This window comes from Pontibacillus salipaludis (assembly GCF_014642405.1).
GTDB lineage: Bacteria > Bacillota > Bacilli > Bacillales > BH030062 > Pontibacillus > Pontibacillus salipaludis.
In genome coordinates, this window is sequence record NZ_BMIN01000012.1 from 1 (window position 1) to 115,343 (window position 115,343).

Sequence of the window (115,343 nt, forward strand, 5' to 3'; positions counted from 1 at the left end):
TCTAGGGCTTCGTAGTTTATCTCATCGATATAAACTTTTACGTCAAACTTAAGGAAACCGCCGAGTACGGACCCGTACGCTCGGTGGTGTGAGAGGACGGAGGTTAGTCACCTCCTCCTACTCGATTATTCCTATCATATAAGCGCCCTTATATGGAAGAGTTGAAGCTGAGACCCTAGAGCTGAAACGGGGTCGTTACGTTTGATGAGTGCTTAGGGGTGTCTGGGGAACGAATCGCTTTCCGCGGGCGAGCTGTCGAGCCTCCTCGTTCGCTAGCGCTCTCTGTGGGGTCTCGTCGACCTCTTTCTCCCGCAGGAGTCTCCTCGTTCCCCAGACACCCCTCCCTATATTCTTGCGAACGTCCCCACTGCTTAAGCGTGGCGGACAATAACGAGGAATCAAAATGTGGTATGTTTTCGTTACTGTTAATACGGTAAAGGTGGTCCGAGAAATTGCGAGACTCCTGCGGCAAGAGGAGCCTAGGGGAGACCCCGGAAGAAGCGTGAGCGACTGAGGAGGCTCTCCAGCTCGCCGCGGAAAGCGAGTGATTTCTCGGACCACCTTTAAGCTCAATTCAAGCAAACGGAAACATTCTCCCGTCTTAGTCTTCCAATTTATCGCTAAGGCATAACATTAAGAATGGGCGCGATTCGTTGGTAATGATACTTTTAGTCGAAGGCTGATATAGGCCAATCCCATAAACAAAACTGCACAACTGATGAGCACGCCTTGGAAAGGGACAATGGCTGCTCCTAAGCTTCCGATGCTGGCGCCTGTTAGTAGTGTGAACGAGTAGATCGACACCGCACTAGCGCGTGCTTGTTTGCTGCATTGTCCAACAAGCAAGATCACCATGGGGATGGTTAGCGAGGTGGATGCAATCATGAAGATGGAAGCGGCTAGGAGTGTCCATGTATTGAGAATCAGTAATGGAAGGGAAAAGCCGATTGTAACAGCTAGAAGACTCATGCCTAAGACGAACGGTGCTCCGAATCGTTGTTGCAACGGGCCGGCGAAGAAGGCAGGGAGAATTCCGATTAGTCCTATTACCCGGAAACCTTGCAGGGAAAAGGGAATATTAATTTCTCCTCTGGCAATTAACCATTCAAAACTCCCGTAAAACAACATGACGGTAAAAAGAAGGAAAAAGGTAATTCCATATAGTTTTTGCAAGGGTCTGAACTGAAAAAATGATAAAATAGGAGATAATGAAAATAACGTTTGAAAGGTTTTAGGTTTTGAGGAAACAAGAAATTGTTTCAATAGCAAAAAGCAGATGCTATAAAGTAAGCAAAAGCCAAAAAAGACCGTACGATACGTTCCGTAACTAGCTAGTTCTACTGCAATCATTTGCCCAAAGATCCCGGCGAATAAGAAGCCCGTATTAATCATCGCGATGACGAAGGGTTGCTCTTTTCCTTTAAAGTGTTCGAAGGAATAGGCAAATGCAGTCGGTGCGAAACTTGCAGCAAGGACCCCTTGAGCAGCGCGTAGTATGATAAAAAGCCAAAAGGTCGGCATAAGTCCAACGAGTAAGGTGACGAGAGTAAGCGCCGCCATACCGCATAGCAGGACCTTTTTGTGTGGTAGTTTATCGGCTAGCATCCCGAAGAAGAACAATCCAACCGCATAAGGGAAAATAAACATTGAACTGGCTAGAGAGACTACGGAGTCGGATACACCGTACAACTGTGCGATTTCAGAATGGAGAGGAAGCATGGTGTAGAGGTTGCTTGCGATGAAGATACCGGTAAAGATCAACGCGCCTGCCATTAGCTTTGATTTTAGCAAGGGATCACTCCTCTATACTATCGTAGTCGTACTGTATGCAAAACACTAAAAAACGTTCATGGAGTGGAGGTAACGAATGAGTATACGATTTTTATTAGGAAGAGCTGGTGCTGGAAAGAGTACTCAGTGTCTTGAAGAAATAAGAGAAAGTTTGAAGGAATCTCCTCAAGGGTCTCCCATTCTCTATATGGTTCCTGATCAGATGACGTTCCAGCAAGAATATGCCCTTTTAAAGCAAGAAGGAATTGAAGGGAGTATTCGCGCTCAAGTATTTAGCTTCTCCCGTCTTGCCTGGCGTGTGCTTCAGGAAACAGGTGGCGGAACGAAGAAGATGATTAGCTCTACGGGCGTCCAGATGATGCTTCGTAAAATCACTGAAGAACGTAAATCAGATTGGAATGTGTTCCAAAAGGCGATCGAAAAGCAAGGGTTTATTGAACAATTAGAAACGATGATTACAGAATTTAAGCGGTATCGGATTACACCTGAGTCGTTAAATGAATACATCGGCTCGATGGGAGATTATAAACACCCATACCCTGGAGAAGAAGCTCTGCAGCATAAACTAGAAGACTTATCGTACATATATGAACAGCTTATGATCGCCCTTCGTGAGCAATATATTGATAGTGAGGATCAATTGCAACTTCTTGCTGAGAAGATTGAGGAAGCTGATTCATTAAATGGGGCTGAAATTTATTTAGATGGCTTCCATAGATTTACGCCTCAAGAACTTGTGGTCTTACAAGCTCTTATGAAGAAAGCGAAACGCGTAACAATTGCTCTTACGCTAGATCAGCCCCGCTACGGAGAGATTGATGAACTTGATCTCTTCCATCAGACCGCTCACACATTCCAAGATTTAGAGCGAACGGCACAGGAAGTAAATGTTCCGGTTGAAGAGGTGAAATATGTATATGGCGGCGAAGGGCGCTTTGAGCGTCGTCCGGCTTTTGAACACCTTGAGCATTACTTTACAACAAGACCGGCCCCAGGATATCAGGAGAAGGCTCCGGTTACAGTAGCCCAAGCGGTTCATCCCCGAGCTGAAGTGGAAGGGGTCGCGCAGGAGATTATAGAACTCGTACGCGATAAAGGGTATCGATATCAAGATATGGCCGTTTTAATACGTGAGCCTGACGTCTATCATGACTTGATTCAAACCGTGTTTGAGGATTACCGAATCCCGGTCTTTATTGATGAGAAGCGGACGATGTTGAATCATCCGCTCGTTGAATTTGTAAGGTCAGCTCTTGATGTTATTGAAGGGAACTGGCGGTATGAGGCTATATTCCGTTTGTTAAAAACAGATTTTTTCCCTTTAGGGGACAGAGAACATCCGCTTACTCAGGATGCGATTGATGAACTTGAAAATTATTGCCTCGAGTATGGTGTCCGGACGAAAAAACGCTGGATTAGTGAAGAGCCATGGAGGTTTCAGCGATTCAGGGGCTTTGACCATTTATCTCAAACCGATGAAGAGAAGAAGAAAGAAGAGCGTATTAATCGCCTTCGCGATCAGGTCGTTAAGATTCTTCTGCCTTTCGATGAGCAAATCCGGGAAGCGTCTACCGTTAAAGAACGCTCACAAGTCCTGTTTCAGTGGCTAGAAGAGCTGCGGGTACCAAGTACGTTAGATCATTGGCGCGATTGGTATGACGAACGTGGTCAAATTGAGAAGTCCCGCGAACAAGAACAAGTATGGGATGCGGTTATTGGACTATTCGATGAGATGGTTGAAATGATTGGGAACGATAAAATCTCATTACAGCTTTACAGAACAACGATGGAAACGGGTCTTGAATCGTTAGACTTCTCTCATGTCCCGCCTAGCATGGATCATGTTATTGTCGGAAGCGTGGATCGCTCGCGTATTACAGGGATTAAAAGTGCGTTTCTCCTTGGGGTGAACGAAGGATTGTGGCCGATGAAGCCGCAAGCAGAAGGGATGATCTCAGAACAAGAACGGGAATTGCTGTCTGAACATGGCGTCCAGCTTGCCGACAGCAGTAAACGTCAACTTCTCGACGACCATTTTTATGTGTATCTTGCCTTTACGGCAGCTTCTGACTACTTATGGGTTAGTTATCCCCTTAGTAACGAAGAGGGAAAAGCGAAGGTTCCGTCTTCCATGGTTAAACGAATGAAGGAATTATTCCCATACTGTGAGGAAAAATCGCTCCTTGAAGAAGGCGACGATCATGAGGAAACAGAGCGATTCATTACAACTCCTCAGAAGACACGCTCTGTTTTAACAGCACAGCTTTCTCGTTACCTGCGAGGGTATCCGATGAAGGATGTTTGGTGGGATGTACTTGATTGGTTTATCGCTCATGACACGAACGCAATCGATACAAAGCGTGTTCTATTGAGCTTATTCTATAAAAATAAACCGTCTAACCTAGGACGTAATACGACCGATCACTTGTATCCAAAACAAGTGAAAGCGAGTGTGTCTCGTTTAGAGACGTACTATCGCTGTTCGTATCAGCATTTTGCGAAATACGGGTTAGGTTTACAAGAACGGTCTGTTTATAAGCTTGATGCACCAGATATTGGACAGTTGTTCCACGAAGCTTTAAAACAAATTACCGAGTGGATTCAGGTTGAGGGACGTGAATGGAATAGCATTACGGAGAATGACACGAACCAGTATGCCAAACGAGCGGTTCATGAACTCTCGCCTATTCTGCAGCACCAGATTCTTTATAGCTCAAACCGTTATCAGTACATTCAGCAAAAGCTTCAAGACGTAGTAGCTCGAGCAGCATACATGCTGAGTGAACAGGCGAAACAAAGTCAGTTTGCCCCAGTAGGACTAGAAGTCGGCTTTGGACCTGATGATAAGATCCCGCCGATGACGTTAGATCTTGCGAATGGATTCGAGTTAATGCTAAGAGGGCGGATTGACCGAGTAGACCGTGCGCAAGGAGACGAAGGGCTTTTACTTCGAATTATTGATTATAAGTCTAGTGCGAAGGGGCTTGATCTTGTTGAAGTATATTACGGCTTGGCTCTGCAGATGCTCGCCTATTTAGACGTGGTGCTTTCTCATTCGGATACGTGGCTTGGTACACAGGCAACTCCGGCTGGGGTGTTGTATTTCCACGTGCACAATCCAATGATTTCAGGATCACAGCTTCTAAAAGACACAGAAATTCAAGACGAGCTCTTTAAGAAGTTTAAAATGCAAGGACTCCTTGTAGAAGATGAGCAAATCGTGAAAATGATGGATACGAATTTAGATACAGGGATGAGTAAAATCGTACCGGCTGGTTTGAAGAAGGCTGGAGGATTCCGGAAGGGCTCGCAGACGGCTGAAGAAGCAGCCTTCAAGCACTTGCAAAGTTATGTAAGGGATATGATGAAATCTGCAGGTGAATCGATTACAAACGGAAAAGTCGATTTAAATCCATTTCAGAAGAATCAGCAGGTCGCTTGTACATTCTGTGACTATCGCTCTGTTTGTCAATTCGACCCGACACTTGAAGAGAACCAGTACCGAACGATAAAACCGATGAAGGATGAAGATATATTGCAACAAATTGTGAAGCAAGAGGGGGATGATGAGTAATGCCATCCTGGACTCCAGAACAAGAACAAGCCATTTACACAAGCGGAAAGGACGTCCTCGTATCAGCGGCTGCCGGATCAGGGAAAACCGCTGTTCTCGTTGAACGTATTATTCAGAAACTCTTGAATCAGGACAATCCAACAGACATTGATACCTTGCTTGTCGTGACATTCACCAATGCCGCTGCACAGGAAATGAGAAACCGTGTTGGAGAAGCCTTAGAGAAAGCATTAGAAGAAAATCCGGGCTCCATGCATTTGAAGAAACAACTTTCACTGTTGCAGCGTGCCTCCATATCGACGCTTCACTCATTTTGTCTTGATGTTGTGCGTCGTTATGCTTACCAGCTTGATTTAGACCCTCAGTTTCGGATTGCTGATGAAGTAGAAGGAGACCTTATTCGTCAGGAAATTTTAGAGGATTTGTTTGAAGAATGGTATGGGAAAGAAGGAGAAGAACGGGATGCTTTCTTTGAAGTGGTCAATCGTTTCTCAGGGGACAGAAGTGACCAGGAAGTTGAATCACTCATGCTTTCCGTTTATAACTTCGCGATGCAAAATCCGTGGCCAGATACGTGGATGGAGAAAGTTTCTGCGATGTATCACGTTTCAGAAGATACACCTGAAGAGGAGATCGAGTGGCTCAATATTTTAAAACGGGAAGTGAAAAGTCAGCTTACAGCCATGTTTGCTGATTCAGAACAAGCCTTGAACCTGACTCGCGAGCCTGATGGTCCTTATCATTATGCTGAAGCTATTGATGACGACCGAGAGAAAATGCAAAATGCTCTAGGGCTTGTGGATATTTCTTGGCACGATCTTCAGCAGTTTATGGAGACTACTGGTGGCTTTAAAGCCCTGTCTCGAAAAAAGGTGGAGTGTTCTGAAGAATTAAAGGATCAGGTGAAGGCTCTTCGGGACCGTTATAAGAAACGCTTTGCTTCCCTTAAAGAGGATTGGTTTGCCCGTTCTCTTTCGGCACACCTAGGCGATATGCAGACACTTGCGCCTGTTGTCGACCAGCTTATGATCCTTGTGAAAGAGTTTCATGTACGTTTCCAAAAGAAGAAGAAAGAGCAAGCGCTTGTTGATTTCGCCGACCTTGAGCACTATTGCTTACAAGTGTTGATGGATGAGGCGTCAACGCCAGGGGATATAAAACCTTCAGAAGTAGCGAAAGGCTATCAGTCTCAGTTTACCGAGCTGTTGGTAGACGAATATCAGGATACAAACCTTGTTCAGGAAACCATTTTACGAATGGTGACAGATGGTGAGCATGCAGGAAATCTCTTCATGGTAGGAGACGTAAAGCAAAGTATTTATCGTTTCCGTCACGCTGAACCGACGCTTTTCTTACAAAAATATAAAGAATTCGCGGGAGAGGATCACCCTTCAGAGCGGATTGACTTAGCGCGTAACTTCCGAAGTCGAAAAGAAGTTCTCCACGGAACGAACTATATCTTCCGCCAGCTTCTTGATGAAGAAGTCGGAGAGATGACGTATGACAAAGATGCCGAGCTGATTTACAGCAATACGATCTACGACGAATTGACCTCAACCGATGCTGATGCAGAATTAATGATTATTGACCGGCAGGCGCCTGAAGATCCATCTGAACTAGAAGCAGGACAAGAAGGCTTTCAGGATCTTGAAAAAGCCCAAATTGAAGCCCGTGCCTATGCCCAAAAGATTAAACAGTGGCTTGGCCACGGCGATGAAGATGCGCTTCAGGTTGTGGATAAAGAAACAGGAATGAAGCGAAGTATCCAGTTCCGCGATATTGTAATCCTTATGCGTTCCATGACGTGGGCGCCGACCATTGTGGAAGAACTAAAGCAACAAGGGATACCGGTTTATGCGGAGCTGTCTTCGGGGTATTTTGAAGCGATTGAAATCAAAATCATGATCAGTCTCTTGAAAGTGATCGATAACCCAAGACAAGATATCCCACTTGCTTCTGTCCTTCGCTCTCCGATTGTTGGCTTGAACGAGGATGAGCTTACAAATGTTCGTTTAGCGAAGCGGAAAGCGTCTTATTATGAAGCTCTAAAAGCTTACAAGCGTGTAGGAGATGACGCTAGCTTAATAGAGAAGGTTGAGCACTTCCTAATGAGACTGGAAATATGGAGGGTACGGGCTAGACAAGGGTCTTTATCAGAGCTGATTTGGCAAGTATATAGGGAAACAGGCTATTATGACTTTGTTGGAGGCATTCCGGGCGGACGTCAACGTCAGGCTAACCTTCGTGCTCTCTATGACCGCTCGCGCAGTTATGAAGCTACATCGTTCAGAGGCTTGTTTCGCTTCCTTCGTTTTATTGAACGAATTGAAGAGCGAGGAGAAGACCTCGGTGCAGCGAAAGCTCTTGGTGAGCAAGAGGACGTGGTTCGTATTATGACCATACACAAGAGTAAAGGTCTTGAGTTCCCAGCCGTTCTGCTTGGAGGTATGGATAAACAGTTCAACCAGCAGGACTTAATGTCGAAGTACTTGTTACATAAGGATCACGGGTTCGGAAGTAAGTTTATAGATCCAGAGAAGCGGATTATGTACCCAACGCTTGCCTACCACGCTTTGAAAAAAGAGAAGCAGCGTGAGCTCCTTGCTGAGGAGATGCGCGTGTTGTATGTAGCGTTAACACGTGCGAAAGAAAAGCTCGTTATGATCGGGAACGTAGCTTCACTTGAGAAGAAGCTTGATAAATGGCGTGAATGGGTCGAACATCCACATTGGGTACTCCCGGCTCATTACAGGTTAGAATCGAAGTCTTATTTAGATTGGGTAGCTCCGGCCCTTATTCGTCACGAGCAAAATGAAGAATTGCGTGGTGCTGGTTCCATCATGCGTGTACCTGAAGCCATTGTGAACGATGAATCCTCGTGGCGCGTTAGTCTTCTTCACAGCAGTGCATATGCGAATCCAAATCGGGTGGAAGAGAAACAAAGTGAAGCCTTAGAAGAAGCGATTCGAGAGTGGAAGCAGGTAGGCGAAACAAAAGGCGAAGAGGAAGAAGTAAACAGGCGTCTGTCCTTTATGTATCCTCACCAAAATGCCATTCACCATCGTGCGAAGCAGTCTGTAACCGAACTGAAGAGGCAGAGAGAAGTACCTGATGAATATAGTGCTGACTCGTTAATTCGAGAATTCAAACGACCAATCGTTCAGCGGCCTCGCTTTATGCAAGAAAACCGCTCCTTAACAGCAGCAGAGGCGGGGAGTGCCATGCACACGGTCATGCAGCATCTACCGTTTACAAAGAAATTAACTGCTGCTGAAATTGAAGAGTATGTGGAGCAGTTCGTAGAGAAAGAACACCTCACAAGAGAGGAAGCGGATGCGATTAACGTGGAGGCCATTGAAGCGTTCTTTGAAAGTGAAATGGGCGAAATGATTATGAATTCTACAGAAGTATATCGCGAAGTTCCGTTCACCCTGACATTGCCAGCTCATGAAGTGTATGCCGACTGGAAAGAAGAAACCGACGAGAAAGTATTTGTCCAAGGTGTCATCGACTGTATCATCCCTGGAGAGAATGGCTGGATTATTCTTGATTATAAAACCGATAAAATTCAAGAAGGGCAAAATGAAGAGTCGTTAAAAGAGCGCTACAGAACCCAGCTCTCTCTTTATGCAGAAGCATTAAGTCGCATTTGGCGCAGGCCCATCACAGCCCAATACCTTTATTTCTTTGATGCATCGTTGTTAACACGAGTAGACGAGAGGTGATGAAATGGCCCAGCAAGAATCGTGTGAGTTATGCGGACGGGGTCCTATTGAAACAACCGAGCACCACTTAGTCCCGAGGCAATACGGAGGCGCAGAAGGTCCAACAGCTGAATTGTGCAAAGCCTGTCACAAGCAAATTCATGCGCTATTCACCAATGCAGAATTAGCCGGGTTTTACAACACAATCGAACGCCTACGTGACCATCCTGATATGGAGAAATATATTAAATGGGTAAAGAAACAAGATCCGCATAAGAAGATTACGATTAAGAAAGCCAACCGCAAAAAGTAACCAGTAAAACGGCCAAGGAGGAATCTCCTTGGCCGTTTTTGAATGACTAATTTGGGAATGCAATGGTCCTTTACTGTAAAAAGTGCTTGGGCAGGCTTGGGGACAACTCGCTTTCCTGCGGGGAGCTGGGAAGCCTCCTCGTTCGCTTTCGCTCTCTGTGGGGTCTCCCCTAGGCTCCTTACCCCGCGGGAGTCTCGCAGTCCCCAAGCCTGCCCTGGCATTAAGAAGTGAACGGACTAAACCTAGATCGTTTTTTATCCTCACTCACGTTATGGCGTGTTTCCAAGCTCTCCTTATTCTGGGTATAAGCTAGCAGAAACAATGGCATGCATGCCCCTGATTCTGTAGATTTCCTTCCATAGTTAAGCTGCGGGGCCGTTCGTAAAAACTCTAGCCAGGGGTGTCTGGGGAACGGGGAGACTCCTGCGGGAGAAAAAGGTCGACGAGACCCCGCAGGGCATGAACTTTGCCCGAGGAGGCTCGACAGCTCGCCCGCGGAAAGCGAGTCGTTCCCCAGACACCCCAAGAACTTATCAAACGTAACGGCCCCAGTCTATCTCCAATGTCTCAGCAGATAGATTATATTTAAAAAATAAAGACGAAATTACATGATGTAATTTCGTCTTTACCCATCTAGGTGGCAACTGTTGGCTGGTCAACGCCATCTGGGTCAAATGGGTTCGTTGAGCTAATGCCGTTGTTTGTATTGATAAAGTCACCCGTGTTGGCGCTTCCTGACCCAGTATTTGATTTAGAGGAGCTTTTTGGAGAAATGTAGAAGGAATCCCCAAAGTTAATAACGCCTCCGCCTACGCTGTTAATTTTAATAGGTCCGACAATGGATGGCATGCTGATCACCTTCCTTATAAGAGGTCTCTTTTCATAGGGTATGCATCCTTAGTCTTATTGTTCGTCATCCTTTTCTTTTAAAATGCGAAAATGTTTAATACGGACTTCGGATTCCAGGTGATTAAGGTTACCAATCTGAAAAACAGATGCAGAGGATACCCCTTCAATATGGACTGAGTCTACGTGGATATAGGGATCACACGGAACTCTTGTTTGATCAATGACGATTTGACGTTCAAAGCGGGGTAATTCGGCTGAATAGATGGGGAAGTCGCTGAATGGAAAGTCTCGATCTGTAAATAATGCGCCTTCCTTTTGAACAGCTAGGGCGCGAGAGCGAGGTGTTGCTTCTTCTGCATCCCCGATTTCAAAGATAGAACTTAGCGTTAGAGAATTGATTTTAACTTGATTGACACAGGAGGTTCTTTTATACATTTTTTCGATCCTTTTGTTCTTTACGTTTTCGTTCCGTCAGGGGTACAAGAGGTCCTACGATGACAGATTCAGGTGGTGTATCAAAGATAGAAGAGAGGGCGATCGTTTCATTGTCCCCAATTAAAAAAACAGAAGATGAGGAAACACCTTGGACTCGGATGTTCCCTACATTTAGTCCGCAGTTATGCACTTCAAACTTCACTAGGTTCATCTCCTTTGTGGCTTTGGTTTTGGATGAAATGATGGAGGGATTCATAGATTTCTTGTTTAACTTGTTGGGATATTGATTGGATCTGTGCATCGTCCATCATTCCGTTTGAGGCGTTTGACTGCTCAAGATAATGGGATACACGATCATCGAGCTGTTTCTGGATATCTTGTAGAATAAATTGCTGATAGGTTGAGTCATAATGGCGTCCGTACTGTCCGGCGATTTGTTGGAGATCACGTGGTCCTTGGTCGGTTAGGTAATTCTGTAAATCAGAAATAATTTTATCTTTCACAGCCTGACCTCCGCTGAGTTTAGGAGGAAAGGGCTTTTCATCTATAGCAAGGTCTTCAATACCAAAGTCTTTCCCGTTCTGGGGGGTTAAGCCAATATTAAGCGTCCCTTCCAGGGTTTCGATCTTTAGTTGGTCAAAGTTGTATTCGATTTTTTCGATGTTGGTTGAGGGGCGTTGGTTCTCTTCGGCCTTTTTCTCAAGCTCACCAACTCGCTTCTCTAATTCTTTCATTTTCTCAGTCTGCGATTCAACGAGCTTATGAAGTTTCTCTAAATACTGGGTCCATGAATCCATATACTGCACTTGATCTCCCCCTTTCTAGGCATTTACCTAGAATACTGTATGCATCATTCTGGGAAAGTGTGAAGGTTAGGAAATCGATAGAGGAACAAGGGGGCCTCCGTTTTCCTCTCCTGTTCCTTCTTCTCCAAGCGCCTCAGCTTCCTCAGCAGGTTCTGTGTAAGCGCCAGTATTGTAAAGGCTAGAACGCGCCTGAATAACGCCTGCACTACCAATTTGGAAAACCGAGGAGTTGGATACAGACCCCACTTTTAAAAAGTGGATATTGATAGACTGATGGATCGTGTAATTCATATGCCGTACCTCCCTATTGTTCAAAATCCTCGATTGTAGATTGATCAACGACATCTTGATCATAAACTGTCGTAGTAGATTGTGATAAATCAATTTGAATGCCGTCACCTGTGTTAAAGGACCCACCCCCAGCAAAGGTTTTCGCGGAACTCTGGGGAGCCATGGCGTAGACATCGCCGATATTAAATATAGCAGAGCCTGAAATGTTCACGACCTTAACGGCTCCCACCTGAGCTGGCATAGGCATACCTCCTTTATGATTAGCTTATGAGAGAGATGAGAGAACGTGTTAATCGTCTAAAAAAATTGCTTCTTCTGGTGAGATTAACGTAAAGTTAAGGTACATAGGTGATTAGGAGGTGAGGATTCGTGAAAAGTAAGCGATTGCCGTGGATTGACGCGGCAAGAGGATTGGCTATTTTTGGAATTTTTATGGTGAACATGCCTTCATTTAACGCGCCATACTTTATGTTTGGTGGGGAAGAGGCTTGGACCGGCGAACTGAACCGAGCTGTTCAGTCTGGTATTGATATGTTCTTTCAGGCAAGCTTTTATACGCTTTTTTCGTTCTTATTTGGATTTGGTTTGTATATGATGAAGGAAAGCTTAGAAGGTAAGGGGCTTCATTATTCAACAGTGCTTACACGTAGGTTGAGTGTCTTAATTGTTTTTGGACTCATCCATGGGATCTTGATCTGGTATGGTGATATTTTATTAACGTACGGTGTGTTGGGATTCTTGCTCCTTCCATTGTTGAAATGGTCTGTAAAAATGATGAGTTGGGTGGCTCTTACCATTTTGGTAGTATTCACGACGTATGTCACATTTGGGTATTACAGCTTCCGCGATCAGCTTGGGCAGGCAAATCAGTTTCTTATTGATAAAGCATTTACTGCTTATCAGTCAGACAGTTTGCTTTCCATATGGTCAGAAAACTGGGAAACGTGGCAACTCGTGTACGCTTCTGTGTACCAATGGGTATTCTTGGCGGCGTCGATATGGCCTGTTATGGTACTTGGTGTTATTGCTGCTAAGAAGCGATGGCTGCACGAGCCCATAACGCATGAAAAAACGATCAAGCAAATAGGAGGAATCAGTTTCGTTCTATTTGTTGTTTTTAAAATAGGACCATATTTGTATGGGAATCCCGAGTGGTTTAGTACTGCGCAGGATAACATCGGCGGAACAGCTTCAGCAATCTTCTACATGACGATGACGACACTACTTTGGAACAAAAAAGGGAAACTCTTACTCCCGTTTCAATATGTTGGGAAACTTTCATTAAGCAATTATATTTTCCAATCTGTTTTATGTTTCCTGCTCTTTTACGGTGTGGGGTTAGGTTTGTATGGAGATGTTTCTCCTGTGTGGAACGTCGTTCTTGTAATCGTCATCTACACACTTCAGGTCTTTGGAAGCTACTTATGGTTGAAAGTCTTTCAGTACGGGGGATTGGAGTGGATCTGGCGAGTATTTACATACAGACAGATCCAACCTCTTAAACGATCTAAAGAAAAGATGAGGTGAGTGAGTGTGAAACGGTCTTGGTTAGAGAAAGAAGGAAAAGCCTGGGTGGAAGAAGGGATTATTTCAAAGGAGCAGTATGACCAACTAGTCGCCAAATATCCAAATCGAAACTCGAAAGGGTTGTTAACGATTTTTGGTGGGTTGTTTATTGGGCTTGGATTCCTGACTTTTGTAGCTTCGAATTGGTCTTTAATGCCGAACATCTTAAAGATGGGGATTTTAATTGTGTCCCTGCTTGGGTTTTACTTCTTCGGGGACCGCGCTTACCAGAAAGGGTCTAGATCGCTAGGTACATCATTTTATGCCATAGGAGTCCTGCTGTTTGGTGCGGCAATGATCTTGACTGGTCAGATGTATCATTACATGGCTTATAGTGCGACAACCTTTTTCTTGTGGGGAGTGGCTGCCAGTTTAGTGTATGGAGTCAGAAGAGAACAACCTCTTCTTTATTTGACCTTAGCCATCTTAACGATGGGGCAACTTTATAGTTGGATGACTTACGGCGAATCCCATTTATGGATCTTCCTTTTATTCGTAATCGGGGGCGGTTTTGAATTGGTTCGGTTACGCCGTGATTTTCTTGCTTTATTATTTGGTTTTGGGTATATACTTCAGTCCCTTGTCTTTGTATTCGCAGGGGGACATGACTATGTTTGGTTGCTTTTCCTATGGTTATTGCTTTATGTTGCGACCACTCTCTCATTCTTCCGTTTCCCTTCATTGCAGATTACGAGTATTGGTGCTGCCTTTTTACTAAAGGCCATCGAGGTCTTCCTGCTTGATTCATGGGTGATGGAAAGATTGAACGTAAATGTAATCTTCCTCATTGCCCATATTATAGTAGCGGGACTACTAGTTTCGTTGGTAAAAGATCGTGCTATAGGTATTCTGAATCTCTTGCTGTTTCTTCCGGTCGTGTATGTAGGAGGGGATGGAGGAGTTATCGCGCTCATCCTATTATACGTAGTATCGATTGGATACCTAGTCATTGGGACGAAGCGGGAAGCTGTTGGTCTAGTCAATTTTGGCACGGGTGCCTTTTTAGTCAGCACGTTGATTGCATATGTTCAGTTAGCTTGGGATTTCCTTAACAAATCAGTCTTTTTCTTCATTGGAGGCGTTCTTTTGTTTGGATTAAGTTATGTGTTAAACCGGGAACGTCGCCGTTTATCTGGGAATGAAAAAGGGGGCGGAGGTAGATGAAGCGTTGGCTGTTTCCATTAATCGTAAGTCTACAAGTCTTGTATCTAGTTGGGATGGCTGGGGCGTACTACGCAATTGATCTTTTTGGAGAAACGATTGATTTAAAAACAGCTCCTGTTGATCCAAGAGACCTCTTTTACGGAGATTACGTAGTGGTGAACTATGAAATCTCTACAATTTCAGATGAAAAATGGGTCGGGAAAGAACCTCAGTACAACGAGAAGGTGTATGTGAAGTTGAAGAAAGACGGAGAGCTCTATGCAGCAGAAGCCGTGTCGCATCAAGCATTACGTACAGAGGGCGATGAAATTTTAATCACGGGCCAATATAAAGGTGGCAATGGAAATGAACTTCGTATTCGCTATGGAATTGAACGCTTTTATGTGGAAGAAAACACTGGCGAAGCATTAGAAGGGAACGAGTCTGAAAGGATTGCCAAAGTAGCTGTTGCTCCCTGGGGGCAGAAGAAAATTGTCAGTTTGAGTCATCCATAAACGCTCCTCTTGGAAAAACGCCCCTCTTTTTCAGTACAATAAAGGTACTAGTATGAAGGAGGGGTTATGGTGGACTTAGGTTTACAAGGGAAGCGGGTTGTTCTATTAGCATCGAGTAAAGGGATTGGAAAAGCGATCGCAACGGAATTTGTACGTGAAGGAGCTACTGTATTGATTTCGAGTCGCAATGCTGAACATCTTCTGCAGGCAGCTGAAGAGATTCACCAGGAAATAGGGGGCTTAGGCGCGGCTCCGCATACTGAAGTCTGTGACATTACAGATCCAGCCAGCTTAGAAGCTTTATTTGAATCGGCGGTTGATAAACTTGGTGGGGTGGATATCCTTGTGAATAATGCAGGGGGGCCTCCGGCAGGGAGTTTTATGGACATGTCTGATGAAGATTGGCAAAAGGCATTTGAGTTGAATTTGCTAAGTTTTATTCGCGCAAGCCGTTTAGCCATTCCTCATATGAAAGACGCGGGGAGAGGGCGCATCTTAAACATTGCTTCTTCCTCCATTAAACAGCCAATCGATGGACTGATTCTATCCAACACGTTCCGAACCGGGATCGTGGGTTTAGCGAAATCAATGGCTACGGAGTTTGCCGGTGAAGACATTCTAGTGAATACGCTTGGACCAGGGCGAATCGAAACGGAGCGCGTTGAGGAATTAGATGAGAAGATGGCAACAAAACAAGGGCTCTCCGTTCAGGAAGTGAAGGCCGAGATGGAAACGATGATTCCCGCAGGGCGATATGGTACGCCTGAAGAATTTGCTCGTACAGCTGTTTTCTTGGCCTCTTTTGCTAATACGTATGTTACAGGACAAGCGCTTGTTGTGGACGGAGGATACGTGAAGGCGTTGTGATATTGTAAAAGGTGAAACATCGTAGTACCCTGATTCGTAGGATAGGTATAGAAGTATACAGGAGGAACGCTTATGAAAAAACTTTATCGTTCCACGCAAGATGAACAAATATCAGGTGTTCTCGGTGGATTAAGTGAACTTTACAATATTGACGTAAGCCTTTTGCGAATCTTAACGGTGGTTTTGTGCTTCTTTACAAGCGGATTTGTGTTGTTGCTTTATATAGTCGCCGCAAGCGTCATGCCAACCGATGATGAGATCAAGAAGCTTTAATAATGGATATAAAAGAGCGCCCGGTGCATTGGACCGAGCGCTCTTTTTCGTTTTAGACTATATGTTTCGGTTCGCAAACGCTCACCGTGTTTCCTTGATCTTGCTGCGGTTCAGTCCAGTCTTTACGTTGCTGAACGGTTGCTTACGCTTTTGATGCTAATACGTCTTTAATCTGCTGGATTGCCCAGTCCAGGTCCTCTTTATCAATGACAAGAGGGGGAGCGAAGCGAATGACGCTCTCGTGGGTTTCTTTACATAGAAGCCCTTTCGCTTTCAATTCCTCGCAATATTTACGAGCAGGTTCTGTCATCTCAACACCAATGAAAAGCCCTTTTCCGCGCACTTCTTTAATCTTAGGATTGTCGATGGAACGAAGCTCGCTCATCATATATTCTCCAAGCTCAAGTGAACGGTTTGCAAGATTTTCTTCTTCTAAAACTTCAAGTGAAGCAACGGAAACAGCACATGCTAGAGGGTTTCCGCCAAAGGTTGAACCGTGTGAACCAGGGTTAAATACACCTAGTACTTCTTTATTCGCAACGATACAAGAGATCGGGAATACTCCTCCACCAAGAGCTTTACCTAGAATGAGCATATCAGGAGATACGTTTTCCCAATCACAAGCAAACATCTTCCCAGTACGTCCAAGGCCAGCTTGGATTTCGTCGGCAATATAAAGCACGTTGTTCTCTTTACAAATATCATAAGCTTCTTTTAAGAACCCTTCTGGAGGGATGACAATACCAGCTTCTCCCTGGATCGGTTCAAATAAGAAAGCGGCTGTATTCTCCGTAATGGCTTCACGCAACGCATCAGCGTCACCGTATGGAATCACTTTAATCCCTGGCAACATAGGCCCAAAACCACGTTTATACTCCGATTCAGAAGACAAGGAAACCGCAGTCATCGTACGACCATGGAAATTGCCTACACATGCAATAATTTCAGCTTGGTCTTCTGCTACACCTTTCACATCATAAGCCCAGCGGCGTGCAGCTTTTATAGCCGTCTCAACAGCTTCTGCTCCTGTATTCATAGGCAGAGCCATCTCTTTATTGGTTAGTTTACAAATCTTCTCATACCAAGGACCGAGCTGATCATTATGAAAAGCACGGGAAGTTAAGGTTACGCGGGATGCCTGTTCCGTTAACGCATCAATGATTTTAGGGTGACGGTGGCCCTGGTTAACCGCTGAATAAGCGCTTAACATATCCATATATCGATTACCCTCAGGATCTTCTACCCATACACCGTCTGCTTTAGCGATGACGATTGGAAGCGGGTGATAGTTCTTTGCCCCATACTCCTGTGTTTGTTCAATAATTTGTTCACTTGTATGTGTCATTGTATCCCTCCATCATTTAAAGAATCTATGAATAGTATAACAGTTTTTCAGAATTTTTTGTTATATAGGTTGGGAAAGAGTAAACATTCGCGAATCAGACGTTTTTTTGGTATGATATCGGTGGTAAGTTCTATGTAAAGGAGGAAAAAAGTATGGATGGACAAACGCACTTACATATTACGTCATGGGTATTAGCGCTAATTCTGCTAGGCCTGACGGTATGGTTTGATCGATTAGGAAAGCCAAAGATCGGTAAAGTCTTTCACATGATTCTACGTTTGGACTACTTATTAATCTTGTACTCTGGTGGTAGCCTTATTGCCGTGTATTTTGCAAACGCAGGAGGCGCAATGCTAGGAGAAGCGATTATTAAGAGCTTAGCTGGCTTATGGGTAATCTTCGCAGTTGAAATGATTGCCGTCCGCGCCAAAAAACGCGTTTCCGCAAAAAGCGCCTGGATCCAATTCTTCATCGCAATCATTATCGCACTAGTACTAGGATTCGGTCGTCTACCAATGGGAATTTTACCATTAAATTAATCATGTAATCTCGTTTTTAAAAGCGTTGAATTGTAAACCAATTCAACGCTTTTTTGTATGGATTGCAGTAAGTTTTGTGGAGAGGCTCAAGTTTGGGAGGTATTGGCTCAAGTTCGGGAAAAGCGGCTCAAGTGGAGAAAGTAAGTCACTAGGAAGAGGCGGTTTTCGTCTGATATTCGGGGAAGCGACTCAAGTCCGGCAAAAGTGGCTCAAGATCGAGTAAAGCGGCTCAAGTTCGAGTAAAGCGACTCAAGTTTCGGAAAAAGTGACTTAAGTGTTCAAAATACCGGCTCGAGTAGGAAGTGAAACGGCTCAAGATTGATGAAAGTAGCTCAAGTCTGGTGGTAGCTGGCTCAAGTTCAGCGGAAAGCGGCTCAAGTGGAGAAAGTAAGTCACTAGGAAGAGGCGGTTTTCGGCTGATATTCGGGGAAGCGACTCAAGTCCGGCAAAAGCGGCTCAAGTTCGAGTAAAGCGACTCAAGTTTCGGAAAAAGTGACTCAAGTGTTCAAAATACCGGCTCGAGTAGGAAGTGAAACAGCTCAAGTCTGGTGGCGGCTGGCTCAAGTCCGGCGAAAGCGGCTCAAGTTCGAGTGAAGCAACTCAGGTTCAGAATCCATACTCAATCCAGGGAGCCCTAGATTCATCCGATAGCGGAGAGGGTTGTTTATGTGCGCTCTCTAAATCACATCTTTTTCATCTGGGCATATGTTAGGGAAGGAAGACAATTGAATCGCAAGCTCTAGCATAGAAAGGATGAGTGTAGATGTGTGGCATTAGTGGATGGGTTGATTATAAAAAGGATCTGACGCAGCACGAACGCACCGTTGAAAAAATGGCGAAAACACTTCACTACCGCGGTCCTGATGAATCCAATGCCTGGATTAAGCCTCACGTTGCATTTGGTCATCAGCGCTTAATCGTAGTGGATCCTGAGGGTGGCAGACAGCCGATGACCTTTCAGAATGGTTCTCATGCGTATACCATTTGTTACAACGGAGAGTTATACAATACAGAAGATATCAGGAAAGAGCTGGCCAGTCTCGGGTGGAGCTTTCAGTCTCATTCTGATACAGAAGTTTTACTTAAGAGCTATATGCAGTGGAAAGAAGCGTGTGTGGATCGGTTAAATGGGATTTTTGCTTTTGGAATCTGGGATGGCGAAAGAGAAGCGCTCTTTATCGCTCGTGACCGTTTAGGAGTGAAGCCGTTCTTCTACACGGAGAACGCAGGGGGACTCGTGTTTGCTTCAGAGCTAAAAGCACTTCTTGCTCATCCGGATATTGCCCCTGTTCTTGATGAGGAAGGGCTGAGTGAAATTTTGGCGCTCGGGCCATCTCGTACTCCGGGGCATGGTGTCTTTAAAGGTGTAAAAGAACTTCGGCCAGGGCATGTAGGGGTCTATAGTCGTAATGGACTCAAGATCACCCGGTATTGGAACGTAGAGAGTCATGAACATACGGATTCAGTAGAGAAAACGGCCGCAACGATTCGTGAATTGTTTGAAGATGCTGTAACCCGTCAGCTCGTGTCTGACGTGCCAGTCGGAACGTTTTTATCAGGCGGAGTGGATTCAAGTGCGATTACAGCCATTGCCGCGAACCATATGAAAGCAGCTGGAAAAGATCCACTTCAAACCTTCTCGATTGATTTTGACGGCAATCAGAAGTATTTCAAAGCAAATACGTTCCAACCCAATAGCGACGGGGATTTTATTCAATTGATGTCAGACACGTTCGGCACGAAGCATTCATCTTCTGTCATGAATAACGATGTGTTGGCGGGGCTTTTAAAAGAAGCCGTCAATATGCGTGATCTACCAGGTATGGCTGACGTGGATTCTTCGTTATTATGGTTTTGCCGTGAGATTAAAAAGGATGTAACCGTGGCGTTATCTGGAGAATGTGCGGATGAAATTTTCGGAGGATATCCGTGGTTTTATCGTCAGGAAGACTTGTCTCGAGAAGGGTTCCCTTGGATTCGCTCTTCTGGTGTCCGAAATGAACTTCTAACTGATGAGTGGAGCCAGAAGCTTGATTTGCATGGGTATATGATGGGGCGTTATCAGGATACGATCGCTGAGACGCCAACGTTTAGCGGTGACTCGAAAGAAGAAGCACAGCGACGCCAACTCTTTTATTTAAATCAGCTCTGGTTTATGACAACGCTATTAGATCGTAAGGATCGCATGAGTATGGGGGCAAGTCTTGAAGTTCGTGTTCCATTTAGTGATCATCGCTTGGTCGAGTACGTGTGGAACGTGCCGTGGGAAATGAAGCGATACGGGGACAGAGAGAAGGGAATCTTGCGGAAGGCCTTAGAAGGCTTATTGCCTAATGACGTCTTGTACCGGAAGAAGAGTCCATATCCGAAGACGCACAATCCTGTTTACACAAAAGCTGTAGTAAGCTGGCTCGGAGAAATACTCGATGATCCCAATGCACCGTTGTTTAACCTCTTTAAGAAAGAACGCATCCAACAACTTGTTGACAGTGAAGGGAAGGCAATCGATGCACCATGGTTTGGTCAACTCATGACAGGACCACAGCTCCTCGCTCACCTCGGCCAGATCAACCACTGGCTCAAAGCATACAACGTAAAAATTGAAGTTTAAATGATACTTTAGTGCTGTAAAGAAGGTCAGGGTGCCAGACACCCTTTGGTGCGGTAGAGCGTGAAAGAAGCTACTCCAAATAGTTGGAGTAGCTTTTTTGTATTTCTTATAGGCTTATGCCTGCCGGGCCTAGACGGGGCATTTCCGCTTTTGCTATCATCCAGCTGCAATGCCCCAGGCCCTCGGGACATAAGCGGTTGATCTGCATGAAGGAAGGGCACTTCATTCCGATCCTCCGCTTATGCCTGCCGGGCCTAAGCGGGGCATTTTCGCTTTTGCTATCATCCAGCTGCAATGCCCCAGGCCCTCGGGACATAAGCGGTTGATCTGCATGAAGGAAGGGCACTTCATTCCGATCCTCCGCTTATGCCTGCCGGGCCTATACGGGGCATTTCCGCTTTTGTTATCATCCAGCTGCAATGCCCCAGGCCCTCGGGACATAAGCGGTTGATCTGCATGAAGGAAGGGCACTTCATTCCGATCCCCCGCTTATGCCTGCCGGGCCTAAACGAGGCATTTCCGCTTTTGCTATACAAAAGCTTTTTGTCTCCATTTCTTCTTATACCAACGCCTTGTCATGAGGAGGCCGCGGAGCCATTCGTCGGTTATGAATCCGATCCAAATTCCTGCGAGCCCCATGTTTAAGTACAAGCCGAAGAACCAGCCGAATGTTACGCTAATGCCCCACATGGATAGGATTCCGACGAATACAGGGAATTGTACATCGCCTGCTGCTCGTAGGGAGCTGATAACAGTGAGGTTAATGGCTCGTCCTGGTTCTAATAGAATCGTTAGCAATAATAGAAAGGTTCCTTGTTCAATAATAGAATCATTGGATGTAAAGATTCCAAGGAGGGGGTCACTAAAGAAATAGACAATAACAGACATTCCAACAGAAATACCAATGGCTAGTTTAGCACTGCTGAAGCCTTGCTTATAAGCATCGTCCAACCTTTTGGCTCCGATGTAGTGACCAATTAGAATTTGAGTGCCTTGCCCAATGGCAATGGCAGCGAGAAAAATAAACATCATAATATTCTGAGCATACACTTTCGTTGTAATCGCCGTTGTCCCCATCTGAGCAATAAAGTAGGTAATAGCTATTTGACTGGCATTGTAAGAAAGTTGTTCTCCTGCAGATGGGACACCGATGCGGAGAAGTCCCAGAACATGTTTTTTCTGATATCGGAAAAACGAAGTCATTGGGAGTTCACCGTTGCTTCGTTTAATAAGCAACCCTAATAAAACAAGAAAACCAATAAAGCGGCTAATCGCAGTCGAGTAGGCGACTCCTTCAACACCAAGGACCGGAAATCCAAGCGGACCGAAAATGACAAAATAGTTGCCGATTACGTTAATGATGTTCATTCCAATCGTGACGTACATGGCGTCTTTGGTGAAACCATAGTTTCTAAGCACTGCTCCTGTTGTCATAATAAGCGCCTGTACAAAGATCAGCCCCCCAACAATGTTTAGATAGAGATTAGCTTCATCCATGAGTTCAGGGGGAAGATCCATGAGGTTGAGGATCGGTTCAGAGAACATGTACAAGCTCACACTCAGAATTAAGGAGAACCACAAGTTTAAACTTAAGGAACTGATTGCAATGGAGCCTGCTTCTTCTTCCTTATCGGCTCCTAAGTGCTGGGCAACTAAAATGCCGGCTCCTGTGGCCACAAAACCAAACATCACGACAACAACAGACAGAATCTGATTTGAGACTCCAACTGCAGCAACAGAGTGATCGGAATATTGACTGAGCATAAGCGTATCTGCATTCCCCATTAACATGTGCAACATGATTTCAATGAAGATCGGCCACGTTAAGGAGAAAAGCGTCATTTTAGTTTTAGATTGTGCCTTCATGATAGGTGCTCCTTATAAGCAGAAGCAAAGAGGCACCCTTAGGGATACCTCTTTGTCTAACTTAGTATTGAATGATCTGAAACTGGTAAGGTTCTAGAGTACAAGAAGCAGAAGGGTCTAGTGTTTCTCCGCTCCATAAGTCAGTACCTTTTTGTCCTTGATACGCTTGTGGAAGCGGAATGGACTGAGATGACTCTGTCGGGTTCAAAATAAATAAAAGCGTGGTTGTCGCGTCTGATTTTTTATAAATAAGTGTATTCTCATCCGGGTCTGCATGCAGTACGCGGAACTCTCCATGATTACCAAAAGCCGGAATGTCTTTGCGTAATTGGATCAGCTTTTGAACAAAGGAAAACATCTCGCGGTCCTGGTCTTCTTCATCCCAAATCATACATTTACGACAGCCTGGATCATGCTCACCTGTCATCGCAATTTCATCTCCATAGTAAATACAAGGAGTGCCAATGAAGGAGAGCTGGAAAAGGAAGAGTTGCTTTACTTTTTCCTTATCTTCTTTACTCTCTGTTAAAATCCGCGGTGTGTCATGACTTCCAAGCAAGTTAAACTGAACTTCGTTTACGTTGTCTGGGTACATATGGAGCACTTTCGTTAATTCGTCAGAGAATTCACGTGCGTTCATTTTGCCTCGTGCAAAGTAATTTAAGGATGCTTCTGTGAATGGATAATTCATAACAGCATCAAATTGATCTCCTAGCAGCCAGGGCATGGAATCGTGCCAGATTTCGCCTAAAATGTACGTATCTTCTTTAGCTGCTTTGACGACTGAACGGAATTCACGCCAGAACTGATGATCCACCTCATTGGCAACATCTAAGCGCCATCCATCAATGTTGAATTCTTCTACCCAGTAGCGAGCTACACCGAGAAGGTAATCTTTTACCTCTGGATTCTCCGTATTTAACTTAGGCATAGACTTCTCGAATGCAAACGTATCATAATTCGGATAAGGCTTTTCTTGAAGAGGGAACTCACGCGTATGAAACCAGTCTTGATAGATTGAGTTTTCACCATTCTCTAAGACATCTTGAAAAGCAGGGAAGTAGTAGCCACTATGGTTGAAAACGGCATCAAGCATCACTCGAATTCCTTTTTCGTGGCATGTATCTACTAATCTCTTAAACGTATCTTTATCTCCAAACTGAGGGTCGATTTCATAGTAATCAATCGTATCGTATTTATGATTGGAGTAGGCTTTGAAAATGGGCGTCATGTAAATGCCTGTGATTCCTAATTCGACTAAATAATCGAGGTGTTCAATAATCCCTTCGAAATCCCCGCCGAAGAAATTATCAACTTTCGGTTCTTCACTCCGCCATGGAACAGTGCCTTTAGGATTAAGGGATGCATCACCATTCCCGAATCGTTCAGGGAAGATTTGGTACCAGACTGTATCTTTCACCCATTCAGGTGGACTGAAAACATCGATGCCATTTAGGAATGGGAAAGCAAAATAGAAACCCATATCTTCTGAAGTGGGTTCATCACGAAAGCCCTTTTCTCCATAAATAATCGTTTCGTTTCCATCTGTAAGCTCAAATCCATAACGAAGACGACGGAACGGAGGTTTTAAGGATGTAAACCAGTAATCATAAAGCGCATCTGTTCCTGATAAACGCATAGGAGCTTTTTCATATTGCCACCCACTCTTCTTTTCAAAGTGATAAGGATCTCCATGAATCAATTGGACTTCTTTCGCGTCTCCTTTTTTCGTGCGGACGTAAAGATGAAGTTCTTCTTTTGTATAAGCGTATGCGAAGTTGTTTTTTGGACGATGGTAAATTGCTTCCAGCAGCATAAAGCCACCCCTCTCCAGTGATTTGCTCGCTATAAGCAAGCGCTTGCATAAAGCTGTGATACTTAAAGGCTATTTTACTCGGATAAAGTTGTCAATTAGAAAGTAAGGTGGGACCAGAATGTTTTATAAGAGTGTAAATATTGGGAAGGGCTGTAGTTCATAGGTTTGACACAAAAATTATGAAAAAATTAAAAAAATGTTTGTGTCTTTTAAAATTATATGTATAATAAAGGTAAGACAAGTGCAACCGCTTACATAAATAATCAATTAAACTTAGAATCTATATTTTTTTGAAATTAATGCAAACGGTTGCAATTAGATCATAAGGGGAGGTCAATTGTTATGAAAAAGTTTCTGATGCTTTTACTTACTATGATACTAGCCGTTGGAGTTCTTGCTGCATGTAGCGGTGACAACAGTTCTGAAAGCGGGGGTTCAACAGACGAAACAGCTGAGGGAGGATCCGGTGATGGCGAGGAGTCATCTGATGGAGAATCTGGCAAGCCTGACACACTGACGCTTTGGGTTAATGATGATGACAAACAGGTTGAAGCTATTAAGACAATTACAGATAAATACACAGAAGAAACAGGTATTAACATTGAAATGACTCGTATTAATATGACAGACCAAGTAGAGAAGCTGGATTTAGATGGTCCTACTGGTAACGGTCCGGATTTATTCTTCCAACCTCATGACCGCTTAGGGAATCTAGTTGTACGTGGCCTTGCTGAGCCAGTTGATCTTGGCGATGCGAAAGACGGTTACACGGATACTGCAATTAGTGCTATGACATATGATGGCGACATTTGGGGTGCACCGGCCGTAATCGAAACATATGGTCTTTTCTACAATAAATCCCTAGTGGACAAAGCTCCTGAAACAATGGACGAGCTTATGGCTATTGCAAAAGAGCAAACTAGTGGTGGAAGTTATGGTTTCTTAGGTGAGTTAAACAACTTCTACTTTGCGTATCCATTCTTCGCAGGTCCTGGTGGATATGTGTTTGGTAAAGAAGATGGTACGTATGATACAAGTGATCTTGGTTTAGCAAATGAAGGTGCTGTTAAAGGCGCTGAAAACATTCAAACATTCTTCACAGAAGGTTATATTCCTAAAGAAGTTAGCCCTGATATCATGAACGGTTTGTTTAACGACGGGAAAGCAGCTGTTGTTATGACAGGTCCTTGGGCACGTCCTGGTTATGAAGAAGCTCTTGGCGATGACTTAGGCGCAGCTCCACTTCCAAAAGTTGATGGAGAGCACATGCAATCATTCGTAGGAGTTAAAGCGTGGATGCTTTCTTCTTTCTCTGAAAACAAAGAGTGGGCAACAGACCTTATGACATTTATGACAAACGAAGAAAATGCAATGACTTACTATGAAATGGCAGGAGAAATTCCTCCACGTACAGCTTTACTTGAAGATTCTGCAATCGTAGAGGACCCAATCACAGCTGCATTCGCTGAGCAAACAAACTATGGTGAGCCAATGCCATCTGTACCAGCTATGCAACAAGTTTGGGAGCCTGCAGGTAACGCTCTTCAATTCCTAGCACAAGGCGACAATCCTAAAGATGTTATGGAAGAAACAGTACAAATTATTAAAGACCAGATCGCAGCGAGCGGTCAGTAATAGTATGGGTGGATAGGAGGGGGCTCCTATCCACTTATTATTCAAAATTTGAGCAAACGCTTGCACAGCAATAAGCCATTTATCTCCAGTTATAAGGGGACCATGAAGCAATAAAGGGGGAAACGAGTATGCCACAAACATCACCAGCTACTAAAGATGTGAAGCAAAAGTATCACAACGTCAAACTGGCTACAATCCTCTCACTTGTATTTGCGGGTTTAGGGCAAATCTATAATAAGAGACTACTAAAGGGAATCATCTTCCTTATTATTGAATCAGCTTTCCTGATCACAATGTTGAATTTTATTATTCACGGTGTTTGGGGGTTCATCACGCTAGGTGAGGTTAAAGGTGAAGACCACTCTATTATCTTATTAATAGAAGGGCTCGTTAGTTTAATCGTAATTGCATTTGCGGCGACACTTTATGTGTACAACGTCATTGATGCAAAACGCGATGCACGCCTGTTAGCTCAAGGAGAGTCAGTTCCATCTGTTCGTAAACAAGTTAAAGATGCCTATGATGCAGGTTTCCCATACATGATGGTTGGACCTGGTTTGGTTATGCTTGTATTTATTGTTGTTTTACCACTTGCTTTTATGATTTCATTAGCTTTTACCGACTACAATTTATACAATTCACCGCCAAGAAATTTACTTAGTTGGGTAGGATTCCAGAACTTCGTTGATCTCGTAACGCTCTCGATTTGGAAGAAATCCTTCTTAAACGTATTGAGCTGGACACTTGTATGGACAGTCGTTGCGACGACATTACAGATTGCACTTGGGCTATTCTTAGCACTTCTTGTAAACGATGAGCGAGTAAAGTTTAAGAGAACGATTCGTACGGTCCTAATCTTACCTTGGGCAGTACCAGCATTCGTAACAATCTTAATCTTCTCTGCGATGTTTAACGATACGTTCGGTGCAATTAACAAAGACATCCTAAGTCAGTTCGGCATGATGATTCCATGGTTAACAGATCCAACTTGGACGAAAGTTGCTCTTATTATGATTCAAACGTGGCTTGGATTCCCGTTTGTATTCGCCTTATTCACGGGGGTTCTGCAAAGTATTCCAAGAGATATGTACGAAGCGGCTGATGTTGATGGAGGAACGCGCTTACAGAAGTTCCGTTTCATCACATTCCCACACATTATGTTTGCGACCGCACCACTACTTATTATGCAATACGCGCAGAACTTTAATAACTTTAACATTATCTATCTATTTAACGAAGGCGGCCCAGCTGTTCGTGGTCAAAACGCAGGTGGTACCGACATTCTAATTTCATGGGTTTACAAATTAACGTTCGACACGAACAACTACAACATGGCAGCGGCCATTACAATTATTATGGGACTTGTTGTTTCCATCTTTGCATTCTATCAGTTCAGAAAAACAGCAGCCTATAAAGAGGAAGGTGAGATGTAATGAATAAAAAGACAAAATCTCGCATTGAGATGGGATTCATATACGCATTTATTTTGTTCATGTTCATCATAATCGCCTATCCACTATTATGGACAATCGGAATTTCCCTAAATCCAGGTACAAACATGTTCTCATCCTCCATGATTCCTGAGAATATTACATTTGAACATTACAAATGGTTGTTCACCGATCCAAGCAGTGATTACTTGATTTGGTATAAAAATAGTGTGTTTGTAGCCGTAGTAAACTCTGTAGCATCGGTTATTATCACATCTTTTGTAGCGTATGCATTCTCTCGTTACAAGTTCGTTGGACGAAAAAATGGCTTATACGCATTTCTGCTTCTTCAAATGTTCCCAGCATTAATGGGGATGGTTGCCCTTTACATTCTTTTAAACCTAATTGGCTTATTAGATAACCTATGGGGCTTAATCTTGATCTACGTAGGTGGACAAATTCCATTTAACGCATGGCTAGTTAAAGGCTACTTTGACACGATTCCTCGTGAATTAGATGAAGCAGCACGCATGGATGGCGCTGGCCACTTCCAAGTGTTCTTTAAAATCATGCTTCCACTTGCGAAGCCGATTTTAGCAGTGGTTGCCTTGTTTAACTTCATGGCACCATTTACAGACTTCCTCTTACCACGTATCGTTCTTTCAAGTCCTGAGAACTTTACGCTAGCTCTTGGATTATTTAACTTTATCAACAACCAGTTTGCCAATAACTTTACTCGATTTGCGGCTGGTTCAATCTTAATTGCCATCCCAATTGCGCTTGTATTCTTATTCTTACAGCGTTACCTCATCTCCGGATTAACATCTGGAGCAACAAAAGGGTAATGGCAGAAGGCTACTATTTCATGTATTCTAGAGTTTAGGAGAATACGATTATTTAAAGGAGGAGCGGAAAATGAAAAAGCGCGTGTTGACTACGCTCGTCATGATTCCGTTTCTTCTTTTTTACGCCTTCGGAGCCGAAGCTGCGGAAAAAGAAGAAGGAAGCTGGCAAGATGAGTTAATGTATTTTATTATGGTAGACCGATTTAACAATGGGGACGCTTCAAACGATTACAATGTAAATCCAGAAGACCCTAAAGCGTATCACGGTGGTGATCTTGAGGGGATTATTGAAAAGCTTGATTACATTAAAGACATGGGGTTTACCTCAATCTGGATTACACCAATTATGGAGAACGAACCAAAAGGGTACCACGGGTATTGGATTAGTGATTTTAAAGAAGTTGAAGAACACTTCGGAACGATGGAAGATGCAAAGCGACTTGTAGATGAAGCGCACAAACGTGACATGAAAGTCGTCTTTGATTTCGTTGTGAATCATACAGGATACCAACATGAATGGTTAACGGATCCTTCTAAGGAAGATTGGTTCCATGAAGAGTCGCGTATGGTTGGCAATTCAAAGGAACAGCTAGAGAAAGGTTGGCTTGCTGGGCTTCCTGATTTAAACACAGAAAACCCACAAGTAAAAGAATACTTATTTGATGCAGCGGAATATTGGATGACCGAAACCGGTGTAGATGGCTTTCGGCTAGATACAGTCAAGCATGTACCGAAAGAGTTTTGGAGTGAATTTAGCAATCACGTCAAAAGCATTGACCCAGATTTCTTCTTGATGGGGGAAGTGTGGAGCGAAGACCCAAGATACATTGCAGGATATGAAGAAGTAGGTATTGATTCGTTTGTTGATTATCCTTTCTTTGAAACCGCTACTCAAGTCTTTAAACAACCAGGACAATCTGTAGCTGAACTTAGGAAAGTGTGGCAGCGTAATGAAGCCTTCTACGATGATCCTCATTCGCTTGGAACGTTTTTAGATAATCACGATAATAAACGTTTTACAAGGCTTGCGAATGAAGCGAAGCAAAACCCGATTACACGCTGGAAATTAGCTTTAACGTATATGTATACAGCTCCAGGTATGCCTATTGTGTATTATGGATCTGAAGTTCCGCTTGATGGCGGCGAAGATCCCGATAACCGCCGGATTATGAATTTTAAAGCAGGTGACGAAGAGCTTAAGCAACACATTGAGCAACTCGCAGCGATTCGTAAGAAATTCCCTGTGCTTACTCAGGGAAGCTTTGAGCAAGTCATTGATGATGGTCCATTTGGGGTGTTTAAGCGAACCTATAAGGATGAAGTCGCCTATATTGCAATTAACAATAGTAAAGAAACAAAGTCGGCTGTACTAGGTGAAGTAGTTGAAGGAGAGCAGCTTAGAGGGCTCATTCATGATTCAATTGTTCGAGACAATGGAGAGGGCGAATACGAAATTGGACTCGACCGCGAAACAGCTGATGTGTATATCGTTGAAGAAGATACTGGCTTGAACTGGATTTTCTTTGGCGTATTAGCTCTAGTCATGGGAAGCTTCGTTGCTTTCGTTATTCTTGTAAGCCGTAAGAATAAGAAATCTTAAACCAAAGTAATGGTGCAAAGGAGGGAATGGAGTGCTTGAAGATACAAGTTTTGCGATACATCCTGGTCAGAATCAGGCAATGGAGAATGGTTCGTACCGTGATGTCGGAACAGTGAAATCCATTCAGAAAAGGGATGGAGGCCTGACGTTCATTTGCGATGAAGCGGACATTCACCTTCAGTTCTATCGTTCGGATATCGTTCGGGTGGTTATGAACCAGAGGGACATTCCTGATTTAGAATCAACCCCCGCGGTTGTGGCTGCTCTTGAATCAGTGAACGTTGGTATTGAGGAAACGGATAGTAGGGTTCTTTTAACAACCAATCGCCTTGTAGTTTCCGTCTCTAAACAGCCGTTCCGTTTGTCTGTATTAACACCTGATGGGCAAGTTATTGTGTCTGAAGGAGACAGGGGGATCGGGTTTAAGGAAAACGGTGAAGTGATTTGCTACAAGAAAATGGAGCCAGAGGATCGCTTTTATGGGTTTGGTGAGAAATCTGGGTTCTTGGATAAGCGCGGAGAGACTTACACCATGTGGAATACAGATGTGTATGCCCCTCATAATCCAGAAACAGACCCCTTGTATCAGTCCATTCCTTACTTTATGGCATTACGAAACGGGCGCGCTTATGGGATTTATTTTGATAACCCGTCTAAGACAACGTTTGATATGAAAACAGAACAAGAGGTTTACTCCTTTAAAGGGGATAGCGGGAAACTCGATTATTATGTGTTCGCTGGTGAGGGTCCAAAAGACGTGATCGAACAATACACCCATATTACAGGAAGAATGCCTCTGCCTCCGAAGTGGGCGATTGGCTATCATCAATCCCGTTATAGCTATGAGAGTGAAGAAGAGGTGCGAGCATTAGCGAATACGTTTAAGGAAAAAGGGATTCCTCTTGATGTGATCTATCTCGATATTCATTATATGGATGAATACCGAGTTTTCACATTTGATAAAGATCGATTTCCTAATCCGAAGAAATTGGTACAAGACCTAAGAGAAGAGGGGATCCGCGTTGTTCCTATTGTGGATCCGGGCGTTAAGAAAGATCCGGAATATCCGGCTTATCAAGAGGGCGTAAGGAATGATCACTTCTGTAAGTACCTTGAAGGAGACATTTACTTTGGAGATGTTTGGCCAGGGACGAGTGCTTTCCCTGATTTCACAGATGAACGGACACAAGAGTGGTGGGGAAATTGGCATCAGTTCTATACGGAGCTAGGGATAGAAGGCATTTGGAATGATATGAATGAACCGGCTGTATTTAATGAGACAAAAACGATGGATACAAGCGTCATTCACAAAAATGATGGAGATCCTAAAACGCATAGACAGCTTCATAATTTATATGGTCTTCTAATGGGGAAAGCGACCTATGAAGGGATGGAAAGAAACCTAAATGGCAAACGACCATTCCTTTTAACAAGAGCTGGATTTGCAGGCGTGCAGCGGTATGCGTCAGTATGGACGGGTGATAATCGAAGTTTCTGGGAGCATCTGCAGATGTCGCTACCGATGTGTATGAATCTGGGCTTATCGGGAGTTGCTTTTACAGGCCCAGATGTAGGTGGGTTCGCGCATGATACAAATGGTGAATTACTCACTCGCTGGACGCAAGTAGGAGCATTTACCCCTTATTTCCGTAATCACTCTGCGATCGGCACGTTGTATCAGGAGCCTTGGCAATTCGGGGAAGAATATGAAGCGATCATGAAGCGTTATATTGAACTTCGATATGAGTGGCTTCCTCAGCTTTATTCTTTATTCCATGAAGCTCATACGAAAGGTCTCCCCATTATGAGGCCGCTCATGCTAGAATATCCAAGGGATGCGAAAACGTATGCTATACATGATCAATTTATGATTGGAGATAATACGTTAATTGCACCGATTATGCAGCCTGAAGTTACAGACCGTGCTGTTTATTTTCCTGAAGGAGAATGGATTGACTACTTTAGTGGCAAGGTTTATGAAGGTGGCACAACTCATTTAGTTCATGCAGAGCTAGATACATTGCCACTATTTATTAAAAGAGGCACTCTAATTGCTCAGAGTCCAATAAGGACGAAGACAGAGCAAAAAGAATTAGAGCTTCATGTTTATGCTCATACAAAAGGGAGTTATAACACAAGCGTTTACGATGATGATGGAGAGACGACGAATTATTACTCAGGTGAAGCGATGAAGCTTAATCTATCCATACAATGTAAAGATCATCAAATAGCCATATCCTATCGTAATGATAATGAAATGGAGTGGCCTTTACCCTATAAAAAATGCTCCTTTATCCTACATGGTCTAGTAGACGATCAACAAGTGTGGGTGAACGGAGAAAGACAATCAGGAGTTTGGACCGAGCAGGGTTTGAAAGTAGAGGTTACGATCTAATCCTGAATCGATGTTAAGAAGGTGAGAATAATGGGAATTACAATTAAAGATGTAGCAAAAGCAGCAAATGTTGCTCCTTCGACTGTTTCGAGAGTCATAGCCGATCATCCAAGAATAAGCTTGGATACAAAGAAGCGTGTGCGAAGAGCGATGAAAGATTTAGGGTATCATCCAAATGTGAACGCGAGAAGTTTAGCCAATCGCTCAACACAGGCGCTTGGAATTGTAATGAAGTCATCAGCAGATAAAGCGCTTCAAAACCCATTCTTTCCGGAAGTGTTACGAGGGATTAGTGCCGTTGCGCATGAATTAGATTATTCGTTATACATCTCGACTGGCGAAACGGAAGAAGAAGTTTATGAAGGCGTACAACGTATGGTTTATGGCAATCGTGTAGATGGTATTATTCTGCTATATTCTAGAGTCAACGACGATGTGATTAACTTTTTACTAGAGAAGAATTTCCCGTTTGTGCTTGTTGGGAAACCTTGTGAGCATATTGACCGAATCACACATGTGGATAACGATAATGTGAACGCATCCATTGATATTACGAATGAACTTATTAACCAAGGGCATGAACGGATTGCATTTATCGGCGGGGAAACAGATTTAGTTGTAACACAGGATCGGATGCGCGGTTATGAAATGGCCTTAGAGAAGGCAGGTCTTCCGGTTCGTGAAGATTATCAAATTCATAAGGAATTTTTGAAGTCAGGTGGGCGTGAAGCGGTTCATCAATTATTCAAGCTTGATGAACCTCCTACTGGGCTTGTCATTGTCGATGATTTAATGAGTATCGGGGTTGTTACGATGCTAGAAGAAAACGGCATCAGCGTACCTGATGATGTATCGATCGTTAGCTTTAACAATCTGTATATTTCAGAAATCACGCGACCTTCCCTAACTACGGTAGATATACAAATCTATAATCTAGGGAACCAGGCAGCCAAATGTTTAATTGAAAAAGTGAACAATCAAGATGAACCAGCGAAACGGATTATCGTTCCTTACGAGCTAGTTCGTCGTCAATCAAGCCAACATGTAAATCTTAATGGAGCTTCTACCTCATAGAGATTCTATCGCTACAAGAAATACCGTTCCATATATACTAAGAAGGGCAGAGGTGAGCCAATATGAAACGTATTATTGAAGTAGATCCATGGAAAGTCGTTGAAACAAGTCTCCATCCAGAAGAAAATCGTTTAGCTGAAAGTTTAATGAGTATCGGGAATGGCCACATGGGCATGCGCGGCAATTTTGAAGAAACGTACACTGGTGAAACGCACGAAGGCACCTACATCGGAGGCGTGTACTATCCTGATAAAACTCGAGTAGGCTGGTGGAAGAATGGATATCCTGAGTATTTCGCAAAAGTATTGAATGCTCCTAATGTGACAGGTATTCGGGTTGTCGTTCAGAATGAAGAACTTGATTTAAACACTTGGAACGTAATGGAATTTAAGAGAGAGCTTGATATGCGTCATGGCCTTTTACGCCGTTCTTTTACAGCTGAAAATGGAAACGGACAACATGTTCAAGTGAACGTTACACGTTTCTTCTCTATTGCTCAGCCTGAACTTGTAGCGATTCGATATGAAGTTACCCCGATTAACTTTAGTGGTACGATCTCTTTCCAACCATTCTTAAACGGGGATGTACGAAACGAAGACGCGAACTATGATGAAGATTTCTGGGAGCCTGTTCATCATGAGGTCAGAGAACATGCGGGTGTGTTAACGATGAAAACCCGTAAGACGGAATTTGAAGTTTCAGCTGCTATGCGAACAGCGGTTGAAGGGGCGGACGTTACCATTCAGGCGATGGATGACCAGGAAGAATACATCGATAATGTCATGGATGTAGCGGCAACAGAAGGAGAATCAGTTACGTTTTATAAATATGTAGCGGTTACTCAAAGCAGAGACTATGATTCTGCTGAGCTAGCTGATAAAGCTCAAACGTTTGTAACAGAAGCCTTTGAAAAAGGATTCGACCGATTGCTTCAAGAACATCAAGGAGCCTGGGAGAAGCGCTGGAAAAAAGCTGATGTAACAGTAGGTGGCGACGCGGAAGCACAGCAAGGCATTCGCTATAACATCTTCCAACTGTATAACACCTACACAGGTGACGATCCGCGTTTAAATATCGGTCCGAAAGGGTTTACAGGTGAAAAGTATGGCGGAAGTACCTACTGGGATACAGAGGCGTACTGCTTACCATTCTATTTGGGCACGGCTGATCCGGCTATTGCAAGAAACCTTTTAATCTATCGGTATAACCATTTAGATCAAGCCCGCGCCAATGCTCGTAAGCTTGGTTTAGAAGGCGCTCTATATCCGATGGTCACGATGAACGGAGAAGAGTCTCATAATGAGTGGGAAATCACGTTTGAAGAGATCCATCGTAACGGAGCCATCGCTCATGCGATTTGGAACTATACGAATTACACCGGGGACACGGCTTATTTGGCTGATTATGGATTTGAAGTGCTGGCTGAGCTTAGTCGTTTCTGGGCGAGCCGCGTAAACTATAACCCTCGCAAAGGTCGTTATATGATCCTTGGTGTGACAGGGCCGAATGAATATGAGAACAACGTGAATAACAACTGGTATACCAATCGCATTGCAGCGTGGACACTGGAGTATACACTTGGTGTGGCTCTATTTATCGAACGCCAACACGGTGCTCGCTACTATGAACTTTTGGATCAGTTAGGATTATCTTCTAGTGAATTCGATCAATGGAAAGATATCATTTCAAAAATGTATTATCCATATGATGAGGAGGCAGGTGTCTTCCTGCAGCAGGATGGCTTCTTAGATAAAGAGATCATGCCCGTTGCAGACCTTGAAGAGAAGCACCTTCCGTTAAACCAGAATTGGTCCTGGGACCGCATTCTTCGCTCTTGCTTTATTAAGCAGGCGGATGTTCTTCAAGGACTATACTTCTTAAATCATAAATTCTCTAGAGAAGAGAAGAAACGCAACTATAATTTCTATGAACCTATGACGGTTCATGAGTCCAGTCTCTCACCTTGCGTGCACTCAATCTTAGCTGCAGAACTTGGATACGAGGATAAAGCGTATGAAATGTATGTGCGCACAGCTCGTCTGGATCTGGATAACTACAACAACGATACAGAGGACGGCCTTCATATTACGAGTATGGCCGGATCCTGGTTATCCATCGTACACGGCTTCGCAGGCATGCGTGTCGTTGACGGCATCCTTCACTTTAACCCAATGATTCCAGAAGCATGGAAGGATTACTCGTTCAAGATTAACTTCCGTGGTCACCTTCTTAAAATCACGGTTAATCACGATGAAACACTCATCGAACAAGAAGAAGGAACACCACTTCAACTCGTTCTAAACGAAGAAACACGCACCATCGAAGCACCAAAAGTCGCTACCCCCTAATTACCTATACATGCAAAAGCCCCCTCATTCGTGAGGGGGGCTTTTGTGCTTTAGTGAGGTGCAGGGTGCCAGGTGCGGTTTAGTGCTTTAGTGAGGTGCAGGGTGCCTGACACCCTTTAGTGCTTTAGAGAGTGTGTGGTGGAAGCGCCTCAAGTTCGGGGGGGAGCGGCTCAAGTTTGGGAGAAGCAGCTCAAGTTCGGACGGAGCAGCTCAAGATCCAGAAAAAGTGACTCAAGTGGTCTAAATTACGGCTCAAGATGAGGGGAAGCGGCTCAAGATCGAAGAGAATGGCTCAAACTTGATAAGGACTGGCTCAAGATTTTCGGAAAGTGACTCAAGATAAATAGGGTGTTCTTTGGGAAGTGGATGGGAGAGAGGTTTTGAAAAGTGGAATCGGCTCAATCGGCTCAAGTAGAGCAAAAAGCAACTCAAGAAAAAACGCTCAGATTAGAGGTCTGAGCGTTTTGTTCTATCATTAAAATGCATCAATTACTTTTTTGGTTGAATATCTAGAGATAGCTCGTGGTCTTTAATATAAGCCTCTGGGAACAAAGTGGCTTCGGCATCAAATTCTCGTAGGTCTTTACCGCTCGAGACAAGGTTTGGAGTGTCAGGGTTAGCAAGCGCCCCTGTTCCAAGGGTCACAAAGTCTGCTTTCTCATCTGTGACAGCTTTTAGAGCTTGGTCTGGGTGACCTAGCTTACCGTTGGCCATAACAGGAAGGTTCGATTCTTCGCTAGCTGCTTTTGCCATGGAACGAGTCCCTTCACCGAATCCGGGAGCAGTACCGTTTCCATCTGTAACGTGTATATAATCAAGAGGTAGATCACCTAGTGTTGAAAAGATGTGTTTCGCATCTTTTTCACCGTCTGGCCAGCGATATTCTTGGTCCGCAACCTTTCCTTGTGATAAGCGGATACCTACCATAAAGTCTGGTCCAACTGCATCGCGCACAGCATTTACGATTTCTTGAATAAATGTTATTCCACCCTCTAGACCACCATAACGATCGGTGCGCTGATTCATGTAAGTGGTTAAGAATTCATCAAGTAGGTAGCCGTTAGCACCATGGATTTCGACACCGTCGAAACCGGCTTTTTTTGCCTGGGTTGCTGTTAGAGCAAATGCTTCTTGAACTTGTGCGAAATCATGGTCTGTCATCTCTTTAGGAGTCTTAAACGGACCTGACCCACCATAAAACCCTAGCTGTTCTCCTTTTGGAGCGACTGCTGAAGGAGCAATAGTTTCATCTGTATAAGCATTGCCTTGAGTTTGAGCTCCAGCGTGCATGAGCTGAGCAATAAAGGCTGTTCCGTGGTTATGCAATGTATCTACAATCGGTTTCCAGGCGTCCACATGGGCATCTGTAGCTAAGCCAGGTTGATTAAAGTATCCTTGGCTATGCTTCTCATCAATATAGATGCCTTCAGATATAATCGCACCAAAACCACCTTTGGCATAGCGCTCATAATAGTCACGCATACGATCATTGGCGCGACCATCACTTTCTGCTGAGACGCGGGTCATGGGAGCAACGATATATCGGTTTGAAGTTGCCGCATTTCCTAGCTTCCCTGATTCAAATAATGGACTGTATTGGTTCATGTAATCATCCCTCGCTTTAACAAAATTATGATGTCTCTAACCTAAGTTTACAACGTTACCATTATTGACTTTAACCGCCATCACTCAAAACCAAACCCATCAGTCGGTTATACCTTTTAACACTGCATAGAAAGAAAGCGTGCCAGACACGCTTTCGTACTTTAGAGCAAAGAAGGGTGCCTGGCACGCTTTAGTGTGGTGAAGTTTTATCCATTGATGATTATGCCGCCGTTTATGTGAATCATTTGGCCGCTGATGTAAGAGGCGTCTTGGCTTGCTAAATAAACATAGGCGGGTGCGACTTCTCTTGGTTGACCAGCGCGTTTCATAGGGGTATTGGATCCGAATTGAGAGACCTTCTGAGCATCAAACGAGGCAGGGATTAAAGGTGTCCAGATTGGGCCTGGTGCTACTCCGTTTACCCGGATTCCTTTTCCAACGAGTTGCTCAGATAACGAACGCGTAAGAGCTGTGATAGCCCCTTTTGTTGCTGAGTAATCCACTAGATCTTTTGATCCTTGATACGCTGTAATAGAAGAGGTATTAATGATTGTACTTCCTTTTTTCATATGGGGAAGGGCAGCTTTCGTCATATGAAAATAACCAAATACGTTTGTACGGAACGTTTTTTCTAATTGCTCAGCTGTGATGTCTTCAAAGTTTTGCTGAGGGTGTTGTTCGGCAGCGTTATTCACAAGGATATCAATTTGGTTGTAAGATTGCATAACTTCATTTATAGCTGTTTGGCAAAAGGATTCGTTTCCGATATCCCCACCGATTAAGAGACAACGTCTGCCTTCACGTTCAATGATGGTTTTCGTGTCATTTGCGTCTTGCTTTTCGTCTAGAAAGATGATCGCTACGTCTGCGCCTTCTTTCGCATAATGAACAGCTACGGATCTGCCTATCCCACTGTCTCCGCCCGTAATAACGGCTACTTTTCCTTTTAGCTTTTCGCTTGGTTTATATTCGGGGTCAATAAATTCAGGTAGAGGCTGCATTTCATATTCATAACCTGGCTGATGATTTTGATGTTGCGGGGGCTGTTGCTGAGCTTGTTGATTTTGTTGTTGTTGTGACATCGTCATTCCTCCTAGTGTGCATTTACTTTTATCATGTCCAGAGGTTCCTTAATGAATGATAAGCAGTAGGAGATATCATGTTGGAAGTATGTGGTGAAACGCGGTGAGGGGGGGGGGAGGCAATAAAAAAACCGATGCAAAGGCATCGGTTAGACCGTTTCGATTTCATTGTGTGAGGATGTAGCACCTTCTTCGTGTAAGTGTTGAAACAATTGACGATACGAGTGAAAGTCCAGTTCTCCATTTACATACATGCGTTGACAATAATCCAATAATTCATTGGGTGAATCAGGCTGTTGGTTGAACTCCTTAACATACGATTGAAGCAGTTCTTCCAGGTGCATATCATATTCCTCCTCATGTGTTGTTACAGTATATGGTAACACACATTTTAGGAGATAAAAGAGGTCTCAACAAAGTATAAATATTCAGAAAAATACCTTTACTACACTGCAGAACTGAAGGGTGCCAGACACGCTTCAGTTCTGCAGTGCAATAAAGAGGGACAGGCACGCTTCAGTTCACTAGTGTGATGAAGGGTGTTTGTCCCTTTTGGTTTAGATTTTTGTGTTTTTGGTTTTGGCTCTTTGTTGTAGTTCTGTTTTAGGTTGTTGGTCCGCTTTGTCTTCTGTATAGCCTTGCGGGTTAATGTTAGCTCCGCCAGCTTTGCCTCGGTTGTTGTTTTTTCGTTTGCTCATGCGATCCACCTCCACTTATAGGATGTGAAGATGAAACATTTCTTATGCTTGTTCTGTTTGCAGTTCCTTGAGATCACTCATAACGGAAGAATAAGTTTTGTAGCCACCTTCTAGATTTTTAACACGGAAGCCGTGCTGTTCAAGTAACTTCGTCGCTACGTATCCGCGTAATCCCGCCTGGCAATAGACCGTAATGGATTCATCATTTGGTAATTCATTTAGGCGGTTCCTGAGGTCATCAAGAGGGATGTTCACAGCATTACGAATCGCGCCGTTATTAAATTCTTTAGAAGTTCGAACGTCTAGAATCATACCTGCCCCATTCGCAATTTCGTCCATTTCATCCCAGTGAACCACCTTGACCTCTCCTTCTACGATGTTTGACGCAACATAGCCAAGGAGGTTAACGGGATCTTTGGCAGAAGAATAGGGAGGAGCATAGGCTAATTCAAGATCAGGTAGGTCCATAACCGTTAATCCACCTTTAATCGCTGTAGCCAACACATCGATTCGTTTATCAGCACCCTCTTTTCCGATGATTTGTGCCCCATAAATGGTTCCCTCAACAGGGTGGAACAATAGCTTCATGGAAAGTGGTGACGCATTTGGATAATAGCCGGCATGGGAGCCTGGGTGGATGTGAATGGCCTCATATGGTAGTCCCATCGCTTTTAGTTGTTTTTCATTCTTACCTGTAGCGGCAACAGTAAGGTCAAAGATCTTGGCAATCGATGTTCCGAGCGTTCCGTTATAGCGGACATCTTTCCCGTAAATATGGTCAGCTACAAGGCGGCCTTGACGGTTTGCAGGCCAGGCAAGAGGGATCATGGTTGGTTGCCCAAATTGATAATCTTTTACTTGAACGGCATCTCCGACTGCATAGATGAATGGATCGTTTGTTTTCAAATGATCATCGACGATAATACCGCCTCGCTCATTTGTCTCAAGACCTGCCAGTGTAGCTAGTGTATTCTCAGGTGTAACACCGATTGAAAGAACAACAAGGTCTGTAGAAATGGATGTACCACTTTCAAGTATCATTTGTTTTCCTTGTTCCTCAAAAGCTTTCACACCATCATTTAAATAGAGGGTTATCCCTTTTCGTTTTAACTCTTTATGGACAAGGGCTGCCATTTCTCTGTCGATAGGGGCCATCACTTGAGGAGATTTCTCAACAAGAGTGACATTGAGTCCTCGATCAACAAGATTCTCGGCTAGTTCTAAACCGATAAAACCACCACCGATAATCGTGGCATTCTGAGGTTGGTGATCTTCTAAAAATGTATAAATTTTATCCGTATCTGGTATATTTCTTAACGTGAAATAGGTGGACTCTGCTAGGCCTGGAATTGGAGGGACGATTGGTTTTGAACCTGGAGAGAGGATAAGTGTGTCATAACTCTCTTCGTATTCATCTCCAGATGGTAGGTGGCGAACAGTTACGGTCTTCTGTTCGCGATTAATACGGACAACTTCTGTTAAGGTTCGGATGTCTAAACCAAAGCGCGCTGTCATGCCTTCTACTGTCTGAACAAGTAATTTGCTTCGATCCTTTATTGTACCGCCGATATAGTAAGGGAGCCCGCAATTGGCATAAGAAATGTAAGCTCCGCGTTCGAACATTACGATATGACTGTGTTCATCTATACGACGCAGGCGCGCTGCAGCTGTAGCGCCTCCTGCAACTCCACCAACAATGACTATTTTACGATTCATCATGAACTCATCCTCTCTTTGTATACCCTTACCCGTATTTTATTCCTAGAAGCAATGAAAGTAAATACGGTTTTGACGAAGATTGTGACAATTTAGAGGATGATAATAGTTACTCTAATCAATGCCCTTTTTTTTGAGTTTCATGGAACAAAAAAGCCCCGAGATTACTCGGAGCTTAAACATCCTTATTCATTTATTTGTTGTTTCGGGAAGGTGATGGTTTTCACTTCTTCCATGGTATTTAAATCAATGCCCTTTAATTCTTCCTGAGAAAGAGTAAATAAAGTGTCGTTAATGGAAATCATACGAGTAATATGGGACTCCCAGCTACGTTCTGCACGATCATCTTCCTCGTTTGTAATCGCCTTTTGAAGCTTAAATCCATTTTCTGGTGTGATTTTATAAAGGTAAGCTCCCTGACCCTTTCGTTCATGTTCTTCTGAGACTTGAACCGGGAGACCAAATAAGTTTTCTTCTGGGTGGATGTAAAGGGCTTTGTGATCGTGGCTGACATCTGTGTAGCTGCCTTTTCCTCCGATAATCGCTACATCTTTTTCTGTTGGATTTGAGACGTCACTCACATCAAATAGCGAAAGTTTTACCCCTTTTGTCACAACCCGTTCTGTCCCATTTGATTTAACAACTTCAGTATTTTGACCAATACCGATTAAATGATCGTCTCCAAGGGGATGGAGGTAATCGCTGAAGCCTGGGATTTTTAGTTCTCCGAGTACTTCAGGGGAAGAAGGTTCTTTAAGGTCAATCACAAACAGTGGATCCACTTGTTTAAATGTAACCATATAAGCTCGATCTTGCATAAAGCGGACGCTATAGATTCGTTCTCCTTTTGCTAATCCTTCAACTTTACCGATTGGAGTCATCGATAAATCAAACGTATACAAGTTATTAAACGACGGATTCTCATCTCCCCCAAATTGTCCAGTGGTTGTAGCGACGCGGAAGGAGTCATCGCGCTCATCCATAGCAAATTGATTGATTAAGTGGCCTGGTACATCAGCTTCACCGTTGTAGATAAGGTCGCCATTTTTTACGTTGAATTGATAAATCCTCGTGCTTTGTTCAGGGTCTTGTGGGGATGAAGATGTTGTAAAAAATGGCTCGACTCGAAAGCTCCTAGAGTTTGTGGCTACGTACAAATTATCTTTAGACATATAAACGCTATCGCCAGCACCGAGGTAGGTCTTTACATTCGCGGGTGTACCGTTGTCTGTAACATCAAAGCTTGCAATCGTTAGGAACGACGAGTCTTTACTCCCTGGAAGCTGATGCATCTTCCCATAAGGGATCGGTTGGAAGTCGTCGCTCACGACAGAATCTTTAAAGAGTGGGCGGACTTCTTGATCGTTTTGTTTCTTTTCCTCTAAATGGTGGATGGATGTGTAATTGTTGGATAGGACATAAACTTGACCGTCAATCATTCTAGAAGTCATATAGTATCCCTCAACGTTAAGATCCCTCACCTTTTCTGGAGAGGCAGGGTCCGAAACATCATAAACACGGACCGCCGTAAGACCTCTAAAGTTCGGCATAATCATAGACTCTGCTGTTGATGCTTCCTCTTTTGGATCTCGTGGAGATGATTGCTGTTGATGTCCAAGTGCGACGAGTCGATCGTTGTATAGAAAGAGTTGATTTGGTATAAAGTCTTCATCATCAATTTTGGAGAGGACTTTGGCTTCCTCAATAGGAGAGCCTTTTGCAATGACAATGTCATCGTTTCTGGCATAGTAAATGTGTTCACCGTCATTCTTAACAAGATCTGCTTCGTCGACACCATTGACTTGAACATTCGTCTCAGATGAACTGCTCGCAGAATCCTCTGAAGAAGCACTAACATCCGCGCTTTCTTCAACAGTTTCCAATTGCATAGATGATCGTTCATTTTGGAACTTCTTTAAAATCGCCTTTAATTCTTTTTCAGAACCGATCGTAGGTAGTCCTTTTGAAGTGGTGAAAGTGTACGTGAAGTCTTTAGACAATTCAACGTCTCGAACAGAGGTTACGCCTTTTGAGATCATTAGGGTATAGTCCTGATTCACTTCGTACCCACCTTTGGGTGCAAAGATATTTAACGATTCCCCGTTCCCGCTGATTTCGAAGGTGGTAGGTACTTTTTCTCCTGTCTTCTTATTAATCACTTGAATCGTTTCATCTGTGAAGCTTTCTTTGTTCATTTCTTTAGAAAAAACGATCGTCCAGTCTTTGTGTACCGGAACGACTTCACCTTCATCTTTTACTTCTGCAGAAACGCCCCAGTTTGCGACACCGTATAGGATGATAAATAGAGACACCACCAAAGCAATCCCTGTTATAACCATTCGTTTCATCATCATTCACCCTCTTTACTTTGTTTCTTATTTAGTCGTCATAAGGAGGAAAAAGTTTCGTGTAAGGAGTGAAATTGGGCAAAAAAACGCCTGAGGAGCTTTTCCTCAGGCGTTTTTGTTCATTACTTATGATCGGTTTTCTTTGAAAATTGACGCTCGCCGTTTTGACGAGCGGCTTCTCGTTGTTCGTTTTTGTGGGCTCTCTTTGCATTATTATCTAATGCTTTCTTATTGTTGTCGCCAGTATTTCTCGTTGCCATATCAGACACCTCTTTTATCTAATGGTAAGAACACATCATTAGATTGTGTGAAAAGAGGGTAGATTATTTATAAGGCGCATTTAAGAAAAATAAAGCAATCGTGCCAGGACCAGCATGTGCGCCAACAGAGGCTCCTACTTGATGAATATGAATATCTTTCGTTCCGAACTGTGCACGAATCAATTCGGCTAGTTGTTCAGCTCGTTCTAGATCATCTCCATGACTTATGGCAATGGGTTGATCCGCCAAATCGACGCCTCTCTCTTCCATAACTTCAGTCATTCGCTTGAGTACTTTCTTAGAGCCACGTATTTTTTCAAGTGGAATGAGTTGACCATTTTCAACGTGAAGAAGTGGCTTGATCTTTAACATAGAACCAAAGAATGCTGCTGCCTTACTGACGCGGCCTCCGCGTTTTAAGTATTCTAAATCATCAACAGTGAAGATGTGTTCCATATGTTCTAAATGATAGGTGGAGAGCTCTTTAACTTCATCAAGTGATTTGCCTTCTTTGGCAAGTTCTGCAGCACGGAGAACAACAAGTCCATACCCAAGAGAAGCACAATGTGTATCAACGACTTGAAGATTGAAATCTGGGTACGTTTCTTGTACTTCTTGTTGCATCATCTTAGCTGTTTGATACGTACCTGACAACGCTTGAGAAAACGCAAGGTAAAGGCAGTCCTGTCCTTCTCTAGCAAAGTGCTCGAACAGTTCTTTGAAACTTTGAGGGGAGACTTGGGACGTTTTAGGAGCTTTCCCGTTCCGCATCGCGTCATAGACTTCTTTAGGCTGAATCGTTTCACCGTCTTTATAGTCTTGACCGTCTAAGTGTACCGTTAGGGAAAGGCGTGTTATACCATGTTCCTCCAAAACAGATGTAGGCAAGTCGCAAGCAGAATCAGCAATAATTCGTACAGACATACTTTCACCCTTTTCTATAATATATAATGAATACTAGATTAATGTGGTTTAGACCGTGGTCCTATTGTCATAAGTGTAATCGTAGCAGAGAGGATAGTCAAAGCATTTAGCAAAAAGTGGTTTAAAGGGTGGGGGTTTTATGATATACAGAGAAGAGAGACTCATCATAGTATAGATCTTTACACGTACAGAACAGAAATTTAGAGCTTAGGAGGGCGTCATGTTTCTTCCAGAAATCAAACGAATTATTATTGTTATACTAGGGGCTATATTAAATTCCATCTCACTAAACTTCTTCCTTATTAAGGCAAATGTTTATGCAAGTGGGTTTACTGGAGTTGCCCAGCTGCTCTCAAGTGCTATGCAGGATTATATAGGTTTTGGGATTACGACCGGTGTTCTACTCTTTATTTTAAATATACCGGTTATTATTTTAGGATGGTATAAAGTAGGAAAAGGGTTTACAATTTATAGTATCATTTCAGTTGTATTTACCACATTCTTCCTTGAAGTGATTCCTGTTAAACAACTATCAACTGATATTTTGTTAAATTCAGTATTTGGTGGTGTGATTGGAGCATTAGGTGTCGGTCTTACATTGAAGTGGGGTGCTTCAACAGGTGGTATGGATATTGTGGCGATGGTGTTATCCCGTATAAAAGATCGTCCGATAGGAACTTATTTCTTTCTTTTAAATGGATTGATTATCATACTAGCAGGCTTGCTATATGATGAAGAAAAAGCTCTTTATACCATTGTGACACTTTATGTATCGACCCGTGTTATTGATGCCGTTCATACGAGACATGAGAAATTGACAGCGATGATTATTACAACCGAGGCAGAAGCCTTGCAACGAGCTATTCATTCAAAAATGGTTCGTGGGATTACAAAAGTTCCAGCACGAGGTGCTTTTACCAATCAAGAAAAGGACATGTTGATTATGGTTATCACGCGTTATGAATTGTATGATCTTGAACATACGATTAAAGATGTTGACCCACATGCCTTCACGAATATCGTGCAAACAACAGGTATATTCGGGTTCTTCAGAAGAGATGGATAAAAGTGTAACGAAATGAATGGGTAGAACGACAAATGAACAGGGTGGAATTTAATAGAAAGGGAAGTGACAAGGATGAAGAAATTTCTTGTTATCATCATGGCAATGTTGTTTGTTGCTGCTGGTTGTGCTAGCTCCGGTGAGTCAAAAGCAAATGGCAACGAGGAGACAGAAAACGTGAGTAGCGAGGAAGCAACCGAGGAAACGAATGAGGAAACAAAAGAAAAAACAGAATCAGAAGAGTCAGAAGAACCAAAAGAGGACACCAAGCAAGACTCTGCTGAAGAGGTCGACTTACAGACACTACTAGAACAAGTCGAAATGACAGCTACAGTAAACCCAGAAACGGAGAAAGTGGCCTTTGACTTTAGTTTGAAGAACAATGGTGAAAAAGGTGTTAACCTTAATTTCTCTTCTGGTCAACAGTACGAGATCATCGTTAAAAATGAAAAAGGTGGAGAAGTTTACCGTTATTCTGAAGGCAAGTCCTTTACAGAAGCAGTGGTTTCAGAAGAGATCAAACCTTCTAAAGAATTAACATTTACATCATCATGGAACTATGACCAAGCTGGTGAGCGCGTACAACCTGGTACATATAGTGCTGAGATTACGTTATTGCCAATGAAGATGAATGGTCAAACCATTGAAGCGAAGCCGTTTCAAGTACAAAAAGCCTTTGAGATTCCTTCAGAAAACCAAGCCTTCCGTAATGTGAAGGTAGAGGGAGAAAAAGGTCAATATACGGTTTCTGGTGAAGCTCGTGTGTTCGAAGGAAGCTTTATGTATAATGTCGAGGATGGACATCAAGTGTTAGTGATGGACACACCTGTACAAGTAAGTGAAGGAGCTCCAGGTTGGGGTGAATTTGAATTTAACGTCGAGATTTCTGAAGATCAACTTCCAACGAGTGGTACATTAACGCTTATGTTGTATGAGATCAGCGCTAAAGATGGGTCAGTAACGAATCAAAAATTTGTTAAACTTGAAACATTTAAATAATCTATACTTAAAAAAGGCTGTCCCGTTAAGGGACAGCCTTTTTCGTATTTCATCATGCAGGATAAGATTTAATACCCATGGTTTTCAATTGTATCAATGACTTGTTGTTTAAGTTCATCCCATGATGCATCATTTTTCTTGTTCACTGTGATAAAGTTTTGGAATCCAAATACGTTATCAACACCATTTAGTGACATTAGGTCATTTAGAATACTGTGGTCACTCGTTTGACCAGGCATAACCGATACACTTCCATTTCCTTCGAAGATCATTCGGTCACTGTCAAATTTAATCGCATTTGGGTTAGGGGTTTCTTTTGCCTGTACAGTCATAAGGAATACCTCCTCTTGTATAGTATCCATACTCATATTAGCACGAAACATTCTGTTCGCACAAAAGGAAGACCTATTCGTCATGGAACGCTCACAACTATCGTGAAAATATAGGGGAGGGTTTTGCTACAATAAAGGTAGTTGAATAGGCTGTCTGAACCGATTGTTTGAAGTGGAAAGGGTATATTTCTCATATAATGAACGTATTCAATTAATAGAGAAATGGGTGGATAGAAATGATTAAGAAGGGACTATGGCTCGGGACGGCAACGGGATTTATTTTAGGTTTTGTGTTATGGATCTTTGAGTATGCTACAGGAAAGAACGTGTATACATTACTTTTAAATGTGGATTTTATACCAATTATGGGGGACATTGATTGGCCAATTTATATGGAGTGGTTCTTTCATCTGATCATTGCCTGGTCGATCGCTATTGTCTATTTAGCTTGGATCAAGTATCAAACGGATGGAAGAGCTACTTCTAGATGGGCAACAGCTTTAGTGTTAACCGCTTTGGCAGCGTTAACGTATTTTCCCCTTACAGATCTTGCGATTAAAGAAACGCCAGCCTTTGATGATTTGACTGCTATATCTTATTGGTTAGTCGGACATCTTGCTTTTGGAGTATCACTTGTTAAACTAGATGAGTGGACAAAACGAAAAAAGTAGGTGCAAGATGAATCAAAAAAATATAGTGGTATGGGATTTGATTTGTTATATCGTATTCCCCCTTGTCGTTTGGAACTTTATACGTGATGACATTGGAGACTACTATGCGATGCTCTTGTCTTCAGTTCCAGGGATTGTTTACACCTTTATTCGATTTAAAGCGGTGAAGAAGGTTCAGTTCTTTGGGATTTTCATGCTGGCTAATTTGGTAGTGGGAACGTTATTCGATGTATTAGCCGGTTCAGCCATACAGCTCTTATGGAATCGGGTATATTTTGCTTTATTAGGGGGCGGAATTTTCTTAGGGAGTATGCTGATCCGAAAGCCAATAGCTCTTTATTTGATGTTAGATGTTATGGAAATGCAGGGGCAGAACCGAAAAGCTTTAAAAGCGAAATTTATGAAGAAGAAAGTGTTCTTAGTGTTTCAGCTAATCACGTTTGTTTTTGTCTTTCGTGAGCTCGTTTTCGCTGGATGGAAGGCTTGGCTAGTTATGCAATATGGTGTCGAAGCTTTTGATCAAGCACTTATATTACGACAAGTGATGAGTTGGGTATTAACAGGAGTGACCGTAATCGGCTACGTATATGTCTTTAAGCTCCTTCAGATGACACCACCCACCAATGACACCACAAAATACTCCACCTAAAAAGGAGCGTGCCAGACACGCTTCTGTGCTTTAGTGAATTGCAGGGTGTCTGGCACGCATCTTTTCTTTAGAGCGCTGAAGGGTGTCTGGCACTCTGTAATACTTCTCCGCGTTAAAGAGCCTGCCTTCTGATTAGAGGGCAGGCTCTTTTTGAGCTGTGTTATTTTAATCCTTGGTGACGCTCGATTTCTGATTCGAGCTGCTGAAGCTGAGCTTGTTCTTCTTGGGAAGCGTTAGCGCGAGCTGAGTTAATACAGTTCTTCGCTGTTTGGATGTTTTTCTCCTTCGCTTCACCATTGCGGTTAGTGATGTTATTTACGGCACTTTTTGCTTGCTGGAATAAGTTATTCTGCATCATTAAAGACCTCCCACAGAGTTATGATCGTCTTCTTCACTGTCGCGTTCTACATCGGCAAATGTTTGTCGATATGGAAAACGCTCATCGTGCTTTTTAACAGAATCTTTTCCTTGCTGAACAAATCGTTTCGATTTACTTTTTTTGCTCACCTTTCATCACCTCGCGGATTAAAAAAGCTCGAACACAACGTGTTGCTGTGTTCAAGCTTAGTATGAGCAAATGCCTTCTGTACATGTATTGAAAAATTTGGAGAAATCCTTATTTTAAATTCAAATAGTGTTCTAAAAAGACCGCAACGCCATCTTGCTCATTTGAACTTGTGACCTCATTAGAGACGTCCTTAAGTTCGCTTAAGGCGTTATCCATGGCTACCCCAACTCCAGCATATTCAAGCATTTCTAAATCGTTATCCTCATCTCCAAACGCAATTATGCGCTCTTTAGGGACGTGATAATAGTGAGCAATCTTATTGAGACCTACAGCCTTATTTAGTCCTGCACGTACGATTTCAATAACATGCCAAGGCGCTCCCCATTTGCGATGTTCAATCATCGTAGCATGCTTTTCGTCGAGGTGATCCCGAATGTGTTTAACCTGTTCCACACTTGGATGAATCAGTATAGAGGTAGGATCTTCTTTTAAATGATTCTTAATGCTTCCGATTGTGATAGGTGTATCTGTTGTATGGAAGATATCCAAAATTTCCTGATCATATTGATCCAAGTACACTTCATCTCGTACTTCAGCAAGAATATTTCGAACCCCAACCTCATGACACGTATGTATAATTTCCCGAGCCGTTCGAATGGACATTGGCGAATGAATCGAGTCCCAATTATGGTTTAAGGGATGGTGAATTAAGGCACCGTTAAAGTTCACCATTGGTGTGTCGAGTTCCATCTCATGATAATAATTAATACTGGCTCTGTGTGGACGTCCTGTTGCAATACACACGACATGACCTGCATCTCGAGCTTTTTGGATCGCTTGTTTGTTTCGTTCACTAATTGTCTTCTGATCGCTTAGCAGTGTTCCGTCTAAGTCTAGAGCGATTAAATGTTTTTCCATTGCTTTCACCACCTCATCCTGAATTTAAGTGTATATCTTGATTCTACCATCTGTAAAGAACTATAGGGGCCGTTTTTCTTTTCAATCAAAAAGGAAAGTGTTACGATAAACCATATAAATTAGTAAAATACGGAAAGAAATGCTATACATATTTTATGCACAAAGGAAGGGAAATACATCGTGATTGGCATATACAGAAAGAAATTTGAACACATACCCGCATTAGTCGTTGTTGATTCTGAGAAAGAAAACAAGCCATTACCTGTCGTAACCTATATTCATGGCATTACGAGTCGGAAAGAACAGAACCTATCCTTCGCGTACTTCTTAGCTGAAAAAGGCTTCCGCGTTGTACTTCCGGACTGTATGCTACATGGAGAGCGAGAAGAAGGGTTGAGCAATCAACAAATCAAGTATCGTTTATGGGAAGTGGTGGCAGAAAACCTTAAAGAACTTCCTCTTATTAAAGAAACACTTGATCAAGAAGGGCTACTTCTCGATGGACGCTTTGGTTTAGCTGGTACAAGTATGGGAGGCATCACAACAAGTGCTGCCCTTACTCAGTACGATTGGATTAAGGTGGCTGCAGTATTGATGGGTTCTCCACAGCCTGTTCGATTTGCAGAAGAGCAAGTGGCAACGTTAAAAGAAATGAATATAGACTTACCATTCTCTGAGGAAGACCAACATAAGCTAATAAGGGATCTCGCTTCTATTGACTTAAGCAAACAAGTTGATAAGTTATTTGGTCGTCCTTTATTCTTCTGGCACGGAGAAGAAGATAACGTTGTTCCATTTGACCATTCCTATAGTTTTTATAACAACGCGATTGCTCATTATAAGAATCCAGAAAACATTCGTTTTCGTAGGGAAATGGGCCGCGATCATAAAGTTTCTATTTATGCCATTACAGAAGCCGTGAATTGGTTCGACATGCATCTGTAAACGGTCCTGTTTCAAAATGGTTAGTTTTTCGTTATAATAAGAATAGATTAGATGAAAGGGGAACGAGTATTCATGGATCAGACTTTGCACGATAACATGATGGGTGCACTTGAGAATGTAATTGACCCCGAGCTTGGCATTGATATTGTCAACCTTGGCTTGATATATGGCGTTGATATTGACGACGAAGGCGTTGGACAAGTTACGATGACACTAACAGCTATGGGGTGCCCGCTTGCTGGAACAATTGAAGCTGACGTTAAACGCGTATTAGCAGACCTTCCAGAACTTAAAGACGTAAACGTTAATATTGTATGGAGTCCACCGTGGACGAAAGATAAAATGTCCCGCTACGCGAAAATCGCGCTAGGCATTCCAGATTGATTTTTAAACAAGAAGAACCTTCTGCCATCGAAGCAGAAGGTTCTTTTTTTTATGGTTCAGTCCAGTCTATACGTTGCTAAACGGGCGCATGCGCTTTTGATGGTTTACGTGTTGGAACAAAGTGGTACATAGAATTGTAAGTTACCCTTTCACTTAAAGGTGATGGGAAATACACAATTAAAGCCATTCAATAAAAATAAGTGGAGAATCAATCTCCCTTTTAAGGAGGACTCATCATGGTAAAAGTATTACTATTCGCTCAATTCCAAGAAGCGGCAGGTCGTGAAAGTGTAGAGATTGAAGCAGGTGGGCAAACGGTGTCTCACGTAAAATCCACATTAAAAGAAAACTACAACGTGCTTGATTTGGATCACGCACAAGTAACGGTAAATGATGAATACAAAGACATGGATACACAACTTAGCGACGGTGACACGGTCGCATTCATCCCGCCACAATCGTAAGTGTAAAAAAGTCTCCCTCTAAAACTAGAGGGAGACTTTTTAATATGAATAAAAAGGGTGAACCCCTAATGGAGTTCACCCTCGTTGTGTATATTCGTTGTAATGTTAAGGTTTTCGCCCTTTAATTAATCGATAGATCAGTACAACCAGAGCGACAACTAACAGAATATGAATGATACCGCCTGCGATTTCGAATAAGAAACCAAATAACCAAAGTATTAGCAAGATTACTAAGATCGTCCAGAGCATGTGTCATCCCTCCTTTTGATTGTAATTTGCCCTGAAATCCTATATTTCAAACGCTTAACCACAGTTTCAATTGGGTTGTAAGGTGAGAACATGTTACGTATCATGAACGGTAAACAGTGAAGGAGGGAGTTTTATGAAGAAGGGACGAGTCATTGTCATAGGTGGAGGTCCAGCTGGGATCGAAGCTGCCCTTACCGCAAGTTCTCGCTTTGAAGAAGTTTATCTTGTATCAGAACAGCCAGCTGGTGCTTGGAAAATGAACGATGCTGCGGTGTGGCAATCCCTATTAGGAAAGACTAGAGATGTAACTCCTCAAGAGTTAAATGCTTATGCACAGTCTGTACATACGAAGTGGATGTCGGAGCAAATCGATCTCTTACAGCATTCAGGTGTTCGAACGAAGCTAGGCAAGGTGGCGTTCCTTTCACCCTATAAGATCAATATAGAGAACGGGGAAAAGAGTGAAACCATTGAAGGGGATTATTTCATCATAGCTGTTGGATCTCGTCCAGCTTTTCCACAATCCCTTCATCCATACGGAGACAAACTGATGTCTTTTCATTCGATGCATCAATTGAAAAGATGGCCAGAATCAATCGTTGTCATAGGTGATGGACCGATTGGGTTTGAAGCGGTTAATGTATTCAGCTTGGCTCAAGTAAAGGTGGATTGGATTGTGCCAGAAGATGGACCAAACGCGAGGATCTTTGAAGAAGATCTCTCTGACTACTTATTGAGCCATTATGAAAAGAGGGGCGTCCATATTTATCGAGGACCGGTTGCAACAGGCGTTAAGGAAGAGAGAGGCCGAATACACATCTCAAGAGAAGATGGCTCCCATGTTACAGCTCAATGTGCTTATATCGTCCCATCCTTCCTCTCTAATCTAGATCGGTTGACATTAGCCAATGCAGAGGTGGACGAACATTCTATAGATGGATCAACAGGCCAAACCAATCAAAGTCATATCTATGTTGTTGGGGATGCGGATCTAAGTGTAGCGGCTGTTTATGCACAAGCTAAAGCAAGGCAGGCAGTATTACATATTGATGGAAAACAAGAAGCACCTCTATTATTGGAAGATTTACCGTTGTCTTTTCATCAATGGCCAGAAGTAGCGAGTATTGGATTAAGTAAGTCGGAAAGCTCTAAGTTAAAGGTGCGAACTTTTTCCATAAAAAGCCGAAATTACGTCCATATGATTGAAGGAGGGAGCGACGGTTGGATTAAAGTTGTCTACAATGAGCAGGGAATCCTATTTGGAGCTTCTGCAGTTGGAGAAGGGGCTAAAGATATTATTTCCATGCTAGCCATTCCCGTCAAGCTGAAGCAGTCGGTAAGCAATTTGCAATCACTATTCGCGGCTCATCCTTCTCAGAATGAAATGGCCGCTCATATTATACGAACCATTGCGGATGAGGTATAAATGGTTGAAATATAACAAATGAAAAAGAGACCGTCTCACACTTGAGACGGTCTCTTTTTCTCGGGGTCATTGGATTCCGTTAGGGGGGTAACGGAAAATGATAATCATTATCATTGAGAATTATTTTCAGTATATCTTTAAAGTCCGCAAGCGTCAACTCTTTTTATAATTTAGCATAGAAAAAAGCAATCCCGTTCCTGTGAAACGGGACTGCTTTACTCTGTCTTATAAGAATAGAATCGCTAGCGCTCCTACAATGAAGCAATAGAACGCAAAATATTTAAGATTGTTGTTCTTCATAACGTTAATAAACCATTTCAGGGCAAAATAAGACGCTACAATAGAACCTAAGAAAGCAAGGACGTAAGGAATGTAAAGGTTAGACGGTGTATTCATAATCGCCTCTCCTTTTAGAATAACGGTCCCTAGACTAACAGGCACATAAAGTAAAAAGGAAAAGCGAAGTGCTGTCGTTTGCTTTAAACCAAGTAGCATAGCAGCGACAACTGTTGCTCCAGAGCGGCTAATGCCTGGTATTAAAGCAACAGACTGAGCTAGTCCAATAATAAGCGCATCTTTAATGGTCATATCCCCATCACCGCGACTACCACGCAAGTTACGAATGACCCAAAGAGCTATACCAGTTACGATTAGTGTAATTCCAACCATACTAGCACTTTCTCCAAATGTACCTTCAATCGCATCTCCGTATAAGACCCCAATGACACCAGCAGGAATGGTTCCGATTATTAAATAAATGATAAATCGAAAATCACGTGTGGTTGCGTCATCTCGTTTCTTTTGAAACAAAAAGCCAAATCCGCTTACAATTAACCGAGCTAAATCGTTTCTGTAAACAATAAAAACAGCAAGAAGAGAGCCGAAGTTAACAAGCACCTCAAACGTTAAACCTTGTCCTATAATGTTAAATAAATCTTTGACCATAATAAGGTGGCCACTTGATGAGATCGGAATAGGTTCCGTGAACCCTTGGAAAATCCCTAAAAATAAGTATTGAATAAGCGTCCATAATTGATCGAGCATGTTCATAATCCTCCCTAAAGGAAATACATAAATCTATTCTCGCTCTTCACACTTTTTATGTGGGTGAATATCCTACTAGTAAAGAGGAGGTGGCCCGGGTGAAGAAGCGAAATAAAAAAAATCCATCCACGAATTATCACCATATGTATTCACTATGCAATCAACATATGAATCAATATGTCTTAGCAGAGCTGGTGGATGGTCAGAATATTGATGGAATTGTGACAGGTGTTGATGGAGATTACGTTTATATAGCTGTCCCTTTGTCAGACAGTGACACCTTAGAGGATGGATCTCCACAACAATTATCAGCGCCTAATCAGCGACAGTATGGGTATGGTCCTCCATACGCAGGTGGTTATGGTACTGGTGCGCCATATGGATATGGTTACACGCCACCTCCGAGATTTCGTCGCCTCATTCTTCCTCTTGCAGCTCTTGTTGCGATCAGTGCGTTGCCGTGGTATTAGATGTATAAAACCATCTCTCTGTGCCAAACTATCCTTATCACTCGTGTAAAGGAGTTAAGCACATGGGACAAAGACATCAATTTAAACACGGTGACAAAGCACCGAATAATGGAATCTATGTAGAAATTGGAGAAACAGGCAGCATGGTAAAAGAACCTAAACAAATTCGTTTGAATGCTGGCGATAAGTTTCCGTCCAATTCAAACCAGGACCGCGTTTGGTCTCCAAAACGTAAACCGTAAAATAAACGTGAAAATCCCCCTTCCTTAACTTGGAAGGAGGATTTTTTTTATTCCTTATCTTCGGCTAATGCACCTTCGCCTAATAAAACAACAGCTACGGTGAATACGATCGTAAGGACAATGGCTTGAGTCATGTTAAAAGCTAGTCCGTCCATACTGTTTACAACGTATACAGTCATGCAACTCAGTAGGAACGCCCAGAAAATAGACCAAATTAAACGCATGTTCTTCACCTCAACTTTGACATTCTGATCTTAGTTTATCAAACGTTTACAATAAAATAAATATAAAACGCAATCTTCCTGAAAGAACTTGTAAAATGAAGGCATCTAACTATACAAATTAAATGTTCTTACATACATTATAGTGGATATGACCCTGAAATAAAGGATGAGAACACATGCAAAATGCAATTACGCGTTCTTTCCAACTAGATCGAGAACATTGTTTACTGCACATACCAGAACAGCCTAATGGCTATCTAATACTGTATTTAGGGGATGCGGGACATTACGTGGAGGAAGATCGTTCTTTTTGGGGGGAGCATAAAGGGAGAGCAACCTTGATGCAAGCGTTACTAGACAAAGGATACACCTTATATACAAGTAGGATTTACGGGAATCACTGGGGAAGTGAGCCGGCTGTTAACTTATTAAACCGGGTTTATCATCACGTCATTCGCCAAGAGATTTTAAACCCCCATATTCACGTCGTAGCAGAAGGAATGGGCGCCCTCGCTGCGCTAAGGTGGCAAGAGAAATATGAAGTCCCAATACGTTCATTTGTTCTCGTTACACCTTGCGTAGATTTAAAAGCCTTATATGCTCAAGAACGCACAAATCAGCTATATTTTAAACGATTAAAAAAAGAGATTTCCAAAGCATACACCTGTGGGGAGAATGAAGTAGATCAAATCATTACGAATGATCTCCCTACTATTCAAGCACCGATTCTTGTTTTTCATGATATGGCCAACCCACATTATAGCGTTCATGAACATTCAAGACGCTTAGAGGAAAAACAACAGTCACACAACCGTCATTTGGAATTAAAGCTAGTCATACAGCCGATTTTTCCTAGGATCAACCAGAGTATCATTAAATTCATGAACAACTACGAAAAAAGCCTTACAGATTCTTTTTAAATGTAAGGCTCCCCTATATTGGATGAAGCCGAAACATCCTAAATATAGATTCGAGGCATCGCAACGGTTAACAGCGACCTCATTTACACTGAAGGGGTTCAGTTTCGAGTCTTCAAGAGCACTGTCATCACGTACATTTATAAGCGAAGTATTTTAAAGTCACATGAACCCCTTACCTCTTCATAAACTGTAATAGAGGAGGGGGATGAAGATGACTTATATTATTTCGGGGTGCTTTGAATGGATTGGTTTTCATTTAACAGAGAAGTGGCTGAACGACGGTCATACTGTAATAGGGATCGACAATGATTGGAACGAACAAAAGGAGTGGTTATCCCTATATGTGGGGAGAAATTCTTCCTTTCATTTTGTTGACTCCATCGATCAAGTAAAGGAGGAAGCAGAAGGGGAGGATCTGTTTCTTATTAACATAGCAGACCGGTTAACTAAAGGAGAGTCTAAGATACCTATAAAGGGTCAGTGGACGATAAAAATTGGAGATAATAAACCCGTCAAAGGCTCGGTTATTTATGCCTCTGAAGTCTACGGTCCATGGATGTCTAAACTTGTTGAACCTACCACTGAACAAGCGCTGTATATTGATGATTTTGTGAAGGGGGTTCATGAGATCATCGATCACAACGTTAAGAAAGAATGGATTGAAATTAAACCTTCATCAGGGGAACAAAGGGGCTACCACCAAGATACGTGGTACGTAAAAGAAAGCGTGGATGTAAATAAGGGATGGAAAGAAGTCATGGATCATGAAGAGAAATTTTCAACTTATTATAAATTATAGAGTTTTAATGAACAATGAGCCCCTGTCGTTTACGGATTAGAGGATTAACGGTACAATATCACTAAATATAAAATGGAATGGTAAGCAGATGTAAATGAGGTGCTCGATGTGAAGTTACGGTGGTTGTTCTTTATGGGTATCCTTGTCCTTGCGCTAACTGGTTGTACCCAAACATTTGGGCAGGGGAAGGTCCAAAAAGTAGGTATGCTAGTTGAAAGCACAGTTCATGACCAAGCCTGGGGGCAGAAGGGTTATGAAGGACTTCTGAAGATCAAGGAAGAACTGAATGTAGACGTTTATTTTAAAGAAAGTGTACAGTCTCAATTAGAAACCCAGCAAGCCATTGAAGAGTTTGCAGACAAAGGGGTTAATTTGATATTCGGACATGGGAGTCGTTACGGACAATATTTTCAAGAGTTACGTCAGGAGTATCCGGATATTCGGTTTGTTTATTTTAATGGAAGCGTAAAAGGAAAGAATATAACGAGTTTAAACTTTAATGCTCATGCGATGGGGTTCTTTGGAGGGATGCTGTCTGCTAAGATGACGGAATCGAACCAAGTCGGAATCATAGCTGCGTTCGAATGGCAGCCTGAGATAGAAGGCTTTTATGAAGGCGTTAATTACGTAAAACCAGAAGCTGAGGTAAACATTCAATATGTAAATAGCTGGAATGATACAGACCGTGCTCTCTACTATTATGAACGTATGCAAAGGATGGGCGTCGACGTATTCTATCCGGCTGGTGATGGGTTTAGTGTGCCCATTATTGAAGAGGCCAAATCGAATAATGTAAATGCGATTGGATATGTGTCAGACCAATCGAACATAGGATCTTCCACTGTTCTTACAAGTACAGTGCAACATGTGGACAAGTTATACGTATTAGCTGCTGAGAAATATAACAAAGGGAAATTACCAGACGGTATTTTAAACTTTGATTTCCAAGATAACGTAATCACACTTGGTGAATTTGGTGATCAAGTCCCTGAGAACATTAAGGACCTTATTACATCTGCAGTAGAAGAGTATAAGGAAACGGGTCTATTGCCAAATGAAGTCAGTAATCCAGATGAATCTTAAAAAAGCTATCATTCATAGGGGGCTCGAGCATAGCCCTCTCATGTAGATAGCTTTTTTTATGTCCATTATTTTGTTTTTTTGAATAAGGCGGATAGTTCCTTGATATATGGTGAAAGCTGTCGATAGGTTTGCATAAGAGTTTCGGTTGTATTGATGAAGTCAAATGATGTGTCTGCTTGCTTCTCTTCTGATGTTTCTTCTTTCTGCTTTGCCCGGGGCTGCCTTCCAAACATAAACGCCTCGAAGTCTCCTTGTTCCTGTGAAGTTTTCTTCGTCATAGGTCAATCACCTCCTATTCCTACCATATGGAATTGAGGGTTGTTTTGGGAGGGCTTCTGTCTAAATGTGACGAGGGGTTGTGCTTGCATGTGGAGTTGAGATGTCTTATTATTAGTACCAAGTCATAAGAATAGATATTATTACTACCTTTAAGGGGATGAATATATGAAGAGTGCAGGTATTCTAGGGATTGGACACTACGTCCCTGAGCGCGTACTAACCAACTTTGATATGGAGAAGATCGTTGATACGAATGACGAATGGATTCGTACTCGAACTGGTATTGAAGAACGTCGTATTGCCTCAGATGATATGGACACAACTGATCTTGCGTATGAAGCCGCTGTGAACGCATTAGAGGATGCTAATGTGAGTGCGGAGGACCTTGATTTAATTCTAATCGCTACGGTAACAGGAGAAACGTTGTTCCCTTCTGTAGGAAACCGTCTGCAGAATCGTTTAGGAGCTACAAATGCAGCATCGATGGACTTAGCTGCAGCTTGTGCTGGCTTCATGTATGGCATGATTAGTGCTTCACAGTTCATTCAAACAGGTGCCTATAAAAATATACTTATTGTTGGAGTAGAGAAACTATCTAAGATCACCGACTGGGAAGACCGTAACACATGTGTGTTATTCGGTGACGGTGCAGGGGCAGCTGTTATGGGGCCTGTAAGTGAAGGGAAAGGGGTTCTTTCCTTTGAACTTGGTTCTGACGGTTCTGGCGCATCTTACCTTTACCAAAACCAGGGTGAGTTCTTGCAAATGAACGGACGTGAAGTATTTAAATTTGCGGTTCGTCAAATGCCTGAATCTTCTATGAAGGTGCTTGAGAAAGCAGGGCTGACGAAAGAGGAAGTTGATTTCTTAGTTCCTCACCAGGCGAATATTCGCATAATGGAAGCAGCGCGCCAACGATTAGAGATTCCCGAAGAAAAGATGGCGACTTCTGTGAAGCGTTACGGAAATACTTCCTCAGCTTCTATTCCAATTGCCTTATCAGAGAACGTAAAAAACGGTAAAATAAAAGATAATGATGTAGTTGTACTTGTCGGATTTGGTGGCGGCCTTACATGGGGCGCTGTTGCACTAAGATACGGAGTTTAATTCAAGGAGGACATGTTTATGGATTCAAGACGAGTTGTCATTACAGGGATGGGAGTCGTCTCCCCTGTAGGAAATGATGTAGAAACGATGTGGAATAATATTGTCGAAGGGAATTCGGGTATTGCACCGATTACAAAGGTAGACGCTAGCGAATTTAGCGCAAATGTTGCAGGAGAACTGAAAGATTTCGAACCTGGTAACTACTTTGACAAGAAAGAAGCAAAACGGATGGACCCATTCACGCAATATGCGTTAGCTGCTTCACTAATGGCCGTGAAAGATGCTGGCTTAGACATTAACGAAGAGATCGCTCATCGTACAGGTGTATGGATCGGTTCTGGTATTGGTGGTATGACCACATATGATGAACAGTTCCGTAAGTATATGGACAAAGGGGCACGCCGCGTGAGTCCATTCTTCGTTCCTATGTTAATTCCGGATATGGCAGCTGGCCAGGTTTCCATTGCGACTGGAGCGAAAGGGATTAACTCTTGTACAGTAACAGCTTGTGCATCTGGTGCTAACTCAATTGGTGATGCCTTTAAAGTGATCCAACGCGGAGATGCTGATTACATGATAGCAGGTGGGGCAGAAGCACCTCTAACTCCAATGTCATTTGCAGGATTCTCTTCAATGAAAGCACTATCTCCAGTTGAAGACCCGAACAAAGCAAGCCGACCGTTTGATAAAGAACGCTCTGGCTTTGTAATGGGTGAAGGTTCTGGAATACTAGTGATGGAAACATTAGAATCAGCGAAGAAACGTGGAGCGAAAATCTATGCAGAAATCGTGGGTTATGGATCTACTGGAGATGCACACCATATCACAGCACCTGCTCCAAATGGAGAAGGCGCTACTCGTGCGATGAACCAGGCATTAGAAGATGCGGGTCTTACTCCGGACGCTGTTGATTACGTCAACGCTCACGGTACTGGGACAGCTCTCAATGATAAGTTTGAAACAGAAGCGGTTAAAAATGTATTTGGAGATCATGCGTATAAGCTAGCAATGAGTTCTACCAAATCCATGACTGGTCACCTACTTGGAGCAGCAGGAGCTATTGAAGCGGTTATTTCAATCAAGAGTATCTTGAATAATATCTTGCCTCCAACAACGAACTATGAGAATGAAGATCCAGATTGTGATCTTGATATCGTGCCTAACCAATCACGTAAGAGTGATGTGAATACGGTAGTAAGTAACTCTCTAGGTTTTGGTGGCCATAACGCTACGCTAATCTTTAAACAATACCAGGATTAATAAAAAGAAAGCCTGCCTCTCTATTGTAGAGAGACAGGCTTTTTGTATGCCTAAAACCATTAAGAAGGTTCTTCGGTATTCGTATTCTCAGCTGTCTGTGAGGAATCTTGTTCACTATTGAAGAATTCCTGAACAGTCTCACGTGTTTGTTTTTCATTATGACCTAATACTTCAGCACCCGCACTTGTTGTCATCGGCCACCACTCATCATCGGCTGGAATTCTTGTCGTTTCGATGTTCTCAGGTGTATCAAGTAAGAACTTCCGTCCGTAATTAAGAACCAATTCGTTCGTGGACATGCTTGTATTGACGTATTGGGTGAGGGCACCTACTGTTTTAGGTAGCTTCGTTACGCTTGTCATGGATACAAGCTCTTCTTTTAGTGCAGAGATAACCTTTTGTTGCCTTAATACACGGTTAAAGTCGCCTTTAGCATCGTTTCTAAAACGAGCATAACCTAAAAGTTCTTCGCCATTTAGTTTCTGAACTCCTGGATTTATATTGATATCGGCATCGCTAGACTGATAATACAATTGTTTCTCTACATCGATTTCAATTCCATCAGGGGCAATAATATCAACAATTTCTTTAAAGCCATTAAAATTTACGACTGCATAATCGTCAATATGCAATCCGAAATTCTTTTCAATGGTTTCTGTTAATAGAGCGATTCCTCCCTCTGAATAAGAAGCATTAATTCGGTTATATCCAACCTCAGGGATGTCTACCCATAAGTCACGCATAAAAGAGGCAAGTTTTACTGTACCTTCCCCTGTGTCATATTGAGCAACCATAATCGTATCGGTACGAGCGGTATCCCCTTCTCCTCTTGAATCACTTCCAACAAGAAGTACATTTACTTTTTCATCTTTTTGTTTAACTTCGCTGTTTTCAGGTTGATCACGTTCTTCGAATTCTTCTTTTGTTTTTTCTGCTTCATCTTTATCGAACCCACCTCCAGATTCACTGCCAATGTCTTGCCCTGCAATGAACTGAGAAGTTGTGTAGGCAACCGTACTTAAGAAAAGTATAACAACGATGGAAGACAGAATTCTTCTTTTGCGTTTTTTCTTTTTACGTCTTCTGATAATTCGACGAGTTTCTGCCATCCTCGTACCTCCTCTCCAAAAACCACTTATTTATTAATGTACTCTTTCTTTAATGTGAAGTAAAGAGCGTATTTTATGCCACAATATTCGACAGGACAAGCTGGTATGAGGGGGTAGGTGACTGCATATATATAGTAGAAAAAGATGGGGACGGGCTGTGGAGGCGATGAGATGGTACCGTTATTTCTGTTTTTAGTTGGCTTCGGATTTGCTGTGTCTGGTGGTGTAACCATCATTGCATATTTGAATTTCTTACCCGCAGGTTTTAGTTGGATGGATTATTTAATTTTCATTAAAGAACGCCCTGAATGTTATCTTTTACCCTTTGGTATTCTCTTCATCACGATAGCAGTTTACCTATTCCCACAAGATTCTTGTTAAATGTTGGGGTTTTTCGAATAAAACGGTGGTGCTTGGTTCATACTGATTTCTACAGAAGAAAACGTTAATAAAGTGAGGGTTTCGTATGCTATATCTACACGATGTATGGGTTAATTGGTTTGAAGGTGAAGAGAATGGGTATAACGTTTGTCCATTCCATGAATGGCGTAAAGAAGACGGAATCGAGCTCTTGGACCAGGTACCTTTGTTGTATGTACATCAAGCACTATACCACTATGTAGAAAACGACCTCCAAGACCTACCTAAAGACTTGCTAGACGCGGTATACAAACGAGCGTACCTACGAAAAAACCAAGAACGAATTTCCGTAGAATATGCCTTCGTGGTTACAGATGGTTCATCAGTACTTGCTGTTGATACAATGGGATACAACCTACCTGTTCGTAAAAGTAGACTGATTCCACGCCAAGAACGTCTTGTTTATGACATGATTGATCAGCAAAAGCCAGAATCCTTTAACTTTGCTTGTAATGACGATAAAGAATATCACATTCTTTCCCCGCATCCGGTTACAATGGTTGGGCTTACTCGGAAAGAACGTCAACTAAAGCAATTGTTAATGATGGCCCTTGATCAATTGCAAACGACACAGAATTTATCAGAAGTTCGTTACTGGTTAACAGAATGGGACCCAGGTCAATACGGTATCATGCAAAATCTTAGCTTTGACCAGACATGGCAACTCCTTTATAACGGCTTAAGTGAAGGATGGTCGAAGAATCATGAAGACATTTGCCGTAAGCTTGTTAAAGGACAACCATTCTTTGAGAAGTTATGGGAACTAGAACAGAACCAAGAAGTGAATAAAGGCGTCTAATGAAAGTATCCGGTCCTATTAGTAGGAACGGATACTTTTTTGTGTGGAGGGGATTTAACTGAGCTGACGGCTAGAAAGAGGTTGCAGATGGCCAGAAAGGGTGGTGGCACGTCCAGAAAGAGAAGCCGCACGGCCAGAAAGCCACACCGCACGTCCAGAAAGAGCCGCCGCACGTCCAGAAAGCATGCATAAAAATAGAGGGCTCATCAAAATGAGCCCTCTCCCATCTTATTTCTTCTTTTTAACTCTTCCTAATCCCATCGCCTTCTTCGCTTTACGAATCATCTTAGATGCTTCGTAATTCGCTTTGTCAGCACCGTGGTCTAAGATTTCGTCTAATTCGTCTGATTCAATTAATTCATAATAACGTGCTTGGATCGGGCGCATGCCTTCAATTACGGCGTTTGCGCATCCTTGTTTGAAGTCACCGTAGCCTTTCCCATCATATTTAGCTTCTAGAGCTTCAATACTTTCTCCGCTGAAGCTTGAGTAAATGGTCAGAAGATTTGAGATGCCAGGTTTGTTCTCTTTGTCATATTTAACGATACCTTCTGAGTCTGTAACAGCACTTTTAATTTTCTTTTCCATTTGTTTCTCTGTATCAAGCATAGAGATAAATCCTTTTGTATTCTCATCGGATTTACTCATTTTTTTCGTTGGGTCTTGAAGAGACATAATACGAGCGCCTACTTCTGAAATGCTTACTTCAGGAACCGTAAAGATATCATTGTATTTATTGTTAAAGCGCTGGGCTAAATTACGTGTTAGCTCAAGGTGTTGCTTTTGATCTTCTCCGACAGGTACGATATCTGTTCCATAAAGCAAGATGTCTGAAGCCATAAGAGGTGGGTACGTAAGAAGACCTGCAGATACACCTTCACGGCTTGCCTTTTGAGACTTGTCTTTAAATTGAGTCATACGCTCTAACTCACCAATATAAGCAACGCATTGTAACATCCAGCCTAGCTGAGTATGCGCTGGTACTTCGGATTGAATAAATAAAGTAGACTTCTCTGGATCAATTCCGACTGCAATGTAAATCGCAGCAAGGGATCGGATGTTTTCACGTAGTTTTAAGCGATCCTGAGGTACTGTAATTGCATGTTCATCAACGATACAAAAGTATGCGTTATTTTCTTCCTGAAGTGCTGGGAAGTGTTTTAAAGCACCCAGGTAGTTTCCGATAGTAAGTGTGCCGCTTGGCTGAATTCCTGAAAAGATTGTTTTCATCATTGTTCACCTCATCTAATTTTTTCTGACAATAAAAAAAGGTCCATTCGTCTACGTCTAATCACGTAGGGACGAATGAACCGTGGTGCCACCCTAATGATCTTAAAGATATTCTTTAAGACCTCTTAAACCTGTTATCGCCAAGGCTACGGTGTTTCATACTAGTGTTCTGAAACACAGCTCGAAAGTCCACTTCCAATTCAACGTGCTGCCTGCTCTCACCGTTACAGACTCTCTGTATGCAGAGGGAGAATTGTACTCTCTTTCTCATCGCTTCATATACATTGTGTAAGAATTATAGTTAAAAATCGTACGAAATGCAAGTTTCTTTATGAAATTTGATAATAAACAGCTAAAGAAATAGCCATTGCAAAACCTAATAGGGCTCCTTGAAATAGGAAGGAACGAATAAAGATGGCAGATGTAAACGATGGTGTTGAAGCGTTGTCTGTAGAATGATTCTCTTCCTTATTTCTTCTAAAGATACCATCTAATAATCGACCGCGAACCACAATAAGGATCGTGGCTATTACGATGTAAATAAAAGAAAGGTAGAACAAGACATTAATGTAATAAAAAAGGTTTGGTATAGGGGAAAGAAATAGCCATAGAAAAAAGCTGAGTGAGACGTTAAGAGCTAAGAATAACCATTTGTTTCTTAAAAATGAAAGCATATCGTTCATCCTCTTCATAAGTTAATCATAGTATAGCAGAAAGAAAAAGAGTGGTGAATCTGAAAAAAATAGGTTTCATGGATTAAAAAAATGGGAAAATTTTCTTTGTTGTTAGCGAAATGGAGGGAAGTTCCATGACAAAAAAGGAAAAATTTAAAAAAGGCTCCCAAAAGATGCGAGATCTCTTTTATAATAGGGATAACTACACATTTAGGAGTCGATGTTGATGGAGAACAAACAACTTAAGATTTTATTCCTCATTGGTATTCTCCTGCTCAGTTTCATTCCAACTGCCAAGGCGCATGCTGAAGGCGAAGAGGAAAGCGGACAACAAGCTAAGTTCCATACCGAGCGAGAAATGACCATGAAGACACTAGAATTACCAGAAAGATTGCCACGTTTTGTATATGATTCAGGTTTAGATTTTACATACCCAGATGCTGTTCGCGGCATATATGTAACGGGACCAAGTGCTGGAGGAGCTCGTTTTGATAATCTAGTTAACCTAATTCAAACGACGGACTTAAACAGTATGGTTATTGATATTAAGGAGGATGCTGGTATTATTACGTATCAGCCAGAAGAAGGATCTCCTTATGAAGATGTAGGGACGAATTACATTGATGATCCCCGTAAACTCTTAGAAACATTAGAAGAAGAAGAGATTTACCCAATTGCACGTATTGTGGTTTTCAAAGATTCAAAGCTAGCTAAGAAGCGACCTGATTTATCCTTTACAGAAAATGGTCAGGTGTGGAAGAACGGAAAAGGGGAATCTTTCGTAAATCCATTTATGAAAGAAGTATGGGATTATAATGTTGAGCTTGCGAAGAAAGCAGCAGAGATGGGCTTTCAGGAAATCCAGTTTGACTATGTACGATTCCCTGAAGGATTTGAACGTAGAGATGACATTCTCTCCTATAATGAAGGAGACTATGCTGACATTGAAGGAGACAATGTTCAAAAGCGTGTAACAGCTGTTACTGACTTTGTTGAATATGCGCGTGAAGAATTGAGTGGTTATGATGTTGACGTATCCGTCGATATCTTCGGTTATTCTGCTACCATTAAAGAAGCTCCTGGAATTGGTCAGAACTTCTCTAAGATCGCATCGAATGTTGACGTGATCTCATCTATGATTTATCCGTCACACTGGACATCTTATTTCGGAATTTCCTTCCCGGACAAAGAACCGTATAAGTTGGTATCAGAGTATGCGAAAGTAGAAAATGAAGTATTAGGAAAACTTGAAGACCCGCCAACTTCACGCCCTTGGATTCAAGACTTTGAAGCACCATGGTTGTATAGTGGTCCTACGAAGCAATATGGAAAAGCGGAAGTGGAAGCACAAATCAGAGCATTAAATGAAAATGGCATTAATGAGTTCCTTCTATGGAACGCAGGTAATTCCTATACAGAAAATGTAGACTATACGCCATAAAAAGCTAAAGCGACCCAACTCATAGTTGGGTCGCTTTTTCTGTTCCATATAAGTCCAGCGTACATGCAGAACTGGGTGTTTGTTCTGAGAAATTATTCGCTGTGGAAAGTGAGGACACCCCTATTACTCCATAAATGCAACGGCCCCCACACAAAAAGATCTGCTGAAGCTTCGAGTTTTTAACGAACCTAATCTATACTTGAACAGTCGCATAGAAACAAACGATGTGAAGAGAAGGTGATCGTAAAATGCTCATTTCGCATAATTTTTTGCGAATTTCGAAAGCGCAATTTTCTACAAATTACGACATTGGTAGCGCTTACATTAATTCGCGAGGTGATGAAAGGATCAAAAAATCTATTGAAACTATCAGAAAAATGTGTGTATAATGAAAACAGTCAAAATTGTTAACAAATCGTAAACAAATTGTTAACTTCTTACGTAAATCGCAGGGGAATGATCGGATTGCTCAAACTAGACCAAACAGATTTGCGAATTTTGCAATCATTGCAAGCAGACGGCCGCAGACCATACACAGAGATTGCTAAACAATACGGTATTAGTGAAGGGAAGGTTCGCTTTCGCATTAACCGTATGATGGAAAGTGGAGTGTTTGAATTTGTGATCCACACGAATCCAAGTAAAATTGGTCTTCATGTACAAGCAATCATCGGGATTGTGACAAAGGTTGGTTACAGGGACAAAGTTGCAATGGAATTAGCAGATTGTAAAGAGGTGCGATTCGTCGGCGCCTTCGCTGGAAAGTACGAAATTATGATTCAAGCCTATTTTCCTAGTAATGAAAGGTTAATAGAGTTCACAGATTTGTACTTATCAAAGGTGGATGGAATTGAAGCCACAGACGTGTTTCTTGAACTAAAAGACTATAAGGATTCGTTCTCTTACATAGACCTGGCAGACGAACACTTTTAATTTTCTTGCAATTCAAATTGTCAGAAGATTTACTATTATCGGGTGATTGTGAATGTGAGAAAACGTAGAAATTTAAGGAGGTGGTTCTTCAACTGCGGATCCGACCTAGCGGATCTAAAAATCTGGAATGAAATTTAAAACGCAATAGGGGGAGAAAACATTATGAAGAAAAAGCTATTATTGTTTAGTATCTTGCTTGTCTTCTCAGTAATCCTTGCTGCATGTGGCGGCGATGATGACAGCGGTGAAGAAGGTACAAGCGACAACTCCGGAGATAACGGTGAATCAACAAGTGATAACGGTGGCGAAAGCTCCGCAGAACAAGTGTTTAAAGCAAACATCGCGAGTGAGCCATTCTCACTTAACCCAAGTTTAGCAAATGATGCAACTTCTTCAGCTGTCCTACTTCAAACATTTGAAGGTTTAACTCGTATCGGACCTGAAGGTGAACCACAAGAAGCAATGGCTTCTGAAATCGAAACTTCTGATGACCTTAAAAAATACACATTCACAATTCGTGAAGATGCGAAATGGTCAAACGGGGACCCTGTAACAGCACAAGACTTCGAATATGCTTGGAAATGGGCTCTTGATCCAAATAATAACTCTCAATATGCATACCAGCTTTACTATGTTAAAAACGCTGAAGCAGCGAACACTGGTGAAGGTAATCTAGAAGATGTTGGAGTTACTGCAGTTGACGAACAAACTCTAGAGGTTGAGCTTGAAAACCCAACTCCATACTTCCTAGAGCTAACAGCTTTCTATACTTACTTCCCGGTAAACAGCAAAATTGCTAAAGAAAATGAAGAATGGTACGCAGATGCTGGTGAGAACTACGTATCAAACGGACCTTTCAAAATGACTGAGTGGAGTCATAATGACTCAATCACACTTGAACCAAACGAAGAGTATTGGGACAAGGATGCAGTTAAGTTAGATCGTATTGAATTTGCAATGATTAACGACTTCAACACAGAGCTAAACAGCTTTAAACAAGGTGAGTTTGACTGGGCTGGTTCTCCATTTGGTTCTCTACCAACAGAGGCAATCCCTTCTCTTAAAGAAGATGGAAGCCTAAACGTTGAACCAATTGCTGGTACTTATTGGTATAAGTTCCACACTGAAAAAGAACCATTTAACAATGTAAACATCCGTAAAGCATTCGCTTATGCGATTGACCGTCAAGGTATCGTAGAGAACATCACGAAAGCAGGTCAGGTTCCAGCAATGGCAGCTGTACCTCCAACAATGTTCTCTGATAACGAAGAAGGTTACTTCGATGCTGTTAACATTGAAAAAGCTAAAGAACACCTTCAAAAAGGTATTGAAGAGCTTGGTTACGACAGCGTAGAAGACATGCCTGCAGTAACACTTTCTTACAACACAAGTGAATCTCACGCTAAAATTGCACAAGCAATTCAAGACATGTGGAAAGAGAACTTAGGTGTTGAGGTTGAACTTAGCAACGCTGAGTGGGCAGTTTACATCGACCAACTTCACCAAGGTGACTACCAGATCGGCCGTATGGGTTGGTTAGGTGACTTTAACGATCCAATCAACTTCCTTGAGCTTTACAAAGAAAAAGGCGGTAACAACGATACGCGCTGGCACAGTGAAGAATTCGCTTCTCTTCTAGAAGAGTCTCAAACAGAAACGGATTCTGAGAAACGTACTGAAATGCTTAAAGAAGCTGAAGGCATCCTAATGGATGAAATGCCAATTGCACCGATTTACTTCTACACAAACGCATGGGTTCAAGACGAGAACCTTAAAGATGTAGTTATGTCTGGTCTTGGTGATGTTCAGCTGAAATGGGCTCACTTCGAGTAATTTTTTTGAAAGATTTGTAAGGTATATGAGGGTTCTCCCTCATATACCTTCTCTTCTTATAAGAGGTTTTATGTAATATTTTGGAGGTGTATCCAACGTGTTAAAGTATATCGGCAAGCGGCTCCTTTACATGGTGCTTACGCTATGGGTAATTGTTACCGTAACATTCTTCCTTATGAGGGCAGCCCCTGGTTCACCATTTTCAGGTGAGAAGGAATTACCGCCAGCCATTCAAGCAAACTTAGAGGCATACTACGGGCTGGATAAATCATTATTTATGCAGTATGTCGATTATCTTATTTCCGTTGTTAAATGGGACTTCGGTCCATCTTTGAAGTATAAAGGACAGTCCGTAAATGATTTAATTAGTGAAGGCTTCCCAGTATCATTTGCACTGGGTATGGAAGCCATTTTCTTAGCTCTAGCTTTAGGTGTTCTATTAGGTGCTGTTGCAGCATTACGACATAACAAATGGCAAGACTATACAGCAATGATTATTGCGGTATTAGGAATCTCTGTACCAAGCTTTATTATGGCTTCAGGCCTACAATATGTTTTAGCGATTAAGTGGAGTGTATTACCGGTTGCTCGTTGGGAGTCTTTCGCCCACACGATCCTACCTGCTCTTGCACTTGCATCCACTCCAATGGCATTTATCGCTCGGTTAACCCGATCAAGTATGTTAGAAGTAATAGGTAACGACTACATTAAGACTGCAAAATCGAAAGGATTAAATTCGACTGAAATTACAGTGCGACACACGATTCGAAACGCTATGATGCCTGTTGTGTCCTACATGGGGCCATTAATCTCCGCGATCTTAACAGGAAGTTTCGTAATTGAGAAGATCTTCGGTATTCCGGGACTTGGAATGCACTTTGTAACTAGTATTACAAACCGTGACTACTCCGTTATTATGGGAGTTACTGTATTCTTTAGTGTGCTTTTACTAGTATCCATCCTTCTTGTCGATATTGCATACAGCTTAATTGATCCGCGCATCAAGTTAGCGGATAAGAAGGGAGAGTAATCGATGCAACAACAAAAGATACCAAAGGAACTCTTTGAGCAAGTTGGTGGAAATACTACTGATTCTGAAAAGATATCGCGCCCAAGTATTTCATTTTGGAAAGACGTTTGGATGCGATTTAAGAAAAATAAATTAGCGATGACTGGCGTTGTGCTTCTGGTTATTTTGGCTATTATGTCACTCGTTGGACCACATTTAACTCCATATAATTATTATGAGAATGATTTGATGAGTGCCAACCAGCCGCCGTCTGGTGAACACTGGTTTGGAACCGATGAACTTGGACGTGATGTGTTCACGCGTATATGGAACGGAGCACAAATCTCCTTATTCATTGGTATAGCAGCAGCATTGATTGACTTAGCTATTGGTGTAATCTGGGGTGGACTTAGTGGTTACATCGGTGGACGTACAGATGAGTATATGATGCGTTTTGCAGATATTCTTTGGGCAATCCCTTACCTACTAATGGTTATCTTACTGATGGTTGTATTTGAGCCAGGTCTTGGTACGATGATTGCAGCTATGACGATTACAGGTTGGATTAACATGGCACGTATTGTACGTGGACAAGTTCTCCAATTGAAGAGTCAAGAATATGTAATGGCAGCCCAGACTCTTGGAGCAAACACATCCCGAATTATGGCGAAACACTTAATCCCGAACACAATGGGACCAATCTTAATTACCATGACACTAACAGTTCCAAACGCAATCTTTACAGAGGCGTTCTTGAGCTACCTTGGTCTTGGTGTACCTCAGCCACTAGCAAGTTGGGGAACAATGGCGAGTGATGGTGTAGCAGCGCTTCAATATTATCCATGGCGCTTATTCTTCCCAGCCTTGTTTATCAGTTTAACTATTTTTGCATTTAACGTTATTGGAGACGGTTTGCGTGATGCGCTAGATCCGCGACTTCGTAAGTAGAAGGAGTGAAAAATAATCAATGGAAAATATCCTAGAAGTAAACGACTTGAAAGTTTCATTTAATACGTTCGCAGGAGAAGTGCAGGCGGTTCGCGGAGTGAACTTTCATGTGAAAAAAGGTGAGACACTTGCTATCGTAGGAGAGTCGGGTTCTGGTAAAAGTGTAACGACTCAATCGATTATGCGTCTTATACCGATGCCACCAGGAGAAATTAAGGGTGGAGAAATCTTGTTTGAAGGAACAGATCTCGTGAAAAAGTCTGACAAACAAATGGAGAAAGTTCGCGGTAAAGATATTGCGATGATCTTCCAAGATCCAATGACTTCTCTAAACCCAACGATGAAAATCGGGCGTCAGATCATGGAGAGCATGATTAAGCACCGTAAAATTGCGAAAACCGATGCAAAAAAACGTGCAATTGAGCTTCTTGATCTTGTTGGAATTCCAAAGCCTGAACAACGTGTCGATCAATACCCACATGAATTCTCAGGTGGTATGAGACAGCGTGCTATGATTGCTGTTGCTCTAGCATCTGATCCGAAATTATTGATTGCCGATGAACCAACAACAGCTCTTGATGTAACAATTCAAGCTCAAATATTAGAATTATTGAAAGATATCCAAAAGAAGACCAATACGTCAATTATCTTTATTACACACGATCTTGGTGTTGTAGCAAACGTAGCTGATCGTGTTGCTGTAATGTATGGTGGAAAAATTGTTGAAACAGGTTCTGTTGATGAAGTGTTCTACAATCCTCAACACCCTTATACATGGGGACTTCTTGCTTCTATGCCAAGCTTAGATGCTGAAGAAGGGGAGCTTCAAGCGATCCCTGGTTCTCCACCTGATTTGACGAACCCTCCTAAAGGAGATGCATTTGCTGCTCGTAACAGCTATGCAATGAAGGTCGACTTTGAAATGGAGCCCCCGATGTTTAAAGTAAGTGATACGCACTATGCTGCAACATGGCTTCTTCACGAAGATGCACCTAAAGTTGAGCCACCTGCCGTGGTTAGAAAGCGTATTGAGCATTTTAAGGAAAAGGCTGGTGAACGTTAATGGCCAATAACCAAGAAGTATTAGTAGACATTAAAAATCTAAAACAACACTTCGGTAGAGGAAGTCATAAGGTCAAAGCTGTTGATGGACTAAATTTCCAAATTTATCGTGGTGAAACATTTGGACTTGTTGGCGAGTCCGGTTGTGGTAAGTCTACGACTGGTAGAACGATTATTCGCCTTTATGATGCTACAGATGGTGAAGTTCTTTTCGATGGTGAGAACGTTCATGGTAAGAAATCGAAAGCTGACTTGAAGAAGTTCAACCGTAAAATGCAGATGATTTTCCAGGACCCTTACGCATCGCTAAACCCGCGTATGACTGTATCTGATATCATTGCAGAAGGAATTGATATCCATGGACTATCAAAGGATAAGAAAGAGCGTAAAGAGCGTGTTGTAGAACTTCTTGAAACGGTGGGTCTAAACCGTGAACACGCAAACCGTTATCCGCACGAGTTCTCTGGAGGACAGCGTCAGCGTATCGGAATTGCCAGGGCCCTTGCAGTAGACCCTGACTTTATCATCGCGGATGAGCCAATTTCTGCACTAGACGTTTCCATTCAAGCGCAGGTTGTAAACTTGTTGAAAGAACTTCAAGAGGAAAAGAATTTAACGTATTTATTTATCGCACACGACTTATCGATGGTTAAATACATCAGTGACCGAATTGGAGTTATGTATTTCGGTAAGCTAGTGGAAGTAGCTAGCAGTGACGATTTATACCGAAATGCATTCCATCCTTACACGAAATCACTCATGTCTGCAATTCCTCACCCTGATCCAGATTATGAACGTAACCGGAAGCGTGTTACGTACGATTTACAAGAGCATCTTAGAGAGATGGACGGGGAGGAACCAGAATGGCGTGAAGTAAGTCCGGGCCACTGGGTCTCTTGTACTAAGAAAGAATTTGAAGCCTACCAACAACAACTTCAAACACAATAATGTGGGAGCTCATCTTTTGAGGAGATGGGCTTTTTTGCGGTTTTTAACTTAGTGCATTAAAGTGAAAAAGGATTAAAACAAAGAAAAGCGACATTCGATAAGCAGACGAACATCGTACCAATTAACCTTGTTCACTTAATTGTTAGAAAATTAAATCATTTGAGCATTATACTAGCACAAAATTCTGATAAAATAAAGCGAATCTTTTACCTTTTTAGAGTCGAATCCTGTTGGGTGTCCAAATAGTACCTACCCTAATCAAGTCGAGTTTGTTTTTGTCTTTTGATTCACTTAGGCCAAAATATCTACACCCTTTATGCGCATGTTTCAAACATCATGTTTCATAATAACAAGCAAAGGGTACTCAAATTTCGTGGGGCATGACCAAGATAAATTTAACAAATTGGAGAATATTCGTTATAATAAAGAAGACTACAAAATAAGGAGTAGATCAATGAATTGGTATGAAAAGCTTAATAAGTATTTTCCTATCGAAGAAATGAAGTCAAGAGAGCACATGGAAAGACTTTTGAAAGAACAAGGCGAAGTGTACAAAAAGGACGAGAGTGATGAACATGTCCTCATGTATGCAGAGTTCAATTCTTTCATCTTTATTGATTATGTCTGGGTTTCCGCAAAAACGCGCGGGAAAGGAATTGGGCATAAATTAATTCAGAAACTGAAAGACAAAGGTAAACCGATCATCCTTGAGGTTGAACCGGTCGATTATGAAGACACTGACACCGAAAAACGCCTCCGCTTTTATCAAAAAGAAGGATTCGAACACGCAAAATCCATCGGTTATGCTCGTCGTTCCCTAGCGACAAATGAGTTAAACGAAATGGAAATCCTCTTCTGGTCCCCTGAGCACGAATCCGAAGCTTCCATTTACGAAAAAATGAGAGAAATGTACCAAAAAATCCACACGTATAAAGATAAAGAATTGTATGGTAAGTCTTATCAGCATGTAGACGAGGTACTAACGCTCGATGAAGACCGAGATATGGACAACATTCTTAATGCTTTGAAAAAGCCTGAAAACGCTTAACTTTAAAAATGAAGCAAGCAGAGAATGATTGAATCTGCTTGCTTTATTTTTATATGAGTAAGATGGATTCTTTTATTATGCGCTCCTATATAAAACCCAAATCGCTATACTTGAAATGCAGTCTAATTAAAAAATATCCACGAACTTTAATATTTTTGAAACTTTTCTGCTTCTAAAACGTTTAATACTATTAAAGAGGTGGAATATCTCCTATAGAAGAGGACATTGTATAAGTTTTGTGGAATTTAAAAAACATTTCTATATAGCATCTATCCAATTTAAAACATCTATAGTATACTTAGCCTAGATACTTATTTAAACTAATTTTAATTTAATAAACGATTAAAAGTACTTTTTTCGTAATAAATCTATTGAGGAGTGAAGCTTGTATGGTAACACTTTATACTTCTCCAAGCTGTACATCATGTCGTAAAGCGAAAGCATGGTTAGAGGAGCATGAAATCCCGTTTCAAGAACGTAACATTTTCTCAGAGCCTTTGACAATTGATGAGATTAAAGAAGTTTTACGAATGACTGAAGATGGCACGGATGAAATTATCTCAACTCGCTCTAAGGTTTTCCAAAAAATGAATGTAGATCTAGATCAGCTTCCAATGAAAGAGCTGTTTGACATGATTGCAGATCATCCCGGATTACTTAGAAGACCTATTATTGTAGATGAGAAACGTCTCCAAGTTGGATACAATGAAGATGAAATCCGCCGTTTCCTTCCTAGAAAAGTACGTACATTTCAATTACAAGAAGCTCAGCGCTTAGTTAATTAAACAAAAACCTGCAGTCCTCATAAATAGGGAATGCAGGTTTATTTTTTTATGAAGAACGTTCTTTTAAGAGGTTGTACCAAACCCCGGTAGCCATAACAATCCCAATGGTAAGGGGAGGTATGATCCAATGAAGGATTGGTAAGCCGCTGTAGAAGTACTGTAAAGTCGCTTCACCTAATATCATTTCAGCTGCTGTATAGGCCAGTACAGCTGCCCCTATGTATATAAGGAAAGGGAATTTTTCCATTAGGGCGAGAATCAATTTACTTCCCCATATAATAATGGGTACCGAAATTAGTAAGCCAAATACAACTAGGTAGACTTCTCCTCTGGCAGCTCCGGCAATTGCCAATACATTATCAAATCCCATGACGAGATCAGCGAATACAATGGTTTTGACAGCTGCCATGAGACTTGTATGAGCTTGAATTTCAGGGCCATCTTCCTGGTCCGTGACTAGGGTCATAGCGATATAAACGAGTAGGACACCACCGACAAATTGTAGGAATGGAATTTGAAGCAGGAAGACTGCTATTCCTGTCATGATAACCCTTAACCCTACAGCAAGGCCTGTACCAAGTAAGATTGCTTTGTTGCGCTGGCTAGTTGGTAAATTTCGGCTGGCAAGGGCAATGACAATGGCGTTATCGCCACCCAGAACCAAATCAATTCCAACGATAATAAGAATAGATTGAATGATCTCAAAATCCACAAAAAAACCTCCCGCTTCTAGTGACAAAGATGGCCAAATAAGCTACAATGTTAAATTAACTAACCCTCTACTAGTACTTATATGTACAACCATGGGAGTTCATGAATAAGGATCTCGTCTAGGTCATTCGTTTGTTTTTAATTTTATGAGCAATTCTGTTTTCAATTAGCAGGGTAGTATCATAAAATGGTATTAAACGTAGCAAGAGCACATCAAATGGTTGAGAATAGTCATATGAGGGTAAGGTAAAGTAATAGCAATATTGAAAGGGTGAAGTTTTCCCTTCCACCTTTAACTAATCAACAGAAGGGAGCGAGTTCCATGGAAATCGAACGCATTAATGAAAACACAGTTAAGTTCTATGTTTCCTACATTGATATTGAAGATCGAGGTTTTGACCGCGAAGAGATTTGGTACAATAGAGATAGAAGTGAACAGCTCTTCTGGCAAATGATGGACGAAGTAAACGATGAAGCAGACTTTAATATAGACGGTCCGTTGTGGATTCAAGTACAGGCCATGGATAAAGGGCTGGAGATTGTTGTAACGAAAGCTCAAGTATCAAAAGATGGTCACAAACTTGAATTGCCAACTGAGGACGGTAAGACATTAGATATGCCTGTCGACGAGAAGCTTGAATCACTTCTTGATCAAGAAGTAAACGCTAACCAAGAAGGGGACCAGGATGGAGAAGACGAAGCAGTGGAATCCGACAATTTATCATTTGTCATTGGCTTCCGTGACTTTGAAGATGTCATCCAGTTAAGTCATTACTTCTTAAATGAACAATATGTAGAAGATCAATTGTATCATTTTGATGGATCTTATTATCTATACGTTCAATTTGCGGATGGACAGTTAAGTGACGAATCTCAAGAGAATATTTTGAGTCAACTACTAGAGTTTGGCCATGAATCGCCACTTACCGTTCATCGCTTAGAAGAATACGGTAAAACGATCTTCAGTGAAAATGCACTAGAGCATATTAGTAGTTACTTTCCTGCAAAGTAAACCATGAGCGGCACCTTTTATAAGGAGCCGCTCTTTTATACGTTATACAGCATTCTTTTGGATGAAGGTTTGCTCTTTCGTAAAAAATAAAAGGAAGACCTTCATTTTATGTACATATAATTGAAACAAGAGAAGAAGAACCTACGTATATAAAGGGCAAAAGGGATTTCAGTTGGAGAAAGGAATCGAAGCTTATGTTCAAACGGATTCAGGTTCTCGTATTTATGGGGATATTAATTGGAGTATTCTATGTAACGAAAGAATTGTGGCAAGGGTGGCTTATTGGAGCCGTTTCTATCCTTTTTACGATTTCAGCTATCTTTATTGGTTTACTTATTTTCTTTGAAAATCGTCATCCCACACAGACTCTAACCTGGCTGCTCGTCTTAGCAGCCCTGCCCATTGTCGGGTTTTTCTTTTACATCCTATTTGGGCAAAATTATCGAAAGAAGAAGATGTTTCGTAAAAAGGGAGCTTTGGATGAGGAAGCCTTTCGCAAGATTGAAGGCGAAAGTGACATTATGCCTTATCAGGTTGAGCAGATGGGGGATCACCAGAAACTGTTGGTTCGTCTTGCCCAAAGATTGGGACATTCACCGATTACATTTAGAACGGAAACGAAAGTATTAACAAATGGAGATGAAACCTTTGGAGAGATTCTTAAAGAATTAAAGAAGGCTACTCACCATATACACATCGAGTATTACATTGTCAGGCATGATCACATTGGGAATGAAATCAAACAGATTCTTATGGATAAGGCTCGAAGTGGCGTGAAAGTCCGGTTCTTATACGATGCTGTAGGGAGCTGGAAACTTTCGAGTCAGTATAAAGAGGAGTTAAAAGAAGCGGGGGTTGAAATGAAGCCGTTTCTTCCTGTTAAATTACCGTTTTTAAACAATAAGATTAATTTCCGTAATCATCGTAAGATTATTGTGGTAGATGGCAACACCGCTTTTGTAGGTGGTTTGAATATTGGTGATGAATATTTAGGCCGTCATGAATACTATGGCTTTTGGCGCGATACCCACTTATTCGTTCAAGGGGAATCAGTACGAAGTTTGCAGTTGATCTTCCTGCAAGATTGGTACTACATGACGGATGAAGCGCTTCTTACGAATGAGTACTTATCACCGCAACTGGTGGAGCGTGATAATTTAGGTGGCGTGCAAATGCTCGCCAGTGGACCAGATAATGAGTGGGAAGTGATTAAGCACGTATTCTTTTCGATGATCGTCTCGGCTAAGCATTCCATCTGGATCGCTTCACCTTACTTTATACCGGATGAAGATATTCTCACAGCACTAAAAGCTGCCGCATTAAGTGGTATAGATGTAAAGATTCTAATGCCAAGCCGACCGGATAAGCGGATTGTCTTCCACGCTTCCCGTTCCTATTTCCCTGAACTACTTGAAGCTGGGGTGAATATATACGAGTACCATAAAGGCTTCATGCACAGTAAAATTATGATAATTGACCAGGAGCTTGCCTCAATTGGTACATCAAACATGGATATGAGAAGTTTCCATTTGAATTTTGAGGTAAATGCGTTCTTATATCGCACCAAGAGTACAAAGACCTTAGTGGATGATTACGAGCTAGATATTCAATCATCCAATCAAATTATCCTAGAGGATTTCCGTAAGCGAGCCTTAGCCAAACGCTTTATGGAATCCACAGCAAGACTCCTGTCGCCACTCCTATAACCGTTATAACCCTGATTCTCATTGAGGATCAGGGTTTCTTTGTACTAGTTATGGAAGACTTGGAGCTGAGATATTTTAGTATGGAAAGGGCCGTTACGATTATGAGTGCTTGGGCTTGCTCGGGGACAACTCGCTTTCCTGCGGGGAGCTGGGAAGCGAGTGGTTTCCAGGCCCACCTTATGTTCAATTGAAGTTAACGAAAACATTCTCTCAGCTTCGAGTCTAACGCCGAACGATTCACGTCGTGTGGGGGCGCGGGAACCGAGTGATTTCCCGAAACACCTTACACTCAATTAAAGCTAACTGAAACACCCTCTCTTTTGGAGTATCCAGCTTTTTAGAAGGATTCTGAGAATAAATGAAGAATAGAATAACCTGGAGGTGATTTATGTTAAGTGCCATTACGAAAAGTGGTGTAGCACATGTATTAGCAAAATATACAAGGGAGGAGATTCATGAATTAAGGCGCCAGCCGTTTTATTGCCCAGCTTGTTCTGAAGAAGTTATTCTGAAGGCTGGTTCTAAAATGATACCCCATTATGCACACAAACCTCGCTCGGAATGTAATGTTCATGATATAGGAGAGGGGGCTTATCATGAAGCGGGGAAGTGGCAATTGTATGAGTGGCTTCGCTTGCAGGGTTATCATGTAGAGCTCGAGTCTTATCTCCCCTCTATACAACAGCGGCCTGATCTTTTGTTAACGATTGGGAAGAAACGTGTCGCAATTGAGTATCAATGTTGTCGTATTTCCCCGGAAATGATCAAATTCCGAACGGAGGGTTATAAATCGGAAGGAATTATACCTCTTTGGATCTTAGGTGGAAACCGCCTCAAACGTATACACACTAATATGCTTTCGTTAACCTCTTTTGAAAAAAACTTCTTCCAGCAGTTTAAAAACATTCCACAGCCACTGCTTTTATTTTATTGCTCTTCTACCAATCAGTTTGCGCGTTTCTCGCATCCAATATTATTAACTAATCGAAAAACGATTGGAAGGCTTTCTTTCTTCTCTAAAACCTCGAGTACACTATCTTCAATCCTTTCTCCTCATAAATCCGTTCCACCCTCCTATGTTTATCAAGCCTGGTTAAAAGAAAAGAAGAAGTTCAGAAAACAAATACCAGGAAAGATAAAAAACAGCACGGACTTTTCTTGGAGACAATGGCTTTATCTCAGACGCTTACACCCAAGCATATTACCCTCTCTTATCCATTTACCTGTCCCTTATGCCTTCTTATATGACCTCCCAACCTATCAGTGGCAAGCGAAGATAATAATTGATGAGATCGAGCCTCAAGCCATCGGACAACCTTTCTCATTACCAGTTTACCCTTTCAACCAACCCCCAGATCTAAAAGCCCCCTTACTACGAACAAAACCCAACCCAATCCAACACTATCTAGGCGTATTATGCGAAATAGGATACTTGAAAAAACTAAAGAATGGACAGTATATGAAGCTAATGAACCTTCCAACTCCCAAGAACGCACACGAAGCCATGCAACAAGACGAGTGGGTTTTAAAAGAACTCTTAAATCGATCACTACTATAAAAGGATTATCAACAGTTCAAGGACATTAGAAGGATGAAACCAAAACTTATTTTGTCCTTCTCTTTTTTATTCACAGCCCTTCCATTGTTTAAGCGTATTGTATCGTTAAAACTACATGCGTCAGTTTCCGTTCGTCCCAATATGGAAAAGGAGGTCCTAGAAACTGCGAGACTCCCGTGGGCAGAAGAGCCTAGGTGAGGCCCCGGAGGCCGGCGTGCCGGCTGAGGAGGCTCACCAGCTCCCCACAGGAAAGCGAGTGGTTTCCAGGACCTCCTTACACTAGACTAAAATAAACGGAAACATTCTCTTAGCTTCGGGCAATCCATATACTGTGGATGTGGATACTCTACGCAACATCTTGGCATGATCAAAAAGGTTTCGGGTATAATGGTAGTAGGAAAAACAATAATTTTTCTGAATATTTAAAGGTTTTTCGAGACACGAAAAAGAAATATATGATAGACCAATAATTGAAGGAGGAATACCATTGGCTAAAGAACTACCAAAAAGAGATGAAATACCAGAAGAACGGACCTGGAAACTCGAAGATATCTTCTCAACAGATGAAGTGTGGAATGAAGAATTTGAGGCGGTTAAACAATTAACACCACAAATTAAAGAATATAAAGGAAAATTACATGAGTCTGCGGACACATTATATAACTTACTAAAGCTGCAGGATGAAGTGGCTAATCGTGTAGGAAAATTATTTACATATGCGCACATGCGTTATGATCAAGACACGACGAACTCTCATTATCAAGATATGAATACCCGTGCAGAGAGTCTGCTCACACAAGTAGGCAGTGCGATGAGTTATATTGACCCTGAGATCCTTGCAATGGAAGAGGGCACTGTAGAGAAATTCCTTAATGAAAAAGAAGAACTAAAGCTGTATGAGCACGCGTTAAATGAAATTACGCGTTCTCGTCCGCACACACTCTCTGAGAAAGAAGAAGAGTTGCTTGCTCAAGCATCTGAGGTTATGTCTAACCCTCAACAAACATTTGGGATGCTTAACAATGCTGACCTTACATTCCCAACTCTTACGGACGAGGAAGGAAATGAAGTAGATCTTACACAAGGTCGCTATCTTCGTTTCTTAAAGTCTAAAGATCGTTCTGTGCGTAAGCAGGCTTTTGAAGCCATGTACGATACGTATGGCAATTTTAAGAATACATTCTCCTCAACGTTAAGTGGTGTAGTTAAGAAGCATAATTTCAATGCTAAAGTTCGTAACTACGACTCTGCACGTCAGGCTGCATTAGATTCCAACAATATCCCTGAGAAGGTGTATGATAACTTGGTGGAAGCTGTTAACGATCGTTTACCAGCATTGCACCGCTATGTGGAGCTTCGTAAAGAAGTATTAGATCTTGAAGATGTTCATATGTATGACCTTTATGCTGATCTTGTCCAGGATGTTGATATGGATATCCCATATGAAGAAGCGCAAGAAACGGTGTTAAAAGGATTAGCTCCTCTCGGTGAAGAGTATACCACTATCATTCAAGAAGGCTACAAGAATCGTTGGATCGATGTGGATGAAAACAAAGGGAAGCGAAGTGGTGCTTATTCTTCCGGCACTTATGGAACAAATCCATACATCCTCATGAACTGGCAAAATAATTTAAATAACCTATTTACTCTTGCTCACGAGTTAGGCCACTCTATGCATAGTTACTATACAACAAGTACTCAGCCGTACCGATATGGAAACTATTCCATTTTCGTCGCTGAAGTGGCTTCAACAGCGAATGAAGCGTTGTTAAATGATTATTTACTCCAAAACACAAATGACGAGAAGCGTAAGCTATACTTACTGAATCACTTCCTAGAAGGATTCCGTGGTACAGTCTTCAGACAAACGCAATTTGCTGAGTTTGAACATGACATTCATGAACGTGCACAGAACGGTGAGGCCCTAACGGCTGATCGTTTAACAGAACTGTATCATGATTTAAATGAAAAGTACTTCGGCAAGAACGTAGTCGTAGACGATGAAATCGGGTTAGAATGGGCCCGTATCCCTCACTTCTACTACAACTACTACGTGTATCAATATGCCACAGGCTACTCAGCAGCCACAGCCCTAGCCTCTCAAATCCAAAAAGAAGGCGAACCAGCTGTTGAGCGTTTCAAAGGCTTCCTAAAAGCCGGAAGCAGCGACTTCCCAATCGAAGTCCTAAAACAAGCCGGCGTAGACATGACTTCAAAAGAACCAATCGAAGCAGCGCTAGATGTTTTCGAAGAAAAACTTGACGAGTTCGAAAAACTAATCAAGCAAAAATAACAAACAAAGGCGACTCCCCAAAGGAGTCGCCTTTTGTTTTTATATAATTGCTATTGGTCCAGGGAAGCCCTCTTAATAAAGATAGCTTGCTCCAAAATATATTAGATAGGGGAGGGTCCGATGCTGTGAAAGGCGCTTGGGCTGGCTGGAGGACCACTCGCTTTCCTGCGGGAGAGCTGGGAAGCCTCCACGCCGGAACTGGATGGGCTCCTTTTCCCGCGGGAGTCTCGCAGTCCTCCAGCCATCCCTGTCGTAAATAGGGGAAAGGACCAACTTAGGGAACACCGAAAGCCCTCTAACGTAACATGATTCCGTTTCTCTATATATGGCAAAGGTGGGCCGGGAAACTGCGAGACTCCCGTGGGCAGAAGAGCCTAGGAGAGACCCCGGAAGCCGGCTTTGCCGGCTGAGGAGGCTCACCAGCTCCCCACAGGAAAGCGAGTTGTTTCCCGGCCCACCTTACACTCAATCCCAGTTAACGGTAATAGTTAATCCCTAAAAATTATTTAAACCCTCTAAAAGAACGTCGGTGGGTAAAGCTGAAGATGGTGAAGTAGATCGCTATAAACAACAAAGGCATAGATATAAGTATAGGAACGAGGCGCATGAGGCCTAATAAATTGAACCCAAAAGCAAGTAGAGTAACGACGATCCAAAATAAAGGGAATAAGTTCACGAGTGCACCTCCAGTTACGTATTATTCTAGTCTATGTAAGGAATGTCCCATACTTTCCAAACAATAGGTGATAGATGTGACGTTTTTGTGAAGGTGATAAAAAAATATTGATATCGAGAGAAATACTTGATATATTTATATGTGAAAAGGATCACATTCAGACAATAACCCCTTTGTTTGACCGTGAAACTTTCTCCCATCCCCCTTTGTCTTAAAGATAAAGACATAGATCAAGCCAGGCCTACCCCGCCTGGCTTATTTTTTTGAGGGGAAGGAAAACCGTGGGTTTATTGTGATAATTTATCTTTTAGTTAAAGATTTTAATATAAATAGATTTTGAGACGCATCAAGTACATAAAAAAACCTTCTTTCTATCAATAGAAAGAAGGTTTTTTATTTATTTTACGTAGCGCCAAAACGTACCGTATTTCACGGGATGTTTTTCAACTTTTTGTTTGAGTTGGAGCTTCTTCATTTCGCACTCGGTTTTCGACTCGCTCCAGTCGAAGACAACGGATATTTCGTGTGTACCTACGAAACGATAAAGCTGTAAGAAATCTTCAAGAGCTGGTTTTACAGCGGCAGGAGGTTCCTTTTGCATCATTTCTTGGAGTACATTCACGTACACGTTGTAAGGGTATAGGCCTGTGATTTTAATGCCTTCTTCTTCTTCTTCCTGGTTGAAGAGGACAATGGCCGGAATCTCCTCCACTTCCATCTCGCGCGTTAGTTTAAGATCACATTGAAGAGCGCGCTTGGCAGAGTCAGAGTGAAGGTCCTGCTTAAATTCTTCAACGTCAAGGTTGCTTTCCTCAGCGCAACGAAGCAGCACGTCTTCGTTTGAAATGTTTTGTTTATTTAAGAACAAGTTCTCTTGTATTTTGCGTAAGAAACGCATGCCTGCTTTCTTGCCTTGGAGCTCTGCGGCTTTGATAGATAAAGCGGCCATCCAAGGAGAGGAGACAGGGTTTTCGAACCATAAATCACCGTCGCAGCTCATCCCAGTTCTAGAAGCGACCTTTTCCCAAACTTTTGCTAGGTCTTCAGGTTTTTGAAAGGCTTCTGCATTAAGAGAAGTTAGCTTACCACTAATAATAGGTCGAATGGTAAAGTATCTCCCATATTCAAGCGTAAGTTTTTTCAGAAATGGCTCTAAAGACCAGCATTGAGGGCATAGTGGATCAATGAAAACATAGATCTCAACTGGCTTCTTTAAAAGGTCGACAAAACCATACTGGGATTGTGGTGTTTGGTTCGTGTTGTTGCGTTCCCCAGTTGCCTTAAAACTCACGTCGATTCTCCTTTCCTTGTTTCTGGTGTGTTCATCATATGATTTGCTGTGTGTGATAAGCGTTCAAAGATAACACTTCTATAAGGTTCTTCGATCTCAGCTTCTTCTAGCGCACCATCCATACAATACAACCACGCATCTTTTCTTGTTGGTGTAATTTCAAAAGGTAGGTGGCGGGCTCTTAACATAGGGTGCCCGTGTTCTTCCGTATAGTATGCAGGTCCACCGAGAAACTGGGATAAAAATTGTTCCTGTTTGCGGATTGTTTCTGTGAAGTCATCAGGAAAAATGGGTTGTAAATCTGGATGTTTGGCAACTCTACTGTAAAAGGCTTCTACAAGCTTACTAATTGCAGAAGGGCCACCAATTGCTTCATAAAGCGTACCAGGATTATCATTCATAAGAATGCCTCATTTACTTTTATTTTAGCGGCATCATTCGCCACTTTCATAACGTAGGCGATCCGTCCCCCTTAAATAAGGGGGACCGCCTATTTGTTTGATTTTATTGTAGCAACGGGATGTTTAAACAATCAACAAATCTGTTTATAGTAGAGATTGGAAAAAACGTTGAATTTTGTTAGGAGTCTCTCGTGATGGGATGTCGTGCTGTTGTAACAGTTGTTCAAATGTAGCTTTACCGTGGCCAGCTTCTTTTGCCTCAAGCTCTAATTCGTAGTCCGTAACATTATTGAAATGACTCCGGTCAAGGACGACTAGCGTATCGTTGTACTCTTTCTCCATACGTTCAGTCGTTAATGCTCCCTTGAAGCTTAAGTTGCTGAATGGGATACCAAGTGATGCTAATTGCTTCTCTATATTAGGAGCGGTTGTCGGCTGCTCATTCATCCACTTATAAGCTTCCTCTTCAGTCAGCGTATCGTGCGTTTCAAGAAGACCGTCAACATGTGGTTCCTTTAAAGTTGCCGTCCAGGTATCGCCTTTTTTACGAATGCGAAGGGCAGCAAGTTTTTCTCTAAGATCAAACTGATCAGTTTCAAAATAATAGTTCGTTTGGGTAAAGCGATCTTCAGTGGAAAAGGCTAAAGCATGAACAAGTGCTTCATATTCCTCTTCTGTAAGCAAATTCTTAAATTCGATTTCGATTTCTTGTGACATACAAATTCCTCCATTAATGCGGCTTATTTGCCATTTCTATTATTGATGAATGGGATAAAGATTGCAAATATTAATCATGAAATCATTTATGATACAATAGATCACAGGCCAATATCGTGACCCATTTACATAGACGATGATTGGATAAAAGGTGGTGCAAGAATTGAATTGGGAAACGTTTTTAGCTCCGTACAGGCAGGCAGTTGATGAGCTGAAGGTAAAATTAAAGGGAATGAGAGCACAGTATGAATATGGTGCTATGCATTCCCCGATTGAGTTCGTCACAGGTAGGGTAAAACCTATAACAAGTATCCTTGATAAAGCTAGGAAAAAGGATATCCCCTACTCTAATCTTGAAGATGAAATTCAAGATATAGCTGGCATTCGTGTCGTTTGTCAGTTTGTAGATGACATTTACACGGTTGTGAATATGATTCGAATGCGCAATGATTTTGGTATTTTAGAGGAAAAAGACTATATTACGAAGAAAAAAGAAAGTGGCTACAGATCCTACCATATTATTATCGAATACCCTGTTGAAACCATTGAGGGAGAGAAGAAACTGCTTGCTGAGATTCAAATTCGCACGCTGGCTATGAATTTTTGGGCGACAAATGAACATTCTTTAAACTATAAATATAGCGGCCAAATTCCGGCTGAAGTGAAGAGTCGTTTAAAGAACGCTTCCGAGGCCGCATTTCGTTTAGATGAAGAAATGTCAAAAATAAAAAGTGAGATTCAAGAAGCACAAGCAATCTTCCGTCAGAAGCATGATCAAAAGGATACAGATGATGATTCCTAATTTTAAAGGGGGAGAACTCAAATGAAATTCGCGATTTTGTCAAAAGGGGACAGTGCTTCAGATGAATTTCTGTCCAAGATGAAAAATTACTTAACGGAATTTAACCTGGAATTGGACCATGATGAGCCAGATCTTGTTATATCAATAGGGGGAGACGGTACTCTACTCGAGGCATTCCATACATATATACACCGTTTAGAGGAGACGGCCTTTATTGGAGTTCACACTGGCCATTTAGGATTCTATGCAGACTGGATGCCTAAAGAGTTAGAGAAGTTAATCATTGAAATTGCGAGAACGCCGTTTCAAGTTGTGGAATACCCTTTACTAGAGATTATCATTCGACCAAAAGGCGATGAGCCAGAAGATAAGTACCTTGCGTTAAATGAATGTTCAGTTAAGACGGCTGAAGGTTCCGTGGTGCTTGATGTGGAAATTAAAGGAGAGCATTTTGAAACCTTCCGAGGCGATGGGTTGTGTATCTCCACGCCATCTGGAAGTACAGCATACAACAAAGCACTTGGGGGAGCGATTATTCACCCTTCACTTGAGGCCATTCAAATTGCCGAGATGGCGTCGATCAACAATCGCGTTTTCCGTACAGTGGGCTCTCCGCTCATTTTGCCAAAGCATCATACAGCCATGCTTAAGCCGCAGAATGACAAAAGCTTTATGATTACACTTGATCACATTACGCGGAAATATTCAGACGTGAAATCCATACAGTGCCGTGTGGCGAAAGAGAAAGTACGTTTCGCTCGTTTCCGTCCGTTCCCATTCTGGAAGAGGGTTCATGATTCCTTCATAGCAGACGAACGATAAAAATAGAGGTGTTATGAAATGAAATTCAAAATCGACCCGAAACACGACGGAATGCTCGTACGAGATTATTTATATCACGTACGAGCTTTTTCACGTCGTATGGTGAAAGTGATTAAGTACGATGAAGGGATTTTAATCAACGGTTCCCCTGTTACAGTAAGGGCTAAGGTGGAAGCGGGGGACGAGTTACGTATTCAATTCCCTGCTGAAGAGCGCGGGCGGCACTTGGCATCGGTTCATAAGCCGGTTTCTGTTCTTTACGAAGATGATGAAGTCATTATCCTGAATAAGCCCCCTTTCCTTGCAACAATCCCTTCTGTGCATCATTTGGATGACACATTGGGCAATAGGCTTATGGGGTATTACGATCACCATGGTATTCCTTTCACATTACATGTCGTAACACGCCTTGATGCAGATACTTCAGGGGTTGTTCTTGTAGCAAAAAATCGGTATGTTCACTCCTTATTAGCAAAGAAGCAAGAGGAAGGGGAGATCCACCAGACCTATCAAGCCGTAGTAGAAGGTCATCTGGAGACGAAGAAGGGGACAATCAATGCTCCCATTGACCGAGCACCTGGTTCGATTATTGAACGACGTGTTGACCCAAAAGGTAAGAGTGCGGTTACTCATTATGAAGTGATAGAAGAAACAGAAGAAACAAGTCTGGTTCATATACGCTTAGAAACGGGCAGGACACATCAGATTAGAGTTCACTTTAACGATGTAGGCCACAGCTTATGTGGTGATTCTTTATATGGCGGGATTAAAAAAGGAATCAATAGACAGGCGCTCCATTGCAACTCAATACGCTTTTCTCATCCGATTAGCGGACATGAGGTTTATGTGGAGGCTCCTTTACCTGAAGATATGGAAAACCTAATTATAAATTAGGAAGATGTTAAGTAAGAGGTTGAGAGCACGAATAGCCTCAACCTCTTTTTTACTCATCAAACGTACGGAATTTTTCAGGTACTTCTGGTTGTTTAGAAGGGACGCTTACGATCTCTTCTTCTGGTAAACGGAAGCACGTTAAAGCACCGCCAAAAATACACCCTGTATCAATATTAACGGTCTTATGTTTGAAACGAGGCTCTCTAACAGGTGTATGACCATACACAATCCACCGATCTCCCTCGTAATCATAAGCCCAGTCACGTCTCACCGGTCGTCCTAATTCATCGAACTCACCTGTTACATCACCATATAAGACAAAGGTATGCACCTTTTTATTCTTAAACGACTTCCCGATCATATCTTCACGAATCCCAGCATGAGCCACAACCGCATTAGCTTCAGGCTCCTGGAGGTACAAAGGTGCTTCCTGATAAAGAGTTATGAACTGATCCTTAATATCTTTTTGCTCGTGTTCAGATAAAGCCTCATATTCCGCCACCGTTGTCTCTAAACCATGCTTCTGTTTAACAGGATTTCCCTGAAAGAAGCGGTACAACTTATTGCAATGATTTCCTGGGACATATTTCGCCATCTTGTTCTCTACAACCATCTTATACACAAGGCGAATCACATCCAATGAAGCAGGTCCTCTGTCAGTGAGGTCTCCAACAAAAACAGGAATACGCCCCTCAGGATGACGAGGGATGTCACCTGTGGTGCTATATCCTAGTTTCTCAAACAGTTCGATTAGTTCATCATAACAACCGTGCACATCTCCAATACAATCGATCTTTTTCATGTAGTAACCCCTCCTGTATGATTAAATTTTTAAGGATAATGATGAATGGATAGCCGAGCTGGTAGAATAGAAATGAAGAGATGTTTCCATTAGCTTTGGTTGAGGTTAAGGTGGGCCTGGAAACCACTCGCTTTCCTGTGGGGAGCTGGTGAGCCTCCTCAGCCGGCAAAGCCGGCCTGCGGGGTCTCACCTAGGCTCTTTATCCCACGGGAGTCTCGCAGTTTCCAGGCCCACCTTTTCCGTATTGTGAGAAATGGAAACATAGTTTATGTGGAATCATTAATTTATATATCTCAAGGCTAGGGATACGGGGCCGTTAGTGCAATATACAGCAAGGGGTGTCTGGGGAACGGGGAGACTCCTGCAGGAGAAAGAGGTCGACGAGACCCTACAGAGAGCGTAGCGAACGAGGAGGCTCTGAAAAGAAAGAGGAAGTTCGACTAACACCGTCACGTCCTGTGACAACGTCGAACGACCCCACGTCGTGTGGGGCCGCCCGCGGAAAGCGAGTCGTTCCCCAGACACCCCAAGCACTTTTAAATGTATCGGCCCCATTTTTATTCATCGTCTCAGCTACCCCTTCACTTAACTCCTTATATTCCCAGATCGAAAAAAGGTGGGAACGCTTGTTTAGCGTTTCCACCTTTTTTACGAATCAAACATATAGGTTCTTGTACGAGAGCGAATGTTTAGCACAAGCCCGATGGCGAGCATATAAGTGATCAATGAACTACCACCGTAGCTAATGAACGGAAGTGGCAAGCCTGTGATTGGTAAAAGCTGAATCGACATGCCGATGTTCTGGAAGATTTGGAACGTGAACATTCCAATTAGTCCAACGGTTAAATAGCTTCCGAAAGGTTCGTTGCTCTCCAGGGCTGTTGTAATCATACGATAAATTAATAGGAAGAAAAGCGTAACAACGATGCTTGATCCAATGAATCCAAATTGTTCGGCAATCGCTGTGAAAATCATATCCGTGTGGCGCTCTGGGATATAAACTTGCATTTCGTTGATCCCTTTACCCATCAATTGTCCGGAGCCAATGGCCATCATAGCACGGACGAGTTGATAGCCGTAGTCCTCGTATTCTTCAGGTTGAAGCCAACCATAGAAGCGTCCGGTTACGTGACCGAAGTCAGATTCCACAAGTAATTTTTCCATCGCCACGGGGAAGAATTGAAACAATCCTACTAGGACAAGGGCGACCATACTAATGATGCCGATGATACTTAATAAAATCCTCCATCGGATTCCTGAAACAAGAATGAGTGCGGCTGTAATCGCAGCTAACACAAGGAACGTTCCTAAGTCAGGTTGTTTAGCGATTAGGGCCATCGGCGGAAGAGCCACTCCGACGATCTTGACAAGAAGCCAGAGGTCGTACTTTAGGCTTCTTTCATTTGGGCGTTTTTCATTGTGTCGAACAATAAGATGACTTTGTAAAATAATAAGAAACACTTTCATGAATTCACCAGGTTGGATCGTGTTCCCCGCAATTTTAAACCAACTGCGCGCCCCGTTATTTTCGTGAACAAGGCTTGAAGGAACATTGAATTCAAGCATAAGTAACATCATAATGCCAATCCCATAGAAAACCCATGCAAGCTGTCGGAAACGGTCGTAATCAAATAACATCACTACTCCAATAACAATGGTTCCTAGTGCATACCATTGAAGTTGTTTCGTAAAGAAATTGGTGTAGTCATACTTAGAAGGAAGCGTCGGCTGTATGGTGTAGAGTGTGAAACAACTTACAGCAGCGATCGCGACTAAAATCATGATGAGTGTAAAGTCTATTTTAAGACCTTGATTGTTGTTCATGAAGGATCCCTTTCTTCTTTCCATAGATTCCGAATTAATATATGTTCCCATATGAAAGTTTACACTATTCTGAGCTGTTTTTTAAGAACTTCTTCCATCGGATTGGTTTTGTGTCTTTAGAGGGATACTAGTGGGACATTGACAAAAAAAGATGTGGACCTTACGATAAAACGGTCAAATGACTAGGTAACGTGGAAAAGACTGTATAATAGTAACTATTGAACCACTTCTGGTTAAGGCGAAAAGGAGGGTTTATCCATGGAATATCTTGAGGACCATGAACGACGCGAACTATGGGACAACATTCAAGATGCATTATTTAATGATCAAATTGACCAATTCCGAGCTGAATTCCTTGAAATTCACCCTTATGACCAGGCGAAGATCTTCGAAGAGCAAACGCAAGATGTGCGTATGCAGATCTATACGTATTTATCGCCTGAAGAGATTGCTGAAGTCATGGAGCATATTGATGTGGATGATATTGAAGAATACTTCACAGAGATGGACCCACGATTCGCCGCTCAAATCTTGGCTGAGATTTCAACGGATGATGCTGCTGACATTTTAAATGAGCTTGATAAAAACCAAGTGGCTAGCTTCCTGACCATAATGGATAAGGAATCGGCTTCTGATATTAAAGAACTTCTGTACTACGAAGAGAAAACAGCCGGTAGTATTATGACCACAGAATTCGTTGTGGTCCGCGCGAATCAAACCGTACGGGAAGCGATGCTTCATTTAAAAAGTGAAGCACCTGATGCTGAGACGATCTACTATGTGTTCGTTATAGATGAGGACAAGCATTTAGTTGGAGTTATATCCTTACGAGACCTTATTATTGCAGAAGAAGATTGGTATATTTCTGAAGTGATGAGTGACCGAGTTGTATCGGTGCAAGTTGGCGAAGACCAGGAAGATGTTGCTCAATTAATGCGTGACTATGACTTCCTAGCGCTTCCTGTAGTAGATTTTCAGGATCACATGCTTGGTATTATCACGGTGGATGACATCATGGACGTTATGGAAGAAGAAGCAAGTGATGACTATTCTAAACTTGCTGGTGTGTCTGATCTGGATCGCCCGGATGAGAATGCATTCGCAGCAGCGAAGAAAAGGTTGCCCTGGCTTGTGATCTTACTGTTCTTAGGGATGATGACCGCAAGCTTGATCGGTCGATTTGAAGAGACACTGAATCAAGTCGCCATACTTGCTGTCTTTATTCCGCTTATTGCCGGCATGGCTGGTAATACAGGAACGCAAGCGTTGGCGGTAGCCGTACGAGGTCTTGCAACAGGTGAACATGAGAAAGAGGGGATTATTAAGCTTGTCTTCCGAGAAGCGGGAACTGGTGTAATCACCGGTCTTACATGTGGTGTCCTTGTTACGTTCATTGTGTATTTCTGGCAAGGTGATTTTTACCTCGGGTTACTCGTTGGGATTTCCATTATGTCGACCCTCATTGTGGCGACACTTGCGGGCGCATTAGTCCCTTTACTCATGCACAAATTAAATGTAGACCCAGCTGTAGCCTCAGGTCCATTTATTACGACCATTAACGATATTATTTCAATCTTAATCTATTTCGGTATGGCAACGACGTTTTTACGTTTGCACCTATTGATTTCCTAGAAGTAAGGAGGGCGAGTGGAATGGAGCACGGTTCTGCATCTGTTACATCACTTGTGATTGTTGTCATCGCAGCATTCTTGACGCCCATCATCCTTCATCGTTTTCGTTTAAAGACCATCCCTGTTGTGGTGGCGGAAATTATCGTTGGACTGATTATTGGTCAGAGTGGCTTTGACTTAGTAAACGAAGGCATGTGGCTTGAAACCTTGTCTACTTTAGGTTTTATTTTCTTAATGTTCCTTAGTGGACTTGAGATTGATTTCTCTGCCTTCGCAGGAAAGAAGAAGAAAGAAACCCTCCCAAGCGGTGGAGAAGCACCGAACACATTAGTTGTGGCTTCGAGTATGTTCTTATTCATTCTTGTGTTGTCACTTGGACTATCCTATTTATTTGTTCTGGCTGGTTTTATCGACAATGTCTTTCTTATGACATTGATTATCTCGACGATTTCCTTAGGAGTCGTTGTACCAACGCTAAAAGATGCGCAAATGCTACGGAGTAACATTGGACAAATTGTGTTACTCGTAACGGTAATTGCTGACTTAACGACGATGATTTTGCTCGCAGTTTTTGTATCGATCTATGGAGGAGAGGAAAGCTCTAGTATGTGGCTTCTTCTCATTCTGTTCGGAGCTGGTGTAGCGATTTACTTTGTCGGAAAATACTTTCAGAATCGCTCTTTCGTGGAGACGATGTCGAAAGGGACCATTCAAATTGATACCCGCGCCGTGTTCACGATCATTCTTATTTTGGTCGGAATTTCAGAAACGGTCGGTGCTGAGAATATTCTTGGTGCTTTCTTAGCGGGCGTTGTTGTCGCTTTATTATCTCCAAATCAGGAAATGGTCAAGCGGCTCGACAGTTTCGGTTATGGTTTCTTAATTCCGATCTTCTTCGTGATGGTCGGTGTAGGAATCAATATCCCGAAACTGTTCCAAGATCCTAAGATTCTACTGCTTATGCCATTGCTGTTCGTGGCGCTCGTGATTGCTAAAATGATTCCAGCGCTTATCCTAAGAAAGTGGTATTCGTGGAAAGAAGTGTTTGCAACGGGATCCATTCTAACTGCGAAACTTTCACTCGTCATTGCTGCTGCTACCATCGGAGAGAAGATGGGGCTCATCAGTACGAGAATGGAAGGAGCGCTTATCCTTGTCTCTGTTGTATCTTGTCTAGTAGCACCTGTTATCTTCAAGAAGCTTTATTCTCATGAAGAGGAAACAGAGCATGTCCAGCAAGTGGCTTTTATCGGCTCGAACCGAATGACATTACCGGTTGTGCGTGAGCTTGATCCAAAGCTATACAAAACGTATCTATATCATACGAAAGTAGATAAGATCGATGAAAAGGTAAGCCGGTCTTGTTTTGATATTAATGAAGTAGAAGCATACGACAAAGAGGTGTTGGAGGGTCAAGGGGTATTCAATGTGGACCTTCTTGTTGCTTCAATTGGGGATGAGCAACTAAACACTGATATTGCCCTTTATGCAAAAGAAAAGGGAGTTGAACGTGTCATCGCACGAGCTGAATCCCCTGAGCTTGATCAGAAGCTTCGCGAAAATGGCGTCGAAGTATTCTCTGTATTCTTATCTTCGAAAGCATTATTAAAAGCGTTAATTATCGCGCCAAACGTCGTTGACATTTTAACCAATCAAGAAAGTTATTTGTATCAGATTGAGATGAATAACAATGAATATGACGGCATGTACATCCGAAACTTCCCGTTCACAGGAGATGTCATCATGGTCCGCATATTCCGCGATAATGAATCCATCATTCCTCACGGTGATACAGAGCTGAAGACCGGTGACCAACTCGTTGTTACAGGATCTTCAGAGTACGTTGAAGAACTTCGCTTTGACCTTGAATTCTGTGAACTCTGCTAACCAAATCAAAAAGGCTTCGGTCCCAAACGGACCGAAGCCTTTTTTGCTTTGGTTTTTAGTTCAGTGAAGGGGGGGAGAGTGTCGGGACGCTCGGTGGAAGTGTCGAGACGAGCGCCGGAAGCGTCGGGATGGGCAGTGAGAGTGTCGTGACGAGTGTGGGAAGTGTCCGGACGAGTTCGAAAGTGTCCCGACGCCCAGCGAAAGTGTCCGGACGAACAGCAAAAGCGTCGGCATGAGCGTCGTAAGTGTCGAGACGCGTGCAGGAAGTTTCAGGATAGGCAGTAAGAGTGTCGAGAAGTAAGGTGGAAGTGTCCGGACGCACAGCGAAAGCGCCGGGACGAGCGACAAAAGTGTCGCAATGAGCGTCGAGAGCGTCAGGATGATCCTCTGAAGTGTCGAGACGCCCAGCAAAAGCATCAAAACGATTTTGCGCTTTAGCGAAGTAACGGGTGTCTGGCACGCGTCACTTCTTTAATGCGTAAAAGCGGTGCGAGACTTTTTTTCATTTTTTTATTTTGGCTTTATGTAAGCGGTTAACGTGTTGGGGATGTTCGTTTTTTGAGGCTTATTAGGTGCGGTGGATATTCATAGTTAATTATGAATTTTCCGATAACGGTTGTGTTTAGTGGGGAGCCTCTTTATAATGTCTTTAATAGAAGTACATATGTACGTTTTGTATAGACAATAAGGAGGGGAAAGCGATGCAAGATAAGAAATTAAACGTAGGATTATGTGGACTAGGAACAGTAGGAACAGGGGTTGTAGAGATTTTACAAAACCACCAGGAAGACATTGTACACCAGGTGGGATGCTCGATTGATGTAAAGCGCATTCTTGTAAGTAATCTTAGCAAACCACGTGGGGCATCGGTTGATCCTTCTTTGTTAACCGATCAAGTAGATGAACTGGTAAATGACCCTGAGATCGACATTATTGTAGAGGTTATGGGTGGAATAGAAGATACGTATCACGTTCTTGAGCGTGCTGTTCAGAACGGAAAACATATTGTTACAGCGAATAAAGATATGATGGCTGTGCACGGTGGCAAGCTAATGGAACTTGCCAGGGAGAAACATTGCGATATTCGCTACGAAGCGAGTGTAGCAGGTGGGATTCCGATTATTGGCTCTCTTACAAACGGGCTTGCTTCAGACCGCATCAATAAAATGATGGGGATTGTGAATGGCACAACGAACTATATTCTAACGAAGATGGTAGACGAGAAGCGCACGTTCGATGATGTATTGAAGGAAGCCCAGGATCTTGGGTTCGCAGAAGCAGACCCCACTTCAGATGTAGACGGGTTAGATGCTGCGCGTAAAATCAGTCTCTTATCAACGCTCGCATTTAAGATGCAAACGGTTCTCGATGATGTTGAAGTAAGTGGTATCCGTGGTATTTCTTCTGAAGATCTTGCTTACGCAGAACAACTTGGCTATACGATGAAGCTTTTAGGCATTGCAAGCCGTGAGAATGGAAAAGTAGAAATGAGTGTGCAGCCAACACTTGTTCCAAATACCCATCCTCTTGCAGGTATTAAAGATGAATATAACGCAGTATATGTTTACGGGGATGCTGTTGGAGAGACGATGTTCTATGGACCTGGTGCCGGTAAACTGCCAACTGCAACAGCTGTTGTGTCTGATTTAATGGATGTCGTGAAAAACGTTCGCCTTGGTGTAACGGGTGAGTCATCTGTTTCTCCGCATTATGAGAAGCAAATGAAAACGAAGGATGAGATTTTCTCGAAATTCTTCGTTCGTTTAGAAGGGGAAGATGAAGCTGGTACATTCCTCGCCATTACGCAAGAGTTCGCGAAAAGTGGCGTTTCCCTAGATAAAATTCTGCAAATGCCTGTAGAGGGACATGACGCAGCTGACATTATTTTAATTACACATAATGCAAGTCGATTCCAGATGGATGCTATCCTTCATGCCTTAGAAGAAATTGAAGCGGTTCGGTCCATCCATAGCGTGTATCGAGTTGAAGGAGAGGGGAATTAACTATGGCTTGGAAAGGTCTTCTATCACATTATGAATCTCTATTACCTGTAACAGAAGAAACACCAAAGCTTACGTTACTAGAGGGGAATACACCTTTACTTCCACTTGAAAAGCTCTCAAAAGAATATGGCATTGAGGCCTATGTTAAGATCGAAGGCGCTAATCCTACTGGTTCTTTTAAAGATCGTGGCATGGTTATGGCCATGGCAAAAGCTGTTGAAGAAGGAGCTGAAGCGGTTATCTGCGCCTCAACAGGAAACACGTCAGCAGCGGCTGCTGCCTACGCAGCACGAGCTGGATTACGTTGTATCATTGTCATCCCAGACGGCAAGATAGCACAAGGCAAACTTGCTCAAGCCGTGATGTATGGGGCTGAAGTGTACGCCATTGAAGGGAATTTCGACGAAGCTCTGAAAATCGTAAAGCACCTGGCTGAAACCGATAACTTCACACTGGTGAACTCGATTAATCCGTACCGTATTGAAGGACAAAAGACAGCCGCTTTTGAAGTGTGCGATGTGTTAGGGAAGGCACCAGACCATCTGCTTATCCCAGTCGGCAACGCTGGTAATATTACAGCATATTGGAAAGGGTTCAAGGAGTACCATGAAGCCTATCATACAGGTTTACCGAACATGCGAGGATTTGAAGCGAGTGGCTCTGCTGCCATTGTTCGTGGGGAGGTCATTGAACAGCCAGAAACCCTTGCCACAGCTATTCGAATTGGAAATCCGGCTAGCTGGGATCATGCTTTAAAAGCAACGAGTGAATCCCATGGTGTTATAAGCGAAGTTACCGACGAAGAAATCGTAGAAGCTTATCAATGGTTGGCTGAAAACGAAGGGGTTTTTGCTGAACCGGCATCCTGTGCGTCCATCGCTGGATTATTTAAATCTCTTAAGCGAGGGGACGTTAAAAAAGGTTCACAAGTCGTGTGCGTGTTAACTGGGAATGGACTGAAGGATCCGACAACCGCAATCGAGAAAAGTACCATCCAGCCAACCGTTCTCCCTAATGATCTCGAAAAAGTGACGGATGCTATCCAAAACGGAGTGTTATCATGATACACATTCGCGTGCCGGCCAGTTGTGCGAATCTAGGGCCTGGCTTTGACTCCATTGGCGTTGCCTTAAATCTGTACCTTGAAGTACAGGCAGAGCCTTCAGAAGCGTGGTATTTTGAAGCGACTTCTGATTCTGTAAAAGGGATGCCTAAGGATCACGAAAACGTCATTTATCAAGCGGCTCAATTTGTCGCTACTAAACAAGGGCATGAACACTTGCCTCCTTATAGGGTTGAAGTAGCAAGCGAAATCCCTGTAGCCAGAGGGCTTGGGAGTAGTGCCTCTGCGATTGTGGCGGGTATTGAATTAGCTGATCATATACTAGATTTACATCTTTCTGAAACAGAAAAGGTCTCGTACGCTTCTCAGATAGAAGGGCATCCGGATAACGTAGTGCCCTCTGTTACAGGTAGTGGGGTCATCGCCTATCAAGAAGGAGAAGATGTCAGTTGGACGACTGTTCCATTTCAAGACGTATGCTTTCTAGCTGCTATTCCTTCATTTGATCTGAAAACAAGTGAAGCAAGGGACGTTCTGCCATCAAAACTTTCGTATAAAGAAGCTGTAGATGGAAGTGCTGTCGCTAATGTTCTAGTCGCCGCTTTAGCGAAGGGAGACTGGGCACTTGCTGGGAAGATGATGGAGAAAGATCGCTATCATCAGCCATATCGTGGGGCGTTGATGCCACATTATGACGAACTGCGAAACTACTTAAATCGTCAAGGTGTTTACGGTACGTTTATGAGTGGAGCAGGGCCAACGATTATGAGTCTGATTCCAACTGAGCAAGGGGCATTCATTACAGAAAGCTCTCAAAGAGCTTATCCAAACTTTGAGTGGAAGCGGCTCTCTGTGGATTATAGCGGCTCCGTTGTAACGGCAGAAAAGATTGAGACAAAATCATAAATAAGGTGCTCCGATTAAAGGAGCACCTTTTTTCGTGAAAAGGTTTTGAATGGGTCTAAGGATGGGGATACTAGAAAGGAATTGTGTTTTTGTTTGATTTTGTTTAGAATAGTAGCAGGTACTAATAACAAGTAATAACTATAGACACATTTTCTCCGAGGAGGACGAAAGAATGAATATGTCATTACAAGGTCGTACATATGTTGTGATGGGAGTAGCCAACAAGCGAAGCATCGCCTGGGGTATTGCTCAGTCACTTCACAATGCAGGAGCACGCTTGATCTTCACATACGCTGCAGAGCGTTTCGAGAAATCAGTACGTGACCTGGCTGCAACTCTAGAAGGTGGAGAAGAATCTCTTTTCTATCAGTGTGATGTAACAGATGATGAGAACATTATGGAAACGTTCCAACAGATTCAAAACGATGTTGGTGTCATCCACGGATTAGCTCACTGTATCGCTTTTGCAAACAAAGAGGAACTAAAAGGTGACTTCTTAAATACAAGCCGTGATGGCTTCTTGACAGCTCACAATATCAGCTCTTACTCATTAACAGCTGTATCCCGTGCTGTACAACCCCTTATGTCAGAAGGTGGCGGAATTGTAACCTTAACCTACCTGGGCGGCGAGCGCGTTGTACCGAACTACAACGTTATGGGTGTTGCCAAAGCAAGCCTTGATGCAAGCGTGAAATACCTTGCTGAAAGTCTTGGTAAACACGGCATTCGCGTAAACGCGATTTCTGCTGGACCAATTCGTACGCTATCTGCTAAAGGTGTAGGCGACTTCAATTCGATCCTAAAAGACATTGAAGAACGCGCGCCACTACGTCGTCCAACGACTCAAGAAGAAGTTGGCGACACAGCTTACTTCCTACTAAGTGACTTCTCCCGTGGTGTAACAGGAGAGATGATCCACGTAGACTCTGGCTTCCACATTATCGGACGCTAAACTGTTTAAAAGCCCAAGGCGCTGCCTTGGGCTTTTTTGTATATCTGGCACTGGTAGAAGTTGCGAAAGCAAGCATAATACTTACCAAAAGAGTCTAGGAAGTTACCAAAGGAAGCAAGTAGTTGCTAAAACAAAAGTGAATTTACCAAAAACAGAGGAGAAGTTACGAAAAAAAGCCGAGCAGTTACTAAAAGAACCTTGGAAGTTACGAAAGCAGGTCCGTCAGTTACTAAAATGAAAACAAATTTACTAAAACAGAGGAGAATTTACGAAAAAAAACACAGCAGGTATTGATTCTAGAAGACTGATCATCAAATCTTCCTTCCCACACAAAAAATGAGTCTTAAAAACTAGGCACATCCCCCATGTCTTTTGCATAGGCTATAGTGTAGATTGATGATTATATAGGGGGAGTGTGTATATATGGCTAAGAAGAAAAAGGAACGTGTGAAGCAACCGATGTTGTATATTACACAGCCTGATTTCGAGAAGGCATCGCCGAATATGCAGTCTGTGTATCGTACGGAGAGGAAGCCATTAACAAAGAAAAGTGAAGACACACAAGAATCAGAGAAGCAACTTGAGGCGAAAGCTGAAGCAGCAGAAACAGAAAACGCGGCTAACTCAAATGAGACCCCTACTCAAGAGAGAACGAAGCGGGGGCAACAGCGTCGTAAACGTTATTCGCTGGGGCTCGGGGAACCTGACCGCTCTAGACCAGCAGGATATGATCCATTTTTAGGGCGTTCGGATCCTTTTAAAGTAGCTAATGATGACCATGTTGAGAGGCAGCAAGAAAACGAGATTGATCTTCAAGAGCCTCAGAATGATCAGGAGTCAGAAGGGGAATCGCCAGAAAAAGTGGAAGAAAAACTGGCTAAGGAGTTAGAAGATTTCTCAGAGCCTGAATCACACAATGAAGAAGAAACTCAACCTATGGAAACAAATGAACGCGAGGAGAAGCGCCGCGTTTCTTTTACGAACAGGAATCGTCGTAGCAGGTTTAAAGATATGAGTCTAGAAGATAAAGTCGATTATTTCGTTAATTTGCCCTCACAAGTTCCGAGAATGAAGTGCGAGGTCATTACAGAAGAAGAACGTTATAAGGGATGGATTGAGGATTATGAAGAAGGAATTGTATATATGAAAATTCTTCAGAGACCGTTCCGGGTAGAAGTTCCGTTTGATGACATTCATGACATTGTATTAAGAGGGTTTTAGAGGGCTGCTTAATGCAGCTCTTTTTTATTATTTAGAAATAGATATGTAACCGGGGTAATTGAACGATGGTTTCTGCCTTTGTACACAAAAAGTCAGGCTCCAATATAGGAACCTGACTTTTGTTCACATCTAGCTTCAGCCCTTAGCAACTAACTCCGGTTCAGCCCAGTCTGTACGTTGCTTAGTGGGGCCTTCCGCTTTTGTTCACTAAGCTCTTGCGTTGATCGCAGGAAGGCAAGTGATGTGGCAGAAGCAGTTTAGGTCAACTGTGATGCAGATACCAGTTGCGCGTAAGTTACTTGTGTCTTGGTCGCTTGGTGATTTGATGTGGCATTCTTCAGAAGAATGAGGTGTAGCAAGTAGTTCAAGTAGTGCGCATTCGCAATCTTCGTCTACCTCTTTAACGCGGAAGATGAAGCTTTCGCGAATCTTATCGATTTCATTGCGACGAGCGCCGAAACCTTTGAATGGTTTGCAATCTTTGCAATAAAGAATAACAGGTACCGTATCTTTATTTGTCCCACGGTCCCCCATTAATTCGTTAATTGACTCTTCGCAGCTGGAATTGCAATCATCTGTTACGTCGTTTTGTGCGTCAACGATTTCTTTAAGGATGTCGCATACACAACCTTCAGAAGCTGACTCGACTCTGTTTTTTCCACAACCCATGTGTCATTTCCCCTTTCTGGACGTTTTGACTTATTGTCTTTAATAGAATATGTCGGGAGCCTCTATGTGTGTGGGCAGAAGCCTGTATTTTTCTGAAAGGGTGGATGAAAAAATCCAGGGCGCTTTTCTTAAGAAACAGGGCAAAAGCCCAAACACACCCATTCACTCATACATAGGATACTAGCGAGTAAAGATTTATAAAGGAGTGGACCAACTGTGTCAGAGAAGCGAAAAAAAGTCATCCATGTAGATGAAGTGATCATTAAAGCAGAAAACGTGGTTATTGAACCACAACGTCCTCGTCGTAGAGACCGTCACGATGAGGATCGTTTCGACCCGTTCTTCGGCCCTCGCCGTGCGCAGGTTGAAAGCGAAACAGAAGAAGAGCATGTGGAGTTAGAAGAAGAAGTGGAAGAAGTCCATGAAGAGGGAGAAGAAAACGAAGATCGTCGCCCGCCGTTTTCTTGGATCTAACTTTTTATAGAACGTCCTTTGCCTTTCACGGGGCAAAGGGCTTTTTATTTTTGGTATACAAATGGACAACCCTTATTTCATATACTTCATTAAAGGACGTGATGCATATGGGGTTAACGTGGATGGAATTAATCATTCTCGTACTAGCCAGCTTTCGGGTGACAAGGTTACTTGTCTATGACACGATTACAGATTGGATCAGGAAGCCATTTCATAAGGAAGTCGAACAAGTAAATGAAAATGGAGAGACTGAGGTTTTTATTGAAGTGAAAGGAAAAGGATTACAACGGTTTGTTGGCGAATTACTTAGTTGTCACTGGTGTACAGGTGTCTGGGCGTCTGCACTCGTGTATGGCACTTTTTTATTTTTCCCTATACTGAATCCTTTATGGATACTATTTGCCATTAGTGGCGGAACGGCGCTATTATTTAAACTTTTTGACTAGAGAGAGGTACCTACCCATACGAATGAATGGCTTCTTTCATATACTAAAGACAAGGGCATAGTTTATCTGAAAGGGTGGTGGAGAAGTTGAAGAGTAAAAAAACAGCTTCACAAAATGCCTCATTGAAACCAAAACCCGTATCCCCGAAGAAAAAGAAAGGCTGCGGTTGTGGAAAGAAGAAGTCGAAGTAAATGCCTCGAATTCGAATTTTTGAACCTCATTGGATGAAACCTTTCCACGATCTTAATAAGCATATGGATCTAAAGGAGTCGTGGTTTCAGTTTCCAGAGAAGAAAAAAACAAAATTTGATCAACAATTTCAGTCTTTTCATACATCCCATGATGAATGGCATAAGTCGTTTCAAGAAGGAATTGGCGAGATTGAAAAGGCGATGAACGAATTAGAGAAAAAGATGGAAGGCTAGGTCTCTGGAAAGGGGCCTTTTTTAATGTTGAATATTCGGAAACCGAGACATTAAAGTAAGGAGGCGTCCGTTACCATATGGAGATCAGGGCTTGCTGTGGGACAACTCGCTTTCCTGCGGGGAGCTGGTAAGCCTCCTCCTTCGCTGACGCTCCGTCCGGGGTCTTACCTAGGCTCCTTACCCCGCGGGAGTCTCGTCGTCCCACAGCAAGCCCCGGCGCTTATTAGATGAACGGGCCGCGGCGTATAATATAGCTTGTAATTCCCGAGCGACTCCTATTGGGGCAAGTTTCCGTCTTCCCCTAATTCGGCAAAGGTGGGCCTGGAAACTGCGAGACTCCCGTGGGCAGAAGAGCCTAGGTGAGACCCCGGAGGCCGGCTATGCCGGTTGAGGAGGCTAACCAGCTCCCCACAGGAAAGCGAGTGGTTTCCAGGCACGCCTTATGCTCATTATAGCTGACGGAAACATCTCTATCTATCGCAAAACAGGCATATTATATGGAAGAAACGGGTAGAGTAACGTAAGGATCTAAAAAGGAGTGATAGGAAATGGGATACATTTTACCAATACCGCACTACCAATATAGCGATTATCGTGAGCGAGTCGAACGCACGAAGCGTGATCCATTCCCGATTGAACGTGTCTTTAAATTAGATTTAGAGCAACAATTAGATAACCCTGAACCAAGAGAAGAGGATCGGAAAGATTACCAGTTTTATAATGAACAAATCACTAAGCAGCATAAGCCTGATTTATATGCGCCGGGTTCTGTACATGTAGGGAAGACGCACAGAATTTACTCTGATTTAACAGGAATTGGGCGGCATTTTAACGAAAGTATTTAGAAATGCCGAAGGAGTCGAAATTATGCAGCTGATTCAAATCAATTCAAACTGCTATTATTTTAGCGGATCTGTCAATATAGGGTACATTTATCAAGGGGAGTCAGGAATGATTGTGGATGCCGGGATTGACTCCCAAACGATGAAGAAAGTTTTGAAGAAACTTGATCACGAAGAGTTGCCTGTTACGCATCTTTTTATTACCCATGCGCACTCCGATCATTATGGAGGGGGTTCGTATTTGCAACAGGACCGTGCCATTTATACGTTTGCTCCTTACTATGAGGAAGCCATTTTACGTAACCCTTCTCTTGAACCTTTATACTTGTTTGGAGGGAATGATCCTCTACCGGAACTACGAAATAAATTTTTAGAGGGAAACTCCATTTTTGTAGATGAGGTATTGCAAGAAGGCGTTTATGAGCGAGATGGCTTCAATTTTACAACGTATTTGCTGCCGGGTCATAGCTATTATCAGCTTGGTATTAAAATTTATGATTGTTTATATGCAGGAGACGCGTACTTTAGCGAAGAGCAACTGCATAAGCATAAAATTCCTTTCCTAACGGATGCTCACCTTGCTATTCAAACGTTGTACAAGCTTAAGGAGATACAGACAAAAGGGGCAGTCCCTGGCCATGGGGAATATGAAGAAGATTTTCATGATACAGTTGATGCCAACATTGCTTATCATCATGAACTCATTCATATGTTATGGGCTTATATTGAATCTGAGAAGCTTGTCTCTCATGAAGAACTTATTACCTATATGTGTAATACGTATCAAGTGAAGGTAGATCAGCTTCCTCAATGGCTCTTATTCCGTACAGCTGTTACGGCATACTTAATTGCTTTATTGAAGCAAGACCAAGTTGGTTACAAGATTCAAGATTATCGATGGGTCTTCTATATAAAAGAAGGAGAAGCTTAGTATGGGACCACATACAATGCTTCTCCTTCTTTATATTCTACATACATCAATTCCTTAGGCGACTGAATGTTTTGTTTTTGTAGTTCTTGATTCAACCAATCTTCTGTCAAACCAGCTTCCTGTAGGTTATCCCATAGTATTTCTCCGTCGCTGACGAGTGTACGTGGCAAGTACACGCTTTGCGGTTTTAAATTGAGATCTCTGCGGCTTGGAGATTGGTCAAGAGATTTCTTTAGTACGGATACTGTTCCATCTGTTTCAAGTATGGCGTATTCCACTTCTTGCATAGAGAAAACATCTTTTGAACGGAGTAAATGCTGTAGTTGATTAATATCAAGCTTTCCTTTGTTCATAAGATCTTTCTGAATTTTTCCTTCATATATAATAATCGTAGGTCGCCCTTCAAGCAAGGCGCGCGAGCCTTTGAATTTCTCGGTAATCCATTCTGTCACATAAATAAGGATTCCCCAGCAGAAAACAGCGAATAGGACTTGAGATATGCCGACCTCTTTATCATAGAGTGCGTTTCCGACAAGTTCTCCGAGCACAAGTGCAGCGATGAAATCGAAAGCAGTAATCTGAGTAATTTGAGATTTTCCTAGAACCTTAGTTAAGACGAATAAGCACAAAAATCCAATGATGGTTTCTACTAGTATGGAACTATACATCAATCTCCCCTCATCCTTTCTTTATTCCTCTAACCATTTTTGCCAAAAGAGGGGGAGGGTATACAAAGAACTCGACTCCCGTTAAGATGAACTTGAACACTTGAAAGAGGGGAGAAGCCTCATTGATACCTAAACTATTATTTGTAATTAGCATAGCAGCGCTCGCCCTTTATGCTTGGACAGGAAACCAATTGGTAGATGAAGATGTGTTGCTTACCATTACAATCGGGGGATTTGTAGCTTCCATCTTACTTACATTCCTAATTAAAGTAGGGAAGTTTCTCCTTACGGTAACTGTTGTGCTATTGCTTGGAGTGCTTGCCTTTCAATATGTACTGCCAGCACTCTAAATGAACGATAAAAAAAGCTCAAAAGGCATATCCCTTTGAGCTTTTTACATTCTTATCACTTATAAATCTTTAATCATAGTGACATGGGGAATACCAGCGTCCATAAATTCCTCTGAAACCACTTTGTAACCAAGTGATTCATAGAACCCGAGGGCTTGAATTTGAGCGTTTAGCTTACTCTTCAAGTACCCCATGTCTTTCGCATGATCTTCCATATGAAGAATCATCTGTTTGCCAAGTCCTTGTCCTCTAGAAGATTTGATCATACAGATGCGCTCGAGTTTTGCATACTCATCGACAAAGCGTAGGCGACTTGCAGATATAGGTTGATCCCCTTCGTACCCAACAAAGTGAGTCGCTACTCCATCAAATTCATCCATTTCCTCTTCCATAGACACGTTTTGTTCTTCTACGAAAACAATTTTTCGGACAGAATAGGCGTCTTCTAATTGCTGATCCGTTGTAACTTCTTCAATTCTCATGTACGACTTATCCTTTCCCAAGGCGGAACGTCTCATAAACGGTCCAAGATCCATTTTCTAACTGATAGAGTAATTGGAAACGATCGATCGTCTCCTCGAATTCATGACTAATCATACGTAAGCTCCCATACACATCTGAATGTTCATCATCTGAAAGCTTCTGGGCAATAGTGATATGAGGAACAAAGGAGAACGTCTGTCCATTTGGGATATCGCTTTGGTGTAACTTCTGATGAAGCTCCATTAGCCCATCTGCCGGTTCTACCTTCATATAGATGGTGTTCGTTACTGGTGAGAAGGTGCTTAATTTGTTGATATTGAGTGAAAAAGGTTGAGTGTTTTTGGCAACGTTAGAAAGTTTTTGGACAACTTCTTCGATATGATCTTCGTCTGCTTCAAAAGCTTCTTTCAATGTTACGTGCGGTGGAATCAACGCGTAATGTGGGTCGTAACGTTTTCTGTAAGAATTAGCAATGTCTTGAACTTGCTTAGATGGAAATAAAGCAATACCGTACTTCATGATTGAACCTCCCATTTCATATTTAATAAAAAAGATGAATCGTTTCATCTTGATAGAATGATCGTGTTATTCATTATATCAAATTTTCTGAAATTCTTCTTGAGGTAGTTTAAGGATTTTCGCTTCCGAACATAGTAGGAAGCACCCGTTTTAAATCTTTTTGCCAATATTTCCACGTATGTTCACCGTCAAGTTCGTAATAGGTGTACGAATGGCAATTCTTTTCTAAAATGTCATGAAGCTTCCGATTTGGTGTAAGGAAATCTTGAACTTTCCCGTCTGTTGTGGAAACTTCAGTCTCCTGTGTTCCAATCGTATGATAGATTTCCATAGTTGCTAAGGCATCATGATCCTCGGCTTCTTGTAGGACTGTTTCATCAACATAAGGAGACTGCATAATCACTTTCCCGAACGTATGAGGATATCGAAGTGCTGTCATGAGTGCCATCGTGCCACCTAGTGAATCCCCCATAAGAGCGCGGCTACCACCCATGTGATATGTAGGAAGTTCTACATCTAGAAGAGGTACGACTTCCATCGCGAGAAACTTCATATAAGATGTGAATTTCTTGCCTTCTGGATGATACTTCTCCCGGCGATCATATTTGTCGTTGTAATGGATTCCAACGAAAATGGTGTTCTCAATCGTTTGGTCACCGTGGAACCGATCGCTCAATGTTGCGACCCTGCCAAGCTGCATATAATCATCTCCGTCTTGCATTATACAAATGTTGTATTTATATAAAGGAGAGAACGTTTCTGGTTTGTAGATCTTTACAGTTAATGTTTCATTCAAATATTCGCTATCAATGGTTTGATCTGTCATGGTTCCTTTTCTGCCCATTTAAACACCTCCTATAATGATGAAAGAGGAAACTATCCTCATGAATTCCCCCGTGAAGGAAGAAATAAACAACAATGCATTAAGTGTATCATATTTGTTGAAAAAAGCGGATTGATCAAATTGGTATCGGGGAAAAGGAGAAAATAGATTAATGGCTATTGAGACTAAAGAACTATTTTAATTAATGGAAGAAAACACTATTTCGAAATACAGTAAAAAAGATGATATAATGATGTAAGGAAAGCTAACTTATAACGTAAAGATCGTAATTCTTTACATAAAATTATTGTCAAAAAATTAGTGATTGTCTTTCCAATCAAATCCTGCTAAAATACAATTAGCAAATTATATTCATTTTTAGGGGGTAAATAAAAATGACAAAGAAAAGAAGTTTATTAGCTTTCATCCTTATGTTAGCGCTTTCTATGGTGTTAGCTGCTTGTGGTGGCGGAAGTGCTGACGGCGACTCTGGAGACGAAGGTAGCGAAGGTGATGATGGCGGTAAGAAGTTCATTTCCTTACTAACTGGTGGAACAACTGGTACATACTACCCGTTAGGTGGTACGTTCGCGAATGTTATGAACGAAAATATTGATGGCGTAGAAGTTTCTGCTCAATCAGCCGGTGCTTCTGTTGAAAACATGAAGTCCTTGTCTAAAGGTGATGCAGAGCTAGCTTTTGTACAAACAGATATCGCAGCTTATGCAGCTGAAGGAAAGCTAATGTTTGAAGACAACCAAGTAGATAACGTTCAAGCAATCGGAACACTTTATCCAGAAACGATTCAAATCGTTACAACGAAAGATTCTGGTATTGAATCAGTAGAAGACTTAAAAGGGAAAACCGTTTCAATCGGTGCTCTTGGTTCTGGTACTGCAGCAAATGCTGAGAATATCCTAGATATTCACGGAATTACTCTAGAAGATATTAAGAAACGTGACCTTGCATTCGGTGAATCTACAAGCGGGATCCAAGATGGTTCAATCGATGCAGCATTCATCACTTCTGGAACACCAACAGGTGCAGTTGAGAGCTTAGCGGCTACAGCAGACGTTAAGATTGTACCTATTGCAGAAGATAAGATTGAAGAGTTGATTAGCGAGTATCCTTACTACGCTAAAGACGAAATTAAAGCAGAAACATACAGCAAAGTAGACGAAGCTGTTACAACAGTAGCCGTTCAAGCGATGCTTGTTGCTTCTAAAGATCTAAGTGAAGATGTTGTATATGATATGACGAAAGCATTATTCGAAAATACGGATGCCATTTCTCATGCTAAAGGTGAATTCATCACAGCTGAAAGTGCTCTAGATGGTGTTGGAATTGACGTTCATCCAGGTGCTCAGAAGTACTTTGATGAAAAAGGTGTTAGCAAGTAAGTAACCATAGTCACCACGGAGATAAGATAGACCGGCTTTCTCGGTCTATCTTTCTTCATGAAAAGAAGGGATAGACTTGAAGAATCGACGATTTCAACTCGTAGTAGGCATTTCCCTCATCGCGGTTGCGGCACTGGCCGTTCTTATCTTTTATCCAAACCGCACGGTTATCACCTTCCAACATATAAGATCGGGAGAAGAGTTAGCTTATCTTCCGATTCATCAGCAAAAACACTTTCAGATCAGATACATTCATTCTGTTCACCTTTCAGAGGTTATTGAAGAATTTGAGCTTCAGGAGGACCATTCGATTCAACCAAAGAAGCTCATTTATGAAGACACGGCTATTGGCATGCCTTCAAATGCCTATGGGGAAGATACGTTTGAAATGAAAGACGAAAAGTATATCATCACTAAGGGCCCAAACACGAAAACATTACCTTCTATCAATTTGTCTGTCGGGCAAGTCCGATCGGAGCATACAATTGTTTACGGTGGAGAATCGTACTTATTGAAGGAGTTTGTGGGTGCCGGGACGAGTATTAAGATCGAAGCCCGTGACATGAGTATTTGGCAGATGTGGAAAGGAGTGAAGATGAGTGAGTGATAAGAACAACCAAGATCATACACTCTCAAAGGAAGACCAGGACGCGCTTGTTAAGAAGTACGATGTTGAGTCAAGCGTCCGAGATTTATCAGGATTTGTAGGAAAATTTGTATTTTTTACCTTATTAGCTTTTTCTCTTTATCAAGTTTATTTTACTGTCATCTATCAAATACCAGCACAGATGCACCGATCAATCCACTTAGGATTTGCGTTAATGCTTATCTTCTTGCTGTTTCCGGCAAGAAAGAAGAACTTAGAACGAGGGAAGCTCGGTTGGTATGATTATGTATTAGCCATATTGAGTGTTGGCATGGGAGCCTATTGGCCTCTTAATTACGACCAAATTATTGCTCGTGCCGGGGAAATGACCCAAATTGATTTCTATGTAGGTGGCCTTGCGATTTTGCTTGTTCTTGAAGCGACAAGACGTGCCGTGGGACTTCCGATTACGATTATCGCAACATTATTCCTCGCTTATGCGTATTGGGGACGTCAGATGCCTGATTTCCTAATTCACCGCGGGTTGGATGTAGATACAATCGTACAAACGATGTTCTTTACAACAGAAGGAATTTTTGGAACGCCGCTTGCGGTATCATCCACTTTTATCTTCTTATTCTTACTATTTGGTGCCTTCCTTGTTAAAACGGGCGTAGGTCAGTACTTTAATGACCTGGCAGTAGCCTTAGCTGGTAAACGTACAGGTGGTCCGGCGAAGGTAGCGATCTTCTCCAGTGCTCTTCAAGGAACAATTAGCGGAAGCTCTGTTGCGAACGTTGTAACATCAGGTTCATTTACGATTCCGATGATGAAACGTCTTGGTTATCGTAAAGAGTTCTCTGGTGCTGTAGAGGCAGCGGCTTCAACGGGTGGGCAACTTATGCCGCCAATTATGGGTGCAGCAGCTTTCTTAATGATTGAGTTTATCGGAATTGATTACTGGTCTATTGCGAAAGCAGCAGCTATTCCAGCTGTCCTTTACTTTACAGGAATCTGGATTATGACACACTTTGAGGCAAAACGAATTGGACTTCGTGGCCTGGATGATGAAGAGATTCCAGATAAGAAAGAAGTTCTGAAGAAACTTTATCTTCTACTTCCTATTGTAGCGATTGTCTTCTTCTTAGCTTCTGGTTTAAGTATTATTTTATCTGCCCTTTATGGAATCTTTACAACGATATTAGTTGGTCTTTTGCGAGAAGAGAAGTTCCGCAAGATCTATCCAATCGCCTTTGTGGTTGGTGGAATTGCTTATATCATTTATAAAGCGATCGTAAATGGCGGACTGGCAGACGGCTGGTTCGTTGGTGGTCTTATTGCGGGTACGATTGCTACGATTGTAGTGAGTTACTTCTTTGATGGTAACTTTGCTGATACAATTGATGCCCTTGTGCAAGGTGCTAGAACAGCCCTTGGCGTTGTAGCTGCTACAGCTGCTGCGGGTATGATTGTAGGAGTCGTAACGAAAACAGGTCTTGGCCTTAAACTGGCTAACAGCTTAGTATCCCTTGCAAACGAGCAAATTCTATTAACCTTGTTCTTTACAATGGTGGCAGCAATCATATTAGGAATGGGTTCTCCGACAACGGCGAACTACGTTATTACGTCAACGATTGCAGCACCAGCGATTATAGCCTTAGGTGTTATGGAATTACCTGCTCACTTGTTTGTATTCTACTTCGGTATTATTGCAGACATCACACCTCCAGTTGCACTTGCAGCCTTTGCAGCATCCGGGGTGTCAGGGGGCGAACCGATACGAACCGGGGTCAACGCGGCCAAACTTGCCATTGCGGCCTTTATTATTCCGTATATGTTCGTCCTGCAACCTGAACTATTAATGATCGACGCCACGTTCTGGGGTCTGATCTGGATCTTGTTCACAGCGATTGCGGGTATGATTGCAATTGGTGCTGGCATGATTGGATATTGGTTCCGTAAAGTGTATTGGGTAGAGCGGGTTCTTGCTGTCGGTGGCGGACTTGCGCTTATCTATCCAGGAGGCTACTCGGATACGATTGGACTTGTCGTTTTCGGTGGCATTTTAGCGGCTCAGTTCTTAATCAAGCGTGAGTTAATTGGTAAGCCAATGCCGCAAAGAAGTCGTGCATAATAGAATAGCTAGAGAACATGAGGGCGAAATCATCTAATGATTTCGCTCTTTTTTTTGTGAGATTAAATGGGGGTTATACTTATGCCATCCCCCCTATAAAAATAGTCGATCTATTCTTATGAAAAATGTAAAGATTTGTGACTTTTGACCGATATAAAAACTGTATATGTGAAAGGGTTTACATAGTTGGTGAAGTTCTAATTAGGGGTGGTTGAGGGTGTTTAAATGGAGAGATATGAGTATTGGTCGAAAATATATGTCCGCTTTTTTAGCTAGTGTGGTACTGTTTATTATTTCGGGAGTGATCATTTTACAAGAGATGCAACAGGCTCAGGAAAACGTGTCAGCTCTTGAGAGAAGAGGGGATCGGGCGCTTGATATTGCCGAGATGGGATCTCTTATCCGTTCTATGGACATTAGCATTACAGATTACATTGAATTGCCAAACGGAAAGTCTTTAGAAGAATTCGAAGAGAGTCGAAAAAAATTCGATGCGTTAAAAGAAGAAGTAGAGCCTAAGATGGGGACGGTCTTCCAAGAAAAATTATTTAAACGAATTGTCGAAGACCAAGCAGATATGGAAGAGCGATTATTAAATGAAATTGTTCCTGCGGTTGAAGCAGAGGACTTGAATGTGGCGAATCGGTCGAGAAGGTATGTAAGTAATTCTCGATTATCTGCTGTTGAATCCATTGTGCAACTAGAAGAGGTGGTGAATGAGGAACGGGCCCAGGCAGTGAAGAGTGCCAAAGAGAATTTAGCGCGCAGTGTAATCGTCTTATTTGCATCGATTATTGGAGCGGGTATTCTTGGGACTGTTCTCATTTCCCTTGTTAATAGAAAAATTCGTAAAGGATTGGCCAGGGTCGTTCAAACAGCAGACGAAATTTCAGAAGGGAACTTAAACGTTCAAGACCTTTCCTTTAAACGAAATGATGAGGTAGGAAAACTCGCAACTTCCGTAAATAATATGAAGCATCATTTGCGTCACGTCATTCAAAACGTTACGACGGCAACGGAGTCAGTTTCGAGTAAGAGTGATGAATTGCAACAAGCATCTAATGAAGTTCAAGAAGGAAGTAAACAGATCGCTTCAACGATGCAGGATCTTTCTTACGGTTCAGAAACGCAAGCTCATAGCTCTCAGGCGTTAGCGGAGATGACAGAATCCTTTACTGCAAAAGTGCAAGAAGCAAGCGCTAGCGCTGAAGTGATATCCTCTACCTCAGGAGAAGTTCTTTCGATGACCGAAGAAGGAGCGCGTTTAATGAAAGAGTCCGTCGATCAAATGGGAAGGATTGACGCGATCGTCAAAGGCTCTGTAGAAAAGGTACGAGGGCTAGATGCCCAATCTAAAGAAATCTCTGAATTGGTACACGTAATTAGAGACATTGCAGATCAAACCAATCTTCTCTCTTTAAACGCAGCCATTGAAGCGGCAAGGGCTGGTGAACATGGGAAAGGGTTTGCCGTTGTGGCTGATGAAGTAAGAAAACTGGCAGATCAAGTTTCTAAATCAGTCGGGGATATCACCACGATTGTTAGCAGCATTCAAACAGAGTCAGGATCAGTAGTAGCATCTTTAGAGAAAGGGTACAAGCAAGTGGGTGAAGGATCCAAGCAAATTCAAGTCACTGGTGAAACATTCGATACCATTAATGCATGGGTATCTGATATGGTTACGAAGGTTCAGGGTATATCCGGCAACATGAGAGAGGTCGCTAACCAAAACAATCAAATGAACGAGTCGATTGAGGAAATTGCCTCGGTGTCAGAAGAATCCGCAGCAGGTGTAGAGCAGGCAGCTGCCTCTTCTCAACAATCCAGTAGTGCGATGGAAGAAGTGTCTAGAAGTGCTGGTGAATTGGCTCATTTAGCAGAGGAGTTGTCTGAGGAGGTTAGGAAGTTTAGGTTGTGAGAACAAATCTGGCTTGACAATCTACGAGTACATTAGGCAACAATTAACTTATAAAAATCGTCTACTTAGACGATTTTTTTCTTTTGAAGAAAGATTAATATAATTTAAGCCAAATGAGATATTGATTCGTCTAATGAGTGTAAAACAATAAAGAAAGAGAGGGTGAATAACAATTATTCGCTTAGTGAAAAAAGCTCAAAAGGGTAATGAAAAAGCTTTTGTTGAACTCTTTAGTCAGTATCAAGAAGACATATACCGGATTTCTTATACTTATGTAAAGAACCAAAATGATGCTTTGGATGTGGTTCAAGAGGTAGCGTATCGTTCGTTTAAGAAAATGGACACATTAAAGCATCCTGAATATTTCAAGACATGGCTAATCAAAATGGCTATTACATGTTCAATTGACCTAATACGAAAAAATAAAAAAGTCATTACGATAGACACAAACTATGAAAACTATATAGGGACTGAGGATCAAGATACGGCCTTATCAATCACCCTGCATGAATTACTAGATAAGTTAAATGAAGAGGAAAAAAGTATTATTATCTTAAAATTTTATCAAGGTTATACCTTTAAAGAAATTGCAGATATATTGGAGATTCCTTTAGGGACGGCAAAATCTAATATGTATCGGGCTTTGCAGAAACTACGAAATGATTTAGGGGAGGTTGGTAGGTGTGAATAACATTCGTGAGGAATTTGAAAAGATTGAGATCCCTGATGAACTAAACAGCAGGGTAGCTTCAGGAGTTCAACAAGCTAAGAGGGAGAAGAAGAGAAAGAGTAAATATCCGAATTGGGTTCTGGGGGCCGTGGCTTCCATTATGATTGTTGGGATAGGTTCCGCAATGGGTGGTTCATATATTGTGGATGCGGCAGAGTCTTTGCTCAATCAACTCTTTGGTTCCAAAGAAAAATTGATGGAAGCATATCCTGACGAAAGTTCTGGAGAGATTAGCTTCATGGAACAACACTTAGAATTCGCAGAAGAGAATTTAACAGAAGAAGAGTTCACCAACCTAAGTGACTTATATAAAGAACAGGCTGAGATATGGAGGGAAGTACGAGCGGAGGATAGGAGTCCTGATGTAGAAGAAGCCGCTAGGTTACACGAGATTAAAGAATTACAGTTATCTTATGAAAATCAATTTGCATTGAAGGAGGCTCAGCACTTATCTAGTTACACAGTTACACAACCAACATATGTTCCGGAGGGATACAAACAAACGAAGGAAAACTTCTTTATTACAGGAGAAGGCGATGAACCAGTGGTTACTTTCGACTATAGTAAGGGGGATGTTGGATATACGACATATCAACAGGAAATCAATCAAACAGATGATTTTGAGTATATTTGGGGCAATTTCGAAAATACAAAGTCCTATTCTTTGAGCGGGCATGAATTTATCTTTAAATACTCAGAAGAAAATCAGGCAACGGGTTTGAGGGTGAAGGTTCCGGATCAGGGATTTAAAATCACATTATTAGCTGACACATTATCAAAAGAAGAAGCGGAAAAGGTAGTGCTATCTATGCTTGAGTAGGAATATGGACTTCCAAATGAGCGGCATGGACTTGAAGAGTAAACAGCAAAGTACACTAGAAAGACCCTGCTCTTGTATATGATTGCAAAAAGATAGAAGCTCAAGGTATAGTAGCTACCTTGAGCTTCTATTAGTATCTTGCGACTAGATTTCATACAAGTGCTCGTGATTCTTTCCTACCTAATGAAGCAATCGATGGAGTGATTCTACATGTGCCCGATCTTCATCAATAACTTGTTCAATAAGTTCCTTTGTTTCTGGATCAAGATCCCCTTTTACGATCTCTTCAGAAAGTTCAACAGCATAGTAACTCTCAGCCCGTGCGGCACTATCGATAATTTTATGGGTCTCATCTGGCATCATAAATTTACCGATAAATCCTTGGACAGAACCTATTAAGCCTTCATCGTCAACTGGTGTACCGTTGAGGTCTTGAATTCGTGTAGCTACTTGTTGAGCGTGTTGTTTATGATCTTGCTGGATTTTTTGGAATTCCTTTTTAATCATGGGGTCATCTAGTTTCTTTATATACTGTTCGTAGGCGTGCACCCCCATGTATTGTCCCTTTAAAAAGGTGTTTAGAGTCTTGATTACATCATTTTCATGCATTTGGTTCAATCCTTTTTAGCTTAGTTTCTCTTTAAGATACTGTAGGTATGTATTCTGATTTCTTCTGTTCAACCTTTGGATTATAAAATTTCATATCATTTACATCTAGTCCTCCGAAAGTTCTCATTTATGTAAAGAATAGATTAATTTGGAAAACAAGAAGGAGTTGATGTGATACGTTTACATTGTATTCTAAACAATGTAAGAGGGGTTGAGAGAGTTGAAGAGACAAAGGAGTTTCATGATCACAGTAATCTGCACGTTGCTTATCGCATGTGTACCGATGGGGGATGTCGATGCAGTTACGGAGAAGGATGTTGTCATTAGTGAAGTCGCTTGGATGGGAACGACGACGAGTTACAATGATGAATGGCTGGAGCTTTCCAATAATACAGGCTCTAATATTAGTGTAGATGGCTGGACTCTAGAGGCTCAAGATGGATCACCAAGTATAGCGTTAACAGGAAGTATCTCAAGCGGAGGGACGTTTATCCTTGAGCGGACGGATGATACTACTGTTACTGAGGTGACAGCCGATGTTATTTACGCGGGCTCCCTAAGTAATAGTGGGGAAGTGCTAGAGCTGCGTGATTCTTCAGGAACTTTAATTGATTCAGTTGATAGCTGGTATGGTGGGGACAATACGTCTAAATCGACGATGGAACGGATCAATCTTACTGGGAATGGAACAGATGCGACCAACTGGGCAGATGCTACAGCTACATATAGCGGAGGATACGGTACTCCTTCAGGTAGTAAAGAAGAACCTCTTTGCGACTCGAAAGAGCACTTAAACCAAGTATCG

At 42.3% G+C, this 115,343-nt stretch carries 112 protein-coding genes and 1 other annotated feature (1 of these 113 running past the window's edge); of the genes, 70 read left to right on the forward strand and 42 right to left on the reverse strand.

Features of this window, described 5'->3' with window-relative positions:
* Positions 1-633: 633 nt before the first annotated feature.
* Complete coding sequence (locus IEW76_RS13165; RefSeq protein WP_188654571.1) at positions 634-1,791, reverse strand: MFS transporter; 1,158 nt, start codon at positions 1,789-1,791, stop codon at positions 634-636.
* A 76-nt stretch (positions 1,792-1,867) separates the two neighbouring features.
* Here IEW76_RS13165 and addB point away from each other — a divergent pair, with 76 nt between their 5' ends.
* Genes addB through IEW76_RS13180 form a run of 3 tightly spaced genes read left to right on the forward strand, consistent with a single transcriptional unit; the run spans position 1,868 to position 9,382 of the window.
* Positions 1,868-5,365 (forward strand): helicase-exonuclease AddAB subunit AddB, encoded by a 3,498-nt coding sequence (addB, locus tag IEW76_RS13170; protein WP_188654574.1) that lies wholly within the window; start codon positions 1,868-1,870, stop codon positions 5,363-5,365.
* Positions 5,365-9,090 carry a helicase-exonuclease AddAB subunit AddA gene (addA, locus tag IEW76_RS13175; RefSeq protein WP_188654576.1) on the forward strand — a complete coding sequence of 1,242 codons (3,726 nt, stop codon included), beginning with the start codon at positions 5,365-5,367 and terminating at the stop codon, positions 9,088-9,090. The genes addB and addA overlap by 1 nt, the downstream gene beginning before the upstream one ends.
* A gap of 4 nt (positions 9,091-9,094) precedes the next feature.
* Positions 9,095-9,382: an HNH endonuclease gene (locus IEW76_RS13180; protein WP_188654578.1), complete on the forward strand. Its 288-nt coding sequence runs from the start codon at positions 9,095-9,097 to the stop codon at positions 9,380-9,382.
* Between the two features lie 633 nt (positions 9,383-10,015).
* On the opposite strand, the gene IEW76_RS13185 is transcribed toward IEW76_RS13180, so the two are convergent.
* The 6 genes from IEW76_RS13185 to IEW76_RS13210 all read right to left on the reverse strand — a co-directional run bounded on the left by IEW76_RS13185 (position 10,016) and on the right by IEW76_RS13210 (position 12,004).
* Entirely contained in the window at positions 10,016-10,231 is a 216-nt protein-coding gene (locus IEW76_RS13185; RefSeq protein ID WP_036785040.1) for a spore germination protein, read from the reverse strand.
* Between the two features lie 54 nt (positions 10,232-10,285).
* Positions 10,286-10,666 (reverse strand): spore germination protein GerPE, encoded by a 381-nt coding sequence (locus IEW76_RS13190; protein WP_188654580.1) that lies wholly within the window; start codon positions 10,664-10,666, stop codon positions 10,286-10,288.
* Entirely contained in the window at positions 10,659-10,868 is a 210-nt protein-coding gene (locus IEW76_RS13195; RefSeq protein WP_373285990.1) for a spore germination protein GerPD, read from the reverse strand. The genes IEW76_RS13190 and IEW76_RS13195 overlap by 8 nt, the downstream gene beginning before the upstream one ends.
* Positions 10,858-11,463: a spore germination protein GerPC gene (gene gerPC, locus IEW76_RS13200; RefSeq protein WP_229721241.1), complete on the reverse strand. Its 606-nt coding sequence runs from the start codon at positions 11,461-11,463 to the stop codon at positions 10,858-10,860. The genes IEW76_RS13195 and gerPC overlap by 11 nt, the downstream gene beginning before the upstream one ends.
* A gap of 75 nt (positions 11,464-11,538) precedes the next feature.
* On the reverse strand, positions 11,539-11,763 hold the full coding sequence (locus tag IEW76_RS13205) for a spore germination protein GerPB (protein WP_188654586.1): 225 nt from the start codon (positions 11,761-11,763) through the stop codon (positions 11,539-11,541).
* 13 nt (positions 11,764-11,776) lie between these two features.
* Positions 11,777-12,004, reverse strand: a complete 228-nt coding sequence (locus tag IEW76_RS13210) for a spore germination protein (protein ID WP_188654588.1) — start codon at positions 12,002-12,004, stop codon at positions 11,777-11,779.
* Positions 12,005-12,132: 128 nt separating this feature from the next.
* On the opposite strand from IEW76_RS13210, the gene IEW76_RS13215 reads away from it, so the two are divergent.
* The 5 genes from IEW76_RS13215 to IEW76_RS13235 all read left to right on the forward strand — a co-directional run bounded on the left by IEW76_RS13215 (position 12,133) and on the right by IEW76_RS13235 (position 16,127).
* Positions 12,133-13,290, forward strand: a complete 1,158-nt coding sequence (locus tag IEW76_RS13215) for a DUF418 domain-containing protein (protein ID WP_229721234.1) — start codon at positions 12,133-12,135, stop codon at positions 13,288-13,290.
* 6 nt (positions 13,291-13,296) lie between these two features.
* Complete coding sequence (locus IEW76_RS13220; RefSeq protein ID WP_188654590.1) at positions 13,297-14,493, forward strand: DUF2157 domain-containing protein; 1,197 nt, start codon at positions 13,297-13,299, stop codon at positions 14,491-14,493.
* Complete coding sequence (locus IEW76_RS13225) at positions 14,490-14,987, forward strand: GDYXXLXY domain-containing protein (RefSeq protein WP_188654591.1); 498 nt, start codon at positions 14,490-14,492, stop codon at positions 14,985-14,987. The genes IEW76_RS13220 and IEW76_RS13225 overlap by 4 nt, the downstream gene beginning before the upstream one ends.
* 69 nt (positions 14,988-15,056) lie before the next feature.
* Positions 15,057-15,854 (forward strand): SDR family oxidoreductase, encoded by a 798-nt coding sequence (locus tag IEW76_RS13230; RefSeq protein WP_188654768.1) that lies wholly within the window; start codon positions 15,057-15,059, stop codon positions 15,852-15,854.
* Positions 15,855-15,926: 72 nt separating this feature from the next.
* Positions 15,927-16,127, forward strand: a complete 201-nt coding sequence (locus tag IEW76_RS13235) for a PspC domain-containing protein (protein ID WP_188654592.1) — start codon at positions 15,927-15,929, stop codon at positions 16,125-16,127.
* A 142-nt stretch (positions 16,128-16,269) separates the two neighbouring features.
* Here IEW76_RS13235 and IEW76_RS13240 read toward each other — a convergent pair whose 3' ends face one another.
* The gene (locus tag IEW76_RS13240) at positions 16,270-17,472 is read right to left on the reverse strand and encodes an ornithine--oxo-acid transaminase (protein ID WP_188654593.1); all 1,203 of its coding nucleotides are present in this window, start codon (positions 17,470-17,472) and stop codon (positions 16,270-16,272) included.
* 152 nt (positions 17,473-17,624) lie between these two features.
* Between IEW76_RS13240 and IEW76_RS13245 the strand changes: the two genes are divergently transcribed.
* Together IEW76_RS13245 and asnB are read left to right on the forward strand one after the other, a co-directional pair.
* Positions 17,625-18,011 carry a YisL family protein gene (locus IEW76_RS13245; RefSeq protein ID WP_188654594.1) on the forward strand — a complete coding sequence of 129 codons (387 nt, stop codon included), beginning with the start codon at positions 17,625-17,627 and terminating at the stop codon, positions 18,009-18,011.
* A 763-nt stretch (positions 18,012-18,774) separates the two neighbouring features.
* Positions 18,775-20,622, forward strand: a complete 1,848-nt coding sequence (asnB, locus tag IEW76_RS13250; protein WP_188654595.1) for an asparagine synthase (glutamine-hydrolyzing) — start codon at positions 18,775-18,777, stop codon at positions 20,620-20,622.
* A gap of 528 nt (positions 20,623-21,150) precedes the next feature.
* Here the strand turns inward: asnB and IEW76_RS13255 are convergent.
* Both IEW76_RS13255 and IEW76_RS13260 read right to left on the reverse strand, forming a co-directional pair.
* On the reverse strand, positions 21,151-22,488 hold the full coding sequence (locus tag IEW76_RS13255; protein ID WP_188654596.1) for an MATE family efflux transporter: 1,338 nt from the start codon (positions 22,486-22,488) through the stop codon (positions 21,151-21,153).
* Positions 22,489-22,549: 61 nt separating this feature from the next.
* Positions 22,550-24,304 (reverse strand): glycoside hydrolase family 13 protein, encoded by a 1,755-nt coding sequence (locus IEW76_RS13260; protein WP_188654598.1) that lies wholly within the window; start codon positions 24,302-24,304, stop codon positions 22,550-22,552.
* Positions 24,305-24,646: 342 nt separating this feature from the next.
* Here IEW76_RS13260 and IEW76_RS13265 point away from each other — a divergent pair, with 342 nt between their 5' ends.
* From IEW76_RS13265 to IEW76_RS13295, 7 genes are all read left to right on the forward strand, one after another.
* Positions 24,647-25,939 (forward strand): sugar ABC transporter substrate-binding protein, encoded by a 1,293-nt coding sequence (locus tag IEW76_RS13265; protein ID WP_188654600.1) that lies wholly within the window; start codon positions 24,647-24,649, stop codon positions 25,937-25,939.
* 128 nt (positions 25,940-26,067) lie between these two features.
* Complete coding sequence (locus IEW76_RS13270) at positions 26,068-27,372, forward strand: sugar ABC transporter permease (protein ID WP_188654602.1); 1,305 nt, start codon at positions 26,068-26,070, stop codon at positions 27,370-27,372.
* Positions 27,372-28,214, forward strand: coding sequence for a sugar ABC transporter permease (locus IEW76_RS13275; RefSeq protein ID WP_036784994.1), 843 nt, complete (start codon positions 27,372-27,374; stop codon positions 28,212-28,214). Before IEW76_RS13270 ends, IEW76_RS13275 begins: the two co-directional genes overlap by 1 nt.
* Before the next feature lie 70 nt (positions 28,215-28,284).
* Positions 28,285-29,814, forward strand: coding sequence for an alpha-amylase family glycosyl hydrolase (locus IEW76_RS13280; RefSeq protein WP_188654604.1), 1,530 nt, complete (start codon positions 28,285-28,287; stop codon positions 29,812-29,814).
* Positions 29,815-29,845: 31 nt separating this feature from the next.
* Positions 29,846-32,209, forward strand: coding sequence for a glycoside hydrolase family 31 protein (locus IEW76_RS13285; RefSeq protein WP_229721235.1), 2,364 nt, complete (start codon positions 29,846-29,848; stop codon positions 32,207-32,209).
* Positions 32,210-32,239: 30 nt separating this feature from the next.
* Positions 32,240-33,283 (forward strand): LacI family DNA-binding transcriptional regulator, encoded by a 1,044-nt coding sequence (locus tag IEW76_RS13290; protein WP_188654606.1) that lies wholly within the window; start codon positions 32,240-32,242, stop codon positions 33,281-33,283.
* A gap of 62 nt (positions 33,284-33,345) precedes the next feature.
* Complete coding sequence (locus IEW76_RS13295) at positions 33,346-35,631, forward strand: glycoside hydrolase family 65 protein (RefSeq protein ID WP_188654608.1); 2,286 nt, start codon at positions 33,346-33,348, stop codon at positions 35,629-35,631.
* Positions 35,632-36,120: 489 nt separating this feature from the next.
* Here IEW76_RS13295 and IEW76_RS13300 read toward each other — a convergent pair whose 3' ends face one another.
* The 8 genes from IEW76_RS13300 to fakB form a co-directional block, all read right to left on the reverse strand.
* The gene (locus IEW76_RS13300; protein ID WP_188654610.1) at positions 36,121-37,236 is read right to left on the reverse strand and encodes an oxidoreductase; all 1,116 of its coding nucleotides are present in this window, start codon (positions 37,234-37,236) and stop codon (positions 36,121-36,123) included.
* Positions 37,237-37,442: 206 nt separating this feature from the next.
* Entirely contained in the window at positions 37,443-38,318 is an 876-nt protein-coding gene (locus tag IEW76_RS13305) for an SDR family oxidoreductase (RefSeq protein ID WP_188654612.1), read from the reverse strand.
* 149 nt (positions 38,319-38,467) lie between these two features.
* Positions 38,468-38,662 (reverse strand): YppF family protein, encoded by a 195-nt coding sequence (yppF, locus tag IEW76_RS13310; RefSeq protein ID WP_036784979.1) that lies wholly within the window; start codon positions 38,660-38,662, stop codon positions 38,468-38,470.
* Between the two features lie 213 nt (positions 38,663-38,875).
* A complete protein-coding gene (locus tag IEW76_RS13315; protein WP_156969179.1) occupies positions 38,876-39,016 on the reverse strand; it encodes a small, acid-soluble spore protein L in 141 nt (46 codons plus the stop codon).
* Between the two features lie 42 nt (positions 39,017-39,058).
* Complete coding sequence (locus tag IEW76_RS13320) at positions 39,059-40,732, reverse strand: CoA-disulfide reductase (protein WP_188654770.1); 1,674 nt, start codon at positions 40,730-40,732, stop codon at positions 39,059-39,061.
* A gap of 185 nt (positions 40,733-40,917) precedes the next feature.
* A complete protein-coding gene (locus IEW76_RS13325) occupies positions 40,918-43,083 on the reverse strand; it encodes a beta-propeller domain-containing protein (protein WP_188654614.1) in 2,166 nt (721 codons plus the stop codon).
* Between the two features lie 119 nt (positions 43,084-43,202).
* Positions 43,203-43,340 carry a DUF3941 domain-containing protein gene (locus IEW76_RS13330; RefSeq protein ID WP_188654616.1) on the reverse strand — a complete coding sequence of 46 codons (138 nt, stop codon included), beginning with the start codon at positions 43,338-43,340 and terminating at the stop codon, positions 43,203-43,205.
* Between the two features lie 63 nt (positions 43,341-43,403).
* Positions 43,404-44,264, reverse strand: coding sequence for a DegV family protein (gene fakB, locus IEW76_RS13335; protein ID WP_188654618.1), 861 nt, complete (start codon positions 44,262-44,264; stop codon positions 43,404-43,406).
* A gap of 220 nt (positions 44,265-44,484) precedes the next feature.
* On the opposite strand from fakB, the gene IEW76_RS13340 reads away from it, so the two are divergent.
* On the forward strand, positions 44,485-45,330 hold the full coding sequence (locus IEW76_RS13340; RefSeq protein ID WP_188654620.1) for a YitT family protein: 846 nt from the start codon (positions 44,485-44,487) through the stop codon (positions 45,328-45,330).
* 72 nt (positions 45,331-45,402) lie between these two features.
* On the forward strand, positions 45,403-46,326 hold the full coding sequence (locus IEW76_RS13345) for a BsuPI-related putative proteinase inhibitor (protein ID WP_188654622.1): 924 nt from the start codon (positions 45,403-45,405) through the stop codon (positions 46,324-46,326).
* A 68-nt stretch (positions 46,327-46,394) separates the two neighbouring features.
* On the opposite strand, the gene IEW76_RS13350 is transcribed toward IEW76_RS13345, so the two are convergent.
* Positions 46,395-46,658, reverse strand: a complete 264-nt coding sequence (locus IEW76_RS13350; RefSeq protein WP_188654624.1) for a NifU N-terminal domain-containing protein — start codon at positions 46,656-46,658, stop codon at positions 46,395-46,397.
* A 236-nt stretch (positions 46,659-46,894) separates the two neighbouring features.
* Between IEW76_RS13350 and IEW76_RS13355 the strand changes: the two genes are divergently transcribed.
* Positions 46,895-47,329: a hypothetical protein gene (locus IEW76_RS13355; protein WP_188654626.1), complete on the forward strand. Its 435-nt coding sequence runs from the start codon at positions 46,895-46,897 to the stop codon at positions 47,327-47,329.
* Positions 47,330-47,336: 7 nt separating this feature from the next.
* Positions 47,337-47,978, forward strand: a complete 642-nt coding sequence (locus IEW76_RS13360; RefSeq protein ID WP_188654627.1) for a VC0807 family protein — start codon at positions 47,337-47,339, stop codon at positions 47,976-47,978.
* A 160-nt stretch (positions 47,979-48,138) separates the two neighbouring features.
* Here IEW76_RS13360 and IEW76_RS13365 read toward each other — a convergent pair whose 3' ends face one another.
* The 3 genes from IEW76_RS13365 to IEW76_RS13375 form a co-directional block, all read right to left on the reverse strand.
* The gene (locus IEW76_RS13365; RefSeq protein ID WP_052115069.1) at positions 48,139-48,336 is read right to left on the reverse strand and encodes a DUF3813 domain-containing protein; all 198 of its coding nucleotides are present in this window, start codon (positions 48,334-48,336) and stop codon (positions 48,139-48,141) included.
* Positions 48,336-48,485 (reverse strand): hypothetical protein, encoded by a 150-nt coding sequence (locus IEW76_RS13370; RefSeq protein WP_188654629.1) that lies wholly within the window; start codon positions 48,483-48,485, stop codon positions 48,336-48,338. The genes IEW76_RS13365 and IEW76_RS13370 overlap by 1 nt, the downstream gene beginning before the upstream one ends.
* 109 nt (positions 48,486-48,594) lie before the next feature.
* On the reverse strand, positions 48,595-49,404 hold the full coding sequence (locus IEW76_RS13375; protein WP_188654631.1) for a Cof-type HAD-IIB family hydrolase: 810 nt from the start codon (positions 49,402-49,404) through the stop codon (positions 48,595-48,597).
* A 180-nt stretch (positions 49,405-49,584) separates the two neighbouring features.
* On the opposite strand from IEW76_RS13375, the gene IEW76_RS13380 reads away from it, so the two are divergent.
* From IEW76_RS13380 to IEW76_RS13390, 3 genes are all read left to right on the forward strand, one after another.
* Entirely contained in the window at positions 49,585-50,349 is a 765-nt protein-coding gene (locus IEW76_RS13380) for a prolyl oligopeptidase family serine peptidase (RefSeq protein ID WP_188654633.1), read from the forward strand.
* A 72-nt stretch (positions 50,350-50,421) separates the two neighbouring features.
* Entirely contained in the window at positions 50,422-50,733 is a 312-nt protein-coding gene (locus tag IEW76_RS13385) for a metal-sulfur cluster assembly factor (RefSeq protein WP_036784950.1), read from the forward strand.
* A 236-nt stretch (positions 50,734-50,969) separates the two neighbouring features.
* Entirely contained in the window at positions 50,970-51,197 is a 228-nt protein-coding gene (locus IEW76_RS13390; protein WP_036784948.1) for a MoaD/ThiS family protein, read from the forward strand.
* Positions 51,198-51,302: 105 nt separating this feature from the next.
* On the opposite strand, the gene IEW76_RS13395 is transcribed toward IEW76_RS13390, so the two are convergent.
* Positions 51,303-51,446, reverse strand: a complete 144-nt coding sequence (locus tag IEW76_RS13395; protein ID WP_156969177.1) for a lmo0937 family membrane protein — start codon at positions 51,444-51,446, stop codon at positions 51,303-51,305.
* Positions 51,447-51,579: 133 nt separating this feature from the next.
* Here IEW76_RS13395 and IEW76_RS13400 point away from each other — a divergent pair, with 133 nt between their 5' ends.
* Positions 51,580-52,872, forward strand: coding sequence for an FAD-dependent oxidoreductase (locus tag IEW76_RS13400; protein ID WP_188654635.1), 1,293 nt, complete (start codon positions 51,580-51,582; stop codon positions 52,870-52,872).
* A gap of 225 nt (positions 52,873-53,097) precedes the next feature.
* Here the strand turns inward: IEW76_RS13400 and IEW76_RS13405 are convergent, their stop codons facing one another.
* Positions 53,098-53,922, reverse strand: coding sequence for an undecaprenyl-diphosphate phosphatase (locus tag IEW76_RS13405; RefSeq protein ID WP_188654638.1), 825 nt, complete (start codon positions 53,920-53,922; stop codon positions 53,098-53,100).
* Positions 53,923-54,014: 92 nt separating this feature from the next.
* Here IEW76_RS13405 and IEW76_RS13410 point away from each other — a divergent pair, with 92 nt between their 5' ends.
* Positions 54,015-54,386, forward strand: coding sequence for a hypothetical protein (locus IEW76_RS13410; protein WP_229721236.1), 372 nt, complete (start codon positions 54,015-54,017; stop codon positions 54,384-54,386).
* A 62-nt stretch (positions 54,387-54,448) separates the two neighbouring features.
* Positions 54,449-54,628 (forward strand): YjzC family protein, encoded by a 180-nt coding sequence (locus tag IEW76_RS13415; protein ID WP_036784941.1) that lies wholly within the window; start codon positions 54,449-54,451, stop codon positions 54,626-54,628.
* 47 nt (positions 54,629-54,675) lie between these two features.
* Here IEW76_RS13415 and IEW76_RS13420 read toward each other — a convergent pair whose 3' ends face one another.
* Positions 54,676-54,852, reverse strand: coding sequence for a YjzD family protein (locus IEW76_RS13420; RefSeq protein WP_188654640.1), 177 nt, complete (start codon positions 54,850-54,852; stop codon positions 54,676-54,678).
* A 176-nt stretch (positions 54,853-55,028) separates the two neighbouring features.
* Between IEW76_RS13420 and IEW76_RS13425 the strand changes: the two genes are divergently transcribed.
* The 3 genes from IEW76_RS13425 to IEW76_RS13435 all read left to right on the forward strand — a co-directional run bounded on the left by IEW76_RS13425 (position 55,029) and on the right by IEW76_RS13435 (position 57,654).
* A complete protein-coding gene (locus IEW76_RS13425; RefSeq protein ID WP_188654642.1) occupies positions 55,029-55,772 on the forward strand; it encodes an alpha/beta fold hydrolase in 744 nt (247 codons plus the stop codon).
* A 211-nt stretch (positions 55,773-55,983) separates the two neighbouring features.
* Positions 55,984-56,571 (forward strand): hypothetical protein, encoded by a 588-nt coding sequence (locus tag IEW76_RS13430; protein ID WP_188654643.1) that lies wholly within the window; start codon positions 55,984-55,986, stop codon positions 56,569-56,571.
* A 108-nt stretch (positions 56,572-56,679) separates the two neighbouring features.
* Positions 56,680-57,654, forward strand: coding sequence for a BMP family ABC transporter substrate-binding protein (locus IEW76_RS13435; protein WP_229721237.1), 975 nt, complete (start codon positions 56,680-56,682; stop codon positions 57,652-57,654).
* 65 nt (positions 57,655-57,719) lie between these two features.
* On the opposite strand, the gene IEW76_RS13440 is transcribed toward IEW76_RS13435, so the two are convergent.
* A complete protein-coding gene (locus tag IEW76_RS13440) occupies positions 57,720-57,932 on the reverse strand; it encodes a hypothetical protein (RefSeq protein WP_188654645.1) in 213 nt (70 codons plus the stop codon).
* Positions 57,933-58,098: 166 nt separating this feature from the next.
* Between IEW76_RS13440 and IEW76_RS13445 the strand changes: the two genes are divergently transcribed.
* Both IEW76_RS13445 and fabF read left to right on the forward strand, forming a co-directional pair.
* The gene (locus IEW76_RS13445) at positions 58,099-59,040 is read left to right on the forward strand and encodes a beta-ketoacyl-ACP synthase III (protein WP_188654647.1); all 942 of its coding nucleotides are present in this window, start codon (positions 58,099-58,101) and stop codon (positions 59,038-59,040) included.
* An 18-nt stretch (positions 59,041-59,058) separates the two neighbouring features.
* Positions 59,059-60,300, forward strand: coding sequence for a beta-ketoacyl-ACP synthase II (fabF, locus tag IEW76_RS13450; RefSeq protein ID WP_188654649.1), 1,242 nt, complete (start codon positions 59,059-59,061; stop codon positions 60,298-60,300).
* Between the two features lie 59 nt (positions 60,301-60,359).
* Here fabF and IEW76_RS13455 read toward each other — a convergent pair whose 3' ends face one another.
* Positions 60,360-61,409 (reverse strand): LCP family protein, encoded by a 1,050-nt coding sequence (locus IEW76_RS13455; protein ID WP_188654651.1) that lies wholly within the window; start codon positions 61,407-61,409, stop codon positions 60,360-60,362.
* 171 nt (positions 61,410-61,580) lie between these two features.
* On the opposite strand from IEW76_RS13455, the gene IEW76_RS13460 reads away from it, so the two are divergent.
* Both IEW76_RS13460 and IEW76_RS13465 read left to right on the forward strand, forming a co-directional pair.
* Positions 61,581-61,790, forward strand: a complete 210-nt coding sequence (locus tag IEW76_RS13460; RefSeq protein WP_036784923.1) for a YuzI family membrane protein — start codon at positions 61,581-61,583, stop codon at positions 61,788-61,790.
* A gap of 85 nt (positions 61,791-61,875) precedes the next feature.
* Complete coding sequence (locus IEW76_RS13465) at positions 61,876-62,628, forward strand: YjbA family protein (protein ID WP_188654653.1); 753 nt, start codon at positions 61,876-61,878, stop codon at positions 62,626-62,628.
* Between the two features lie 228 nt (positions 62,629-62,856).
* On the opposite strand, the gene trpS is transcribed toward IEW76_RS13465, so the two are convergent.
* Together trpS and IEW76_RS13475 are read right to left on the reverse strand one after the other, a co-directional pair.
* Positions 62,857-63,858 (reverse strand): tryptophan--tRNA ligase, encoded by a 1,002-nt coding sequence (gene trpS, locus IEW76_RS13470; protein ID WP_188654775.1) that lies wholly within the window; start codon positions 63,856-63,858, stop codon positions 62,857-62,859.
* Positions 63,859-63,922: 64 nt separating this feature from the next.
* Positions 63,923-64,138, reverse strand: a binding site (T-box leader).
* A gap of 49 nt (positions 64,139-64,187) precedes the next feature.
* The gene (locus IEW76_RS13475) at positions 64,188-64,532 is read right to left on the reverse strand and encodes a DUF3899 domain-containing protein (RefSeq protein WP_188654655.1); all 345 of its coding nucleotides are present in this window, start codon (positions 64,530-64,532) and stop codon (positions 64,188-64,190) included.
* A 226-nt stretch (positions 64,533-64,758) separates the two neighbouring features.
* Between IEW76_RS13475 and IEW76_RS13480 the strand changes: the two genes are divergently transcribed.
* From IEW76_RS13480 to spxA, 9 genes are all read left to right on the forward strand, one after another.
* Positions 64,759-65,973 carry a putative glycoside hydrolase gene (locus IEW76_RS13480; protein WP_188654657.1) on the forward strand — a complete coding sequence of 405 codons (1,215 nt, stop codon included), beginning with the start codon at positions 64,759-64,761 and terminating at the stop codon, positions 65,971-65,973.
* Between the two features lie 465 nt (positions 65,974-66,438).
* Entirely contained in the window at positions 66,439-66,906 is a 468-nt protein-coding gene (locus IEW76_RS13485) for an Lrp/AsnC family transcriptional regulator (protein WP_188654660.1), read from the forward strand.
* 162 nt (positions 66,907-67,068) lie between these two features.
* The gene (locus tag IEW76_RS13490; RefSeq protein WP_188654662.1) at positions 67,069-68,739 is read left to right on the forward strand and encodes a peptide ABC transporter substrate-binding protein; all 1,671 of its coding nucleotides are present in this window, start codon (positions 67,069-67,071) and stop codon (positions 68,737-68,739) included.
* Between the two features lie 97 nt (positions 68,740-68,836).
* A complete protein-coding gene (locus IEW76_RS13495; RefSeq protein ID WP_036784907.1) occupies positions 68,837-69,769 on the forward strand; it encodes an ABC transporter permease in 933 nt (310 codons plus the stop codon).
* 3 nt (positions 69,770-69,772) lie between these two features.
* Positions 69,773-70,696, forward strand: a complete 924-nt coding sequence (locus tag IEW76_RS13500; RefSeq protein WP_036784904.1) for an ABC transporter permease — start codon at positions 69,773-69,775, stop codon at positions 70,694-70,696.
* 19 nt (positions 70,697-70,715) lie between these two features.
* Complete coding sequence (locus tag IEW76_RS13505) at positions 70,716-71,759, forward strand: ABC transporter ATP-binding protein (protein ID WP_188654664.1); 1,044 nt, start codon at positions 70,716-70,718, stop codon at positions 71,757-71,759.
* Positions 71,759-72,706 (forward strand): ABC transporter ATP-binding protein, encoded by a 948-nt coding sequence (gene oppF, locus IEW76_RS13510; RefSeq protein WP_188654665.1) that lies wholly within the window; start codon positions 71,759-71,761, stop codon positions 72,704-72,706. The genes IEW76_RS13505 and oppF overlap by 1 nt, the downstream gene beginning before the upstream one ends.
* A gap of 454 nt (positions 72,707-73,160) precedes the next feature.
* Complete coding sequence (locus tag IEW76_RS13515) at positions 73,161-73,754, forward strand: GNAT family N-acetyltransferase (RefSeq protein WP_188654667.1); 594 nt, start codon at positions 73,161-73,163, stop codon at positions 73,752-73,754.
* 389 nt (positions 73,755-74,143) lie between these two features.
* Positions 74,144-74,539 (forward strand): transcriptional regulator SpxA, encoded by a 396-nt coding sequence (gene spxA / locus IEW76_RS13520; protein ID WP_036784895.1) that lies wholly within the window; start codon positions 74,144-74,146, stop codon positions 74,537-74,539.
* Positions 74,540-74,585: 46 nt separating this feature from the next.
* Here spxA and IEW76_RS13525 read toward each other — a convergent pair whose 3' ends face one another.
* Positions 74,586-75,251: a TerC family protein gene (locus tag IEW76_RS13525; RefSeq protein ID WP_188654669.1), complete on the reverse strand. Its 666-nt coding sequence runs from the start codon at positions 75,249-75,251 to the stop codon at positions 74,586-74,588.
* 321 nt (positions 75,252-75,572) lie between these two features.
* Here IEW76_RS13525 and mecA point away from each other — a divergent pair, with 321 nt between their 5' ends.
* From mecA to pepF, 4 genes are all read left to right on the forward strand, one after another.
* Positions 75,573-76,262 (forward strand): adaptor protein MecA, encoded by a 690-nt coding sequence (gene mecA / locus IEW76_RS13530; RefSeq protein WP_036784890.1) that lies wholly within the window; start codon positions 75,573-75,575, stop codon positions 76,260-76,262.
* 194 nt (positions 76,263-76,456) lie between these two features.
* Entirely contained in the window at positions 76,457-77,968 is a 1,512-nt protein-coding gene (gene cls, locus IEW76_RS13535; RefSeq protein ID WP_188654671.1) for a cardiolipin synthase, read from the forward strand.
* A gap of 388 nt (positions 77,969-78,356) precedes the next feature.
* Positions 78,357-79,526: a competence protein CoiA gene (locus tag IEW76_RS13540; protein ID WP_188654673.1), complete on the forward strand. Its 1,170-nt coding sequence runs from the start codon at positions 78,357-78,359 to the stop codon at positions 79,524-79,526.
* A gap of 487 nt (positions 79,527-80,013) precedes the next feature.
* Complete coding sequence (pepF, locus tag IEW76_RS13545; RefSeq protein WP_373285993.1) at positions 80,014-81,819, forward strand: oligoendopeptidase F; 1,806 nt, start codon at positions 80,014-80,016, stop codon at positions 81,817-81,819.
* Positions 81,820-82,321: 502 nt separating this feature from the next.
* Here pepF and IEW76_RS21110 read toward each other — a convergent pair.
* The 4 genes from IEW76_RS21110 to IEW76_RS13560 all read right to left on the reverse strand — a co-directional run bounded on the left by IEW76_RS21110 (position 82,322) and on the right by IEW76_RS13560 (position 84,904).
* Positions 82,322-82,495 carry a hypothetical protein gene (locus IEW76_RS21110; protein ID WP_505806662.1) on the reverse strand — a complete coding sequence of 58 codons (174 nt, stop codon included), beginning with the start codon at positions 82,493-82,495 and terminating at the stop codon, positions 82,322-82,324.
* A gap of 397 nt (positions 82,496-82,892) precedes the next feature.
* Positions 82,893-83,786, reverse strand: a complete 894-nt coding sequence (locus IEW76_RS13550; RefSeq protein ID WP_188654675.1) for a ClpXP adapter SpxH family protein — start codon at positions 83,784-83,786, stop codon at positions 82,893-82,895.
* Entirely contained in the window at positions 83,783-84,187 is a 405-nt protein-coding gene (locus IEW76_RS13555) for a globin domain-containing protein (RefSeq protein WP_188654677.1), read from the reverse strand. The genes IEW76_RS13550 and IEW76_RS13555 overlap by 4 nt, the downstream gene beginning before the upstream one ends.
* 144 nt (positions 84,188-84,331) lie before the next feature.
* Complete coding sequence (locus IEW76_RS13560; RefSeq protein WP_188654679.1) at positions 84,332-84,904, reverse strand: CYTH domain-containing protein; 573 nt, start codon at positions 84,902-84,904, stop codon at positions 84,332-84,334.
* 163 nt (positions 84,905-85,067) lie between these two features.
* Here IEW76_RS13560 and yjbM point away from each other — a divergent pair, with 163 nt between their 5' ends.
* The 3 genes from yjbM to IEW76_RS13575 are packed head-to-tail and all read left to right on the forward strand — an operon-like array spanning position 85,068 to position 87,422.
* Complete coding sequence (gene yjbM, locus IEW76_RS13565) at positions 85,068-85,706, forward strand: GTP diphosphokinase (RefSeq protein WP_308422076.1); 639 nt, start codon at positions 85,068-85,070, stop codon at positions 85,704-85,706.
* Positions 85,707-85,727: 21 nt separating this feature from the next.
* Positions 85,728-86,528: an NAD kinase gene (locus tag IEW76_RS13570; RefSeq protein WP_036784872.1), complete on the forward strand. Its 801-nt coding sequence runs from the start codon at positions 85,728-85,730 to the stop codon at positions 86,526-86,528.
* 18 nt (positions 86,529-86,546) lie between these two features.
* On the forward strand, positions 86,547-87,422 hold the full coding sequence (locus tag IEW76_RS13575; RefSeq protein ID WP_188654683.1) for an RluA family pseudouridine synthase: 876 nt from the start codon (positions 86,547-86,549) through the stop codon (positions 87,420-87,422).
* Between the two features lie 49 nt (positions 87,423-87,471).
* Here IEW76_RS13575 and prpE read toward each other — a convergent pair whose 3' ends face one another.
* Complete coding sequence (gene prpE, locus IEW76_RS13580; RefSeq protein WP_188654685.1) at positions 87,472-88,224, reverse strand: bis(5'-nucleosyl)-tetraphosphatase PrpE; 753 nt, start codon at positions 88,222-88,224, stop codon at positions 87,472-87,474.
* Positions 88,225-88,872: 648 nt separating this feature from the next.
* Positions 88,873-90,048, reverse strand: coding sequence for an FtsW/RodA/SpoVE family cell cycle protein (locus IEW76_RS13585; RefSeq protein ID WP_188654687.1), 1,176 nt, complete (start codon positions 90,046-90,048; stop codon positions 88,873-88,875).
* Positions 90,049-90,306: 258 nt separating this feature from the next.
* Between IEW76_RS13585 and mgtE the strand changes: the two genes are divergently transcribed.
* From mgtE to IEW76_RS13620, 7 genes are all read left to right on the forward strand, one after another.
* Complete coding sequence (gene mgtE, locus IEW76_RS13590) at positions 90,307-91,680, forward strand: magnesium transporter (RefSeq protein WP_188654689.1); 1,374 nt, start codon at positions 90,307-90,309, stop codon at positions 91,678-91,680.
* Between the two features lie 20 nt (positions 91,681-91,700).
* On the forward strand, positions 91,701-93,566 hold the full coding sequence (locus tag IEW76_RS13595; RefSeq protein ID WP_188654691.1) for a monovalent cation:proton antiporter family protein: 1,866 nt from the start codon (positions 91,701-91,703) through the stop codon (positions 93,564-93,566).
* A gap of 701 nt (positions 93,567-94,267) precedes the next feature.
* The gene (locus IEW76_RS13600) at positions 94,268-95,569 is read left to right on the forward strand and encodes a homoserine dehydrogenase (protein WP_188654704.1); all 1,302 of its coding nucleotides are present in this window, start codon (positions 94,268-94,270) and stop codon (positions 95,567-95,569) included.
* A 2-nt stretch (positions 95,570-95,571) separates the two neighbouring features.
* On the forward strand, positions 95,572-96,633 hold the full coding sequence (gene thrC / locus IEW76_RS13605) for a threonine synthase (RefSeq protein WP_188654706.1): 1,062 nt from the start codon (positions 95,572-95,574) through the stop codon (positions 96,631-96,633).
* A complete protein-coding gene (thrB, locus tag IEW76_RS13610; protein WP_229721238.1) occupies positions 96,630-97,538 on the forward strand; it encodes a homoserine kinase in 909 nt (302 codons plus the stop codon). Before thrC ends, thrB begins: the two co-directional genes overlap by 4 nt.
* Before the next feature lie 172 nt (positions 97,539-97,710).
* Positions 97,711-98,490 carry an enoyl-ACP reductase FabI gene (gene fabI / locus IEW76_RS13615; RefSeq protein ID WP_188654708.1) on the forward strand — a complete coding sequence of 260 codons (780 nt, stop codon included), beginning with the start codon at positions 97,711-97,713 and terminating at the stop codon, positions 98,488-98,490.
* Positions 98,491-98,913: 423 nt separating this feature from the next.
* Positions 98,914-99,711 (forward strand): CotO family spore coat protein, encoded by a 798-nt coding sequence (locus tag IEW76_RS13620; RefSeq protein ID WP_188654710.1) that lies wholly within the window; start codon positions 98,914-98,916, stop codon positions 99,709-99,711.
* 207 nt (positions 99,712-99,918) lie between these two features.
* On the opposite strand, the gene IEW76_RS13625 is transcribed toward IEW76_RS13620, so the two are convergent.
* Positions 99,919-100,380 (reverse strand): CotY/CotZ family spore coat protein, encoded by a 462-nt coding sequence (locus IEW76_RS13625; RefSeq protein WP_188654712.1) that lies wholly within the window; start codon positions 100,378-100,380, stop codon positions 99,919-99,921.
* A gap of 216 nt (positions 100,381-100,596) precedes the next feature.
* On the opposite strand from IEW76_RS13625, the gene IEW76_RS13630 reads away from it, so the two are divergent.
* The 5 genes from IEW76_RS13630 (at position 100,597) to IEW76_RS13650 (ending at position 103,498) form a co-directional block, all read left to right on the forward strand.
* Entirely contained in the window at positions 100,597-100,854 is a 258-nt protein-coding gene (locus tag IEW76_RS13630) for a hypothetical protein (RefSeq protein ID WP_188654714.1), read from the forward strand.
* Positions 100,855-100,961: 107 nt separating this feature from the next.
* On the forward strand, positions 100,962-101,300 hold the full coding sequence (locus IEW76_RS13635; RefSeq protein ID WP_188654716.1) for a DUF1360 domain-containing protein: 339 nt from the start codon (positions 100,962-100,964) through the stop codon (positions 101,298-101,300).
* Positions 101,301-101,491: 191 nt separating this feature from the next.
* A complete protein-coding gene (locus IEW76_RS13640; protein ID WP_188654718.1) occupies positions 101,492-101,725 on the forward strand; it encodes a hypothetical protein in 234 nt (77 codons plus the stop codon).
* Positions 101,726-102,273: 548 nt separating this feature from the next.
* Positions 102,274-102,570 carry a hypothetical protein gene (locus tag IEW76_RS13645; RefSeq protein WP_188654719.1) on the forward strand — a complete coding sequence of 99 codons (297 nt, stop codon included), beginning with the start codon at positions 102,274-102,276 and terminating at the stop codon, positions 102,568-102,570.
* Positions 102,571-102,592: 22 nt separating this feature from the next.
* Positions 102,593-103,498, forward strand: coding sequence for an MBL fold metallo-hydrolase (locus IEW76_RS13650; RefSeq protein WP_188654721.1), 906 nt, complete (start codon positions 102,593-102,595; stop codon positions 103,496-103,498).
* Here IEW76_RS13650 and IEW76_RS13655 read toward each other — a convergent pair.
* Positions 103,495-104,166 carry a DUF421 domain-containing protein gene (locus IEW76_RS13655; protein WP_188654723.1) on the reverse strand — a complete coding sequence of 224 codons (672 nt, stop codon included), beginning with the start codon at positions 104,164-104,166 and terminating at the stop codon, positions 103,495-103,497. The two genes, IEW76_RS13650 and IEW76_RS13655, sit on opposite strands and share 4 nt — an antisense overlap.
* A 122-nt stretch (positions 104,167-104,288) precedes the next feature.
* Here IEW76_RS13655 and IEW76_RS13660 point away from each other — a divergent pair, with 122 nt between their 5' ends.
* The gene (locus tag IEW76_RS13660; RefSeq protein WP_188654725.1) at positions 104,289-104,516 is read left to right on the forward strand and encodes a hypothetical protein; all 228 of its coding nucleotides are present in this window, start codon (positions 104,289-104,291) and stop codon (positions 104,514-104,516) included.
* Positions 104,517-104,575: 59 nt separating this feature from the next.
* Here the strand turns inward: IEW76_RS13660 and IEW76_RS13665 are convergent, their stop codons facing one another.
* From IEW76_RS13665 to IEW76_RS13675, 3 genes are all read right to left on the reverse strand, one after another.
* On the reverse strand, positions 104,576-104,998 hold the full coding sequence (locus IEW76_RS13665) for a GNAT family N-acetyltransferase (protein WP_188654727.1): 423 nt from the start codon (positions 104,996-104,998) through the stop codon (positions 104,576-104,578).
* Between the two features lie 7 nt (positions 104,999-105,005).
* Positions 105,006-105,518, reverse strand: a complete 513-nt coding sequence (locus tag IEW76_RS13670; RefSeq protein WP_188654729.1) for a YjcG family protein — start codon at positions 105,516-105,518, stop codon at positions 105,006-105,008.
* Positions 105,519-105,627: 109 nt separating this feature from the next.
* Entirely contained in the window at positions 105,628-106,362 is a 735-nt protein-coding gene (locus tag IEW76_RS13675; RefSeq protein WP_188654731.1) for an alpha/beta hydrolase, read from the reverse strand.
* 374 nt (positions 106,363-106,736) lie between these two features.
* Here IEW76_RS13675 and IEW76_RS13680 point away from each other — a divergent pair, with 374 nt between their 5' ends.
* The 6 genes from IEW76_RS13680 to IEW76_RS13705 all read left to right on the forward strand — a co-directional run bounded on the left by IEW76_RS13680 (position 106,737) and on the right by IEW76_RS13705 (position 113,929).
* Complete coding sequence (locus IEW76_RS13680; RefSeq protein ID WP_188654733.1) at positions 106,737-107,741, forward strand: TAXI family TRAP transporter solute-binding subunit; 1,005 nt, start codon at positions 106,737-106,739, stop codon at positions 107,739-107,741.
* A gap of 76 nt (positions 107,742-107,817) precedes the next feature.
* Positions 107,818-108,348, forward strand: coding sequence for a DUF1850 domain-containing protein (locus tag IEW76_RS13685; RefSeq protein ID WP_188654735.1), 531 nt, complete (start codon positions 107,818-107,820; stop codon positions 108,346-108,348).
* Positions 108,341-110,461, forward strand: a complete 2,121-nt coding sequence (locus IEW76_RS13690) for a TRAP transporter permease (protein WP_188654737.1) — start codon at positions 108,341-108,343, stop codon at positions 110,459-110,461. The genes IEW76_RS13685 and IEW76_RS13690 overlap by 8 nt, the downstream gene beginning before the upstream one ends.
* Positions 110,462-110,678: 217 nt before the next feature.
* Complete coding sequence (locus IEW76_RS13695) at positions 110,679-112,379, forward strand: methyl-accepting chemotaxis protein (RefSeq protein WP_188654739.1); 1,701 nt, start codon at positions 110,679-110,681, stop codon at positions 112,377-112,379.
* A 184-nt stretch (positions 112,380-112,563) separates the two neighbouring features.
* The gene (locus IEW76_RS13700; protein ID WP_229721239.1) at positions 112,564-113,070 is read left to right on the forward strand and encodes a sigma-70 family RNA polymerase sigma factor; all 507 of its coding nucleotides are present in this window, start codon (positions 112,564-112,566) and stop codon (positions 113,068-113,070) included.
* On the forward strand, positions 113,063-113,929 hold the full coding sequence (locus IEW76_RS13705) for a DUF4367 domain-containing protein (RefSeq protein WP_188654741.1): 867 nt from the start codon (positions 113,063-113,065) through the stop codon (positions 113,927-113,929). Before IEW76_RS13700 ends, IEW76_RS13705 begins: the two co-directional genes overlap by 8 nt.
* A 180-nt stretch (positions 113,930-114,109) precedes the next feature.
* Here IEW76_RS13705 and IEW76_RS13710 read toward each other — a convergent pair whose 3' ends face one another.
* The gene (locus tag IEW76_RS13710; RefSeq protein ID WP_188654743.1) at positions 114,110-114,538 is read right to left on the reverse strand and encodes a ferritin-like domain-containing protein; all 429 of its coding nucleotides are present in this window, start codon (positions 114,536-114,538) and stop codon (positions 114,110-114,112) included.
* A 220-nt stretch (positions 114,539-114,758) separates the two neighbouring features.
* Between IEW76_RS13710 and IEW76_RS13715 the strand changes: the two genes are divergently transcribed.
* On the forward strand, positions 114,759-115,343 hold the beginning of the coding sequence (locus tag IEW76_RS13715; protein WP_229721240.1) for a phospholipase D-like domain-containing protein. 1,365 nt of this gene lie beyond the right edge of the window; 585 of the gene's 1,950 nt are visible here — the first part of the coding sequence; the start codon lies at positions 114,759-114,761; its stop codon lies beyond the right edge, outside the window.

Excerpts from the sequence above, each read along its gene's own strand:
- IEW76_RS13515 (WP_188654667.1), top strand. The coding sequence starts at position 73,161 with ATGAATTGGTATGAAAAGCTTAATAAGTATTTTCCTATCGAAGAAATG.
- trpS (WP_188654775.1), bottom strand. The coding sequence starts at position 63,858 with ATGAAAACAATCTTTTCAGGAATTCAGCCAAGCGGCACACTTACTATC.
- IEW76_RS13500 (WP_036784904.1), top strand. The coding sequence starts at position 69,773 with ATGCAACAACAAAAGATACCAAAGGAACTCTTTGAGCAAGTTGGTGGA.
- addB (WP_188654574.1), top strand. The coding sequence starts at position 1,868 with ATGAGTATACGATTTTTATTAGGAAGAGCTGGTGCTGGAAAGAGTACT.
- prpE (WP_188654685.1), bottom strand. The coding sequence starts at position 88,224 with ATGAAAAAGATCGATTGTATTGGAGATGTGCACGGTTGTTATGATGAA.
- IEW76_RS13635 (WP_188654716.1), top strand. The coding sequence starts at position 100,962 with ATGGGGTTAACGTGGATGGAATTAATCATTCTCGTACTAGCCAGCTTT.
- IEW76_RS13710 (WP_188654743.1), bottom strand. The coding sequence starts at position 114,538 with ATGCATGAAAATGATGTAATCAAGACTCTAAACACCTTTTTAAAGGGA.
- IEW76_RS13320 (WP_188654770.1), bottom strand. The coding sequence starts at position 40,732 with ATGAATCGTAAAATAGTCATTGTTGGTGGAGTTGCAGGAGGCGCTACA.
- IEW76_RS13345 (WP_188654622.1), top strand. The coding sequence starts at position 45,403 with ATGAAGAAATTTCTTGTTATCATCATGGCAATGTTGTTTGTTGCTGCT.
- IEW76_RS13305 (WP_188654612.1), bottom strand. The coding sequence starts at position 38,318 with ATGTCACAACAACAACAAAATCAACAAGCTCAGCAACAGCCCCCGCAA.
- IEW76_RS13245 (WP_188654594.1), top strand. The coding sequence starts at position 17,625 with ATGGATGGACAAACGCACTTACATATTACGTCATGGGTATTAGCGCTA.
- mgtE (WP_188654689.1), top strand. The coding sequence starts at position 90,307 with ATGGAATATCTTGAGGACCATGAACGACGCGAACTATGGGACAACATT.
- IEW76_RS13315 (WP_156969179.1), bottom strand. The coding sequence starts at position 39,016 with ATGAGCAAACGAAAAAACAACAACCGAGGCAAAGCTGGCGGAGCTAAC.
- IEW76_RS13325 (WP_188654614.1), bottom strand. The coding sequence starts at position 43,083 with ATGATGAAACGAATGGTTATAACAGGGATTGCTTTGGTGGTGTCTCTA.
- asnB (WP_188654595.1), top strand. The coding sequence starts at position 18,775 with ATGTGTGGCATTAGTGGATGGGTTGATTATAAAAAGGATCTGACGCAG.
- IEW76_RS13665 (WP_188654727.1), bottom strand. The coding sequence starts at position 104,998 with ATGAGAATTGAAGAAGTTACAACGGATCAGCAATTAGAAGACGCCTAT.
- gerPC (WP_229721241.1), bottom strand. The coding sequence starts at position 11,463 with ATGGATTCATGGACCCAGTATTTAGAGAAACTTCATAAGCTCGTTGAA.
- IEW76_RS13280 (WP_188654604.1), top strand. The coding sequence starts at position 28,285 with ATGAAAAAGCGCGTGTTGACTACGCTCGTCATGATTCCGTTTCTTCTT.
- IEW76_RS13465 (WP_188654653.1), top strand. The coding sequence starts at position 61,876 with ATGCTATATCTACACGATGTATGGGTTAATTGGTTTGAAGGTGAAGAG.
- IEW76_RS13585 (WP_188654687.1), bottom strand. The coding sequence starts at position 90,048 with ATGAACAACAATCAAGGTCTTAAAATAGACTTTACACTCATCATGATT.
- IEW76_RS13180 (WP_188654578.1), top strand. The coding sequence starts at position 9,095 with ATGGCCCAGCAAGAATCGTGTGAGTTATGCGGACGGGGTCCTATTGAA.
- IEW76_RS13360 (WP_188654627.1), top strand. The coding sequence starts at position 47,337 with ATGAATCAAAAAAATATAGTGGTATGGGATTTGATTTGTTATATCGTA.
- IEW76_RS13185 (WP_036785040.1), bottom strand. The coding sequence starts at position 10,231 with ATGCCATCCATTGTCGGACCTATTAAAATTAACAGCGTAGGCGGAGGC.
- IEW76_RS13555 (WP_188654677.1), bottom strand. The coding sequence starts at position 84,187 with ATGAATGATAATCCTGGTACGCTTTATGAAGCAATTGGTGGCCCTTCT.
- fakB (WP_188654618.1), bottom strand. The coding sequence starts at position 44,264 with ATGTCTGTACGAATTATTGCTGATTCTGCTTGCGACTTGCCTACATCT.
- IEW76_RS13375 (WP_188654631.1), bottom strand. The coding sequence starts at position 49,404 with ATGGAAAAACATTTAATCGCTCTAGACTTAGACGGAACACTGCTAAGC.
- IEW76_RS13440 (WP_188654645.1), bottom strand. The coding sequence starts at position 57,932 with ATGACGAAGAAAACTTCACAGGAACAAGGAGACTTCGAGGCGTTTATG.
- cls (WP_188654671.1), top strand. The coding sequence starts at position 76,457 with ATGTTCAAACGGATTCAGGTTCTCGTATTTATGGGGATATTAATTGGA.
- IEW76_RS13445 (WP_188654647.1), top strand. The coding sequence starts at position 58,099 with ATGAAGAGTGCAGGTATTCTAGGGATTGGACACTACGTCCCTGAGCGC.
- IEW76_RS13460 (WP_036784923.1), top strand. The coding sequence starts at position 61,581 with ATGGTACCGTTATTTCTGTTTTTAGTTGGCTTCGGATTTGCTGTGTCT.
- IEW76_RS13680 (WP_188654733.1), top strand. The coding sequence starts at position 106,737 with ATGACAAAGAAAAGAAGTTTATTAGCTTTCATCCTTATGTTAGCGCTT.
- IEW76_RS13430 (WP_188654643.1), top strand. The coding sequence starts at position 55,984 with ATGACTTATATTATTTCGGGGTGCTTTGAATGGATTGGTTTTCATTTA.
- IEW76_RS13490 (WP_188654662.1), top strand. The coding sequence starts at position 67,069 with ATGAAGAAAAAGCTATTATTGTTTAGTATCTTGCTTGTCTTCTCAGTA.
- IEW76_RS13260 (WP_188654598.1), bottom strand. The coding sequence starts at position 24,304 with ATGCTGCTGGAAGCAATTTACCATCGTCCAAAAAACAACTTCGCATAC.
- IEW76_RS13475 (WP_188654655.1), bottom strand. The coding sequence starts at position 64,532 with ATGCTTTCATTTTTAAGAAACAAATGGTTATTCTTAGCTCTTAACGTC.
- IEW76_RS13385 (WP_036784950.1), top strand. The coding sequence starts at position 50,422 with ATGGATCAGACTTTGCACGATAACATGATGGGTGCACTTGAGAATGTA.
- spxA (WP_036784895.1), top strand. The coding sequence starts at position 74,144 with ATGGTAACACTTTATACTTCTCCAAGCTGTACATCATGTCGTAAAGCG.
- IEW76_RS13295 (WP_188654608.1), top strand. The coding sequence starts at position 33,346 with ATGAAACGTATTATTGAAGTAGATCCATGGAAAGTCGTTGAAACAAGT.
- thrB (WP_229721238.1), top strand. The coding sequence starts at position 96,630 with ATGATACACATTCGCGTGCCGGCCAGTTGTGCGAATCTAGGGCCTGGC.
- IEW76_RS13405 (WP_188654638.1), bottom strand. The coding sequence starts at position 53,922 with ATGAACATGCTCGATCAATTATGGACGCTTATTCAATACTTATTTTTA.
- IEW76_RS13575 (WP_188654683.1), top strand. The coding sequence starts at position 86,547 with ATGAAATTCAAAATCGACCCGAAACACGACGGAATGCTCGTACGAGAT.
- IEW76_RS13210 (WP_188654588.1), bottom strand. The coding sequence starts at position 12,004 with ATGCCAGCTCAGGTGGGAGCCGTTAAGGTCGTGAACATTTCAGGCTCT.
- IEW76_RS13560 (WP_188654679.1), bottom strand. The coding sequence starts at position 84,904 with ATGTCACAAGAAATCGAAATCGAATTTAAGAATTTGCTTACAGAAGAG.
- IEW76_RS13480 (WP_188654657.1), top strand. The coding sequence starts at position 64,759 with ATGGAGAACAAACAACTTAAGATTTTATTCCTCATTGGTATTCTCCTG.
- IEW76_RS13390 (WP_036784948.1), top strand. The coding sequence starts at position 50,970 with ATGGTAAAAGTATTACTATTCGCTCAATTCCAAGAAGCGGCAGGTCGT.
- IEW76_RS13645 (WP_188654719.1), top strand. The coding sequence starts at position 102,274 with ATGGGATACATTTTACCAATACCGCACTACCAATATAGCGATTATCGT.
- IEW76_RS13540 (WP_188654673.1), top strand. The coding sequence starts at position 78,357 with ATGTTAAGTGCCATTACGAAAAGTGGTGTAGCACATGTATTAGCAAAA.
- IEW76_RS13415 (WP_036784941.1), top strand. The coding sequence starts at position 54,449 with ATGGGACAAAGACATCAATTTAAACACGGTGACAAAGCACCGAATAAT.
- IEW76_RS13290 (WP_188654606.1), top strand. The coding sequence starts at position 32,240 with ATGGGAATTACAATTAAAGATGTAGCAAAAGCAGCAAATGTTGCTCCT.
- IEW76_RS13355 (WP_188654626.1), top strand. The coding sequence starts at position 46,895 with ATGATTAAGAAGGGACTATGGCTCGGGACGGCAACGGGATTTATTTTA.
- IEW76_RS13670 (WP_188654729.1), bottom strand. The coding sequence starts at position 105,518 with ATGAAGTACGGTATTGCTTTATTTCCATCTAAGCAAGTTCAAGACATT.
- IEW76_RS13620 (WP_188654710.1), top strand. The coding sequence starts at position 98,914 with ATGGCTAAGAAGAAAAAGGAACGTGTGAAGCAACCGATGTTGTATATT.
- IEW76_RS13330 (WP_188654616.1), bottom strand. The coding sequence starts at position 43,340 with ATGGCAACGAGAAATACTGGCGACAACAATAAGAAAGCATTAGATAAT.
- IEW76_RS13625 (WP_188654712.1), bottom strand. The coding sequence starts at position 100,380 with ATGGGTTGTGGAAAAAACAGAGTCGAGTCAGCTTCTGAAGGTTGTGTA.
- IEW76_RS13265 (WP_188654600.1), top strand. The coding sequence starts at position 24,647 with ATGAAAAAGTTTCTGATGCTTTTACTTACTATGATACTAGCCGTTGGA.
- IEW76_RS13675 (WP_188654731.1), bottom strand. The coding sequence starts at position 106,362 with ATGGGCAGAAAAGGAACCATGACAGATCAAACCATTGATAGCGAATAT.
- fabI (WP_188654708.1), top strand. The coding sequence starts at position 97,711 with ATGAATATGTCATTACAAGGTCGTACATATGTTGTGATGGGAGTAGCC.
- IEW76_RS13425 (WP_188654642.1), top strand. The coding sequence starts at position 55,029 with ATGCAAAATGCAATTACGCGTTCTTTCCAACTAGATCGAGAACATTGT.
- IEW76_RS13595 (WP_188654691.1), top strand. The coding sequence starts at position 91,701 with ATGGAGCACGGTTCTGCATCTGTTACATCACTTGTGATTGTTGTCATC.
- IEW76_RS13600 (WP_188654704.1), top strand. The coding sequence starts at position 94,268 with ATGCAAGATAAGAAATTAAACGTAGGATTATGTGGACTAGGAACAGTA.
- IEW76_RS13235 (WP_188654592.1), top strand. The coding sequence starts at position 15,927 with ATGAAAAAACTTTATCGTTCCACGCAAGATGAACAAATATCAGGTGTT.
- IEW76_RS13275 (WP_036784994.1), top strand. The coding sequence starts at position 27,372 with ATGAATAAAAAGACAAAATCTCGCATTGAGATGGGATTCATATACGCA.
- IEW76_RS13255 (WP_188654596.1), bottom strand. The coding sequence starts at position 22,488 with ATGAAGGCACAATCTAAAACTAAAATGACGCTTTTCTCCTTAACGTGG.
- IEW76_RS13455 (WP_188654651.1), bottom strand. The coding sequence starts at position 61,409 with ATGGCAGAAACTCGTCGAATTATCAGAAGACGTAAAAAGAAAAAACGC.
- mecA (WP_036784890.1), top strand. The coding sequence starts at position 75,573 with ATGGAAATCGAACGCATTAATGAAAACACAGTTAAGTTCTATGTTTCC.
- IEW76_RS13395 (WP_156969177.1), bottom strand. The coding sequence starts at position 51,446 with ATGCTCTGGACGATCTTAGTAATCTTGCTAATACTTTGGTTATTTGGT.
- fabF (WP_188654649.1), top strand. The coding sequence starts at position 59,059 with ATGGATTCAAGACGAGTTGTCATTACAGGGATGGGAGTCGTCTCCCCT.
- oppF (WP_188654665.1), top strand. The coding sequence starts at position 71,759 with ATGGCCAATAACCAAGAAGTATTAGTAGACATTAAAAATCTAAAACAA.
- IEW76_RS13300 (WP_188654610.1), bottom strand. The coding sequence starts at position 37,236 with ATGAACCAATACAGTCCATTATTTGAATCAGGGAAGCTAGGAAATGCG.
- IEW76_RS13225 (WP_188654591.1), top strand. The coding sequence starts at position 14,490 with ATGAAGCGTTGGCTGTTTCCATTAATCGTAAGTCTACAAGTCTTGTAT.
- addA (WP_188654576.1), top strand. The coding sequence starts at position 5,365 with ATGCCATCCTGGACTCCAGAACAAGAACAAGCCATTTACACAAGCGGA.
- IEW76_RS13655 (WP_188654723.1), bottom strand. The coding sequence starts at position 104,166 with ATGTATAGTTCCATACTAGTAGAAACCATCATTGGATTTTTGTGCTTA.
- IEW76_RS13400 (WP_188654635.1), top strand. The coding sequence starts at position 51,580 with ATGAAGAAGGGACGAGTCATTGTCATAGGTGGAGGTCCAGCTGGGATC.
- IEW76_RS13365 (WP_052115069.1), bottom strand. The coding sequence starts at position 48,336 with ATGATGCAGAATAACTTATTCCAGCAAGCAAAAAGTGCCGTAAATAAC.
- yppF (WP_036784979.1), bottom strand. The coding sequence starts at position 38,662 with ATGCACCTGGAAGAACTGCTTCAATCGTATGTTAAGGAGTTCAACCAA.
- IEW76_RS13420 (WP_188654640.1), bottom strand. The coding sequence starts at position 54,852 with ATGCGTTTAATTTGGTCTATTTTCTGGGCGTTCCTACTGAGTTGCATG.
- IEW76_RS13270 (WP_188654602.1), top strand. The coding sequence starts at position 26,068 with ATGCCACAAACATCACCAGCTACTAAAGATGTGAAGCAAAAGTATCAC.
- IEW76_RS13640 (WP_188654718.1), top strand. The coding sequence starts at position 101,492 with ATGCCTCGAATTCGAATTTTTGAACCTCATTGGATGAAACCTTTCCAC.
- IEW76_RS13650 (WP_188654721.1), top strand. The coding sequence starts at position 102,593 with ATGCAGCTGATTCAAATCAATTCAAACTGCTATTATTTTAGCGGATCT.
- IEW76_RS13340 (WP_188654620.1), top strand. The coding sequence starts at position 44,485 with ATGTTTCTTCCAGAAATCAAACGAATTATTATTGTTATACTAGGGGCT.
- IEW76_RS13350 (WP_188654624.1), bottom strand. The coding sequence starts at position 46,658 with ATGACTGTACAGGCAAAAGAAACCCCTAACCCAAATGCGATTAAATTT.
- IEW76_RS13205 (WP_188654586.1), bottom strand. The coding sequence starts at position 11,763 with ATGAATTACACGATCCATCAGTCTATCAATATCCACTTTTTAAAAGTG.
- thrC (WP_188654706.1), top strand. The coding sequence starts at position 95,572 with ATGGCTTGGAAAGGTCTTCTATCACATTATGAATCTCTATTACCTGTA.
- IEW76_RS13190 (WP_188654580.1), bottom strand. The coding sequence starts at position 10,666 with ATGTATAAAAGAACCTCCTGTGTCAATCAAGTTAAAATCAATTCTCTA.
- IEW76_RS13505 (WP_188654664.1), top strand. The coding sequence starts at position 70,716 with ATGGAAAATATCCTAGAAGTAAACGACTTGAAAGTTTCATTTAATACG.
- IEW76_RS13240 (WP_188654593.1), bottom strand. The coding sequence starts at position 17,472 with ATGACACATACAAGTGAACAAATTATTGAACAAACACAGGAGTATGGG.
- IEW76_RS13570 (WP_036784872.1), top strand. The coding sequence starts at position 85,728 with ATGAAATTCGCGATTTTGTCAAAAGGGGACAGTGCTTCAGATGAATTT.